At 56.3% G+C, this 97,301-nt stretch carries 85 protein-coding genes and 1 riboswitch; of the genes, 42 read left to right on the top strand and 43 right to left on the bottom strand.

All coding sequences use genetic code 11. The features are described from left to right. Window positions 1-195: 195 nt before the first annotated feature. Window positions 196-1,203 carry an LLM class flavin-dependent oxidoreductase gene (locus tag RBB44_RS18290; protein WP_306149040.1) on the top strand — a complete coding sequence of 336 codons (1,008 nt, stop codon included), beginning with the start codon at window positions 196-198 and terminating at the stop codon, window positions 1,201-1,203. Window positions 1,204-1,245: 42 nt separating this feature from the next. Here the strand turns inward: RBB44_RS18290 and RBB44_RS18295 are convergent, their stop codons facing one another. Further along, the gene (locus tag RBB44_RS18295) at window positions 1,246-1,911 is read right to left on the bottom strand and encodes a hypothetical protein (RefSeq protein WP_306149041.1); all 666 of its coding nucleotides are present in this window, start codon (window positions 1,909-1,911) and stop codon (window positions 1,246-1,248) included. Between the two features lie 416 nt (window positions 1,912-2,327). Here RBB44_RS18295 and RBB44_RS18300 point away from each other — a divergent pair, with 416 nt between their 5' ends. The 10 genes from RBB44_RS18300 to RBB44_RS18345 all read left to right on the top strand — a co-directional run bounded on the left by RBB44_RS18300 (window position 2,328) and on the right by RBB44_RS18345 (window position 8,991). Continuing rightward, entirely contained in the window at window positions 2,328-2,933 is a 606-nt protein-coding gene (locus RBB44_RS18300) for an RNA polymerase sigma factor (protein ID WP_306149042.1), read from the top strand. A 77-nt stretch (window positions 2,934-3,010) separates the two neighbouring features. Continuing rightward, window positions 3,011-3,241: a RebB family R body protein gene (locus tag RBB44_RS18305; RefSeq protein WP_133946388.1), complete on the top strand. Its 231-nt coding sequence runs from the start codon at window positions 3,011-3,013 to the stop codon at window positions 3,239-3,241. A gap of 36 nt (window positions 3,242-3,277) precedes the next feature. Further along, window positions 3,278-3,910: a hypothetical protein gene (locus RBB44_RS18310; RefSeq protein ID WP_306149043.1), complete on the top strand. Its 633-nt coding sequence runs from the start codon at window positions 3,278-3,280 to the stop codon at window positions 3,908-3,910. Window positions 3,911-4,225: 315 nt separating this feature from the next. Beyond that, entirely contained in the window at window positions 4,226-4,885 is a 660-nt protein-coding gene (locus RBB44_RS18315; protein WP_306149044.1) for a hypothetical protein, read from the top strand. Beyond that, complete coding sequence (locus RBB44_RS18320; RefSeq protein WP_306149045.1) at window positions 4,842-5,648, top strand: hypothetical protein; 807 nt, start codon at window positions 4,842-4,844, stop codon at window positions 5,646-5,648. The genes RBB44_RS18315 and RBB44_RS18320 overlap by 44 nt, the downstream gene beginning before the upstream one ends. A gap of 203 nt (window positions 5,649-5,851) precedes the next feature. Next, a complete protein-coding gene (locus RBB44_RS18325; RefSeq protein WP_133946398.1) occupies window positions 5,852-6,181 on the top strand; it encodes a RebB family R body protein in 330 nt (109 codons plus the stop codon). Window positions 6,182-6,415: 234 nt separating this feature from the next. After that, entirely contained in the window at window positions 6,416-6,784 is a 369-nt protein-coding gene (locus tag RBB44_RS18330; RefSeq protein WP_306149046.1) for a RebB family R body protein, read from the top strand. 138 nt (window positions 6,785-6,922) lie between these two features. Beyond that, window positions 6,923-7,738 (top strand): rhodanese-related sulfurtransferase, encoded by an 816-nt coding sequence (locus RBB44_RS18335; protein ID WP_306149047.1) that lies wholly within the window; start codon window positions 6,923-6,925, stop codon window positions 7,736-7,738. A 99-nt stretch (window positions 7,739-7,837) separates the two neighbouring features. Beyond that, the gene (locus tag RBB44_RS18340; RefSeq protein WP_306149048.1) at window positions 7,838-8,422 is read left to right on the top strand and encodes a hypothetical protein; all 585 of its coding nucleotides are present in this window, start codon (window positions 7,838-7,840) and stop codon (window positions 8,420-8,422) included. Between the two features lie 233 nt (window positions 8,423-8,655). Next, window positions 8,656-8,991, top strand: a complete 336-nt coding sequence (locus RBB44_RS18345) for a hypothetical protein (protein ID WP_306149049.1) — start codon at window positions 8,656-8,658, stop codon at window positions 8,989-8,991. Between the two features lie 41 nt (window positions 8,992-9,032). Here the strand turns inward: RBB44_RS18345 and RBB44_RS18350 are convergent, their stop codons facing one another. Together RBB44_RS18350 and RBB44_RS18355 are read right to left on the bottom strand one after the other, a co-directional pair. Then, complete coding sequence (locus tag RBB44_RS18350; protein WP_306149050.1) at window positions 9,033-9,920, bottom strand: SMP-30/gluconolactonase/LRE family protein; 888 nt, start codon at window positions 9,918-9,920, stop codon at window positions 9,033-9,035. Between the two features lie 85 nt (window positions 9,921-10,005). Continuing rightward, window positions 10,006-10,491 (bottom strand): Lrp/AsnC family transcriptional regulator, encoded by a 486-nt coding sequence (locus RBB44_RS18355; RefSeq protein WP_040452332.1) that lies wholly within the window; start codon window positions 10,489-10,491, stop codon window positions 10,006-10,008. A gap of 184 nt (window positions 10,492-10,675) precedes the next feature. Between RBB44_RS18355 and ald the strand changes: the two genes are divergently transcribed. Continuing rightward, window positions 10,676-11,815, top strand: coding sequence for an alanine dehydrogenase (gene ald / locus RBB44_RS18360; protein ID WP_306149051.1), 1,140 nt, complete (start codon window positions 10,676-10,678; stop codon window positions 11,813-11,815). Window positions 11,816-11,891: 76 nt separating this feature from the next. Here ald and RBB44_RS18365 read toward each other — a convergent pair whose 3' ends face one another. From RBB44_RS18365 to pgi, 4 genes are all read right to left on the bottom strand, one after another. Beyond that, window positions 11,892-12,164 carry a bacteriocin gene (locus tag RBB44_RS18365; protein ID WP_209174148.1) on the bottom strand — a complete coding sequence of 91 codons (273 nt, stop codon included), beginning with the start codon at window positions 12,162-12,164 and terminating at the stop codon, window positions 11,892-11,894. Between the two features lie 99 nt (window positions 12,165-12,263). Then, window positions 12,264-12,533 (bottom strand): bacteriocin, encoded by a 270-nt coding sequence (locus RBB44_RS18370; RefSeq protein WP_133946415.1) that lies wholly within the window; start codon window positions 12,531-12,533, stop codon window positions 12,264-12,266. Between the two features lie 57 nt (window positions 12,534-12,590). After that, on the bottom strand, window positions 12,591-12,860 hold the full coding sequence (locus RBB44_RS18375; protein WP_209174146.1) for a membrane lipoprotein lipid attachment site-containing protein: 270 nt from the start codon (window positions 12,858-12,860) through the stop codon (window positions 12,591-12,593). 256 nt (window positions 12,861-13,116) lie between these two features. After that, a complete protein-coding gene (pgi, locus tag RBB44_RS18380; protein ID WP_306149052.1) occupies window positions 13,117-14,754 on the bottom strand; it encodes a glucose-6-phosphate isomerase in 1,638 nt (545 codons plus the stop codon). Window positions 14,755-15,085: 331 nt separating this feature from the next. Here pgi and RBB44_RS18385 point away from each other — a divergent pair, with 331 nt between their 5' ends. Then, entirely contained in the window at window positions 15,086-15,652 is a 567-nt protein-coding gene (locus RBB44_RS18385) for a PilZ domain-containing protein (protein WP_008190645.1), read from the top strand. Between the two features lie 39 nt (window positions 15,653-15,691). Here RBB44_RS18385 and RBB44_RS18390 read toward each other — a convergent pair whose 3' ends face one another. The 8 genes from RBB44_RS18390 to RBB44_RS18425 all read right to left on the bottom strand — a co-directional run bounded on the left by RBB44_RS18390 (window position 15,692) and on the right by RBB44_RS18425 (window position 25,145). Then, on the bottom strand, window positions 15,692-16,330 hold the full coding sequence (locus tag RBB44_RS18390) for a bifunctional 4-hydroxy-2-oxoglutarate aldolase/2-dehydro-3-deoxy-phosphogluconate aldolase (RefSeq protein WP_306149053.1): 639 nt from the start codon (window positions 16,328-16,330) through the stop codon (window positions 15,692-15,694). 9 nt (window positions 16,331-16,339) lie between these two features. Then, window positions 16,340-18,160: a phosphogluconate dehydratase gene (gene edd, locus RBB44_RS18395; protein WP_306149054.1), complete on the bottom strand. Its 1,821-nt coding sequence runs from the start codon at window positions 18,158-18,160 to the stop codon at window positions 16,340-16,342. A 135-nt stretch (window positions 18,161-18,295) separates the two neighbouring features. Continuing rightward, on the bottom strand, window positions 18,296-19,771 hold the full coding sequence (gene zwf / locus RBB44_RS18400) for a glucose-6-phosphate dehydrogenase (RefSeq protein WP_306149055.1): 1,476 nt from the start codon (window positions 19,769-19,771) through the stop codon (window positions 18,296-18,298). Window positions 19,772-19,869: 98 nt separating this feature from the next. Beyond that, entirely contained in the window at window positions 19,870-20,817 is a 948-nt protein-coding gene (locus tag RBB44_RS18405; protein ID WP_306149056.1) for a carbohydrate kinase, read from the bottom strand. Between the two features lie 31 nt (window positions 20,818-20,848). After that, window positions 20,849-21,622, bottom strand: coding sequence for an ATP-binding cassette domain-containing protein (locus RBB44_RS18410; RefSeq protein ID WP_286189924.1), 774 nt, complete (start codon window positions 21,620-21,622; stop codon window positions 20,849-20,851). Then, window positions 21,622-22,704 (bottom strand): ABC transporter permease, encoded by a 1,083-nt coding sequence (locus RBB44_RS18415; protein WP_306149057.1) that lies wholly within the window; start codon window positions 22,702-22,704, stop codon window positions 21,622-21,624. Before RBB44_RS18415 ends, RBB44_RS18410 begins: the two co-directional genes overlap by 1 nt. 79 nt (window positions 22,705-22,783) lie before the next feature. Next, on the bottom strand, window positions 22,784-23,800 hold the full coding sequence (locus RBB44_RS18420) for a sugar ABC transporter substrate-binding protein (protein WP_133946435.1): 1,017 nt from the start codon (window positions 23,798-23,800) through the stop codon (window positions 22,784-22,786). A 25-nt stretch (window positions 23,801-23,825) separates the two neighbouring features. Beyond that, the gene (locus RBB44_RS18425; RefSeq protein WP_306149058.1) at window positions 23,826-25,145 is read right to left on the bottom strand and encodes an ROK family transcriptional regulator; all 1,320 of its coding nucleotides are present in this window, start codon (window positions 25,143-25,145) and stop codon (window positions 23,826-23,828) included. A 380-nt stretch (window positions 25,146-25,525) separates the two neighbouring features. On the opposite strand from RBB44_RS18425, the gene ade reads away from it, so the two are divergent. After that, entirely contained in the window at window positions 25,526-27,247 is a 1,722-nt protein-coding gene (gene ade, locus RBB44_RS18430; protein WP_306149059.1) for an adenine deaminase, read from the top strand. 12 nt (window positions 27,248-27,259) lie between these two features. On the opposite strand, the gene RBB44_RS18435 is transcribed toward ade, so the two are convergent. Beyond that, a complete protein-coding gene (locus RBB44_RS18435) occupies window positions 27,260-27,805 on the bottom strand; it encodes a hypothetical protein (RefSeq protein WP_306149060.1) in 546 nt (181 codons plus the stop codon). Window positions 27,806-27,972: 167 nt separating this feature from the next. Between RBB44_RS18435 and RBB44_RS18440 the strand changes: the two genes are divergently transcribed. Beyond that, entirely contained in the window at window positions 27,973-29,130 is a 1,158-nt protein-coding gene (locus RBB44_RS18440) for an AAA family ATPase (RefSeq protein ID WP_306149061.1), read from the top strand. A gap of 285 nt (window positions 29,131-29,415) precedes the next feature. Next, on the top strand, window positions 29,416-31,077 hold the full coding sequence (locus tag RBB44_RS18445) for a long-chain fatty acid--CoA ligase (RefSeq protein ID WP_306149062.1): 1,662 nt from the start codon (window positions 29,416-29,418) through the stop codon (window positions 31,075-31,077). 53 nt (window positions 31,078-31,130) lie between these two features. Here RBB44_RS18445 and RBB44_RS18450 read toward each other — a convergent pair whose 3' ends face one another. Beyond that, a complete protein-coding gene (locus tag RBB44_RS18450; protein ID WP_306149063.1) occupies window positions 31,131-32,126 on the bottom strand; it encodes a DMT family transporter in 996 nt (331 codons plus the stop codon). Window positions 32,127-32,392: 266 nt separating this feature from the next. Between RBB44_RS18450 and RBB44_RS18455 the strand changes: the two genes are divergently transcribed. Both RBB44_RS18455 and RBB44_RS18460 read left to right on the top strand, forming a co-directional pair. Further along, the gene (locus tag RBB44_RS18455; RefSeq protein WP_306149064.1) at window positions 32,393-34,690 is read left to right on the top strand and encodes a xanthine dehydrogenase family protein molybdopterin-binding subunit; all 2,298 of its coding nucleotides are present in this window, start codon (window positions 32,393-32,395) and stop codon (window positions 34,688-34,690) included. 174 nt (window positions 34,691-34,864) lie between these two features. Continuing rightward, window positions 34,865-37,831 carry an HD domain-containing phosphohydrolase gene (locus RBB44_RS18460; protein WP_306149065.1) on the top strand — a complete coding sequence of 989 codons (2,967 nt, stop codon included), beginning with the start codon at window positions 34,865-34,867 and terminating at the stop codon, window positions 37,829-37,831. Window positions 37,832-37,883: 52 nt separating this feature from the next. Here RBB44_RS18460 and RBB44_RS18465 read toward each other — a convergent pair whose 3' ends face one another. Both RBB44_RS18465 and RBB44_RS18470 read right to left on the bottom strand, forming a co-directional pair. Then, window positions 37,884-38,879, bottom strand: a complete 996-nt coding sequence (locus RBB44_RS18465; RefSeq protein WP_306149066.1) for a TAXI family TRAP transporter solute-binding subunit — start codon at window positions 38,877-38,879, stop codon at window positions 37,884-37,886. Window positions 38,880-39,032: 153 nt separating this feature from the next. Next, a complete protein-coding gene (locus RBB44_RS18470) occupies window positions 39,033-39,947 on the bottom strand; it encodes a LysR family transcriptional regulator (RefSeq protein ID WP_306149067.1) in 915 nt (304 codons plus the stop codon). A 139-nt stretch (window positions 39,948-40,086) separates the two neighbouring features. On the opposite strand from RBB44_RS18470, the gene RBB44_RS18475 reads away from it, so the two are divergent. Next, complete coding sequence (locus RBB44_RS18475) at window positions 40,087-41,160, top strand: tartrate dehydrogenase (RefSeq protein ID WP_306149068.1); 1,074 nt, start codon at window positions 40,087-40,089, stop codon at window positions 41,158-41,160. Window positions 41,161-41,212: 52 nt separating this feature from the next. Here RBB44_RS18475 and RBB44_RS18480 read toward each other — a convergent pair whose 3' ends face one another. Next, window positions 41,213-42,226, bottom strand: coding sequence for a putative transporter (locus RBB44_RS18480; RefSeq protein ID WP_306149069.1), 1,014 nt, complete (start codon window positions 42,224-42,226; stop codon window positions 41,213-41,215). Between the two features lie 411 nt (window positions 42,227-42,637). On the opposite strand from RBB44_RS18480, the gene RBB44_RS18485 reads away from it, so the two are divergent. Then, window positions 42,638-43,585, top strand: a complete 948-nt coding sequence (locus RBB44_RS18485; protein ID WP_306156136.1) for a DMT family transporter — start codon at window positions 42,638-42,640, stop codon at window positions 43,583-43,585. A gap of 44 nt (window positions 43,586-43,629) precedes the next feature. On the opposite strand, the gene RBB44_RS18490 is transcribed toward RBB44_RS18485, so the two are convergent. Further along, window positions 43,630-43,866, bottom strand: coding sequence for an Lrp/AsnC ligand binding domain-containing protein (locus RBB44_RS18490; RefSeq protein WP_040450828.1), 237 nt, complete (start codon window positions 43,864-43,866; stop codon window positions 43,630-43,632). A gap of 137 nt (window positions 43,867-44,003) precedes the next feature. Further along, window positions 44,004-44,114, top strand: a riboswitch (TPP riboswitch). A 68-nt stretch (window positions 44,115-44,182) separates the two neighbouring features. On the opposite strand from RBB44_RS18490, the gene thiM reads away from it, so the two are divergent. The 4 genes from thiM (at window position 44,183) to RBB44_RS18510 (ending at window position 48,825) form a co-directional block, all read left to right on the top strand. Next, window positions 44,183-44,956: a hydroxyethylthiazole kinase gene (gene thiM, locus RBB44_RS18495; RefSeq protein WP_306149071.1), complete on the top strand. Its 774-nt coding sequence runs from the start codon at window positions 44,183-44,185 to the stop codon at window positions 44,954-44,956. A gap of 33 nt (window positions 44,957-44,989) precedes the next feature. Further along, a complete protein-coding gene (gene thiD / locus RBB44_RS18500; protein ID WP_306149072.1) occupies window positions 44,990-45,799 on the top strand; it encodes a bifunctional hydroxymethylpyrimidine kinase/phosphomethylpyrimidine kinase in 810 nt (269 codons plus the stop codon). Beyond that, window positions 45,799-46,908, top strand: a complete 1,110-nt coding sequence (locus RBB44_RS18505; RefSeq protein ID WP_306149073.1) for a TRAP transporter substrate-binding protein — start codon at window positions 45,799-45,801, stop codon at window positions 46,906-46,908. Before thiD ends, RBB44_RS18505 begins: the two co-directional genes overlap by 1 nt. A 603-nt stretch (window positions 46,909-47,511) precedes the next feature. After that, a complete protein-coding gene (locus RBB44_RS18510; RefSeq protein WP_306149074.1) occupies window positions 47,512-48,825 on the top strand; it encodes an OmpP1/FadL family transporter in 1,314 nt (437 codons plus the stop codon). A gap of 60 nt (window positions 48,826-48,885) precedes the next feature. On the opposite strand, the gene RBB44_RS18515 is transcribed toward RBB44_RS18510, so the two are convergent. Further along, a complete protein-coding gene (locus RBB44_RS18515; protein ID WP_306149075.1) occupies window positions 48,886-49,665 on the bottom strand; it encodes an SDR family oxidoreductase in 780 nt (259 codons plus the stop codon). A 261-nt stretch (window positions 49,666-49,926) separates the two neighbouring features. Here RBB44_RS18515 and RBB44_RS18520 point away from each other — a divergent pair, with 261 nt between their 5' ends. The 4 genes from RBB44_RS18520 to RBB44_RS18535 all read left to right on the top strand — a co-directional run bounded on the left by RBB44_RS18520 (window position 49,927) and on the right by RBB44_RS18535 (window position 54,536). Beyond that, window positions 49,927-50,730 carry a UDP-2,3-diacylglucosamine diphosphatase gene (locus tag RBB44_RS18520; RefSeq protein ID WP_133946480.1) on the top strand — a complete coding sequence of 268 codons (804 nt, stop codon included), beginning with the start codon at window positions 49,927-49,929 and terminating at the stop codon, window positions 50,728-50,730. Then, a complete protein-coding gene (locus tag RBB44_RS18525; protein WP_306149076.1) occupies window positions 50,727-51,764 on the top strand; it encodes a glycosyltransferase family 1 protein in 1,038 nt (345 codons plus the stop codon). The genes RBB44_RS18520 and RBB44_RS18525 overlap by 4 nt, the downstream gene beginning before the upstream one ends. A gap of 128 nt (window positions 51,765-51,892) precedes the next feature. Next, window positions 51,893-52,903, top strand: a complete 1,011-nt coding sequence (locus RBB44_RS18530; RefSeq protein WP_306149077.1) for a threonine/serine dehydratase — start codon at window positions 51,893-51,895, stop codon at window positions 52,901-52,903. Window positions 52,904-53,204: 301 nt separating this feature from the next. Beyond that, window positions 53,205-54,536: a globin-coupled sensor protein gene (locus tag RBB44_RS18535; protein ID WP_306149078.1), complete on the top strand. Its 1,332-nt coding sequence runs from the start codon at window positions 53,205-53,207 to the stop codon at window positions 54,534-54,536. 173 nt (window positions 54,537-54,709) lie between these two features. Here the strand turns inward: RBB44_RS18535 and RBB44_RS18540 are convergent, their stop codons facing one another. Continuing rightward, window positions 54,710-55,882 carry a protein phosphatase CheZ gene (locus RBB44_RS18540; RefSeq protein ID WP_306149079.1) on the bottom strand — a complete coding sequence of 391 codons (1,173 nt, stop codon included), beginning with the start codon at window positions 55,880-55,882 and terminating at the stop codon, window positions 54,710-54,712. 119 nt (window positions 55,883-56,001) lie between these two features. Here RBB44_RS18540 and RBB44_RS18545 point away from each other — a divergent pair, with 119 nt between their 5' ends. Then, the gene (locus tag RBB44_RS18545) at window positions 56,002-57,177 is read left to right on the top strand and encodes an MFS transporter (RefSeq protein WP_306149080.1); all 1,176 of its coding nucleotides are present in this window, start codon (window positions 56,002-56,004) and stop codon (window positions 57,175-57,177) included. Between the two features lie 10 nt (window positions 57,178-57,187). On the opposite strand, the gene dgcA is transcribed toward RBB44_RS18545, so the two are convergent. Continuing rightward, a complete protein-coding gene (dgcA, locus tag RBB44_RS18550) occupies window positions 57,188-58,171 on the bottom strand; it encodes an N-acetyl-D-Glu racemase DgcA (protein ID WP_306149081.1) in 984 nt (327 codons plus the stop codon). Continuing rightward, on the bottom strand, window positions 58,168-59,181 hold the full coding sequence (gene dgcN, locus RBB44_RS18555; RefSeq protein ID WP_306149105.1) for an N-acetyltransferase DgcN: 1,014 nt from the start codon (window positions 59,179-59,181) through the stop codon (window positions 58,168-58,170). The genes dgcA and dgcN overlap by 4 nt, the downstream gene beginning before the upstream one ends. A 91-nt stretch (window positions 59,182-59,272) precedes the next feature. On the opposite strand from dgcN, the gene RBB44_RS18560 reads away from it, so the two are divergent. Genes RBB44_RS18560 through RBB44_RS18575 form a run of 4 tightly spaced genes read left to right on the top strand, consistent with a single transcriptional unit; the run spans window position 59,273 to window position 63,885 of the window. Continuing rightward, window positions 59,273-60,421 (top strand): ABC transporter permease, encoded by a 1,149-nt coding sequence (locus tag RBB44_RS18560; protein WP_133946498.1) that lies wholly within the window; start codon window positions 59,273-59,275, stop codon window positions 60,419-60,421. A 7-nt stretch (window positions 60,422-60,428) separates the two neighbouring features. Beyond that, window positions 60,429-61,238: an ABC transporter ATP-binding protein gene (locus RBB44_RS18565; protein WP_306149082.1), complete on the top strand. Its 810-nt coding sequence runs from the start codon at window positions 60,429-60,431 to the stop codon at window positions 61,236-61,238. Between the two features lie 11 nt (window positions 61,239-61,249). Further along, the gene (locus RBB44_RS18570) at window positions 61,250-63,253 is read left to right on the top strand and encodes an MCE family protein (RefSeq protein ID WP_306149083.1); all 2,004 of its coding nucleotides are present in this window, start codon (window positions 61,250-61,252) and stop codon (window positions 63,251-63,253) included. Between the two features lie 26 nt (window positions 63,254-63,279). Beyond that, a complete protein-coding gene (locus tag RBB44_RS18575) occupies window positions 63,280-63,885 on the top strand; it encodes an ABC-type transport auxiliary lipoprotein family protein (RefSeq protein WP_209174094.1) in 606 nt (201 codons plus the stop codon). A 26-nt stretch (window positions 63,886-63,911) separates the two neighbouring features. Here the strand turns inward: RBB44_RS18575 and RBB44_RS18580 are convergent, their stop codons facing one another. Genes RBB44_RS18580 through RBB44_RS18590 form a run of 3 tightly spaced genes read right to left on the bottom strand, consistent with a single transcriptional unit; the run spans window position 63,912 to window position 66,763 of the window. Next, a complete protein-coding gene (locus tag RBB44_RS18580) occupies window positions 63,912-65,219 on the bottom strand; it encodes a TRAP transporter large permease (protein WP_306149084.1) in 1,308 nt (435 codons plus the stop codon). A 3-nt stretch (window positions 65,220-65,222) separates the two neighbouring features. Then, on the bottom strand, window positions 65,223-65,732 hold the full coding sequence (locus RBB44_RS18585; protein ID WP_306149085.1) for a TRAP transporter small permease: 510 nt from the start codon (window positions 65,730-65,732) through the stop codon (window positions 65,223-65,225). A 2-nt stretch (window positions 65,733-65,734) separates the two neighbouring features. Beyond that, entirely contained in the window at window positions 65,735-66,763 is a 1,029-nt protein-coding gene (locus RBB44_RS18590) for a TRAP transporter substrate-binding protein (RefSeq protein ID WP_306149086.1), read from the bottom strand. A 169-nt stretch (window positions 66,764-66,932) separates the two neighbouring features. Between RBB44_RS18590 and RBB44_RS18595 the strand changes: the two genes are divergently transcribed. Next, entirely contained in the window at window positions 66,933-67,424 is a 492-nt protein-coding gene (locus tag RBB44_RS18595; protein ID WP_306149087.1) for a MarR family winged helix-turn-helix transcriptional regulator, read from the top strand. 93 nt (window positions 67,425-67,517) lie between these two features. Here RBB44_RS18595 and RBB44_RS18600 read toward each other — a convergent pair whose 3' ends face one another. Further along, window positions 67,518-73,217, bottom strand: a complete 5,700-nt coding sequence (locus RBB44_RS18600) for an antitoxin (protein WP_306149088.1) — start codon at window positions 73,215-73,217, stop codon at window positions 67,518-67,520. Window positions 73,218-73,492: 275 nt separating this feature from the next. Between RBB44_RS18600 and RBB44_RS18605 the strand changes: the two genes are divergently transcribed. The 3 genes from RBB44_RS18605 (at window position 73,493) to RBB44_RS18615 (ending at window position 74,854) form a co-directional block, all read left to right on the top strand. Beyond that, window positions 73,493-73,807 (top strand): hypothetical protein, encoded by a 315-nt coding sequence (locus RBB44_RS18605; RefSeq protein WP_306149089.1) that lies wholly within the window; start codon window positions 73,493-73,495, stop codon window positions 73,805-73,807. Between the two features lie 250 nt (window positions 73,808-74,057). Further along, complete coding sequence (locus RBB44_RS18610; RefSeq protein ID WP_235812899.1) at window positions 74,058-74,420, top strand: Hpt domain-containing protein; 363 nt, start codon at window positions 74,058-74,060, stop codon at window positions 74,418-74,420. A 113-nt stretch (window positions 74,421-74,533) separates the two neighbouring features. Further along, on the top strand, window positions 74,534-74,854 hold the full coding sequence (locus tag RBB44_RS18615; RefSeq protein ID WP_040452313.1) for a 2Fe-2S iron-sulfur cluster-binding protein: 321 nt from the start codon (window positions 74,534-74,536) through the stop codon (window positions 74,852-74,854). A 69-nt stretch (window positions 74,855-74,923) separates the two neighbouring features. Here RBB44_RS18615 and RBB44_RS18620 read toward each other — a convergent pair whose 3' ends face one another. Continuing rightward, window positions 74,924-76,150, bottom strand: coding sequence for an MFS transporter (locus tag RBB44_RS18620; RefSeq protein WP_209178620.1), 1,227 nt, complete (start codon window positions 76,148-76,150; stop codon window positions 74,924-74,926). Between the two features lie 137 nt (window positions 76,151-76,287). Between RBB44_RS18620 and RBB44_RS18625 the strand changes: the two genes are divergently transcribed. Both RBB44_RS18625 and RBB44_RS18630 read left to right on the top strand, forming a co-directional pair. Continuing rightward, window positions 76,288-77,076: a helix-turn-helix domain-containing protein gene (locus tag RBB44_RS18625; protein WP_306149090.1), complete on the top strand. Its 789-nt coding sequence runs from the start codon at window positions 76,288-76,290 to the stop codon at window positions 77,074-77,076. A 72-nt stretch (window positions 77,077-77,148) separates the two neighbouring features. Beyond that, on the top strand, window positions 77,149-77,577 hold the full coding sequence (locus RBB44_RS18630) for a universal stress protein (protein ID WP_133946515.1): 429 nt from the start codon (window positions 77,149-77,151) through the stop codon (window positions 77,575-77,577). A gap of 67 nt (window positions 77,578-77,644) precedes the next feature. Here the strand turns inward: RBB44_RS18630 and RBB44_RS18635 are convergent, their stop codons facing one another. The 8 genes from RBB44_RS18635 to RBB44_RS18670 all read right to left on the bottom strand — a co-directional run bounded on the left by RBB44_RS18635 (window position 77,645) and on the right by RBB44_RS18670 (window position 86,140). Continuing rightward, entirely contained in the window at window positions 77,645-78,778 is a 1,134-nt protein-coding gene (locus RBB44_RS18635; RefSeq protein ID WP_306149091.1) for a hypothetical protein, read from the bottom strand. A gap of 22 nt (window positions 78,779-78,800) precedes the next feature. Next, window positions 78,801-79,976, bottom strand: coding sequence for a VWA domain-containing protein (locus RBB44_RS18640; RefSeq protein WP_306149106.1), 1,176 nt, complete (start codon window positions 79,974-79,976; stop codon window positions 78,801-78,803). A gap of 296 nt (window positions 79,977-80,272) precedes the next feature. Next, a complete protein-coding gene (ppk2, locus tag RBB44_RS18645; RefSeq protein WP_306149092.1) occupies window positions 80,273-81,331 on the bottom strand; it encodes a polyphosphate kinase 2 in 1,059 nt (352 codons plus the stop codon). A gap of 184 nt (window positions 81,332-81,515) precedes the next feature. Next, window positions 81,516-82,598, bottom strand: a complete 1,083-nt coding sequence (locus tag RBB44_RS18650) for a YcjF family protein (protein ID WP_306149093.1) — start codon at window positions 82,596-82,598, stop codon at window positions 81,516-81,518. Further along, complete coding sequence (locus RBB44_RS18655; protein ID WP_306149094.1) at window positions 82,595-84,094, bottom strand: YcjX family protein; 1,500 nt, start codon at window positions 84,092-84,094, stop codon at window positions 82,595-82,597. Before RBB44_RS18655 ends, RBB44_RS18650 begins: the two co-directional genes overlap by 4 nt. Before the next feature lie 70 nt (window positions 84,095-84,164). Continuing rightward, window positions 84,165-84,692 carry a histidine phosphatase family protein gene (locus tag RBB44_RS18660; protein WP_209174080.1) on the bottom strand — a complete coding sequence of 176 codons (528 nt, stop codon included), beginning with the start codon at window positions 84,690-84,692 and terminating at the stop codon, window positions 84,165-84,167. Window positions 84,693-84,731: 39 nt separating this feature from the next. Then, complete coding sequence (locus RBB44_RS18665) at window positions 84,732-85,271, bottom strand: hypothetical protein (RefSeq protein WP_306149095.1); 540 nt, start codon at window positions 85,269-85,271, stop codon at window positions 84,732-84,734. Window positions 85,272-85,294: 23 nt separating this feature from the next. Then, window positions 85,295-86,140 carry a MoxR family ATPase gene (locus RBB44_RS18670; RefSeq protein WP_040452303.1) on the bottom strand — a complete coding sequence of 282 codons (846 nt, stop codon included), beginning with the start codon at window positions 86,138-86,140 and terminating at the stop codon, window positions 85,295-85,297. Window positions 86,141-86,455: 315 nt separating this feature from the next. Between RBB44_RS18670 and RBB44_RS18675 the strand changes: the two genes are divergently transcribed. The 3 genes from RBB44_RS18675 (at window position 86,456) to RBB44_RS18685 (ending at window position 91,388) form a co-directional block, all read left to right on the top strand. Then, window positions 86,456-87,892, top strand: coding sequence for a flagellar hook protein FlgE (locus RBB44_RS18675; RefSeq protein ID WP_133946533.1), 1,437 nt, complete (start codon window positions 86,456-86,458; stop codon window positions 87,890-87,892). 67 nt (window positions 87,893-87,959) lie between these two features. Then, a complete protein-coding gene (gene flgK / locus RBB44_RS18680; RefSeq protein WP_306149096.1) occupies window positions 87,960-89,855 on the top strand; it encodes a flagellar hook-associated protein FlgK in 1,896 nt (631 codons plus the stop codon). A 3-nt stretch (window positions 89,856-89,858) separates the two neighbouring features. Further along, window positions 89,859-91,388 (top strand): flagellar protein, encoded by a 1,530-nt coding sequence (locus RBB44_RS18685; RefSeq protein WP_306149097.1) that lies wholly within the window; start codon window positions 89,859-89,861, stop codon window positions 91,386-91,388. Window positions 91,389-91,465: 77 nt separating this feature from the next. On the opposite strand, the gene RBB44_RS18690 is transcribed toward RBB44_RS18685, so the two are convergent. From RBB44_RS18690 to RBB44_RS18710, 5 genes are all read right to left on the bottom strand, one after another. Then, window positions 91,466-91,777, bottom strand: a complete 312-nt coding sequence (locus RBB44_RS18690; RefSeq protein ID WP_228198267.1) for a flagellar biosynthesis regulator FlaF — start codon at window positions 91,775-91,777, stop codon at window positions 91,466-91,468. Further along, entirely contained in the window at window positions 91,722-92,219 is a 498-nt protein-coding gene (gene flbT, locus RBB44_RS18695) for a flagellar biosynthesis repressor FlbT (RefSeq protein ID WP_286183269.1), read from the bottom strand. The genes RBB44_RS18690 and flbT overlap by 56 nt, the downstream gene beginning before the upstream one ends. 90 nt (window positions 92,220-92,309) lie before the next feature. Beyond that, window positions 92,310-93,800 (bottom strand): flagellin, encoded by a 1,491-nt coding sequence (locus RBB44_RS18700; RefSeq protein ID WP_306149098.1) that lies wholly within the window; start codon window positions 93,798-93,800, stop codon window positions 92,310-92,312. Window positions 93,801-94,086: 286 nt separating this feature from the next. Beyond that, window positions 94,087-95,607: a flagellin gene (locus RBB44_RS18705; protein ID WP_209174074.1), complete on the bottom strand. Its 1,521-nt coding sequence runs from the start codon at window positions 95,605-95,607 to the stop codon at window positions 94,087-94,089. A 372-nt stretch (window positions 95,608-95,979) separates the two neighbouring features. Next, window positions 95,980-97,167, bottom strand: coding sequence for a flagellin (locus RBB44_RS18710; protein WP_371932278.1), 1,188 nt, complete (start codon window positions 97,165-97,167; stop codon window positions 95,980-95,982). Window positions 97,168-97,301: the final 134 nt, after the last annotated feature.

The following is a 97,301-nucleotide window of genomic DNA, read 5'->3' on the forward strand; positions in this document are numbered from 1 at the left end:
TGCCGTTCGTCCGCATTTTCACGTGCTTTTTTGATCCCCGGTTGCGGCAAATCGCCTTACTTGAATGCGACAGCTCTTGCCTGCTGGATCAGGACTGTTGCGGGGGCAGAAATCAGCCGGTGTCAGCTAAAAATGCGGTCGTGAGACTTGTATGGGTGTGTTTGAGTGAATAGCTGCCAGACAAAGGAGCCACTCATGCATAAGTTTTCCCTGCTCGATCTGTCGCCCATCCCGGAGGGTAAAACGGCAGCTGATGCGCTCCGCAATTCGGTTGAGCTCGCCCAGCTGGCGGAGGCCAACGGGTATCACAGGTTCTGGCTGGCCGAGCACCACAACATGCCTGGGATCGCCAGTGCGGCGACCGCTGTTGTGATCGGGCATGTGGCGGGGGCGACCAGCACCATCCGAGTTGGTGCCGGTGGGATTATGCTGCCCAATCATGCCCCGCTTATTGTTGCAGAACAGTTCGGCACGCTGGCAAGCCTTTATCCGGGCCGAATAGATCTGGGCTTGGGAAGGGCGCCTGGAACCGATATGGCAACGGCGCGCGCTTTGCGGCGGCATATGGCGCCGGACGACACCTTCCCCCAGGACGTTCAGGAGCTGCTTTCCTATTTCGCAGATGAGGCTGAAAGTGGCCGTGTCCGAGCCATTCCAGGCGCGGGCACACATGTTCCGGTCTGGATCCTCGGCTCTAGCCTTTATGGGGCCCAGCTGGCAGCGCACTATGGTTTGCCTTATGCGTTCGCCTCACACTTCGCGCCAGACATGCTCGAAGACGCGCTCTCGATCTACCGGGCCCAGTTCCAGCCGTCGCGATATCTGGATCAGCCTTATGCGGTGATGGCTGCTGGTGTGTGTGCGGCGGCAAGCGATGAAGAGGCGCACTATCTGCGGTCCTCGCAATATCTTGCATTTGCGCGCCTAAGGACCGGGCGGCCGGGCAAACTCCCGTATCCGGTCGAGGATTTGTCTTCAGAAATTCCGGCGCCCGTTCTTGCGCAGGTGAGACATGCGCTGTCTTGTTCTGCCACAGGGTCACCGGAGATGGTCCATGTTCAGATTCAGCAGCTGTTGGATCGCTACAAGCCAGATGAGTTGATGGTCACCGGCATGATCCATGATCACAAGGCGCGTCTCCGGTCCTTTGAAATCGCAGGTGCCGTCTTGCGGGATTTGCAGGTCAAACCGCAGGCCGCTTAGGTGCGGGATGTATGAGGCAGATGGTTTTGTGCCCCGCCGCAGTTAATTTTCTAGGTTCAAGGCTGTGCTACCCACGCGATCAGAAGCCTCATGTATCTGAAGGACCCGGATCAGGCTGAAAACCCTTTCAAATCCTGATGAGGACTTGAATTTCAGCACAAGGCGCTGCTGAGTGATGTTCGGGACCTTAGGTCCGAGGAGCGGTCCTGTTCTTTGAATGTCAAAGGACGGCTCTCCCGCAATTGCCATATGATAGGCATCCGTTGCAGCCGCCACGTATTTTTCCGGCAATACATCCACCACCGGACGGTTGTTTGCGATCGCGGCTGGAAACATCCTGCGGAACGGGCTGTCGCGCCCGGCAAAGGTCAATTCAGGGACTTTGCCTGCATCGGCTTCGGGCAAGGTGAGAATAAACTTTGAGGAAAGTTTCGTCAGACGGTCATCGTTTTGAATGACGCCTTTGTTCTCGTGCCAAAGATTGAAAAGATACTTTTCCTCATCGCCGGCCAGGCCACTTTCGACGGCTTCGATTGGCATTGGCTTGATGAAATAAGGTTCATTGCCGCACAACAGCAACTGATCTCTTGGAGGCAAAAGCCTGTTCTGCTCAGCAGCAACGGCAATAATATCATCATGGGCTGCTTTTGCCAGAAAGGCCTGTTGTTCTTTCGACAGGTGGCTTATTCGATTGTGTGAGAAAAGCAACTGACAATAAAAGTCCAAAAGATAAAGGCAATCACATTTGGCCGCGATGTGGAACAATTGCAAAAACGAAGGTTTATTCGGGGGTGGCCGGTCTGGATACATTGCCTGTTTCTCTCATTCGTAATCTGCGTTTTTGCTGATTACGTTGCTGTCCCTACAATGCCCTGCGTCATCGCCTAATTCGCTAAATTCTATTTAAGGTTGTGTATTTGGTTGTGCTGTGGTGTTCGTATGTTAAACTGCATAATGAAACTCACATAGCTTAATACAATGAAAACATGGTGTTGGTGGCGATATTATGTTTTGTAGCAATCCTTTTCCGAAAAAATCTCAAAAAGAAGATCACAAGAAAAAATTCCTAGCGTCCTTGGGTTGTGTGAACAAAACGGGTTCAAAGTGCGAAACGGAGACGCTGTATGACAGGCCAGAACGCACAGGTGCTGAGGTGGAATGGTCCAGCGCAAAGCCTTTGGATGAGCTGGATAGACGATGGTCAGGTGCTGCGCCGCAGAGCTCTACGCCTGACGCGCGGAGATCGAGAGGCTGCTGAGGATTTGTTGTCGGCAACTTTGATTAAGGCGGTCAGCCACGTTGAGCGGCACCATACGGCTATTCGTGAACCGCGGGCTTTCCTGCTGTTTGCCATGAAGAACGAATATATCAGCCGCTTGCGTAAGGAGACGTCGGAACGCCAGGTTCGTGATTTTGGCGCTGACATCTATCAGGATCACAAAGCTGACCTTGCAGACAGGCAGCCGGACCAAGAGAACACTTTGCGGCATCAGGATGCTTTGCGGGCTGTTTTGACGGCAGTGGATGCACTGACACCGGAGTTCAAGCGCATATTTCGCCTTAGGTTTTGCGAAGAGTATACCTACAAGGAAATTGCCGTGACCATGGCCATTTCGGAACCGCTTGCCCGCAAGCGTGTCCAGCATCTACGTCAGCATTTGCGCGAGGCTGTCGGAGAAGGCACAGCGTCCGGCAAACAAACCCGCCCGGTGTCACAGGCGGTGCAATGAAGCGTCCACTCTCCTGACGGCTCGTACCGGATACACAGGCCGATTGGATCGCGATCAACACGGAACTGGATGAAGAGATGGCTGACATTGTCAATGCACAAATCACGGATGCGGTGACACAAACCAACGTCAAAGTTGTCGCCGAGGCCCCGGCCCAGGCGATCGCCAGCCTTTATCAGGTGGCAAGCCACGCTTCCGGTTTGTCTATCCAGAATGCGGTCCACAGTCAGCAGGCGATGAACCAGATCACCACCGCGGTGGTTTCCAAGGCGTGCCAGCTGATCATGGATATCGGCGAATCCGGCTAACGGGCGTAAGGGGCGTCAATCAGGGAGTAACCAGTGATGTTTGGCGCGCTCAAGTCATTGATGGGAAAAGGCAAGCCGGCTTCGAAACCGGCGGAACCGGCAACAGAGGCCAATGCCACCGTTCCGGGATTATCACGCGATGCAAACGGTCACCTTAAACCTGCGGCGCAAAAGGACACACAGGCCATGACAGCTTCTAAGAATGGCAACGGCGATAAGCCTGATAACGGCGTGCCAGGCGGAGCCGGTCCCGGAAAAGGCGGTGACACAGGGGGGCAGAACACTCCGCAACCTGCTCAAACTGCGCCCACCACCAGTGCGCTCAATCAGCAAGCCGTTCAAGCTGCCGAGTTTTCCAACTATGAAAACGCCGAGTATGCACCGACCATGGTGTCGACACCGCCGGAGTTGATGGTTGGCCAGACAACCGGCCTCGCGGTTCAAGATGCTGCAAACTACATGAATGCGATCATGCAGATTGCGGTGGCGGCACAGGCGGTTGCGATCAAGAAAGCGGCTGAGAATCCGCCGCTTGCCGGCGAGGAAATCCCGCTTTTGACCGACATCCAGCAAATGGTTACGCAGGCAGTGGGTGTTTATGGAAGCGTAAGCACGACAGCAGGAACCTCGGCCAAAACGGTGATCTCTGATTTCAAAACAGGGTCATAATATTGCGGGCTGAACCAACAGGAGGCAGCCATTGTTTGCATATCATCAAGTGCGCCCGGGGGCGTCAATTTCGGCCGCCGCGAAGGAAACTACTCTCTGGCTTTTGAACACGCCCCAATCTCTTGCGGGTGACGACGAAAACCGCGGCCGGGATGAAACAGGTAGCGACAAAAGCGCTCCGGGAGACGATAGCGATCGAGGGAAGCTTCCAAAGGTTCGGAAGGAAAAAACGATTTCAGAGGCGTTTGAAGACCTGAGCGCGGACGAAAAGGAGACGGTCAACCGCCTGTTGGACCGCATGACCGGGAGAAAGAAATGACCGCACATCTCATAACCGCTTATCACGAGATTGATGACCTTCTTCTTGAGTGTCTTGTGAACTGGGCCGAAGTTGCCGAACAGGTTCGAGGCAGCTTTACGGAACCGGAAGTTCATATCGAGTTTGCCCAACGGTCTACCTACTTGGTTGAGGCCCGCGCATCCGTGGAAGCAGCTCTGCGGGCCCTGGAAGGTATCAACGACCCGATTGCACCTAAGGCAGTTGCCCGCATTCACGTAAGCGAGACGGCAAATGGATGGTCGCAAAAACATGGCCGGTGCGGCTGTGTGGATCCAGGGTTCCCGGGCGACGCCGATTACAGTCTTACAGTGGATGTGTCCAGTTCGCGGCCGGACCGTCCACAGCGCCCTCAAGAGCATTGCCGAGGTCAAATTCGCGACTGGAACCGGGATATCCTTGCATGCAGGTACGGGAAGATGGCGGAAACCGATAGCGCCGATTGGACGGAACCAAAGTTGGGACCGTTGAGGGCACAGCGGATTGCATCCATCCGCGAGCAGATGGTTTCCAGACTGCAGGACCGTGAGCCCCCACTACCCGAATGGGAACAACAAACGTCAGAGCCGAGCGATGAGATAAAGGAGCCGGAAAATGGTCCGCAAACCAAGTCCAGCCGCCCCCGCAGGCGCGGGTGATCCGAAGGCCTCCACCCAAAGCGCCAAAGGCACCCAAGGGACTGCGGCAGCCGATACATCAACGCAGAAAACTGGGCCTGCCGACGGAACCAGTGGTCAAGCAGCTGACGCTGAACAAACTGCATCAAGCGCAGCTTCTGGTGAGGCAGGTAGCACAGGTCAACAAAACGCCGCTCCCGGATCAGCTACAGGCACTGACTCTGGCTCTGGCTCTGGCTCTGGCTCTGGCTCTGGCTCTGGCTTTGGCCGAAGAAGCACCGGAGGCTCAGACCTCCTCAAGGAAATTCTAGAGAGTTTCCTGAAGACCTCGACTTTGCAGTCCGACTACCAGTCCCTCTACAGGTCATTGCCGACAGTTGTCGGGATTGCAGCCGAAATTTTGAAGAAAAAGGAAGCCGGGGATGCCGCGCTGGATGAAGGGATGCAAGCGGTAGAACGCGTCCTGACCGATGCGCGGGACAGGGCAGAGCAACTTTCCAATACCATGTCCGCGCAACAGGCTGCCCTTGAAAAACTCCTCAATGACAAGGCCTCTCTCACTGAACTTTTGAAAGCCAGTCAGCAAAAAAAGGGGGAGGCGTTCCAGGGAGTGCCGCACTTCGGGCCAGGCGCAGCAGCACTGGCTGATCCAAAGGTTGCTTATCAGCTCAACACATTGATGGGGAATATCAACTCAATGGTTGCCAGAGAGGTTGAGCGCCAAATCGCGGGGCTCCGGTCTCAAGCGAATGCGGGCCAGCAACAAAACAGACCAAAATCATAATCTGGATTGCATGAGGATTGTATGAGCCCGCCCGCCATCGTCGGCGGGCTTTTCGTTGGACGGGATTTTTTGGGGTCCGGATTACTTTTTTCTATTTTTATCAATCAGATAAGTCAGGTTTACTTTCACACACAAGTTTTGCGGGCGTCTAACCAAGTGCCGATAGCCGAACGTGAACCGGCTCAGCTCAAGGAGTAGCAAATATGGCAGATCCCGTAACAGTGAACCCGATGGTCACGGATGCCGTGACCCAATCCAACGTCAAGGTGGTTGGTGAATCCCCGGCCATGGCCATCAGCACTTTGTACCAGTCGATGGCGCACTCAACCGGCATTTTGTTCGAAAATGCGGTGGCCGCACAACAGCAGCAAAACATTCTGGCGCAAGCTGCGGTGAACCAGGGCGTCATGCAGATCTACAGCATGGATACCATGGCTGGCGCGGGTGCGACCGAGAAGGTTGGCCAGACCGGCGTTGCCGACAACCTCACCGGTCTCATGACGGTCCTTCAGGCGTTCAGCGGCGGCCGGTAAGCCAAAATCCGCTTTATAAGCCATTGGCTCTGTTCCAGTTTCTGGAACGGAGCCATTCCGCATGCTTAGAGAAACAAAGAATTAACAACTATAAGTTGATATTTCCTGTAGCCTCATCCCGGTAACCCTGATGAATATTGGGCGCATCCAAAAGAGTGGATCCACCGGGATAAGGCGTTGAGGGCAGGTGAAGCCCCTCCAGACCGGATGATCCGGCAAGTGAAGGAAGATATCATGCCAAGCAAATCTCAAGCGCAGCCGGAGCAATCGGCTGATGTGCCTATAAATACCCTTGAAGCTGACATGGAGACCCTGGCCAAGATCGGCGAGGCGGCAAGTCTCAATGATCTCGTTCTCGGACTGTCTCCCGCTGTTGCAGTGGCCAGCCTGTATGTTTCCAACGCTAACTCGCTTAGCATCTTGTATGAAAATGCGGTTGCGACGCAGCAACAGCAGACCCAACTGGCCCAAAGCGCATTGAAAACCGGCATCGCGCAGCTGCACAAGGTCACCGAAAGCAGCAGCGCTGCTACCGCGGCCGCTGAAAACCCGGATCAAGATCTCCTGGACCTTTTGAAGGCCCTAAAAACCGCGGTTCAATAACCGCCAGCGGTCGCCTTGACGGTTGTTTCTGAGGGGTCCGAGAAACTGCGGACTTTTCAGGCAGGGGGCTGTCGCTGTATAGAGGGCGCCAAACGGGCCTGGCCCGATGGCGCCTTTCAAACAAAAAGACAAAGCCCCATGAACGACTTTCTTGTCGCAGCCCTCTATTATTTTACGCCGCTCGATGATTTCGAGGAGATGCGGGATCCGCTCAAAACGTTCTGCTTCTCTGAAGATGTGCGCGGCAGCATTCTGCTCGCGTCCGAAGGCATCAACGGCACCATTTGCGGTCCTGAAGCGGGTGTACGTGCTGTCCTTGAATACTTGCGGTCCGATCCGCGTCTCGCTGAGCTCACGCACAAAGAGTCCTGGACACACCGCCATGTTTTCAAACGCATGAAAGTGCGTTTGAAGCAGGAAATCGTCCGGCTTGCGGTCGACAATATAGATCCGAACGAAGTCGTGGGCGAGTACGTCAAGCCTGAAGACTGGAATGCGCTGATTTCAGAGCCGGGTGTGGTCGTTATCGATACGCGGAACGATTACGAGTATGCGTTCGGAACGTTCGAAGGTGCGGTCAATCCGGAAACTCAGTCTTTCCGCGAATTTCCGGAGTGGGTGCACGATCAGGAAAACCTGAAAACCAAGCCAAAGGTTGCCATGTTTTGCACCGGTGGGATCCGCTGCGAGAAAGCAACGGCCTGGATGCTCAAGAACGGTTTTGAGGACGTCTACCACCTGGAAGGCGGCATTTTGAACTATCTGGAGAAAGTGCCGGAAGACAAAAGTCTTTGGAAGGGCGAGTGCTTCGTGTTCGACGACCGTGTTTCGGTCGACCACAAACTGGAGCCACGGTGGGGTGAATGGGTGCCGGAAGAAGCGCGGCACATCATCAATGAAGACACCGATTATGAGAAAGGGCCGGCGCAACGGGACCTTTCAAAGACAGGCTGAAGAAAAGTTAACAGCTGTTAACTTTTTGCTTTTCCCCCAAGTGAAGCTTCCCTACTGTCATGGGGCAGGCGCTACCTTGCGCCAGACTGGGGGAATGTTATGCGTCGCACCTTCTGGAGCGCGGTTACCGCGCTCGTGTTTTGCCAACTTGCGCTGAATACCGCAACAGCGGGCGGATATGCATCGTCTTGCTATGAACAGGCCGTGGTGCCCGCCGTGTACAAGACGGTCAATGAACGTGTTCTGGTTCAAGCCGCCAGCAATTATGTGGTTCAGCAACCTGCAAAGTATGCGTATCAAACCCGCCGTGTGCTCGTTCAGCCGGAGCGCGTCACGTATCGCACCAGTCCTGCCGTCTACCAGACACAGCATCACAAGGTGCAAGTGAAGCCGGCGTCTAGTGGCTGGGAGTACCGCACGATCAAAGGTCGCCGGATCTTGTGCAAGGTGCACTATCCGGCTGTATATCAGACGGCATCGCAGCGCGTACTGGTGAAGCCGGCTTCAAAAGTCGCGGTACGACATCCTGCCGTTTACAGCCACGTGAAGGAAAAGGTGCTGATACAACCGGCAACCTCACACCGTGTACAAAAGCCAGCCGTCTTTCGGACAGTGAGCCGGAATGTTTTGGTGCAACCGGCTCGCACGGTATGGCAACCGATCCGGGCAAAAGGCTGCCGTTAGGCTATAAAGAGCCAAGTCGGTGGCCGGCGGCAGAAGTTGGCATGTCCAAAACGCCTTAACTCTTTCTCCGTCAATCCGGAAAGAGGGGGTTAAGCATGGATCATTGCAATTTGCCACGCATCGGGGGTGTCGCAGGGAAGCCTTAAGTAGAATTCGGAGAATTGCTTTCTCTCAAAAAAGTTTTTCCCTAGGGTGAAGTCGTCTTTTCAGTCACTTCAAGACAGGGAAACAGTATGCGGTATCCAAACAGCGTCAAAGTGATGGTCTTGGCAGCGGCCGTTCTGGGGGCGGGGCCAGCATTTGGCAGCAGCATGACAAAGGCCTGCTATGAAAAAGTTCACCAGCCTGCGGTCTATAAAAACATCAAACGCACAATCATGACCCATCGGGCCCACACACGTTGGGAATACCAAACCATCAACGGACGGCAGGTCCTTTGCAAGGTGCACAGGCCCGCTGTCTATCAGACCGTTGTCCAGAACACGCTCATACAGCCGGCACGGACGGTGTTGAAACGCGTGAGCGCTCACGACTGCACTCGAAACGCCCGGATCTACAGCAACTTCTGATGCTGCCTCAGGGGGGCAAGCTCGGGTCTTGAATTCCGGTTCTATTGAGCGGTTTTGAAGCGATAGGTCTTCAAGCCAGTCTGACCGTGGCCTTCGATCAGGAACAATCCACCGGACAATGTATCCGGTTCGACGGAGGTCGGATCGGACGGCTGCTTGATGCTGGTAACGATCAGATGATCTAGGTCTGGCCCGCAAAAGCAGGGCATGGTCGGACGTTGCACAGGCATCTTGATTGCCTCCAGCAATTCGCCGTTCGGCGCAAAACAATTGACCACGCCGGACGAAACCCCGCCACTCCAGTAATTGCCGTTGGCATCGACAGTTGCGCCATCCGGCCGACCCGTGGCGTTGGTTTGCTGCGCGAACAACATTTTCGCGCCCAAAGAGCCGGTCGCCGCATCAAAGGCGTAGCACTCGATCCATCCAGGTGACGTGTCGGAGTGGTACATGTAGTCGCCGTCCGGCGTCCAGGCGAGGCCGTTCGAGCACTGCAGTTCGTCCCGGATTTCCGCGACCTCACCACTGCTGTCGACGCGGTAAAGGCCGGCGATCGGTTCCCGCGGGGAGCTTGTGTCCATTGTGCCCACCCAAAAGGCGCCGTCCGGGCCCACCTTCCCGTCGTTCAATCGGGTTTGAGGTTTGTCGGCTTCGACCTCGGCCAAAACCTCTTGAGTGCCGTTTTGAGGGTCGAATAGAACCACCTTATCCCAGACACTAACAATCAGCCGACCATCATCGCACAGGCCGAAGGACCCGACTTCGTTGTCTAATTGCCATGTGGTGATGGCGCGTGTGTCCCAATCCATCGATTGAATGCTGCGCCCTTGAATATCGGCCCAAAGCAGCCTGTTGGTGCGCTCGTCCCAGGTTGGACATTCAGCAAGTTGGTAAGTCGTATCAAGAAAACGGGTAATCGTGTGGGACACCAGACGGGGTTCCTGTAAAGCCTCTAGGAAGGGTCGCGACTATAGCGGGCAAGAACCGGAACGTCGATAGCTTCACATACGCGGCCTATCGGTCTGCTGCGTCCGCTGTTTCGGATAAGGGGAGCGCGGTGCGTTTGACGATCGGGCGGATGGCAAAGGAGGATTTCATCCGCAACACGCCCGGGAGTTGCGACAGGTGATCCCTGTGGATACGCTCAAAGTCAATCGGGTCCGCTGCGGTCAGGCGCAGGATGTAATCAGCATCACCTGCCATCAGGAAACACTCCATGATCTCTTCAGAGCGGGCAACGGCCCGTTCAAAACTCTCCAGTGTTTCTTTGGATTGGCCGGTGAGAGAGATTTCGACGAACACGTCCATCCGCCGACCAAGTTTTCGCTGGTCGAGCAGAGCAACATAGCTGTCGATGACACCAGCCTCTTCCAGCGCTCGCATGCGCCGCAGGCAGGCAGAGGGTGACAAGCCGATTTTTTCGGCGAGGTCCGCATTTGCGATCCGTCCATCGCGTTGCAGGACGTTCAGTATCTTACGGTCAAGTCTGTCGAGGATCATGATGTTGCGCTGCACATAATTCGAGTGATTTTTATATTAATACCATAAAGTTCGATGTTGAGTTAAAAGAACGCAATAAAATTGCGCAAATACCATATCAGGAGGCCTTGAACGCAAGCACCTGCGTCTTTCTCAGTGGTATTATCAAACACAATAAACAAGCCGCACCAGAGGAGACGGAACCATGCGGATTGGCGTACCTAAGGAAATCAAAAACAACGAATTTCGGGTCGGTCTGACACCGGACAGCGTTCATGAGATGACAGCTCATAGCCATGAGGTTTTTGTAGAAACGAACGCTGGTGCAGGGATCGGCGCCAGCGATGCCGATTATGAAGCAAGCGGCGCCAAAATCCTCGCAACCGCTCAGGAAATCTTCGACGCTGCCGAGATGATCATCAAGGTGAAGGAGCCGCAGGCTGTTGAGCGTGCCATGCTGCGCCCGCACCATATCCTGTTCACCTATCTGCATCTCGCGCCCGATGCGGCTCAGACGGCTGATCTGGTGAAGTCCGGGGCGACCTGTATTGCCTACGAAACTGTCGTGGATTCCAAAGGCGGCCTGCCGCTTCTGGTTCCGATGTCTCAAGTTGCCGGTCGACTGTCTGTCACTGCTGGTGCGAAATGCCTTGAGAAGATCAACGGCGGCTCCGGTGTCCTCGTTGGTGGTGTTCCGGGTGTTGAGCCTGCCAAGGTCGTTGTAATTGGCGGCGGCGTTGTCGGTTCGCATGCCATCACCATGGCGTTGGGCCTCGGTGCGGATGTAACTGTTCTGGACCGGAATACGCAGGTTCTGTCCAACCTGTCGCAGACCTTCGGTTCCGCGCTCAAAACCGTCTACTCAACCAAAGCAGCCCTGGAGAAGCAGGTTCTTGCCGCTGATATCGTCGTTGGCGCCGTTCTGGTTGCAGGTGCTGCTGCGCCGAAGCTGGTAACAGCTGAGATGATTGCCAAGATGAAGCCAGGCTCTGTCGTTGTCGACGTTGCGATCGACCAGGGTGGCTGTTTTGAAACATCCAAGGCGACCACGCACTCAGAGCCGACCTACATCGTTGATGAGGTTGTTCATTACTGCGTTGCCAACATGCCAGGCGCAGTTCCACGGACTTCGACCTATGCGCTGAACAATGCCACGCTGCCGTTCGCTCTGGCACTTGCCGACAAGGGTGCGAAGAAAGCGTTGCTGGATGATGCAAACTTCCTTCCGGGTTTGAACGTTCACCAGGGCAAAGTCACCTGCAAAGCTGTGGCGACCGCGCTGGGATATGACTATGTCGACCCGGAAAGCGCTCTGAATTTGGTGGCTGCAAGCCAAGCGGCTTAAGCTGGTTCGAAGCAATAAAGCAGAAAAGGCCAGCCCAATTGGGCTGGCCTTTTTGTGTTCATCAGTAGTGCCGTATTCAGGGGCAGGGGACGGTGTAGGGCGTGCCTTCCGGGTCGCGCGCCACGCAGTTGCGTGGAGATGTCACGACGCCGATCAAGCCGCCACCAATTGCACCCAAGGCTGCGCCAGCAAATGCTGCGCCGCCGGTTGACCCCGCAGCAGCACCAATTGTCGCCCCTGTTGCCGCTCCGAGACCTGCGCCGATCAGCATCCTGTCCCGCTGGCTTTCCGTGTTGGCGCATCCAGCAAGCAAAAGGGTCAGCGATAACAGGGCAATGGCGGGCTTCATCCCGGGCGCTCCTTCGGTAAACAGGTTCGCCTAGGGTGAAAGGGCGATGGTTAACCAACTCTTAATGAGGCCGGTTATCCAATGCCCAGTCCAGCCGCCTTACGGGCAAACGACCCGGTATGGGTTACCGTACTGGTCGTAGGCTACGCAATTCTTAGGCGCTGTGGCTGCTCCGACAACGGCACCGCCTGCGCCACCGATTGCAGCACCTGCGAGCGCTGCGCCCGCGCCGCCGCCTGTCGCTGCGCCGATCACAGCGCCGGTCGCTGCACCCAAACCGCCGCCGACGAGGGCACGATCTGTCTGGCTGCTGGACTGGCAACCGGCAAGAAGGGCAGCGGTTGCTGCGACCAAGAAGAGCTTTTTCATCGTCTATTTCTCATTTTTTCAGTGCACTGCATGTTCGTGGCCGGACATGCTCAAAGGTTACGGGCAGGCTACCCGGTATGGATTGCCGTAGCGGTCATACGCTACGCAATTTTTCGGTGTTGTTGCGCTGCCAACAATCGCACCGCCGGCGCCGCCGATCGCCGCACCAACAAGTGCGCCGCCGACATCGCCCGTGGCTGCTGCGCCAATTGCAGCGCCGGTTGCCGCGCCAAGACCGCCGCCGACGAGCGCGCGATCGCGCGAACTGTCAGATTGGCACCCGGCCAAGGCAAGGGTGATGCCTGCGAGCAAAACAAGCTTTTTCATAACTGAGATCTCCTCATTATAAGGACGCCTGCCGGCACCTCTCTTTTCGCTCCACAATGGCGAATCACGGAGCGTAAATCAATGAACACAGCGTAAGTTGGTTTTGCCAAACCGGCAATCGCCACATAAGTCGTGGTTGTTGTCATGCCCTATGGAATTCGCAAAGCAACGCAGGCCTCTATTGATGCACAAAGACCTGTGCGGTGAGGCGAAAGTATGGCCTTATGAGCCTGCCTGCGCCCAATTCACCAATTCGTCAGGCGTTTGTGCTTGCTGATTGCAGAGCGGCAAGCAGTCCTTTTGTGGAGGAGTCTTTTGTCACAGGTTCAGCTTCGCCTTTGACCATCGGCAAAAGAGCTGTTGCCAACTCCTTGCCCAGTTCCACACCCCATTGGTCGAAGGAGTTGATGCCCCAGATCACGCCTTCAACAAAGACACGGTGCTCGTAAAAGGCAATCAATCGGCCAAGTGCGAAAGGCGTCAGTTCGTCATAGACGAGCGTCAGTGACGGCCGGTCGCCCGGAAAAACCTTATGTGGCGCCAAGCGTGCGATTTCATCGTCATCGAGGCCTGCTGATGAGAGTTGCGCTGCGGCCTCTTCAAGTGTCCGGCCAAGCATCAACGCTTCCGATTGTGCCAAACAATTGGAGATCAAGAGCTCGTGCTGATGCGTCAGGTCGTCTTCATGACCTCGAGCCGCAATCAGGAACTCGCATGGGATTACGGTCGTGCCCTGATGAAGCAGCTGATAAAATGCGTGCTGACCGTTGGTGCCGGGTTCTCCCCAAACGAGCGGGCCGGTGTCAGTGTTGACCAATGTGCCGTCCAATTTGACCCGCTTGCCGTTGGATTCCATGTCAAGCTGCTGCAAGTAGGCGGGAAGCCGGGCGAGGCGCTGATCGTACGGAAGAACGGCACGCGCGCCATAGCCCAAAACGTTGCGGTGCCAAATCCCGATCAGGGCCATCAAAACGGGAAGGTTCTCTTCCATCGGTGCATCCTGGAAATGCACATCCATCGCATATGCGCCTTCCAGAAATTCGTTGAAGGCGTCCGGCCCGATTGCGATCATCAACGGCAGGCCAATGGCCGACCAGATGGAGTATCGGCCGCCAACCCAGTCCCAGAAACCGAAAACGCGCGTTTCGTCGATCCCGAAGGCTTCGACCTTGTCGAGTGCTGTTGAGACGGCAGCGAAATGCGCACCAACCGCTTCTTCACCCAGAGCATCTGCGATCCATTTGCGCGCTGTCTGCGCGTTGGTCATCGTTTCAACCGTGGTGAAAGTCTTGGACGCCACGATGATTAGGGTTGAGGCTGGATCCAGCTTCTCCAGCGTGTCGGCAATGTGCGCACCGTCGACATTGGAAACGTAGTGGAGCTCCGGCCCATCATGATAGGGGGCGAGCGCCAAAGTGGTCATTGCCGGGCCAAGATCCGACCCGCCAATGCCGATGTTGACGACATCGGTGAAAGCGGTTCCGGCTGAAGATGTTAGGTCCCCGGATCTTACAGCTTCCGAGAAATTGGTCATCGCATCAAGGACCGCGCGAATGTCTGGCATCACATCTGCGCCGTCGACCAGAACCGGATCGGCGGACTGGTTGCGCAGGGCCGTGTGCAGGACGGCGCGGTGTTCGGTGGCGTTGATCTTTTCACCCGAAAACATTGCAGTGCGTTTTACGTCGACTTCCGCCTCGCGCGCGACTTGCAGCAACAGCTCCAGGGTCTTGGCATCCAGTTTGATTTTTGAATAATCGAGCAGAAGATCTTCACAGCGTGCGGAAAACTTCGCAAACCGATCTGGGTCTTCTTGAAACATGTTTCGAAGAGAGGTCGCGGACAGGGTCTCGGCTTGCTGAGCGAGCATGGTGAAGGTCGTTTCGAGCGTCACGCGGCTCTCCTTAAATCGATTTAGGCCCCGTATTTCTGGGCAATTTGAATGTGGCTGCTTCAGATAGCACAGCTGCCTTGATCCTAAAAGATGCGTTCGTTTGGGAAAGGACCATTGGCGCGATGCATGTTGTCAAAAAAAGCTGTGTGACTGGATGTGATCGGCATTCGATGTATCTGAATGGATCTTGTTTACCTGCGCCGGACAAGCCGATGCATTGGAACCGCACTGAAATCTGCCGAGATGCCTGCAAACAGGTGCGTAAAATTGAAGATGTTAAGCGATTTGAAATGATAATAACCCTAAGTAAAAAGGGTTGTTGGAGGCGGTAATGAATGCACTTGCGCACTTGCAGGATAAACCCGAGGCCGAAGAAGAGGTTCTCGTTGTAGATTTTGACAATCTGTCAGTGATCAGTGGTGTTGTTTCTAATGTCGGGGAATGGGGATGCCGCCTGACTTCTCCCGATATTCAGGAGCTGAGCAAGAATATCGGTATTCGCCCGAAAGACTCCGACAAGCTCGTCAAATGTCAGATCACGTCCCGCAAGGACTCTGATGCGGCCGTCTTGTTTGTGAAATCGACTGAAAGTTTCTCCGATAAACGCCGGGAGAAACGGAACAACGTCAGCATTCCGGTGAAGATTTCCGACTTTGAGGGGATCACCGAGATTTCCGGCACGATCGTGGACGCGGGTAACAACGGTTGCCGCGTTATGGCGAAAAGCCTGCCTGCTTTGCCGGAAGAGGTGCTTTTGACCATGAAAAAATTCGGCAAGCCTGTCGTTGCCGAATTTGCCTGGCGGAATGACACATCCGGTGGGCTGCGCCTTCTTTGGGACCGCAAAGTCGACGGAAGCGAGGATGAGGCGCCGGAATCAGAGGCCGCCTCAGCCTAAAAAGCATCTGCCGAGCAGCGGGGTTCGCCGGTCGATCTGCTACTTGCCGAGTTGGGAGGCCGCACGCGCCCGTTCCTCAATACCGGACCAGTCTTCTGAAGCAATTGCCTTTGCATCTGCTATCCACGACCCCCCCACGCACAAAACATTTGGCAGGCTCAGATAGTCAGGCGCTTTTTCGAGGCTGACCCCACCGGTTGGGCAGAATTTTGCGGCAGCCAAGGGCGATGACAGAGACTTGAGGTAAGGCGAACCACCTGCTTGTTCCGCCGGAAAGAACTTCAGCCGTTCATAACCGCGTTCCAGAAGCTTCATAACCTCCGAAGCAGTTGCCGCTCCCGGCAACAGCGGCACGCCGTGTTCATCAGCCGCGTCCAAGAGCGTATCCGTCGCACCGGGCGAAACAACAAACCGCGCGCCAGCGGAAACAACTGCGTCATACTGCTGAGGCGTCAGGACAGTTCCAGCCCCTACGATCGCGCCTTCCACGTGCTCATTGACAGCAGCAATTGCTTCCAGGGCATGCGGTGTACGGAGCGTGATTTCGATGGCCGGCAATCCGCCGCGAACCAGAGCCTCCGCCATAGGGACAGCTTTTTTCGGGTCTTCGATCACCAGAACCGGGATCACCGGCGCCGCTGTCATGACCGCTTCGATTTTTGAAATATCTTGTCCCATTAGCTTTCCTCAAACGTCAAAAACATGCGCGCCGGCATCTGCCGTTCCGACATTGGCCCTGAAGGCGGCAAACAGGTCGCGGCCGACACCGAATTGATGATGGCTTAGGTCTTCTTGTGCAACCGGTCGCGCATCGAGCTCGGCCTCGTCAACGAGAACCGTCAGTTCACCGGTAATCGCATTGATGCGGATGAGGTCACCGTCCTGGATCTTTGCGATCGGCCCGCCATTGGCAGCTTCCGGTGTCACGTGGATGGCCGCTGGAACCTTGCCCGATGCGCCGGACATGCGGCCGTCTGTTATGAGCGCAACCTTATGACCACGATCCTGAAGGATGCCCAAGGATGGGGTCAGCTTGTGAAGCTCCGGCATGCCGCAGGCTTTCGGGCCCTGGAACCGGACAACAGCTGCAACGTCTCCATTGAGTTCCTTGTTGGAAAACGCTTTCAGAAAGTCTTCCTGCGAGTGAAAGACGCGGGCCGGGGCCTCAATGATATGGCGCTCTTTGGCAACTGCGGAGATTTTGATCACCGCTTTGCCGATGTTCCCGGTCAGCATTTTGAGACCACCCGTCGGCTGGAATGCTTTGTCAGCTGGTGCCAGAACCGTCTCATCGCCGGAGATTTGCGGGGCGGGGTCCCGGATAACATTGCCGTCCGCGTCGAGTTTTGCCTCGACCGTATAACCGGAGAGATCACTGCCGTAGACGGTTTTCACATCCTGATGGAGGTATCCGTCGCCCAAGAGTTCGCGGATCAGGAACGCAAGACCGCCCGCTGCCTGGAAGTGGTTCACGTCGGCTTTCCCGTTCGGATACACGCGCGCAAGCAGTGGAACCACATCCGAAAGATCCGAGATATCGTCCCAGGTCAGCCGGATCCCGGCCGCTGCGGCCATCGCCACCAAGTGCATGGTATGGTTCGTTGAGCCGCCGGTGGCGTGGAGGCCGACAACCCCGTTGACGATGGCTTTTTCGTTGATGATTTCACCGGCAGGGGTGAACTCGTTGCCAAGGGCGGAGATTGCCAGCGCACGCTTGGCCGCTTCCTTGGTCAAAGCTTCGCGGAGTGGCGTGCCCGGATTGACGAAAGAGGCACCCGGCATGTGCAGGCCCATGATCTCCATCAGCATCTGGTTGGAATTTGCTGTGCCGTAAAACGTACAGGTGCCGGGAGAGTGGTAGGCCTTGGACTCTGACTCCAGAAGCGCGTCACGGCCAACTTTGCCTTCCGCATAGAGCTGGCGGACCTTCGCTTTCTCGTCGTTCGAGATCCCTGTGGTCATTGGGCCTGCAGGAATGAACACAGCCGGCAGATGGCCGAAAGACAGAGCTGCTATCGTGAGGCCAGGCACGATCTTGTCGCAGATGCCGAGAAACACGGCCGCATCAAACATCTGGTGCGACAGGCCGACAGCTGCCGCCATAGCAATCACATCACGCGAGAACAGGGACAGCTCCATGCCGTCCTGGCCCTGGGTGACCCCATCGCACATGGCCGGTACGCCGCCTGCGACCTGCGCCACCGCTCCGACCTCCCGTGCTGCCTGCCGGATCAGGTCCGGATAGGTCTCATAGGGCTGATGGGCGGACAACATGTCGTTGTATGCGGTGATTATGCCGAGGTTCGGTACCACATCACCGGACAAGGCGGCTTTGTCGGACAGGCCGCATGCGGCAAATCCGTGGGCGAGGTTGCCGCAGGACAATCGCGAACGCTGTGGGCCTTGGTCTGCAGCCTTGCCGATGCGTTCAAGATAGGCACTTCGACTGTCGTGGCTGCGTTTGACGATCCGTTCGGTGACCTCGCCGACACGATCCCTGATGGCCATGGCTTGTCTCCCTCATCCTCCGGCAGTGTTGAAGCCGGTCTCTCTCAACTCTTTAGATAGAGCGTAATGACTGTTTGTGTCATTTAATCGATTTAAATCTCAGAAATATGCGTCAAAAGACGCACTTTCCGGCGTTTAAACCAGTTCGTCTTCTGCCCAGGTGCGGCCGTCACGTTCAACCAGGGCGATGGAGGCTGATGGTCCCCACGTTCCGGCCGTGTACCCCTTTGGCGTTTCCTTGGAAGCCGCCCAGGCCGCCTGAATTGGATCAATCCAGGCCCAGGCTGCATCGACTTCGTCGCGGCGCATGAAAAGGGTCTGGTTGCCGCGGATCACATCCATAATCAGCCGCTCATAGGCATCCGGGTTCCGGACCTTAAAGGCTTCGGCAAAGCTCATGTCCAGTGGCACCTGGCGCAGGCGCATGCCGCCTGGGCCCGGGTCCTTAATCATCACCTTCATCTGTACGCCTTCATCAGGCTGAAGGCGTATGATGAGGCGGTTTGCAGTGATCGCACCGGCTTCCTCGTCGAAGATCGAGTGGGGAATAGGGCGGAACTGAACGACGATCTCGGAAACCCGTTGAGCGAGGCGCTTACCGGTGCGCAAGTAGAACGGGACACCGGCCCATCGCCAATTGGCAATTTCCGCTTTCAGCGCAACAAAGGTTTCCGTTCCGCTTTGATCATTGCCGAGTTCTTCCAGGTAACCTGGAACTGCGCCGCCGGCTGATGCTCCGGCGCGGTATTGGCCGCGGACAGTCAGTTTGTCGGCATTGTGCTCGCCAATCGGGGCGAGGGCTTTCAGAACCTTCAGTTTTTCATCGCGCACACTGTCGGCGTTCATCGACTCTGGCGGTTCCATGGCCACCAGGCACAAAAGCTGCAGAATGTGGTTCTGGACCATGTCCCGGAGTGCGCCCGCCGTGTCGTAATAGCCGGCCCGGCCACCGGTCCCCAGCGACTCGGCGACCGTGATCTGGACATGATCAATGTGTGCAGCGTTCCAAAGGGGCTCGAACAGGGCGTTGGCAAACCGTAGAGCCATGAGGTTCTGCACGGTCTCCTTGCCGAGGTAGTGGTCGATCCGGAAGATCTGATCTTCGTTGAACACTGCGCCGACGGTTGCGTTCAATGCTTTGGCTGATGCGCCATCCTTGCCAATCGGCTTTTCCATAACCACGCGGGAATGGGTGTTCACAACGCCGATCTTGCCGAGATTTTCGCATATGGTGCCAAAGAGGTCCGGGCCGACAGCAAGGTAGAACGCACGGATGACATCTTCGCGTTCTTCCAGAACCGTCTTGAGGTCTTCGAAGCCTTCACCGGTCCCGATGTCGATTTTCACGTACCGGATGCGTTTCAGGAATTTTTCCAGATGCGCGTCGTCGAGGTCGGACACATGCTCCTTCAAGGCCTTCCGAGCGTAGTCGCGATAATCATCGTCTGAATAGGCACGGCGCGCGCTGGCAATGATCCGTGCGTCATCCGGCATTTGTCCGTCCGCATCCCGGTGGTAAAGGGCCGGCAACAGCTTGCGATGTGCAAGGTCTCCGGAGGCACCGAACACAACCAGATCGAATTCGGCTACTTCAATGACGCGGACCGCCATGTTCTTATCCCTTCCAAGCCAGCGAATTTCGCCGTTCTAGTCTAAGCATCGTGACATTCGGATGTCTTTTAAATCGATTTAATTCTCTTGTCAGCCCCTCAAACCAAAGAGCAGCCCTCTTTTTCAAGATCTGTCTTGGTTGGGAGATCCGCCCCGCGCCGCGAACAGGTGATGGCAGCGGCTTGGGTGCAAAATGTGAGCAATCTTGTGAGCTGCGCTTGTTCGAGCGCCGTGAGGCCCTCGCGGTTGTTTGCACCCAGTATATTCAGTCCGGACAATAGAGCTGCCTGAAAGGTGTCCCCGGCGCCAACTGTGTCGACCACGTCGACTGCAACGCCGGGCACACTTGCTTCGGATTGATCTGTGTAGGCGGAGGCCCCGTCTTTCCCGCGCGTGACAATCACCAGCTTGGCGCCTTCTGCAAGCCAATCACGAGCAATCGCCTCGACAGGTTCTCCCGGGGCGATCAAAGCGAGGTCTTCATCGCTGACTTTGATGACGTCAGTGTAAGGAACAATCGCGGTTGTGTTGGTCCGCCACTTGTCCATATCGGCGACCACAGTGGGCCGGATATTGGGGTCAAAGGAGACGAGGCACCGAGCATGTTCTCTTGCGATCAGGGTTTTTAGTGCCGAAGCTACAGGCTCTGTGAGCGCCGTATAAGACCCGATGTGAATGAACGACGGCGGAACCTCGAAAACTGGGAGATCCCTTTCGGTTATCATCCTGTCAGCCGCATTGGCGCCATAGAATGTATAGGCGGGTTGCCCGTCAGGGTCCTGTTGAACCAGGCTCAGGGTCGTCAGATTGTCGCTGCGTACAACAAAGCGATCGGAAACCCCTTCGTCTCTCAGTTTCCCAATCAGCTTCTCGCCAAGAACGTCGTTCGATATGCCGCCGAAAAACGCGGCGTCTTCGCCGAGACGGGCAAGCCCCATGGCGACGTTGAAGGGCGATCCGCCGATTCGGCCGTCAAAGCCGACACTAGTTCCCGAGGTGTCCGCCCCAAAGAGATCAAACAAGGCTTCACCGCAAATCAAATACATTTTTGGTCCTATTCTTTTCGTCGCCGGTTGCTCACGCCGCCATGTCTTCTGGCGGATCCATGGCACCGGTCATGATCGCGACGGCGTCCGACATGGAAAAGTCGTCCGGCTTGATCACACAGGCGCGCCGACCAAGCCGGTGGATGTGAATGCGGTCTGCGACTTCGAAAACGTGCGGCATGTTGTGGCTGATCAGAACGATCGGCAGGCCACGCGCTTTCACGTCCTTGATCAACTCCAGAACCCGCCGGCTTTCCTTGACGCCAAGGGCCGCGGTGGGTTCGTCCATGATGACAACTTTCGAGCCGAACGCAGCCGCACGGGCGACCGCCACTCCTTGGCGCTGGCCGCCGGACAGGGTCTCGACGGCCTGGTTGATGTTTTGAATGGTCAAAAGGCCGAGCTCGTTCAATTTGTCCCGGGCAATCTGTTCCATTTTTTTATGATCGAGTTGGCGGAGCCATTTGCCGCGGAAGCCTGGTTTGCGCAGCTCGCGGCCCATGAACATGTTGTCGGTGATCGACAAGGCCGGAGACATGGCGAGCGTCTGGTAGACGGTTTCGATCCCGGCAGATCGCGCATCGATGGGCGAATGGAAATGCACCGGTTTGCCGTCGAGCCGGATTTCTCCTTCATCCGGCAAAACTGCGCCACTGAGCGCCTTGATCAAGGTTGATTTGCCGGCACCGTTGTCACCAATCACGGCAAGGATTTCACCCGGATACAGCTCGAAGTCGGCATGGTCCATGGCAACGACACGGCCGTAGCGTTTGACCAGATTGCTTGCTTGAAGAACAGGTTCCATCAGACAGATACCTTTCTGATCCATTGGTCGACAGCAACCGCCGCGATGATGAGAAGGCCGATCAGGAGATAGGTCCATTGGGCATCTGCCCCGAGCAGACGCAGCCCAAGCGTGAAGACGCCAACAATCAAGGCCCCAAACAGGGTTCCAAGGATCGACCCGCGTCCACCGAACAGCGAGATCCCGCCAATCACCACAGCGGTGATGGATTCGATATTGGCCAGCTGACCGGTTGTTGGTGAGACGGACCCGATCCGCCCGATCATTGCCCAGCCGGCGAAGGCGCAAATAAGTCCTGAGAGCATGTAGACGGAAATCTGCACGCGTTTGACTTGAACCCCGGACAATTGCGCGGCCTCTGGATCATCACCGATGGCATAGACGTGCCGGCCCCAGGCGGTTTGGCGCAATACGTAAGCCAGCACCAGCACAAGAAGCACCATAAAGATCACCCCGTAGGTGAATATCGCTCCACCAACGGTAACTTTGTTGCCAAAGAACTGAAGGAGGGGCGCCTGTTCGGCGATTTCCTGTGAGCGAATGGTCTCATTCGCCGAATAGAGAAAGTTGGTCGCAAGAACGATCTGCCACATACCAAGCGTCACGATGAACGGCGGCAGTTTGACGACAGCCACGAGGAAACCGTTGATATAGCCGCAGATCGTTCCGCAAATGAGTCCAGCTGCAATGGCGACTTCAACGGGGAGTCCGTAGCGGAACGTGAATTGGCCCATGACCACAGACGACAGAACCATGATCGCGCCAACCGACAGGTCAATGCCCGCTGTTAGGATCACGATGCTTTGGGCTGCGGCCACAATGCCGACGATCTGAACTTGTTGGAGGATCAGCGTCATGGCGAAGGGAGAGAAGAACTTTGAACCCAGTAACAGTCCAAAAATCAGTATGGACAACAGCAGCACGATCAGGGGCACCAAGGACGGCGTCTGATGCAGGGTGTGCTGGATCTTCTGGCCGATGGTCTGGTGGTGATCGTCGAATTCGGCAACGGATTGCGGGCCTTTTGATGCTGCAGATTCAAACTCTGCAGGGCCGCGGTCCGTCTTCGTTTCTGAGGTCATGCCCGTTTCCCTCTATGCGCCTGTTGTAAAAGGGGCAAGGCGGCCTTGCCCCTTTCGCTTCGCTTTCATCTTTACCGGTTTAGCCCCAGCAAAGATTTGTGCCTTCGGTGGTGTCGATGGATTCAACGCCGTCCACCGGCTTGTCGGTGACAAGTGCAACACCGGTGTCAAAAAAGTCCTTGCCCGGTGTCGGTTCCGGCTTGTTACCGTTGTCCGCCCACTCCTTGATGGCTTCGATGCCGAGCGAGGCCATCAACAGCGGGTATTGCTGCGAGGTTGCGCCAATGACGCCGTCCTTGACGTTTTGAACACCTGGGCAGCCACCGTCGACGGAGACGATCAGAACATCGTTTTCCCGGCCAATTGACTTGAGAGCTTCATAGGCGCCGGCTGCAGCCGGTTCATTGATCGTGTAGACGACGTTGATCATCGGATCTTTGGCGAGCAGGTTTTCCATCGCCCGGCGGCCGCCTTCTTCGTTGCCCTGCGTGACATCGTTGCCAACGATCCGCGGATCGGTTTCATCGCCCCACTTGTTCGGGTCACCAAGATCGATGCCGAAGCCCTGCAGGAAGCCTTGGTCGCGCAACACGCCGACAGTTGGTTGGCTGATGGCAAGATCAAGCATTGCGATCTTGGCATTTGCCGCCTCATCGCCAAGCGAACCGGCCGCCCATTTGCCGATCAGTTCACCGGCCAGGAAGTTGTCGGTTGCAAACGTGGCATCGGCTGCGTCGATCGGGTTCAGCGGTGTGTCGAGTGCAATGACCAGAAGCCCATTGTCGCGCGCTTGCTGGACAGCAGGTACGATGGAAGAGGTGTCGGATGCCGTTAGCAGAATGCCCTTGGCGCCATCTGCGATGCAGGTTTCAATCGCTGCAACCTGGGTCTCGTGGTCGCCATCGACCTTGCCAGCGAAAGACTTCAGTTCAATGCCGAGTTCTTCGGCTTTTGCCGTCGCGCCTTCTTTCATCTTCACGAAAAACGGGTTGGTGTCCGTTTTGGTGATCAGGCAGGCGGACAGGTCAGCCGCCATGGCCGGTGTCGCTGCCATTGCGGCAAGAACGGAACCGGTCGCGAGTAGTTTGCGGATCATTGTATGTTTCCTCCCTGGCCTGTTTCTAAACACGATTGGGTGTGGCCAGATGTGACCCCAACCGTGCTGCCCGCGCCGGAAAACCGGCACGGTCTTCGCTCCGGCCAGATCCGGCAGGTCCAAGCGACCTGCCTCCAGTAAGGATCGCTGTCCGGGGCGAGAAGTTGAAAAACTGTGGCAGGCTGGCCGCGCCGACGGCACCGGCATCCTGTCCGAAGCTGCCGGTTGCCATCTGAGGCGAGGTCCGGCTCTCCGGCGCTGCATCTGCAACAGCTGACGCCATCGCTTCTGCAAAGCTTGTGTTGAAATCATTCCCGAGGTCACTGTCCAAAACGACCAGAGGCATGTCGAGGATCGCAAAGGCTGAGCGGAGCGAAACGGCGAGTGCGCTGACACAGTCTTCTGTCCATTCGCGTGCCTTATCGTCTGCTGCCTCTATGGCCTGGCGCAAATCAGTGCGGCTCAAATTGGAAAAGTTTTCCGGTGACATATGCCTGGCGAGAGCAACCAGGCTGGCCCTTGCCAGGAGCAAGTCCCATTCCTGACGCGGAGCGTTGGCGGTCGGCAATTTGCTCGGCGGAACCGGGATCATCGCAACGTCACCAGCATTGCCGGAAACGCCGCGAACGACATCACCGTTCATCACCAAGCCGCCGCCAATTGCGGGTCCCAGGAACAGGTAGAGAAAGTTGTCGTTCTGACGCCCAACACCATAAAAAAGCTCTGCAACAGCGGCTGCCGTGCCGTCGTTTTCACTGAAGACCGGAAGACCGGTTTCCTCTTCAAGGGCGCTCGCAAGATCGTAGTCTTCCCAGTCCTTGAAATGCGCCTCAGGCAAGCCGAGTTCATGGAGCCATGCGCCAAGATTAAAGGGCTGAGCAAGCCCGATGCCGGTGATGCGATCCTGTTCTCCCTCGCTTAGGTCTTCCCGCAACTGTTCCAGGTCATCAGTCAGGATCGTAAGGGCTTTTGCGGGCTCCGGCAGGATCATCTCATGTGTTCGGCGATTGATGATCTGACCGGAAAAATCCATCAGCACCGTTTCCAGGCTCGTCCGGTCCAGACGAACGCCAAAGGAAAATGCGCCCCGCGGCGCGAGTTTCAGAATTGTGGCGGGCTGACCGCGGCTGCCATCATGGCGTTTGCCAGCTTCCACGATGAGGCCCTCTTCGATGAGGGTCTGAATGATCGCGCCAATAGCCGCATTCGTCAGTTGCACAGCCCGGGCGAGTTCGGCCTTCGACGCTTCTCCCGCACGCCGCAATATCTGTAAGACGATCCGCTCGTTATAGCGTCTCAGCTGGACAGAATTCGAGCCGCGGCCGCTTTTCCGGATTTCATCCATTGGCCTCCTCCCTCGGTCATTCCGGGTCCGCTTTCACTGCAAGACCATAATTATTTATTTTGGAAAAATTATTCTCGCCATTCGGGAAACTGTCAATTCGATTTCCGTGCTGCGCCGCAGCGTTTCGTTGCTGTCCTGCGGTAGGTGATTGAGTTTTCGATAATTATTAAATGTGATTTAATTAATAGAAAGTGACGTTGAAGATCAAATTCGGAAAAATGCGCTCGATTTGGACAGAGGTTGGAGCTCGATTGCCCTTTGACAGGGGTGATGAAGTGCACGCAGAAATCTGCCACGTGGAAAATGCCGCTTGGGGCTTTCTGATCCGGGCTGCTGAACGCTAAGGTCCGCTTCTAGAAAAAGAACAGGAGATCCGAACCATGCCGCACCGCCACGACGAGAGCTTTTTGGACAAGGCTATAGCCGCGGGTGCGGGGGAGATTGCGGCGGATCTGGTCATCAAGAACGTGCAGATGTTCAGCGTCGTCGACGGGTCGTCTGTGACGACGGATATTGCCATCGTCGGCGACCGAATTGTTGGAACGCATGACACCTATGAGGCGGAAAACACCATTGATGGAACGGGTCTTACAGCGGTGCCCGGGTTCATCGACACGCATCTTCATGTCGAATCTTCATTGGTAACGCCCTTTGAATTCGATCGCTGTGTCCTGCCGCATGGGGTTACGACTGCGATTTGTGACCCGCATGAGATTGCCAACGTTCTGGGCGCACAGGGCATTCGCTACTTTTTGGACAGTTCATTGCAAACCATCATGGATTTGAAAGTGAACCTGTCGTCCTGTGTTCCGGCAACCGCGTTCGAGACAGCTGGCGCTTGCCTGGAAATAGAAGATCTTCTGCCGTTCAAAGACCATCCAAGCGTTATTGGTCTTGCGGAATTCATGAATTTTCCGGGTGTTCTGGCGCGTGATCCGAAGGTGCTTGCCAAGCTTGCAGCTTTCCAGGACGGACATATCGATGGCCATGCGCCTTTGCTCGGTGGCAAACCGCTCAATGGCTACCTAGCGGCCGGAATCCGGACCGATCACGAGGCAACGTCAGCTGAAGAAGCGCAGGAAAAGCTATCCAAAGGCATGGCAGTGCTGATGCGGGAGGGGTCGGTCTGCAAGGATCTCGATGCGTTGGCGCCGATCTTGACCTCCGATACCTCGGCTTTCGTTGCGCTTTGCACCGATGATCGCAATCCTTTGGATATTGCGGAGGAGGGGCATCTCGACAGCATGATCCGGCGGTTGATCGCCAAGGGGACCCGGCCCCTTGACGTCTATCGCGCCGCAAGCTGGTCAGCGGCGAATGCCTTTGGCCTGAAAGACAGAGGCGTGTTGGCTCCCGGAAAACGCGCCGATATTGCCTTGTTGAGCGATTTCGAAGACTGCCGTGTTGAAACCGCGATCTGTGGCGGTGTTGTTGCCAATGATGCCGCTTTTGCGACCCGCAGCATTGTCGCGCCTGTTGGGCTTGATAGCGTCAAGGCCAATGAGGTCAGTGCGGCATCATTCAACATTCCGGCCCGCAACAGCGAAGCCGATGTGATTGGTGTCATCCCCGGCAAGATCATCACGGAACACCTGATACGCACGTTGCCGGTAAATGGCGGCAAGACCCTGGTGGATTTTGATCAGGACGTTCTGAAGGTCGCAGTCGTTGAGCGGCACAAAGGCACCGGCAACATCGGCCTCGGGTTCGTCCACGGGTTCGGCATGAAACAAGGAGCTATTGCTTCCTCGGTTGGCCATGACAGTCACAACATCTGTGTTGTTGGCGCTGACGAAGCGGCGATGGCCCATGCAGTCAACCGGGTGATTGCCATGAAGGGCGGATTTGCGGTCGCCGGCCAGGACGGCGTGAAGGCCGAGCTGGCGCTGCCACTTGCCGGTCTCATGAGCCTGGAGCCGTTCGAGACGGTGCGTCATGAGTTGGAAGACCTTCGACATGCCGCGAAGGCTCTTGGCTGCACACTGGCGGAACCGTTCCTACAAGTGGCGTTTCTGCCGCTGCCGGTTATTCCGCATCTCAAAATCACAGATTTCGGTGTTTTTGATGTCAACAAGTTCGAGCTGGTTGATCAGGGGTCGTAGCGCTTCTGGTCGTCAGTAATGGCGCATGGTTTTCCGGAACCTGATCCAGGAGACAAACGCTTCGACCAGCAGCCAAAAGGTGATCATCGCGGCGATCAGCGAGCCCATCATGATCTTGGCGTCAAAGGCAAAGTCTGCAAGATGGGTGCGCGGATGCGCGATCCGCGGATTGAGCGGCAAGTAGACGATGTCGATTGCTTTGCCTGCCTGACCAACAGTGCTGCCGGGCGGCCGCTTGAAAGAGACATATTCAAGCGTTCCGCTTTCTGGTTGAAACTCAATCAGCAGGCTGTCACCGGTCACCCAAGTCTGGCGGTTTTTCAAATAGTTGCGCGGGCTTTGCCGGGCGAGGTCACGCATCTCGTTCGGATCGGTCGAGGGCTTGGTGATCTGCACAACGGTCCCGGTCGCAGTTTCACCGAATTTGCTGAGTAGCCAGTATTTGAGGGCGCTGTCGAAGTGGAGACCGATCGAGAAGATCACCGCAACGGCAACGAAAAATAAAATGACAATGTTCAAAGCGCGGCTATCGTCCGCCGCCTCTTTGGGATTAAACATGGCCTTTCAGTTTCTGCATTCAGGCAACAGGCTGCCTCGGTGCTCCTTTAAGAGCGATCAGCTTTAGGCGTGAAATCGATCCCGATTTAACGCCCGCTGATCTTCCAGCTTAGTTCGGGTTTCTGCAAAGTCCAAAACGAATTCTGGCCAGTTTCTAGGATCCAGGCATGCTTCTTACTTTTGCCGTCTCCGGTTACCGCTCCTTGCGTGATCTCATATTACCGCTCGACCGGATTACTTTGATCACCGGTGCCAACGGCAGCGGCAAATCCAGCCTGTACCGCTCGATCCGGCTCCTAGCCGAAGTCGCGCAAGGACGGGCTATTGCATCGCTCGCCTCCGAAGGTGGCTTGAATTCAACGCTTTGGGCTGGTCCGGAAACCGTGTCACGCGCCATGAAGCGGGGAGAGGTGCCGGTGCAAGGCACGGTTCGAAAGGGAACTGTTGCCCTGAAACTGGGGTTTGCCGACGAAGATTACGGCTACGCGATCGACCTTGGACTGCCCGCGGATGCTGGCCGTTCCTATTTTTCAATGGACCCTGAAATCAAATGCGAAGCGCTTTGGGCGGGAGAGGCGCTGTCACGGTCTAACGAGATTGCCGGGCGCAACGGTCCGTCGGTTCGGGTCTTGAACCAACAAGGGCAACGCCTGCCTGTGGTCCAAAATCTGGCCCGGTTTGACAGCATGATGACCCATGCCGCCGACCCGAAAGACGGTCTGGAGCTCTTGGTGCTTCGGGAACGGATGCGTGCGTGGCGGTTCTATGATCATCTTCGTACTGACCGGGAGGCACCGGCCAGGTTTCCGAAGATCGGGACGCGTACGCCCGCGCTTTCCGCTGATGGAGCAGACCTGGCAGCCGCCCTTCAGACCATTTTGGAGATTGGCGATGAAGTGGCGTTGGCGGAGGCGATTGACGATGCTTTTCCCGGAGCGGAGATCGAGATCACCGTCAATGAGGGGTACTTTGAACTGCTCATGCGACAAAAAGGGCTGTTGAGGCCACTACGGGCCGCTGAGCTTTCTGACGGTACATTGCGGTATCTGCTTTTGACGGCTGCGCTCTTGTCTCCGCGCCCGGCGCCATTGATTGTTTTGAACGAGCCGGAAACCAGCCTGCATCCCTCGCTCCTGGAACCGTTGGCGCGCTTGATTTCGAAAGCTGCCGAAAAGACCCAGGTGCTGGTCGTCTCGCATGCCGAACCTTTGGTGAATGCTCTTGCCGGAGAGCGAGGGTGCCTTCACCATCATCTCCACAAGGAGCTTGGAGAGACGCAAGTCGCCGATGCGGAGCCGCCCCGCTGGCGCTGGCCAAGCCGCTAGAGAGCATCCTCGTTCGGAGCCGACATGACCTATGAAAGCAACTATTGAGTGCGGGTCTGGCCAATTTTTGGGTAATTTATACCTAGAAGTGCAAAAAAGTTGCGGGGGTGTCGTTACGTCGCTGGTTGACGTGAACGGAAGCTTGGGTCATGTCAGTAGGGAACACCGGCGTCGGCATCGCGATATGCACTGCCGATCAGGGAGGAGGATTCAGCTGTAGGGGGGCTGAATCGATCAACCGGCTCGCATGAAAAAGGAGCCGGAGAAAACGCGTTGGAGAACGTCATGACGAGTGCGGAGGAGTGGAACGCGGCATTTAAGGTCCGTCCAATTCACGAATACCTCGACAATTCAGCGGAACGCTTTGGAGACCGGCCGGCGGCCGACTTCATGGGCAAGGTCTGGTCCTATCGTGAGATGGGTGACCTGGTTGACCGCACCGCGGCCGGATTGCAAGCCATGGGTGTAGGGCCCGGCGTACATGTCGGGTTGTGCCTGCCCAATACCCCTTTTTATACGATCTTCTACTTCGCGATCCTGAAGATCGGCGGCACGGTCGCCAACTTCAATCCACTTTATGTTGAGCGCGAAATTGCTTTCCAGGCCCGCGACGCCGATGTGCGCATCATGGTCACCATGGATCTGAAAGTGATCTACGACAAAGTCGAGAACGTCCGGAAAGAACGTGTTCTGGACAAGATCATCGTCTGTCCGATGACGTTCTGTCTGCCGACCATCAAAAAGACACTCTTCAGCTTGTTCAAGCGCAAGGAACTTGCCGCGATCCCGCAGGACGAGGCGCATGTCCGCTTTGAAGACCTGCAGACCAAGGGCAGCAAACCGAAGCCGGTTGAGATCGATCCGGAAGAAACAATCGCCGTTCTGCAATACACCGGTGGGACAACCGGTGTGCCGAAAGGGGCAATGCTGACGCACAAGAACCTCTGCGCCAATATCGAACAGATGCGCGATATCTTCGAAAAAGCCCAACCGGGCGAGGAGAAGATGCTCTGCGTGCTGCCGTTCTTCCATGTGTTTGCGATGACGGTGGGGCAAAATCTCTCTGTCATTCTCGGGGCGGAAATGGTTCTGCAACCGCGGTTTGAGTTGAAGATGCTGCTGGAGTCGATTGTTCGGAAGAAAGTCACCCTGTTCCCCGGGGTGCCAACCATCTACACGGCGATCAACAACTCGCACGAGACTAAGAAATACGACCTGTCCAGCATCAACTTATGCATCTCCGGCGGTGCGCCGCTGCCAGTTGAAGTGAAGGAAAACTTCGAAAAACTGACTGGCTGTATTCTGGTCGAAGGCTATGGCCTCACGGAGTCGTCTCCGGTTGCCGCGGTCAATCCGCTGGACGAGAACCGCCGCGCAGGATCGATCGGACGTCCGGTCCCTGGCACCAAGGTGCGGTTCGTCGACATTGAGGACCGCAAGACTGAGGTCGCGCAAGGCGAAAAGGGCGAACTCCTGATCCACGGCCAGCAGGTGATGAAGGGGTACTGGAAGCGGGACGACGCCACGGCAGAAACCATCACGGAAGATGGGTACCTGCACACCGGGGACGTCGGCTACCAGGACGAAGACGGCTTCATTTATTTGGTCGACCGGATCAAGGACCTGATTCTGTGTTCCGGCTACAATGTGTATCCGCGTGTCATTGAGGAAGCGATTTATCAAAACGAGGCGGTCGACGAGACCATCGTGATCGCGATCCCTGATGAATACCGTGGCCAGTCGCCAAAGGCGTTCGTCAAGCTCAAGGACGGGCATTCCCTGACCGCCGGTGACCTGAAGGCCTTTCTGAAGGATCACCTGTCAGCCATTGAACTGCCGCGGGAAATCGAGTTCCGCGACGAGTTGCCAAAAACAATGGTTGGCAAACTGTCGAAGAAGGAACTCGTGGAAGAAGAGGCTGCCAAGCGCGCCGCTGCCGCCGCTTAAGTTCTTCGGCTCTTGGAAGTCAGACCTTTAACGCGCCCAATTCGGGCGCGTTTTTAGTTGGAATACCCGCGGCCGTCCGAAGCGCGGGCCAGCTGGCGGCCCCGGATGGCTTCGCGGCGGACAGTGTAGATCGAGGCCGCGATGACCACGCTGGCACCGATCAGTGTTTCAACCCCGGGCCACTGGCTGAAGATCAAGGCCCCGAACAAGGTGGCATAGAGCAGGCGGGTGTAGTCGAGCGACGCGATGGCTGTGGCTTCGCCGGCCTGGAACGCCTTGATGTTCGCCATCTGCCCAGCCCAGGAAAAGAAACCAACAGCCGCCAGCAAGGCCCATTGGTCCAGTGTCGGCGCTTGCCAGGTCATCCATGCAGGTATGATCATGATGAGGCCAACGCCCATCGCCTGATAGGTGAGGATCGTATTGGGCGGGTCGGTCCGGGTCAGGATGCGGATGACGATCATCACCATCCCGGCGCAAGCCGCACTGCCAAGCGCCATCAGGGCAAAGGGATCCACAAGACCTTCGCCGCTTGGCCGGAGCATCAAAAGCACTCCCAAAAAGCCAACGATGGTCGCTCCCCAGCGATGTTTGCCGACTTGCTCACCCAGGAACCAGATGGCGAAGATGGTGATGAAAAACGTCTTTGAAAAGCTGATCGCCGTCGCATCTGCTAGCGGCATCTCAATGATCGCGGTGAAACCAAGCAGCATTGCGGAGGTCGCAAAGACGATACGGGTCAGCTGGAGCCCCGGGCGTTTTGTGGCAAGCGAGCCGGGCAGTCCCGGCAGGATCTTGGGCGCCACGATTAGCAGCATCAGCACCTGACGGACTACGAGGATCTGAAACACGGAGAGATCCTGACCGAGAAACTTGATCAGTGTCACCATGATGGAAAACAGGAAGGCGGCGAGCAGAATCCACAGCGCACCGATCGTGTTTGGCGGCAGTTGACCGATGCGCTCCGCCAACCGCCCGATGAAATGGTTCGGTGATGACGGTTTAGGTTCCGCCGGGTCTGCCGTCGTTTTGTCGGGTGTGGAATCCATTTAGGGCGTGTCGCGTTTTATCAGATGCATTTGACCGAGAAGAGTTTGGGGTCCGGCTAGGCGGGCAGAGCGACGGTCAAAAAGAGAGTGTGCGAACAAACCTACTGGAATTCGGTAAGAAGGGAAGGGCTTTGCTGCCGGGACTTGCAAAAAAGTGCACTGGCCAGTTTAATTGCGCCGGACTATATTGTGGTCAACCCGCCGCTGGCGCATCCCAGGCGCTGCAGACAACCGGCAAAGACTTAAGTCAACTGAAGGCCTCTTCCATGAACCAAATGGCTACTCCGAAATTCGGTGTTGGCGCACCGTTGCGCCGCAAAGAAGATCTGCCGCTCATTACGGGAGAGGGGATATATACCGGCGATTACCAGCCGGAAGGGTGCCTCCATTCATTTGTGCTCCGCTCGGCGATGGCTCATGCAAAAATCTCCATCGCAAATGCAGATGAAGTGCGGACGATGGATGGCGTCCGTATGGTGCTGACCGGTGCGGATGTCGCCGGAAAGTCCATGCCTACACGGGCTATCTTGAAGCAGATCGACGGCAGTAACTTCAATCTGCCGACGCAGCCGCTGCTGTGTTCCGACACGGTTCGTTATGTCGGCGATGCAATTGCCTTTGTGGTAGCGGATACATTGCAAGGCGCACGTGATGCCGCCGAGATGCTGGAGGTCGACTACGATCCTCTGGATGTCGTGGTTGAAATGGAAGACGCGCTTGCGCCGGATGCAGTCAAAGTCTGGCCGGAGTTCGGTACAAATGTTGCCTTCACCTTCGGGCACGGCGATGCAGAGAAAACCGACACGGCTTTTGCCAACGCGGCGAAAACGGTTTCAATCGATCTCGTCAACAACCGGATTGTCGCCAACTACATGGAACTGCGCGGCTGTGTGGCCGAATTTGACAGTTCCAGCGACCGTTTCAAGCTGACCCTTGGAACTCAGGGCGGGCACGGGATGCGGGATGTCCTTTGCCAAATCCTTGGCCTTGAAGCGGACAAGGTTCAGGTTGTAACGCCGGAAGTCGGCGGTGGTTTTGGGACCAAAATCTTCTGTTACCGCGAATACCCGCTCGCGATGCTGGCGGCGCAGGCGCTCGGCGTTCCGGTGCGCTGGGCTGGTGAGCGAATGGATCATTTTGTCACCGATGCTCATGGCCGGGACAATCTCTCCCATGCCGAGCTGGCTCTGGATCCAGACAACAAGATTTTGGGCATGAAGGTGCATGTGAAGGCGGCTATGGGCGCCTATCTGCACCAGTTCGGCCCGTTTATTCCCTGGGTCGGCACCACCATGACATCCGGCCTTTATGACATACCGGCCGTGTTTGCGACGGTGGAAGGCGTCTACAGTCACACGGTTCCGACCGACGCGTTCCGTGGCGCAGGGCGTCCGGAAGCGGCCTACTTGATTGAACGGCTGATCGACAAGGCGGGTGAGGAAACCGGTCTTGGCCCGGTCGAATTCCGAAAGCTGAACTTCATCAAGAAGGAACAGCTTCCCTACACCACCCAGACCGGCCGGATGTATGACACCGGAGATTATCAGGGCCATCTGGAAGAGGCCTTGGAGACCGCTGATTGGGCAGGTTTCAAGGCGCGGCAGGAGGCAAGTCATGCTGCCGGCAATTTCCGCGGCTTCGGCATTTGCTCTTACATTGAGGCCTGTGCCTTCCCTGGTGGGGAAGAGGCGACCGTCGAGATCGGTGCGAACGGCAACCTGACGCTTCTGATCGGCACCCAGACCAACGGACAGGGCCATGCGACAGCCTACAGCCAGGTCGTTGCGGAGCAGTTCGGCGTCAACATTGAGGAGATCGAGGTCATTCAGGGAGACACGGACCGGGTGCGCAAGGGCGGCGGCACCGGTGGGTCTCGCTCCATTCCGCTCGGCCTGCCATCTGTGAAGGAAGCCAGCGTCGCGTTGGTCAAGAAGGTCAAGGAACTCGCTGCCGACAAGCTGGAAGCGGGCGTTGACGATCTTGAACTCGACAGCGGCATGGTCCGCGTTGTCGGTACCGACCAGCAAGTGACCCTTGCCGAAATCGCTGCCGGCGCCGGTGAGCCGTTGCAAGCGCGTGAAGAGGTCAAACAAACCGAGGCGACTTATCCGAACGGCACCCACATCTGCGAACTGGAAGTAGATCCGGACACCGGCGATGTCGATATCCAGAACTACGTCATCGTCGATGATTTCGGCGTCACCGTGAACCCGCTGCTGTTGGCTGGTCAGGTTCATGGCGGGGCGGCGTCTGCCATCAGTCAGGCCTTGTGCGAGCACACGGTTTTCGACGAGGATGGTCAGCTTCTGACGGCCTCACTCCTCGACTACCGGCTTCTGCGGGCGGCGGATGTCCCGAATTTCGACTTCCAGACCCGAAATGTGCCGTCGACGACCAACGCGATGGGGATCAAGGGTGCCGGCGAAGCGGGTACGATCGGTGGCTGCGCGGCTGTCATGAACGCGATCCAGAATGCTCTGAAAGACGGCGCGGGTGTCACCGAACTTCTTGATATGCCCGCAACCCCTCAACGGGTCTGGAATGCAATCCAATCGGCGAAATAGACACGCCTTTACAGTTTGAAATGGATTTGCGCCGGATTATTTCTGGCGCTTTTCTTTTTAGCTGTACGTTTTGGGTTTGCGCCGTTCTCAGGTTTTCGATCGGTGCTACGCAATTTTAAGATGTCCGCGATATTGGGGAGTTGTAATTCATTTCTAACTCTAGGTTAGATAATCATGAATATTTTTTCTCGTGTGCGTCAGACGCTGCAATTTCATCTGAGCGTTGTATTTCTGCTCCTTGTTCTAACCGTCGGATCTGTGATCGGCTGGTTGACCTATTCCAGAATGAATGCCGTCATCACGGAGGCGTCGCGCAATCTCTTCAGTTTGACGAGTACAGAGGCAGTTGCCGGGTTGGAGCGCCTCTATGCGCCGGCGGAATTGGCTGTTGAGATCATTGCACTTCACGACATCACCCGGGCTGAAACGCTTTCTGAACGCCTTCCGCATGTGGCATTTCTTGCGGGCTTTCTTGACCAATCGGCGGCTTTGTCTTCCGTTTATGTCGGCTATGACGATGGCGATTTTATCATGCTGGTGCCGACAGAAAACGATGAGGCGAGAAGCCGATACAACGCGCCGGCCGATACTGTTTTTGTTGTGCAATCGATAGAGCGCTTCCCCAATGGCGGAGTGCGAAGCCGGTATGTCTTCCTTGATATTGCGATGAACACGATTGGCGAGCGGGAGCAGGCAAGCTTTGCGGGTTTTGACCCACGGTCCAGGCCCTGGTTTGAGCAGGCAAAGGCGTCCGCCGGCCAAATCAAGACGCGGCCCTATATTTTCTTTACGTCACAAGAGCTGGGGCAAACCATCGCAGTTCGGGCTTTGGGCAGTGGTGCCACGATTGGCGCTGACATTTCATTGGACACACTCGCCGCATCCTTGCGCAAAGAGCGGATCACCGAAAACACCGAGCTTGCGCTTTTTGGAAGCGATCTCGGCATGATTGCACATCCGGACAAGTGGCGGGTTGTGGAGGTTTTGACACCGTCGGCTACGGGCGCGGCGCCTCAGCTCGGTCGGCTTTCCATGGATCAGCTGGACGGAACTGTCTTGCCGGATGTCGCAAAGGCTGCCGTTGAGGCTGGCGTGACCGATGTTGATGACAAGACGCTGAATGAAAGGCTTGTCCTCGACGATGAGCCGTGGCGGGTGCAGGTGTCCCCGCTTAAAGTTCGCGGATCGACGCCATATTATCTGGCCATCGCGGTTCCCGAAGTGGAACTTCTGGTTCAAGCCCGGCAGCTTCTTCAGCAGGGTGGAATTGCGATTGGGATCATCTTGCTGATCTCCATCCCGATCACGATGCTTGTAGCACGACTGGTTTCCAAGCCGGTGCAGGCGCTTTCGGGAGAAGCTGAAAAGATTCAACGGTTCGACTTCGCAGACCCGGTCAATGTCCCGAGCTTCATCATCGAGATTGAGGACCTTTCACGGTCAATGGACGACATGAAGTCCACAATCCGTCAGTTTTTGGAGATCAATCGGTCCATTTCCGAGGAAACGGATTTCGAGCGGCTGTTGCAGACCCTGCTGGAGGGAATGGGAAACATTGTCGGATCAGAACAGGGGGCTGTCTACCTGATCAGTGCGGATGACACTGCCCTTGAACCGGTTGCGGCCATGGGGGTGCCAGTCGACACATTGCACCGCCATCCCTTGAACAATCTGCCGCATGTCCTGCGCGAGGCCATTGATCGGGATGACATTCGAGCGACCAGAGTTGACGGCGAAGCGTTGGCTGTCTGTGGCGGTGATCCTGGTGCTGGGGAGAATCCGGCCCGCAATGCCATGGTTGTTCCGCTGTTTAACCGGAACAACGCGATGATCGGCATCATGACCCTGGTGCAGGAAGCAAAAGCCAATACCTCGTTGATCCGTTTTGTCGACGCATTGTCTCGGTCGGCTGCCATCGCACTCGAAACCCGCCAGTTGATTGCGTCGCAAAAGGCTCTGTTCGAGGCCTTCATCCGCATGATCGCCGACGCGATTGATGCCAAGAGCCCCTATACCGGAGGGCACTGCGCGCGTGTGCCCGAACTCACCAAAATGCTGGCTGAGGCCGCCAATGCCGCAGACCACGGGCCTCTCGCGGATTTGAAGCTAACGGATGACGACCGGGAAGCCATCCATGTGGCCGCGTGGTTGCATGATTGTGGCAAGGTGACCACACCGGAGTATGTGGTCGACAAGGCGACAAAACTGGAGACGCTGTATGATCGCATCCATGAAATCCGAATGCGTTTTGAAGTTCTGAAACGCGATGCGGAAATCACCTATTGGAAAGGTGTCGCCAACGGCGACGACCTGAAAGACTTGGCCGAACAGCGCGACGCGGAGCTGGCCACGCTTGATGCGGACTTTGCCTTTGTGGCCGAATGCAATGAGGGCGGCGAGTTTATGTCACCCGACCGGCTTGACCGGCTCCAGGAAATCGCGAAGCGGACCTGGACCCGAACACTCTCAGACAGGGTTGGGATCAGCCACGAGGAACTGAATCGCAAGCAGCAAACTCCTGAGCCGGACTTGCCGGTCCGCGAGCCGCTGCTTGCAGATCGACCAGAGCACGTTCTTGAACGCCGGCCGGAGGATCTCTTCGCCGCAGACAATCCCTGGGGCTTCAAGCTGGACCAACCGGAGCACCTTTATGATCGCGGGGAGCTCTACAATCTCTCAATTGCGCGTGGCACTTTGACCGCTGAAGAACGCTACAAGATCAACGATCACATCGTGCAGACGATCATCATGCTGTCGCGGCTGCCGTTCCCGTCTTACCTGCGCCAGGTGCCTGAACTTGCAGGGGGGCACCATGAAAAGATGGATGGAACGGGCTACCCGAAGCGCCTAAAGGGCAGCGAGATGAGTCCGGTCGCACGGATGATGGCGATTGCCGATATCTTCGAAGCTCTTACCGCCGCCGACCGACCTTACAAGAAGGGCAAAACCGTCTCGGAAGCGCTCAAGATCATGGGCTTCATGGTCAAGGACGGGCACATCGATGCCGAACTTTACGACCTGTTTTTAACGTCGCGCGTCTGGGCCGACTACGCGTCCAGGTTCATGAAGCCAGATCAGATCGACGAGGTTGATGTTGCGGCTCTAAGGCCGGACAAAGCTGAAAGACGGGCTGTTGGGTGACAAGATTGATTGGTCGCGCGGATCATTTTGTCCGCACGACCATATAAAGCAATCAGTTGCTGTAGATCATGTCGGCAGGAATGTCCGCGCTGGCGTTTTCCTGGAACCAACGGGCTGCACCCGGGTGCCATTTCATTACTGTGTTACGGTCCCAGAATTCCGGCAGTGTCGACCGGGCAGCCTTGTGGGTTTGTACCATACGATCGTTGTCTGACATCACGGCTTTCACCACCCCGTAGACAAATGTCTCGGGAAGGTCACAGTTTGCTATCGCAAAGTTCCACATGGAAACGGAGCGTGCCGGATTTTCCAGAGTGGTGTAGGTGTCTGCGGCAATGTCAAAATTGGCCACCGGGAATGCCGCGGTAATCTTTGCCTGCTCGTCTTCGGAAAATTCGATGATGTTGATGTCGGTCTGGACTTCGAGCTGGCTCACCGCTGGAACAGGGACTCCAGCTGCAAATGCGATCACATCGAGCAGACCATCTTGCAACTGACCGCCGAGATCAGACCAGCCACCGTTGCGTCGTTCAAACTTTACGCCCAGCTCCTCCATCATGCGGGGGAAGTAGGTGTCAGACGTTGAGCCGGCCGGTCCGAACCCAATGCGGGCCCCTTCCGGAATGTCGGCAACGGATGTAATGCCGGACGAGCTCAAAGCCGTGATGGAGAAGGGCGTCTGATACATCGGGAACATGGCGCATGCTTTGTCCATCTTCAGGCCAGGCGCGATCGGGTTGGAGCCGGCAATGGATTCTGCAGCAGGTCCCATCGTGGTCATGCCGAACGGCAGATCTCCAGAATGCACAAGCGCCATGTTCTGCATCGGGCCGCCCGTAACTTCTGCGCCGCCGGAAACGCCGAGTTCCTCGCCAGCAATGTTTGCCCAGCCAGTTCCGTATCCAAAGTAAGTTCCGCCTTGTGAGCCGGTTCCCACTGTAAAGCTCTCCGGCCAGCCGGTTTTGTCCACGCTGTGATTGTCGGCAGCAGCTGGGAGTGTGGTCATGGCGGCGATCACAACGGCGCCGGTAATCAGATTGAATTTCATGTGTTCCTCCGGGTCTTGGGCAAAGCCCGTTGTCTCGCCCCGCAGCCTCCTTCGCGGGGTAGAGACATGGCTCTCACCGAAAGAGCAGCCTAGTCAGATCGCTCCGGTCGACACAGATCGCAGTGATTATATAAATTATATGAATAATAATTGTTACGCAGTAAGGGCCAGTTGCTCTGTCTGTTGGTGCAATATCTCAAGAAATACATCCCGTGCCGTATCTCTCGTGTCTCTGACCCAGGCAACTGAAAGCGCAAGCCTGGTTCTGGCCGACCCGGACGGCAAATCCAGGGAGACAAAATTTACGCCGCCGACTGCGAGCCGGGAAATCCAACGCGGAACAATGGCTATGCCGACCCCTGTGCTGACCAGGTTGACGATGGTTTGTTTTTCTTCGGCAATTTGCGCAACGCGTGCGCTCAAACCAGCTTCCAGAAAAAGCTTTATTGTTAGATCGTGACTGTGGGGCCGAGATCCCTTGTCCGGAACGATGAGGGGTTCGTCCGCCATGTCCTCGACCGAGATTTTTTTCTTTGCAGCCAGCGGGTGGCTGCTTGGAACGGCGACGACAGCTGTCTCATGAAACAGGGACTTCAGCATCAGGCGCTGATCCACGACTTCAGGCGGCCGAACGATTGCAACATCTAGACGTCCGGTCAGCAAACGCGGCAATAGCCGTATCGTTTTTTGCTCAAGAAGCTGGATGTCAATGCCCGGATACGCCTCCCGGAAATGAGGGATTATCTGCGGGATCAGGCCAACCGCGGCGCTATCAATAGCTCCAATACGCAGCACCGATGTCTTGTCGCGTTGGCTTTCACGAAATGACGCCTCCAATTTGTCCGCTCTTTCCACGATGTCTCGCGCGGCGGCCAAGAATTCGGCGCCTGACTGTGTGAGGACAACGCTACGGGTTGTCCGGGTTAGCAATCGGCTACCAAGACTGTCCTCCAGCAATTTGATGTGGCGGCCCAAAGAAGCTGGAAGAATGTTCAGTTTTTGAGCGGCTCTGCCGAAGTGCAGCGTATCCGCTACAGCGATGAAGCACTTGAGTTGGCGAAGTTCCATGTCGCATCCCAATTATATCATTTTTTTATATGATTAAATTGCTATTGCTGCAACTAAATGGAGTTGCAAACTATGCGAAGAGACGCGGCGGTCTTTGAGCATGGGCTCTCAGCCCTTTTCACGAAAACAGGAATTTGAAATGCGCACTTACCAGATTGCAGCCATCCCGGCAGACGGCATCGGGCCTGAAGTGATCGAAGCGGGTGCTGAAGTGTTGGCCGCGCTTGGTCAACGGGCCGGTGACGTGGATTTCAAACTGACGTTCTTCGATTGGGGATCAGAGCGGTACAAGAAGCACGGCGAGATGATGCCGTCTGATGGCCTCGAACAGCTTAAACCTTTCGACGCGATCTATTTTGGGGCCGTCGGCGCACCGGATGTCCCAGACCATATTACTCTTTGGGGGCTCCGCTTGCCGATCTGTCAGGGGTTCGACCAATACGCCAATGTCCGGCCGACGAAGATTATTCCGGGCGTAACGTCGCCACTGCGCGACGTGGGTGTTGGAGATCTGGACTGGGTGATCGTGCGCGAGAACTCGGAAGGCGAGTATTCGGGAAATGGCGGGCGGGCGCACCGCGGGCTGCCGGAAGAGGTGGGCACAGAAGTCGCTATCTTCACCCGTGTTGGTGTCACGCGGATCATGCGTTATGCCTTTCGGCTTGCGCAATCCCGTCCGCGTAAACTGCTGACGGTGGTGACCAAATCCAACGCGCAACGGCACGGCATGGTCATGTGGGATGAGATCGCCGCCGAGGTCTCGAAGGAATTTCCGGATGTGACGTGGGACAAGATGCTGGTGGATGCGATGACCGTGCGCATGGTCAAGAACCCGAAAAGCCTCGACACCATCGTTGCAACCAATCTCCACGCGGACATTTTATCCGACCTTGCAGGTGCCTTGGCTGGAAGTCTGGGCGTCGCCCCCACAGCAAACATTGATCCGGAGCGCCGCTTCCCGTCGATGTTCGAACCCATTCATGGATCGGCCTTCGATATCACGGGCAAGGGCATTGCAAACCCGGTCGCAACCTTTTGGACCGCATCGCAGATGCTGGACCATTTGGGTGAGGCGGCATCCAGTCAGCGTCTGATGACAGCGGTTGAACGCGTCTGCGACGCAGGTATTGTGACGCCCGATGTTGGGGGCAAAGCCACCACCCGCGAAGTCACCGATGCTGTTATTCGGGCAATCCACGGATCAAACGAATAATGAGGCAGACAGGCCCTGAGACTCCCGTCTGCCGGTTGCCCTATGGCCTCTGTTATTCCGCCGGCATTTCCTGTGGGACGCCGCCGTTGCGCTCGTATTCCCAAATATGGCTTTCAAAGGCTCTGAGGCGTTTGTAGACGGAGATCAGCTCGACGATCGTGGTCCAGGCATTGACCAGATACTGGAACGAGTTTTCGACCTGTGAGAACGCGCGCACGATCTGCTGCATCACGCCCAAGGTGATGGCGCCGGTCACGATTGTCGGTCCGAGCGCAATGTAGGGCACAAGGACTGTTGCCTGCAGGTAAGACCATTTGGCGATGTCAAAATAAAGGTAGTGGAAGAAGAGCCGGAAATAGTTCTTGCGGACATGACCGAAGAGCTCATCGACCGAGGGCGGATCTGCGCGCTCCTCATTGTCCTCGCCGTAGACAAGTTCTTTCCGGTAGGCCGCTTCTACCTTCTGATTGTTGAATTCCAGGCCCGGCAGTTTCAAGCCGACCACGGCCAGCAACACCGTACCGGATGCAGCTGAAATGATCGCGACGTAGACCAGTGAGTGAGCCACGGGACCGATCCAGGGCAGTTCGGTGACGTTGGCTGACAGCTCCCAGAGGATCGGCAAAAAGGCGATCAGTGTCATGACAGAGCGCAGGAAAGAGACGCCAAGGCTCTCCATGATCCGCGCAAAGCGCATGGTGTCTTCCTGAACGCGCTGGGAGGCCCCTTCGATGTGGCGGACCACATGCCAATGGGCCATGTAATAGTCGTTCATGGCTGTGCGCCAACGGAACACAAAGTGCTTGGTGATGAAGTCCAGGATCACCGCAACAATCACGAAAATCGCGGCAATGTACAAAAACGTCATCAGTTCGCGCATGTATTCGCCGAACGTGACGGAGCCTGGCTCACTCAAGGCGCGCTGAATGAGATCGTAAAAGCTGCCGAACCATTCGTTGATCTCGACGTTCAGATTCACCTGGTACTGGGTGGCGCCGAGGATGACCACCGAGATGATCCAGGCCCAGAAGAACCATCTACGGTTCAAGAAAAACGATCGGAACATGGGGCGGCGCCTTTCGAATCGGGGATTTTTTATAAGTATAGGAGCCCGTAACGGCAGGGGCAGGTATGTGCCGGGTTTTCAGTTGCTTTTGAAGAGGAAACGTTGGTAATACACGCCGATTTTATCGGCAGACCCTGTTTAATCTGCCAAGGCTATGCGCGAGATTGCAAAAAATGAGGCCGGGGTAGATACTGGTCTCTCACTTCTAAAGCGATTTGCGCAATTCTTACCCTCAGTGCTCGGCAGTCCGATCGGGATCTGTTTGCAGCGCTATTGCCTTCGCTGTTCTGTTATTCTTTCAAAACTGGTGCGTGGCGCGGAAAGCGTCGGGTGTAAGCCAGTATCTGGATCAGATTTATGGCGTCAAAAAACACCGCAACCCAGCAATCCCGCGCGCCGGCGCCAACGGGAATGACACGTCAGGCTCCTCTGATCGGTATCGGGCTCAAACTGGCCTCAACGATCGTGTTTTTCGCCATGGTGACAGCGCTGAAAATCGCCGCCGAACGCGTGCCGATTGGGGAGCTCGTATTTGCGCGGAATTTTTTTGGTGTCTTTCCGGTTCTGATGATGGTGGGGGTGCGCGGGGAACTTGGCCTTGCGTTCAAGACACAGAACCCAAAAGGGCATCTTGTGCGCGCCTGCATCGGTTTGACGGCCATGGTGTGCATGTTCACCGCTTATGATTTGCTGCCGCTGCCGGATGCCACAGCCATCAACTTTGCAACACCGCTAATCGTTGTTGTTTTGGCCTTCTTCATGCTGGGCGAAACTGTCCGGATCTATCGGTGGAGCGCGGTCGCAGTTGGTTTTGTCGGCATCCTCGTCGTTTTGTCACCGCATCTGGGAGAGGGGGATTTCGACAACTCCGCCACCTTTGGGGCCATCGCTGGATTTATGGGCGCTGCCTTTGCGGCTCTTGCCATGATCACGGTTCGGAAGCTGTGCGTCACTGAGCGCACCTCGACCATTGTTACCTGGTTTTCCTTGTCGGCGACCGTGATCTCACTTCTGACTATTCCAGCCGGCTGGATCTGGCCGGACCAAGCCTGGCTCATCCCGGATTTGGAAACAGCGGGTCTACTGATAATGATTGGCCTGTTCGGCGGTGTGGGACAGATCCTGTTGACCCAGAGCTACCGGTATGCAGATGCGTCGACCATCGCGCCGTTTGATTATGTGAACATGCTCTGGGCGATCCTGGTCGGCTGGGTCGTCTTTGCTGAAGTGCCGGTTCTTGAGGTGATTGTGGGTGCGGTGATCGTTATGGCCGCCGGGATCTTCGTGATTTACCGGGAGCACCGGCTTGGCCTTGACCGGACCAAGGACCGCCGGGCATCGACACCCTCGAAGTCTTGAAGACATGCCGCGCGGACAAGTTCGCGCGGCTACATGCTGTATGGTCAGAACGCCTTGAACGTTATGATCGACTTGGTGTCCTGGATGCCGTCGATCGGGTGCACCTTCTCATTGACGAAGTGTCCAATGTCTGTGCCGTCTTCGATATAGAACTTCACGAGAAGATCATAATCGCCGCTGGTGGAGTAGACTTCCGAAGCGATCTCAGCATCCGCGATTGCATTGGCAACCTGATAGGTCTTGCCGAGCTGACATTTAATCATCACGAAAAACGGGGTCATGGGGGCTCCTGCGGGCAAAAACGAACTGTGCCCCGACATCGCCTATCTATTGCAAACAGTCAATCGGCTGTCGGCGCTTGAACCACGGCGATTGCTAACTGGGACTTGAAAACCCGCGCTTGGCTTAGTAGACAGATTTTGTCTCATGGGGGTGCCCGGCAATTGTGGATCGGGCTGAGAGGCGAATGGCCAACTCCTAGAACCTGATCCGGCTTGTACCGGCGGAGGGATTTGAGATCATGACTGATCTTTTACGTATTGTCCGAAAAACGATGGCGCGGAACGCCGGCTCACTGAACTTGAAAAGGGGCCGGGCATGAGTTTGTCGATCGCCGCGAGCACGCAGGCGCTGTCGGCGGATACCGTCTTTTCCTTGCTGGAGCGGGTGCGGGCGAAAAGACCCCGTGTTCATGCCATCACCAACACGGTTGCCCAAGGCTTCACGGCCAATGTTCTTTTGGCGCTCGGCGCTGTACCGTCCATGACGATCGCGCCGGAGGAAGTTCAGAGCTTTGCAGCATCTGCCGATGCACTCCTGATCAACCTCGGAACACTGGACAACAGCCGCCGTTTGGCGATCCCGGTTGCGATTGATGCGGCCAAGGAAGCTGGGCGGCCAATCACCATTGATCCGGTGTTCGCGGATCGGTCACCGCAGCGCTGCGCCTACGCCAAAGAACTCTTGCAAACGCTGCCGTCTCTTGTCCGGGCAAATGAAGCCGAGATGACCGCGCTCTTTGATGCGCGGTCCGACGTTGACGCTTTGATTTCGGAGGGAACGGTCTTTGCCGTGACCGGAGAAGAGGATCAGATCGAGAGCCAGGGCGAAGACTACCGGCTGCGCAATGGTCATCCTCTTTTGGCCCGAGTGACGGCCACCGGCTGTGCGGGGGGCGCGGTCCTCGCAGCGTTTGCGAGCGTTGAGCCAGATACTGCGCTTGCCGCGGCATCTGGCCTGTCCGTCTTCAACATTGCGGGTGAAATCGCCGCTTCCCGGAGCGGGGGACCTGGCAGTCTGGTTCCAGAACTTCTCGATACGCTCTACAGCCTAACGGCCCGCGATATAGAAAGCTGTCTTCAAACCGGCTGATACCCATTCCAATAGCATTGTGCGGAGGGCACCATGACCGCAATCGCGGTAACAATAGCAGGCTCGGATTCCGGCGGTGGGGCTGGCATTCAGGCGGACTTGAAATCCTTTACGGCAAATGGCGTCTACGGGGCGAGCGTCTTGACGGCGCTCACGGCACAAAACACCCTTGGTGTTACGGCGATCCATGATGTGCCGGTCGAGTTCGTGCGCGCGCAGATCGATGCCGTCTATTCGGACCTCGCAGTGACTGCCACCAAGATTGGCATGCTCTCGCAGGTGCCGATCATTGAGGAAGTCGCAGACGGTTTGAAACGCCACCAGACCGGCCCCGTTGTTCTGGATCCCGTGATGGTGGCCGCATCCGGAGATCCGCTTTTGGCGGAAAGTGCGGTCGCAACCCTGATTTCCAAGTTGGTGCCCTTGGCCGACATCATCACGCCGAACCTTCATGAAGCAGCCCGCATGCTGGAGTGCGATGTTGCCCATAGCGAAATCGATATGCAGAGCCAGGCCAAACAGCTGATCGACCTCGGGGCACAGGCTGTTTTGTTGAAGGGCGGACACGGCCACAGTGCGGAAAGCGCTGACCTTTTGATAACTGAAGACGGTGACAGCCTCTGGCTGCGCGAGGACCGCATCGCGACAGATAACACCCACGGCACCGGATGCACTTTGTCTTCTGCAATTGCTGCCGGACTGGCTAAGGGCAACGCGCTGGGCGACGCTGTGTCCAGTGCAAAAACCTATATCCACGAAGCGATCCGCCATGCGGATGAACTCAAGATTGGACAAGGTCACGGACCGGTCCATCACTTCCACGCTTTTTGGGAGGGCGCATAATGAGTGATGCATTGCAAAATAGAAAAAACCTCAGCCGCCGGGACATGCTTGTGGGTGGTGCCGTTGGAAGCGCATCTGTTCTCTCAGCGCCAGCGGTGATGGCACAAGGTGCGGTCACCGAATGGAAGCTGGTGACATCCTGGCCGAAAAACCTGCCAGGTCCGGGTGTCACGGCGCAGCGGATCGCTGATCAGGTTGCGTTGCTCTCAGGTGGTGCGTTTAAGATCCGTTTGTTTGCTGCTGGCGAACTGGTGCCGGCGCTCGGTGTGTTTGATGCCGTCTCAAATGGCACTGCGGACATGGCGCATACAGCCTCGTTCTTCTGGCAAGGCAAGATCCCGGCCTCCGTCTATTTCACCGCGGTCCCCTTCGGTCTGCTCCCGCATGAACATATCAGCTGGATCGAGCAAGGCGGCGGGCAGGCGCTTTGGGATGAGCTATACGCGCCCTTCGGCATCAAACCGGTGATGGCGGGTAACACCGGTGTTCAGATGGGCGGCTGGTACAAGAAACCGCTCCGAAGCCTTGATGATCTGCGCGGCCTCAAGATCCGGATGCCGGGGCTGGGTGGAGAAGTGATGCGCAGGCTTGGGGCCGCTCCGGTTGGCTTGCCGCCGGGCGAGCTGTTTCAGGCACTCCAAACAGGTGTTCTGGATGCGACCGAATTCCTCGGTCCCTGGTCGGATCGGGCCATGGGGTTCCAGAAGGCCGCGAAATACTATTATTCACCTGGTTTCCACGAACCGAACGGTACAGGCGAGGCGCTGTTCAATCAGGCAGCTTTTGATGCTTTGCCCACGGAATTCCAGGTAATTCTATTGGAGGCGTGCCGTGCTGAGAACGGACGGGCGCTTGCCGAGAGCGATTGGGAAAATGCCGGAAGCCTGCAGTTGCTCCAGCAAGAAGATGGCGTTGAGGTCCTTTCCTATCCGGAGGACATTCTTGACGCCTTGCGCGTAACGACTGGAGAAGTGCTGCTGGACACGTCCCGTCAGGATCCGATGAGTAACAGTATTTATCAAAGCCACCAGACCGCTTTGAAGCGTCTTTCGCCATGGAGCGATGTTGCCATGCGGCGGTTTTTGAGCGCGCGTGATGGACTTGTATGATTTGCAACTATAGAGAGTATCATTGTGGGTGCGGCTCGACCTGTATTGTTAGCAGTTTCGGCTCGTAAAGTTCGAAACTCCATGTGTATCGTGTCTGAAATGCGGGTATTTGAATCATAAATTTATCCGCATTTCTGACATAGGAATGACTTTTTCATCTCACTCGGTTGGCCATATCGTGGGCGGTGTATAATGCTGATTTGGGATATTTTGGTTTGCCAATGAAGCGATTTAGTCACCAAAAAACACTCCAGGCTCGCGCAAAACGCCCGTATTCCCTAAGGTTATGTGTGACAAGAAAGCAACGCGCAGCAAAGAAAGAAAGTTAAGTGTGACGCGTTGGTAATGTGCCTAAAAAATGTGCATTTGTATGGTTGGCCACGATCAACCTTCAAAAGCAGTGTCTCATGATATGTTTATCCGGCTATGAGCACTTGGTGTGTGCGCCGGACCTTCGTGAAACTCCGTATATTGCAACGCAGCAACCGTGTGCGCTGCAATTAGAGATCGCATTTCGTGGTTGAAAGGCGACCGTTTCTTTTAGACCCTGCAGTCAGTGTCAAATTCCTCCCGGGGGGGAGGAGGATTGGGAGAAACGTAAAAATGCGGGCAACCAAGAAAATCGTACTTATGACGTCGACAGCCATAGCTGCCTCGATCGTCGCAAGTGCAGCCTCTGCGGGCGGTTTCGCCCTGCGCGAGCAGAGCGCATACTACCAAGGGACTTCCTTCGCCGGTAACGGTACATCCAGTTCGTCGATTTCGTCCATGTTCTGGAACCCGGCAACCATCACGTCGATGGACGGCAAGATCGTATTTGAGGCTCACAACGCCTTCATCATTCCAAAGTCCGATATTACCGGTTCGAACACCGTTCCGAATTCACTGACCACGCCGACCGGTCTGATCACGACGTCTTTTGACACCGGTGATATCGGCCATGACGCCTGGATCCCGGCCTCCTACACGTCTTACAACTTCAACGACAAAATCTACCTTGGCGTTGGGATTAATGGTCCGTTCGGTCTTTCCACAAAGCCGGACGACAGCAACTGGACCGGTGCAGGCTACAACCGGTCTTCCAAGATCTTCTCAATCAACCTGAACCCGGTCGTTGGCTACAAGATCAATGAGATGTTCTCTGTCGCGATCGGTCCGCAGATCCAATATGCGGATGTTCGCCTGACGAATGCCTCAGCGTCTCCGACTATTCCAGGCGCTACCCTGTTTCCGGGTCAGCAGCTTGATGGTGACGGTGTCGGCGTTGGTATGACGGCCGGCGTCACGATCAAACCAACCGCGACCACGGAAATCGGCATCGGTTACCGCTCTGCGATCTTTACCGACATTGATGGGACGATCGCTGCTCCAAACCCGGCGAACCCGTTCACGACGGCCGTCACGAACGTGAAAACCGTGCTTGCAACGCCGGACATGGTCACTCTTTCGGCAAAGCAGAGCATCACAGACGACATTCGTGTCCTCGGTACTTTCGAGTGGACAAACTGGAGCCGCTTGAAAGAGCCGCAGATCACGGCTGATGCGACCGGTGCCACCGTGACCACGCTGCCGTTCAACTACAATGACGGCTACTTCGTCGCGCTCGGTGGTGAGTACGACTTCAACGACAAGCTGACCTTCCGCGCCGGTGCAGCGTATGAGTGGTCACCGATCGATGATCAAATCCGGTCTGCGCGCCTTCCGGACAACGATCGTATCTGGGTAAGCGCCGGTGCGTCCTACGTCTTCAACGAGCACTTCTCGTTTGATCTCGGCTACACGCATATCTTTGGTACAGACACCGATCTGAACCTTGTCCCGGGTCACCAGGACTACAGCGCTTCGAAGGGATCGCTGACCGGTTCCGTCGACTCTTCCGTTGACATCCTGACAGCTTCAGTTCGCATCAAGTTCTGATCAGCTGCCAGACTGGTTTTGAAAATTCTGCCGGCCCGCGATCGCGGGCCGGCTTTTTTGTCAGAATGCTGCCGGGTAAAGGCCGCCGTCCATGAGAATGTTCTGCCCGGTGATGTAGCCGGCGTGTGTGGAGCACAAAAAGGCACAGGTCTGGCCGAACTCCCCGGCTGTTCCAAAGCGGCGTGCCGGGATTTCTGCAGCCTGGCTCGCGCGAATGGCGTCCACAGTCTGACCGGACTGTTGTGCGGAGCGTTCAAACCCACCCCTCAGCCGGTCCGTATCCATTTTGCCTGGCAGCAGATTGTTGACCGTGACACCATGCGGAGCCAGCTGGCGGCAAACACCTGCCAGGAATGCTGTCAGGCCTGCACGCGCGCCGCTGGAAAGGTCCAGGCCTTCAATCGGCATCTTCACGGACAAGGACGTGATGTTGACGATCCTGCCAAAGCCACGGGCCTTCATTCCGGGGGTGACCGCCTGGATCAATTCGATCGGGGTCACGAAGTTCTGGATGGCACCTTCCAGCAAGGCAGCGCGATTGAGTTCTGTATAGTCCTTGCGAGGCGGGCCGCCATTGTTGTTGACCAGTATGTCGGGCTCTGGGCAGGCCGTCAGGAGAGCGGTTTGTCCTTCCGGTGTTGAAACGTCGGCAGCGACAACACTGACCTTGACCTGAAAGGTGTCCGTCAGATGCGCGCGGGTTGCTTCCAGGGCATCTTTGTCGCGCCCGTTGATCACCAGGTCACATCCGGCCTCTGCAAGCGCTTCTGCGCAACCTCTGCCAAGTCCGCGGCTTGATGCGCACACGATTGCCGACTTGCCGCGCAATCCCAAATCCATGATCGATCTCCCAAATTTTGAAGGTGAGGTTTGCGAGACCATATGAAAGGAAACCCGCTGCGGCTATCCCTTACGCGATGAACCTGCGTGATTGTGAGGCCCTGATTGAGCGCGCTTAAACGCATATGTTGGCGCGGCTAAGGGAAAGATCCTCCAATGACTTTAGGAAAACGCAACGTCAGTCCGCTTCAAACCCCATCTGTCATAATAGTGAAACTTGAATCGCGTCTATAGCGGTCCAATGGATCTAGGAGACGTGCAATGTCCACTTCGGAGACATCGCGGCATTACAGGGCCTTGTTTATTTCAGATGTACATCTTGGCACTCGCGGGTGCCAGGCGGAGCTTCTGCTTGACTTCTTGAAGGACAATGACGCCGAGACGATTTATCTCGTCGGCGACATTGCGGATGGCTGGCGGTTGAAGCGGTCCTGGTACTGGCCGCAGCTCCACAACGATGTGGTTCAGAAGATCCTGCGCAAAGGCCGCAAGGGCTCTCGAGTTGTCTATATTCCTGGAAACCACGACGAATTTCTCCGCAGCTTCCTAGGTACGCACTTCGGCGGTGTGGAAGTCACCGACAGCATCATCCATGAAACCGCAGACAACCGGCGGTATCTGGTGATCCATGGAGATCAATTTGATGTGGTGATCCGCCATGCAAAGTGGCTCGCGTTCTTTGGGGACAAAGCTTACGTCACAGCGCTTGGTGTCAACACGGTGCTGAACGCCGTGCGCCGCCGGCTTGGCCTGACCTACTGGTCTTTGTCAGCTTGGGCGAAGCTGAAAGTCAAAAATGCAGTCAGTTTCATCGGGCGCTTCGAGGAGGCTCTTTCCGACGAAGCGCGTCGTCAGGGCGTCGACGGTGTCATCTGCGGTCACATCCACCATGCAGCAAGCCGTGACGTCAACGGCATTCACTACATCAACACTGGCGATTGGGTTGAAAGCTGCACAGCGGTTGCCGAACATCATGATGGAACCTTTGAGGTGATCAGATGGGTAGAACAAGCCCAAACCGGAGCCCAAACGGCGAAGCCACAGGAAGCTCCGGTCGCCGCATGAGTTCCATTCTTGTTGTCACGGATGCCTGGCATCCGCAGATCAATGGCGTCGTGCGCTCGCTTGAACGCACAGCTGACGAACTCCGCGCCATGGGCGTTCGCATGGAGTTTTTGACCCCACAGGCATTCAAAACACTTCCGTGCCCGACATATCCAGAAATCCGTCTGTCTTTGACGCACAAGGGCACCGTGCGGCGGATGATGGATGAATTCGACTGTGAACATCTGCACATAGCGACCGAAGGTCCGCTTGGCCTGCTTGCAGCTGCGATCGCCAAAAAGCGCGGACAGCCGTTCACCACCAGTTATCACACACGGTTTCCAGAGTATGTTTCTGCCCGGATGCCGGTGCCGTTGTCCTGGTCTTATGCCTGGATGCGTCGCTTCCACAACGCCGGCAACGGCTGCATGGTGGCAACGACTTCGCTGGAGAACGACCTGAGAGACCGCGGCTTCCGGAACTTGATGCGCTGGTCGCGCGGGGTCGACGAAAATCTCTTCAAACCCTACGAGGGCTCTGTCCTGCCGCAGGATTTGCCTGGGCCGGTCTTCATGTATGTTGGCCGCGTTGCGATTGAGAAGAACATCAAGGCGTTTTTGGGCCTGAAACTGTCCGGCTCTAAGGTCGTTGTTGGCGATGGACCTCAGCTGGATACGCTGCAGAGAGAATACACCGACACGCTCTTCACGGGAGCGAAAACCGGTGAAGACCTGGCGCGTCATTACGCCAGCGCTGATGTTTTCGTCTTCCCGTCTCTCACCGACACGTTCGGCAATGTCATGCTGGAAGCGCTGGCGTGCGGGGTGCCAGTTGCTGCCTATCCGGTCATGGGGCCGCTGGACGTGATCGGCGATACCGGCGCCGGTGTTTTGTCCGAAAACCTTGCAGAGGCATGTGAGGCCGCTCTCGATATTCCGCGCGACCACTGCCGGAACATTGCACTCAATTACACCTGGGCAGCCAGCAGCCGGCAGTTCCTGGACAATTGTATCGCCGCCGTTGGCGGCTTGGCACAGGCCAACGCGGCAGAGTGATCTGATAGCCTCTGACGCTTTAAGATATTGGCGCCGCGGGATTTTGTAACCCTAACAATGTTGCAGTTGTCAGGCCATGGGGTAGCCGGTACTCCTGTCCACCTCAGACCCTGAATGAGGTGGCCATCATGACCGGCGCGACAGCAGAACAACCTTCCTCCAGCAGCGTAGCCGTCACTTTCGACGATGTATTGGAGGCAGCTGATGCCCTGGAGGGCGTTGCTGTCAAAACACCGCTCTTGACCAACCCCGCTCTGGACGAGCGCGTTGGCGGGCGTGTGTTGATCAAGCCCGAATGCCTGCAACGCAGCGGCTCTTTCAAGTTTCGTGGCGCTTACAATTGCTTGCGGCAATTGGACCCGGATGTCCGGGCCAAGGGTGTCGTCGCTTGTTCGTCGGGGAACCACGCGCAAGGTATCGCATCCAGTGCCAAGATCTTTGGCATGCCGGCGACGATCGTCATGCCTGCCGATGCGCCTCAGGTGAAACTGGAACGCACACGAGGATATGGTGCGACGGTCATTACTTATGACCGGGCCACCGAAGACCGCGACAAGATCGCTGCCGAGATCTGCGCCGAAACCGGCGCGACGTTCGTGCACCCTTACAATGATCCTGCCGTTATTGCCGGGCAGGGGACCGTTGGCCTGGAAATGGAAGCGCAAGCAAAAGACCTTGGTGTGCGGTTGGATGATGTCCTGGCTTGCACAGGCGGTGGAGGCCTTTCCAGCGGGATTGCGCTTGCGCTTGCAAACACTTCCGCGGAAACGGTGTTCCATACAGTCGAACCGCAATTCTTCGATGATTACAAACGGTCTTTGGAGGCAGGGGGATTGCTGTCCAATCCCGCCAAATCCGGCTCGATCTGTGATGCGCTTCTTTCTGAAAGTCCCGGAGAGATCGGATTTTCGATCCTGCGTCAATTTTCTGGGGAAGGATATACGGTCACGGACGAGCAGGTTCTGGACGCTGTGGCGTTTGCGTTTTCCGAGCTCAAGCTGGTTGTCGAACCCGGCGGCGCCGCTGCGTTGGCCGCACTGCTGTCCGGGAAACTTGACCTAAGGGAGCGGACCGTCGGTGTCGTACTGACGGGCGGAAATATCGACCCTAAGATGTTGTTTAAGGCTGTTTCGCGTTAACGCGCTGTTAGTGGCTGACCCATTAGGCGGATAATATCAGTCCTGTTCTTTCTCGGAGGATTCGCGAAAGAAAGGATGGTGCGGAAACAACCGTGGTGTCTGCTGAATTGCGAAGCAAAACCAGGAGGTTACGTTACGTAGGGGTATGCTCTCTGCTGATGCTGCCGTCCTGTCTTCCTTGGCATTGAATACCTGGTGTTCCGTCGAAACCCGCCTCACGAAGGGGCGTGTTACGTTGATTGGCGGGACAGCGTTGGCCTGAGGGGGACCAGCACTGGCTTGCAGGGTTTATGGAGCCAATATGCAGAACCAAACGCTAAAGGGCAGGCTGGCGTTTTTCCGTTTCACCGAAGAAGATCGCACACTTGCGCGATCGATCTGGCCGACACTTTCCTCTCATTTGCCGAGGATCATGGACGGATTTTACGACCATGTAAAAACAGTCCCGCATCTGTCGACAATGATCGGAGACCAGGAGGCCCGCCTGATCTCGGCGCAGCTCTCTCATTGGGAGCGTATGTTCCATGAAGGACCGACCGAGGCGTACCTTGAGCGCTCCATCCGGATCGGATTGGCACATGTGCGCATCGGTCTTGATCCGAGCTGGTACATCGGCGGGTATTCCTTTGCCTTAACCCAGATCTCCGAAGTGCTGCTGACCAAGCGGATGATGACCGCTGCCAAGCGCTCTAAGGTCATGGCTGTGATCACCAAACTGGTGATGCTGGACATGGACATCGCAATTTCGACCTACCACGAAAAAATGGTGGCGGACGCTGTTGCCCGGGAAGACGGGCTGAAGTCCGCGATTGCCACGTTCGAGACTTCCCTCAGCGGTGTGGTCGGCGAGTTGAGCTCTACGTCTGACGAGTTGGAGAACTCTTCCCGCGATCTCAGCCGGGAGACCGGCTCGATCGCAACCCGCATGCAGACCATGGACACTTCCTCCGCGGAGACCGCGAGCGGTGTGCAGTCCAGCGCGACGGCAACGGAAGAAATGAGCGCCTCGATTGTTGAAATCGGGCGTCAGGCCGGACACTCGCGGGAAAAGGCTCTGCAAGCTGTTCAAGGCGCCCAGAACACCAATGAATCGGTCACCAAGTTGGCCGGTTTTGCCGATCAGGTGGGGTCTGTCATCGGCTTGATTTCTGACATTGCTGAACAGACCAACCTCCTTGCACTCAACGCAACCATTGAAGCAGCTCGGGCTGGTGAAATGGGTAAGGGCTTTGCCGTCGTCGCGGCCGAGGTCAAGGAGCTGGCAAGTCAGACGACGAAGGCGACTGAAGAGATCACCGAACAGATTGCTGCGATCCAGCAGGCAACCCGGCAGTCTGTCCAGGATATTGATGGAATCACCACGATCATCAGCGAATTGTCAGAGATCGCCAACAGCATTGCGGCGGCCGTGGAGCAGCAATCTTCTGCAACGGCGGAGATTTCGTCTGCGGTTCAGATCGCGGCGGTCGGCACACAGAGCTTTACAGATGAGATCGCCGCTGTGCGCGGGTCGATCGATTCAGTCGATGGCACGGTTGAGACGATCCATGAAACGTCATTGACCTTGAAGAACAGGGCTGCGCGTCTGAGCGAAGAAGCGAACCAGTTCTTTGATAAGATCAAAGCCGCATAACTTTGAACAAAGAGGGGAGGCATCGTTGGCAGATCTCCGGGTCTGCCGACGATGCCTTTAAAACTCTCCGACAAATGCCGCGCAAGGAAACGAGCGCGGCATTTGCTTTGGTGAGACAAAGAAAAAGGGCGCCTGGAATGGGCGCCCTTATCTCTTGACAGTGTGAAGATCGATCAGTTGAACAGAGCCTGTCGTTCGGCCTCGGTCAGCTCCGTCAGCGGGTCAGCGCCGTCGTCGGCATCTGCTTCCTGCTCGACCAAAGCCCAGTCGGCATCAGCTTCTGCCTCTGCTGTTTCCGCAGCCGGTTCACTGTCGTTGGCAGCTTCCGGCTCGCTGACTTCCGCATCGAACAGTTTGTCGATCGCGGCTTCGTCCAAGACTTCATCGGCGTGGGCTGCAGCAAATTCATCGGCGGCCGGATCAGTCACGTCCGCCGTGTCTTCAGCTTCCGTTTCCTCGGCCGAAGGTGCGGATGCGAACATGTCATCAATCGCGGCCGCATCCATCGGTTCGCTGTCACCGGCCATCAGGGCATCGATGTCCGCTTCACCCATTGGTGCTGAAGCTTCGCTCGCAGATGTGCTGCCAGGTGCTGCGACTTCGTCCAAAGCGGCGTCAAACACGTCGCCGCTGACAGACATCAGCTCATCGACGCTGTTTTGAGAGACGCCCGCGCCATCACGCTGCGGGCCGTTCAGCAGGTGAGCATCCGGGCGGCTGTCGACAGGACCAGCGGTGTCATCTGCTTCCAGATCTTCGATGCCCCAGATGTTGATCATCAGGTTGATCCGGCTTTCCAGATAACGCAGTACCTGGACCACCTTGTTGGTGCGCTGGCCGGTCAGATCCTGGAAGGAACAGGCCATGAAGATTTCTGTGGCCTTTGCATCAATATCATCGCAAGTCGCATCGTCTGCGCCGTTTTCGCGAAGAACCCAGGCTTTTTCCTGGATCTGCTCGGCAGCTTCCAGAATCGACTGGGTGGCGCCTTCGGTCTGCGTCACGATCGCATCAAGCTCATGAGAGGCGTCGACAAAGCGATTGCTTTCGTCGCCGTCGTCCTTGATGTTGGCGATCTCCGCCTTGGTGCGCTCAATTGCCTCGTGCATGTCGGCAATATCCAAGCGGATCTTGTCGAGATCCGGCACTTTGCGCTGACGGGTGACGACTTTCTCAAGACGTTGGATCGCGCCGAGGATCTCGGTCGTTTCCGGGGTCTTGTTCCGGTTCAAAAACTCTTTTAGAAACCGACGTCCCCGATCGGATTCCATCAAGGTCTGTTCAAGCGTCTGATATTCGGCTTCGCCTATCAGCTCCGGTTCTACCTGTTGTGTTTCCGCTTTCATAAGGGCGCGATTCTCAACTCTGCAAGGGCCGTTCGGTATCCAATCCGGACAATTCCAAAATCAGGGTAAACTGAAAATCGTTAATATTCTTTTGGGCCTCAAAATCCGGTTCGGTTTGTATGTTGAATTTGACGTCGGCCCTCAGTGCGCGTGTCTCCGCCTTGTTCGGGGTTCATTTTTTTGGCTATGGGCTATTTCTCCCTTTCTTTCCGGTCATTTTGGAGTTCGAGGGGTTTTCCGCGGCCGAGATTGGATTTGTGCTGGGGGCCGGGACGGTTGCCCGGATTGCCGCAAGCCCGCTTTTGACAAACCTGGCGGACCGTACCGGTCAGCGCCGGTGGTCCATCTTTGTTTATTCTCTCCTTGGAACCGTCTTCATCGCGCTTTTCGCCCTTGGAAATGGTCTTTACGTTCTGGGCGCCGGGGTGATCGGCTACATGGTCTTCAAGGCGCCGGTGCTTCCGCTCAGTGATGCCTATGCCTTGGATGCTGCGCGCAACACGGGCGCGGACTATGCACGGATGCGCCTTTGGGGATCTGCTGGGTTTGTTGCTGCCAATCTTGCTGGCGGATTCCTGGCGACCGGAGATACCGTTTGGGTGATGCTGTTTCTGATTGGCTTGGCGTCGCTTCTGACAGGCGGCGTTGTTCTGTCACTTCCGCGCCAAAGCGGAGCCGGGGCAAGCGAAGGTTTGGACGAAGAGGCCGGAGAAGCGCCCTTCAAAACGGTTTGGTTTTGGCCGGTGCTCATCCTGCTTGGCTTGTTCCAGGCAACCCATGCGGCATTTTATGGGTTTGGGACGCTCTACTGGCAAGCCGCCGGGATAGCAGACGAAACAATCGGCATCTTGTGGGCTGTCGGCGTGATCGCTGAGATTGCGCTTTTCACAGTTGCCGGAAAGATCGCGCTTCGTTTCGACCCACCGGTTTTCCTGATCGTTGCCGGGATTGCCGCGGTCGCCCGCTGGGGCCTGTTCCCGTTCGCGGATGCGCTGGTGTCGATGGTCGCGATCCAGCTTCTGCACGCGCTCACCTTTGGCGCTGCACATCTGGGCGCCATTGCAATTCTGGCGAAAGTCGTTCCAAGCAAGTGGGCCGGGACCGGCCAGGGTCTGCTTGCCACATCAATCGGCCTGCAGATGGCCATTGGTTTGAGTGTCTGCGGCGCGTTGTACGAGATGGATCCGGATCTGCCGTTTTATCTGATGGCGGCCGTTTCTGCGGCCGGAACGCTTGTGATGCTGGCGCTGACGCCGATGGTGCGTCAGCGCATGGTTTCAAGCCCAGTGCGTTAAAACTAAAGCGTTAGCCCCACAATTCCGGTCTTGGCGGGAACAGCGTGCTGCCTTCGAAGACCAGTCCCGGTTCGCGGTCCTGCGTCAAAAGAAGAGGCCCGTCGAGATCCACATAGTCTGCCCGCTGTGCCAAGAGGACCGCGGGAGCCATGGCCAAAGACGTGCCGAGCATGCAACCGACCATGATCTCAAATTCAAGCGCTTTGGCCTGATCCAGAAGCGCCAGGGCCTCCGTCAAACCGCCGGCTTTGTCGAGCTTGATGTTGATGGCATCGTACCGGCTGCGGAGATCCTCAAGACCATCCCGCGTGTGCAGGCTTTCATCCGCACAGATCGTAATCTTTGAGCTGAATTCCTTGAGACAGCTGTCATCCTTGGAAGGCAAAGGCTGTTCAATCAAAGCCACGCCGGCGGCTTCACACGCTGCCATGTTCGTTCCAAAACAGCTGTCGTCCCAGGCTTCATTTGCATCAACGATCAAGGTGCTGTCCGGTGCGGCCTTGCGAACAGCTTCGATGCGCTCATCGTCGCCAGCCCCGCCAAGTTTTACCTTGAGCAAGGGGCGATGTGCGGCCTTTGCCGTCTTTTCCGCCATAATTTCCGGTGTGCCGACACTGATCGTGTAAGCGGTCGTGACCGGTGAAAGCGGCGGGATCCCGGCAATCTCTGCCGCCGAGTTACCGGTTTGCTTGGCTTCAAGGTCCCAAAGGGCGCAATCTACCGCGTTGCGTGCAGCACCGGCCGGCATTGCCTCTTGCAGCGCATGGCGGCTCAAACCGTCTTTCAACAGCGGTGAAATCTCCTGGATCTGCTCCTGAACGCTTTCCATGGTTTCGCCGTAGCGCGCATAGGGCACACATTCGCCGCGGCCGATGTGATCGCCGTCCGTCAAAGTGGTGACGAGCACATTGGCATGGGTGCGGCTGCCGCGGGAGATTGTAAAACCGCCCGCGATCTCAAAGCTTTCAAGGTCAATGCTGACGCTGCGGCTCATGGGGTGCCGAACTCCGCGGACACCTTGTCGACCACGGCTTCCATGCCATATCTGATCGGATCGGTTGCCGGAAGGCCATGGCGCTCACCCAGTTTTGCCAGAAGCGCGAGCGCCTCATCGTCATCCAGAGCCTGGGTGTTGACCGCAATGCCGACACAGCGAATGCCGGGATTGGTGAGCTTGCCGCACTGAATGGTCATGTCGATGACTTGATCGACCGTTGGCAGCGGTGTTTCAACGCCGCGCATTTTGGTTCGCGTGGGCTCATGGCAGACAATAAAACCGTCGGGCTGCGAGCCATGAAGAAGTCCGAGTGTCACGCCGGCAAATGACGGGTGGAACAAAGAGCCTTGGCCTTCCACCACCTGCCAGTGGTCTTCCTCTGTTGCCGGGGAGAGCCACTCGGCAGCGCCGGCGATGAAATCAGCAACAACGGCATCGAGAGACAGACCCCGGCCTGAAATGAAGACACCTGTCTGCCCGGTCGCACAGAACGAACTGGTGTAGCCGCGCTCGTTCATGGCCTTGTCCATCGCAAGGGCAGTGTATTTTTTGCCGACAGAGCAGTCTGTTCCGACGGTCAAAATCCGTTTGCCCGGGCGTTTGGTGCCTTTTCCGGTGGCAAAGGTCATGGAGTTGTGGCGGACGTCGTGGAGCTGGCGGCCGTTTTTGGCGGCTGCTTCCTGGATTGCCGGAATGTCGCCCAGTTTGACGTGGAGCCCAGAGGCAACATCAAGGCCTGCGTTCAGCGCTTCAACCACCGAATCAACCCAATGATCCGGCAAACGTCCGCCGGCATTGACTGCGCCGATGACCATCGTCTTGGCACCTGCAGCAGTTCCCTCGGCGATCGACATGTCCGTCAGACCGGTATCTGCGGCACAGCCATCGAGCCGGACCTGTCCGACACACCAGTCTTTCCGCCAATCAACAATGCCTGTTGCGGTCTTGGCGGCCAGGGCATCGGGGACGTCACCGAGAAACAAAAGGTAAGGGCGGGCAATTTCCATGGGCAATGCTTTCATCTGACTGCTGGACGTTAATCTTTACAATCAGGTATACGGGGGGAAGTTGACGAGCGGCAAGGGGCAACTCTCCGGAATGGCATTCTTGGAAAAAAACAAAGCGCCGGAATTGCACCTGGATACCGATTCCGAGGGACATCAGTCCCTTATTCTATCCGGAGACTGGACTGTCAGCACTCTTGCGGATGCTGACCAGCAAATCTCCAAGCTGAACGTCGCCAAGGACAAATTGACGTGTATCGATGTTTCTGAGGTTGATCATCTGGACACCAGTGGCGCCTGGCTGATCCACCGCACCCGTGGGCAGCTGGAATTCAGCGGCCGGAAAGTGCAGTTGACCGGGGTGACGCCTATCCGCGAAAGCCTGTTTCACGAGATCGAGAAGCATCACCCGCCGCGCTGGCAGCCAGACCGGTCCGGTTTCACGATTGTCGGTTTTCTTGAAGCGACCGGGCGGCAGATGGTTGAGGTGTATAAAGACACCCTCGCGATGCTGCATATCCTTGGATCGCTCGGCATCGTGCTGTCGACCGTTCTTTTACAGCCCAAACGCCTTCGCAGCATCGCAATCGCCGTGCAGTTCGACCGCAGCTGCATCGGCGCGGTCCCGATTGTGGCGCTGATGAGCTTTTTGATCGGCGCGATCATTTCTCAGCAGGGCGGATTTTACCTGAGGCAGTTCGGCGCCGACATTTTCGTCGTCGATCTGGCGGGCATCCTGGTGCTTCGGGAGATCGGCGTCATCCTAACCGCAATTATGGTTGCCGGACGGTCCGGATCGGCGTTTACCGCCGAGTTGGGGGCCATGCGCATGCAAGAGGAGGTCGATGCATTGCACGTCATCGGCTTGAGCGTGACAGAAGTTCTGGTGCTGCCGCGCATTCTGGCATTGATGATTGCCTTGCCGATTTTGACCTTCGTGGCAGATATCTCGGCGCTTTTTGGTGCCGGTCTGATTACCTGGGCGTACCTGGATATTCCGCCAGCGGCGTTTCTGACACAGCTTCAGTCGGCCATCACTGTGAACACCTTCGTCGTTGGTATCATTAAGGCACCATTCATGGCTTTGATTGTCGGCCTCATTGCCTGCGTTGAGGGCCTCAAGGTGGAAGGATCGTCTGAGTCGCTCGGCCGGCACACCACCATGTCTGTCGTCAAAGCGATCTTCCTTGTGATCGTCGTCGATGGATTGTTCGCAATGTTTTTCGCGGCCATTGGGGTATAACGACGAGATGGCAGTGTCAGACATCGAACAAACCGAGCACGCTGCGGATCCGCAGGCAGACAGGCCGGAAAACATTCTGTCGGTTCGCGATATCACCGTCGGGTTCGGCTCCAAAATCATCCTGCAGGATCTGGATCTCGATGTGCACCGTGGGGAAGTGCTCGGCTTTGTTGGTGGGTCTGGCACCGGTAAGTCGGTGTTGATGCGCACAATCCTGGGGCTGACACCCCGGCGGGCCGGACAGATTTCGGTATTCGGTCACGATCTTTCCAGCGCATCTGACAAGACCCGCAAGATGATTGAACGCCGCTGGGGCGTGCTCTTTCAGCAAGGCGCGTTGTTTTCTTCTCTCACAGTGAAGCAGAACATTCAGGTGCCGATGCGGGAGCATCTTAAATTGTCGCAGCGCTTAATGGATGAACTGGCCACCTTGAAGCTGGAACTGGTTGGGTTGCCGCAGGATGCGGCAGACAAGCTGCCTTCAGAGCTTTCCGGCGGCATGGTGAAACGGGCAAGCCTTGCCCGTGCCCTTGCACTCGACCCGGATTTGGTGTTTCTGGATGAACCAACGTCCGGCCTGGATCCTATTGGGGCTGCCGCGTTCGATTCGTTGATTGGCAATTTGAGTTCCACGCTGGATCTGACCGTTTATATGGTTACTCACGACCTCGACAGTTTGCATTCCATCTGTGATCGCATCGCAGTTCTTGGGCAAAAGCGTGTTCTTGCGATCGGGCCAATGGAAGACATGATGAAAAATGACGACCCTTGGATTAAGTCTTACTTCCGAGGGGAGCGGGCTCTGCGCCGCACATGAGGTTTGAGTGAATGGAAACCCGCGCGAATTACATATTGATCGGCGCATTTATGATCGCGATCCTGATCAGCGCGTTCGGGTTCATCTATTGGCTCGCTGTGACAGCTGAGTCGCGTCAGAATGTCGAAGTCAAAATCCTGTTTCCGGGTGCGGTGACCGGCTTGCCTGTTGGAGGACAGGTGTTGTTCAACGGCATCAAGGTTGGTGACGTGGCCTCGTTGGATTTTGCGCCGGGTGACCCAACCAAAGTCTTGGCAACGGTTCGAATCCGGCCATCCACGCCGCTCCGCGAAGATACCAAGGCAACATTGAATTTCACCGGCTTGACCGGTGTTGCCTATGTGGATCTGATCGGCGGAACAAGTTCCTCTCCGCTACTGTTGAATCCGGATGGCAGCCAGAACCCGAATAACATACCGCTGATCAATGCCGAGCGGTCGTTTTTTGACGATATCGTGGATGGCGCGCGCGACGTTCTGAAACGCGCGGATTCGACCATGAAAACCGTCGATCAGCTGCTTCAGGATAATGGTCCGGCGATTTCCAAAACGATCCAGAACGTTGAGACGTTCTCAGATGCTCTTGCTGCCAATTCCGACGGCGTGAAGGATTTTATGGCCAGCATCGGAAAGGCCTCAGAGGCGTTTTCCAGCCTCTCCGGGCGACTTGAGGGTTTGGTTGATGAGGGTGAGCGGCTTCTAGCGGCTGTTCCCTCCGACAAAGTTACGGCCATCGTAGATGACCTGCAGACCTTCTCGGGAAGCCTCGGCAAGGCGAGCGCAGATATCGATACCCTTATGGCTGATGCTCAAAATGCGGCCAAGGAACTGACCGAGTTCACAGAACGCCTCAATGATGGGCTCGGTAACGTTCAAAGCATTGTTCAGGCGGTGAAGCCGGAAGACATCGAAAAGGTCATGAAGGGCGCGGCAGCGCTCGGCGAAGTGCTGGAAAAGCGCTCGGGTGACATTGATGAACTGGTCGTGGCCACGTCCAGCACGATGCAGGGCGTGAACAATATTGTAGAGATGCTGCGCGCACGCGAAGGCACCATCAATGACGTGATCACTGGAACGCGCGATATCGTTGGCAAAGTGGATGCGATCGTCACCCGTGGCGTTGAGATTGCCGCGGTAATTGATCCGCTGCGCGTCGATGAGATTGTTGCGTCCGTTGCCACACTTACGGAAGGGCTGAATATCTCTCTCGTTCGCGTCGATGAGATCATTGCCAGCGTCGATCCGGCCACCATTGGCGAGACCGTCGACAGTATTGCGAGCATTGTCGACAACTTCAACAATCAGCAAAGCCAGATCAACGAAATCATCGCTTCGACAAAATCCACGATCCAGAATTTCGAGGCGGTTTCAGCAACAGTTCGCGGTCAGGATGACCGGATTGCAGCGCTTGTTGAAGATGTTCAGGTCGCGGCAGAACGGTTCGCATCCACGCTCCAGTCTGCCGATGAACTGCTGCGTGCTGTTGATCCGGAAAAGATCGCCAACATTGTCGGCTCGGTCGAAACTGCGGCCAGTGGTCTGGCCGGAGAAGATGGTATCCCGGCAATCCTGCAAAGCGCGCGTCAGGCCGCGGACAACGTTCAGCAAATGACGGCGGACTTGAGCAAACGCACACCGGATGTCGATCAGATCATTACCGACGCGCAGCAGATGACCGCGACCCTCAACTCAACATCGGTCCGGGTTGAGAGCCTTGTCGAGAAAGTCTCCGAAATGGTTGACGGTGACGGTGAGGGCTTGATCAAGGAAGCAACGCTTGCAGCGCAAGCGATCCGGAAGGTCGCGGTTGCGTTTGAGAGCCGTGCCGATGCCATTGCGGGTGGTTTGTCGAAATTTGCCACCCAGGGGTCGGCGGATCTGACATCCGCATTGGCGCAATTCAACCGCACGCTGGTCTCGATCCAGCGGGCTGCACAGAGCTTTGAACAACGGCCGAACCGGGTGATTTTCGGCGGTGAAGAAGTGCCGACCTATCAAGGCGGGCGCCGCCGGTGAGTACAGGGAATAGGGGACTGACGGGGATGACACAGGCAAACAGCCGACTGAGCCGGCGGGCGTTTATCAGCGCGCTTGGCGCTGGCGCCGTGGTGTCCGGTTGCGCCAGTTCCGGACCCGCCGCCTTTTACAGCCTGCAGGCTGCCGATGTCGGCGGCTTGGCGGGGCGATCCAGCCGTGTCCAGGTGCTTGTAGCACCGCCTCGCGCCCTTAAGGCACTCGATACGACTTATATCGCCGTAGTCGACAGCGGTCCGGTCTATTCATATTTCCCAAATGTTGCCTGGGCCGACACGCTTCCAAATGTGGTGCAGAACAAGTTGCTGCAAACCCTCCAAAACACGGGGCGGCTGCGCGGCGTCGGACTCCCGGGTGATGGCCTGCTGATCGACTATCAGCTTCAGACGGATATCCGGGCGTTTGAACTGAATATTGAAGGCGCCAACCGCGGTGTTGTTGAGATTGCAGCGCGGGTGGTCAATGACCGCAATGGCCGGACAGTTGCCAATAATGTGTTCCGGCGGGAAACTCCGTCCGGCAGCTCCGGCGTTGAACAGGCAGTTGAAGCCATGAACCAGTCGGCAGAGCAGGTGTTCGCCGATATTGCGGCCTGGACGCTCAGAAACGTCTGAGCGCCCGAGAGCTCCAAGCAGTTTTCCTAGATCAGTGCCAACGAGAGTGCCGGGACGGCTATAAGCAGGCCCAAACGCAAGATGTCGGCGGCCCAGAAGGGCAGGATACCCGCAAACATCGTGCGCAGCGGCACATCGGTCAGAACCGAGCGCAGCACAAACACATTGAGGCCGATGGGCGGTGAAATCAGGCTGATTTCAGTGACGACCACCACGATGATGCCGAACCAGATGAGCACCATTTCCGGATCGCTCAACGCGCCAGTGCCGAAGTCCAGAGACGTAACGAGCGGGAAGAACACCGGCACGGTCAATAGGATCATCGACAGGCTTTCCAGAACCGCGCCAAGGATCACATAGATCAACACCAGAACGAGAATGACCACATAGGCATTCACATCGAGCGATTGGACGAATTCCAGAAGGGCGTCGGGAACCCCGGCATAGCTAATGAAGTTGGAGAAGACTTCTGCGCCGATGATGATCGCAAAAATCATTGCGGTGGTCCGCGCGCAATTCAGTCCCGCTTGGAACAGCTTTTCGAACGTCAAACCGCCCGAGAACAGTGCAATCAGAAACGCAGTGGCAGCGCCGATCCCTGCGGCCTCGGTCGGCGTGAAGAACCCGCCATAGATCCCGATCATGATGATCGCAAACAGGCCAAGGACGGCGAGAACCCCCCACACATCCTTGCGCTCAACAGGAATGTCATCGTGACTGGACGGGGCGAGATTTGGCTTGAGGAGCACCGTTACATAGACAGCCGCCATGTAGAACACGACACCCAGGAGCCCTGGAATGATGCCTGCAACAAAGAGCTTGCCGATATCGGCCTCCGTCAAAAGGCCGTAGATGATCAGAATAACACTGGGTGGGATCAGGATGCCGAGGGTGCCGCCGGCGGCGATGGAGCCCGTTGCCAGGCTGTCGGCGTATCCGGCCTTGCGCATTGATGGCATAGCCACTTTCGACATGGTGGCCGCTGTTGCGAGGGACGACCCGCAAACGGCAGAAAACCCGCCACAGGCCACAATTGTTGCCATTGCCAGGCCGCCACGCATCTTGTGGAGTGCCCGGTGAGCCGTCGTGAACAGGGACTGGCTGACACCGGAAATGGTGAGCAGATTGCCCATTAAGATGAACAGGGGAATGACCGACAATGTGAAGGACAGACCGGTGTCGAAGGCGGCGTTGCCGAGAAGGTTGAAGGCTGCGTTCCAATTGCGCAGCATTGCGAAGCCAGCTGTGCCGACGATAATCATGGCAACGGCGATCGGCACACGCAGCAGGACAAGGCCAAACAGGGCACCAAAACCAATCAGAGCCTCAAGCACGTTTTAGGCCTCTTTGCGAAAACGGGAGTAGAAGAAGACAGCGGCGGCGATGGCCGAAACGCTGAAGGAGGCAGCTCCAAGCCAGCCGATGAGATAAAGCGGGATTTCAAGGGAATCCGTCACTTGTTCGCGGCGCTGCAGCTTTTCAGCGTGCTCGGTCAGCTCAAGCGCAATCAGTATGAAGATACCGATCGTACAAACTCCGGCGATCAGCGTTCCAAAGCGCTTCAAAAAACGGCTTTTGACGCCGTCCAGAAGCTCAACTTCGATATGTTCGCCGGCAAGCGTCGTCAGTGGCAGCGCTAGAAAGATGAGTGTGGCCAGCAGCAGCTCGGTCAATTCATAAGCGCCAGTGACCGGGCTGTTGAAGAGATACCGGGCAACCACGTCAACACATGTCAGGCCGATCAAAGCGAACAGCACCACAAGGCATGCCCCGCCAAGGATCGCATTGATAACAGGCCGGACCTTTGAGGTCCGGCCTGTCGTTGATTTGTCAGAAACGTCAGTCACGATCAGTTGCTGACGTTGGTTTGGGCGCGGTACTCGCTGAGCGCCGCTGCGCCGTCAAAACCAGTGCCGGAAACGGCTTCAACCCACGCACCTTCGTGTTTGTCGGCCAGTTCCTTGATCTTGGCGAGAACCGGGGCAGGGGCATCATAAACTTCGATGTCCTTATCCGCGATGTATGCTGCGCCGCGGGTATCTGCGCCGTCCCAGACACCACCTGCAAGTTCTGCAAGTGCTTCCCCTGAGACTTTCTCAATTGCCGCCTGATCGTCAGCAGAGATACCGTCCCAGACGTCTTCGTTCATGACCAGGAACCAGGACGTGTTGTAAATGCCGCCCGGGATCTTCATGGAATACTTGATGTGGTCGGTGAGGTTAAACGCCTGCAGGGCTTCCATCGGGAAGGTGACACCGTCGATCACGCCGCGGGAGAGCTTTTCATAGACTTCGCCTGGTCCCATGAACTGCGTGGTGATGCCAAGGTCCTGGGACAAACCAGCGATATAACCGCCCGGTGTCCGGACTTTGAGACCGGAGAAGTCGTCCGCGGATTCGATCTTGCGCTGGTTGTTGTGGAACATGCCCGGGCCATGGACCCAAAGGCCAAGCAGCTTGGTGCCTTCATGTTCTGCCTGGGCGTCGAGGGTGCCGCCATACACATTCCAGTAGGCTTTGGAGCCGTCCGTTGCCGTGTCGGCAATGAAGGAGAACTGGCCAATGCGGGAGCGAAGGAAACGGTCGTCCTTGGTGAACGAGTGCAGGCCATAGGTGATGTCAGCGACCCCGTCAGCGGCGAGGTCATAGTGAGCCGGTGGCGGGCCGAGCGGCTTTGGCAGAACCCGGACTGTCACACGGCCTTCTGTCGCGTCGGCGACCTGCTGAGCCCACGGCTCGATAACGCCTGTCACGACCGGGTGCTTCGGCGGCAGCCAGGACGACAGGACAAGTTCATCCGCGGACGCTGCGGCGGTGAAGCCGGTCAGTGTTCCGGCGGTCAGGCCGGCTAGGATCGAAAGATGCTTCAAGTGTTTCACGGCGGTTCCTCCCATACGGTCTTTGCCGATCAAAATGCTTTGCCGCTGTAACAACGGGTTTGTCGAAATTAGTTGCAATTGAAACTAAGTCAATCGTAAAATCTTGCAAATTGGTACACCTCAGTAGAGCAAACCGGTTACAATCGAGCCAATTCGGGCAAGGAACAGCATGACTGAACACGGAAACGAGACGGATTTCACACCGAACGGCTTCCAGCTGGAAACATTTTTCCCGTATTTGGTCAGGGTGTTTTATTCCGATGTCACCCGGGCGCTGTCTGACGTCTACCAGCGCGACTACGGCATGGCGCCGGCCGAATGGCGGGTTATGGCCATTCTCGGTTCCAGTGCCGAGGGGCTGCAGGCGAGTGAGATTGTCCATCGGTCGAGTATGGATAAGGTCGTTGTCAGCCGGGCCGTCAAGCGCATGGAAGACCGCGGTTTCCTGACCCGTCAATCGAACGAGGCCGATGGCCGGAGTTATCTCCTGTCTCTATCGGAAAGTGGGCAATCCGCGTTCAAAGATCTGGCTCCAAAGCTGTTGGCGGTCGAGCAGAAGATGCTTGGCGGATTGGCGCCGCAGGAGATCGAGGCGATGCTGGATATCATGACCAGGATCCGGGCAAATCTCGACGTTGAAGCCGGGGAGACGGGCGCATAATTGCACAATGAACTGACGCCGAAATTTTGTCTTCAATAAAGAAAAAAGGCGGCCCGAGAGCCGCCTTTTTGTGTTTCAAACAGAAGCTGTCTCTTAATCGAGCCGGCCGCTGGCATGCGCGAGCATGGTGTAGACCTTGCCCGTGTCTGAGGTCAGGTAGGTCTGACCGAGCATGTTGTCTCGGTCATTGCGGGAGACCTGAGACAGGAGCTGCTCGAAATCGGACACGTACCGTTCGACAGCGGTCCGGAACTCCGGATCACGCGCATATTTCTGACGGATCTCATCGAAGGTTTGCTGGCCCTGCAGTGTGTAGAGCCGGCGCGTGAAGACATGCCGTTCACCGCTGCGGTAGCGTTCCCAGAGGTCGATGAAGGTCTCGTGGTCGATCGCACGGGCGATGTCAACAGACAGTGAGTTCAGGCTCTCCACCGTTTGCAGCGGCGAACGGCCCTGCTCGGTATCGGACGACGCATCGTCATCTCGCGAGGCCCGGCGCAGCAGATCGGAAACCCAGCCTTTCCCGGTCGAACCAGACGTGTCCGGCTGTGCAGGCTGTTGGCGGCGGGTGTTGACCGGACCGCGGGCTTCTGGCTGTTGCGGAGCCGCTGAGCGCGGCTGAGCAGGCTGCTGTGCAAAGACCGGAGCTTGCGGGAGCTGCGGAGCAGGGGCGGGCGCTGGGGCCGGCGCAGGAGCTGCCGACGCTGTTGCTACCTGAGCCTGAGGCTTGGAGATGTCGAGCGCGTTCGATTGTTTTGCAACAATGTCCGACAGCTCGGTCAGGGCGCGGATTTGCTCGTTGACCACCTTACGGAGCGCTGCAGAAGACTCTTCTGCTTCGTCCGGCAGGTTGAGCACGCCTTGCTTCAGCTCGTTGCGGGTCGCCTCCAGTTCGCGGTGGACGTCGCGGGCCACATCGCGCATCCGCGTTGCCGCGTCGTTGAACCGGTCTGATGCATCGCTGACCGTTCTGCTCATTTCCGCGATGATGTCGTCCTGAGCGGCACGGATGGCATCGCGGGCCTTCTGGCCTTCCATTCCAGCTGTCAGGCGCATGCTTTCGAACTGCTCGGAGACTTTCTTGGAAGCAGCTTCTGCGGCCGCTGAGAGCATGCCGGCGGCATCGCGCGCCTTGTCGTCTGCGGTTTCCAGCGTTTCCGACAGGGTCTGGGTGAACGAGCGCATGAGCGTGTCGACAGCTTCTGTCTTCGCCAGAAGTGTATCGGCGACCTCTTCGATCGCACTCTTGCGGTCTGTGACACGGGATTCCACGGAGCGGTTTGTGTCTTCCAGATACCGAGCCGCTTTTGTGAGCTCTTCTGATTGGTCACCAAAGCGGTTGGTCAGGTTCTGGATATCCGCAAGTGTGGTTGCCGTTACATCGCGCAGATTGCTGACCTGTTCGTCGATCAGGCTTGTTGTCGAGTTGGTCTCGGACACAGCCCGGTCAACAGCTGAGCGGAATTCGCCAGCACGGCGTGCCAGGTTGCCTTCCACTTCAGAGAGGTTCTCTCCGGCAGTAGACACGATCGCCTGCAGGTTCGCGTTGGACGTCTCAATCTTGTTGAGGATGTCAGTGACGTCGTTCTCGAGCCGATGTTTGGTATCGGTGAGGAGGCGAGTTGCCTGATCACTGCGCTCATTGATGGAAGCAACAATCCGGTCGCCGGCTTCAACCAGAGACCTAGTTGCGTCCAGCCCGGTATGCGCAAAGGTGTCGGTGACATCCTTGCCCTTGACCGTGATGGCTTCAAGAATGGCTCCGTGAACTTCCGACAGGCGGCCGGTGAGGTCATTGGCGCGCATTTCAATCGCGGAAATGAGTTCGTTGCCATCCGTGCCGACGATTTTGGCCAGTTCACCTGAGCGCGCACCGAAGGCTTCGTTGAGCGCGGAGGCTTTGTCGAGCATTTCGGTGGCGACTTCGTTGCCGCGATTGACCAACAGGTCGGCGGCTTCGGAAACCGCGCTGTTGACCCGGGTACGGATCATATTGGCTTCGCCAGACATTTGACCGCGGATCTCTTCAAGCGTGCGCGCAAGTGTCATGCGTGCCTGTTCGCTTTCGGCGGACAGGTTGCCGGAGATTTCTGCGATCAAGCCCGACAGCTCGCTGCGGACCTTGTCGCTTTCGCCGGTGAGGGAACCGGTGAATTCGGCCAGTGTACCAGCGTAAAGGGTACGGGCTTTTTCACTCTCTGCGGCCATGGCGCGGGCAGCGTCGCCGACCGCTACCAGAACCAGTTCGCGGATCTTGGCGCTTTCGCCGGACATGGCTCCAGTTGCCTGTTCCATGGTCTGGCTGATCTGGACGGCTGCACGCTGGCTTTCGCTGGTCAACGAGCCGCTCGCCTGTGCAACGGTCTGGGTGATCTGCTCGGCAGCTTTCTGGCTCTCACCAACCAGGATGCCGCGGGCTTCGCCAACGGATCCAAGAACGATCTGGCGCATCCGGTCGCCTTCGCCGGAGAGCTTCGCGGTCGCATCGTTCAGGGCACCGTCCACGATCTCAACCGTGCGGGTGCGCTCATCGGCAAGCGATTGAACCGCGCTGGCAACGGCTTCCTGAACCATATCGCGGAGGCGCGTGCTTTCTGTCGACAGGGTTGCGCCTGCCTCGGAAATGACAGCGGTCAGGATATCGCGAGCACGCTCACTTTCGCCTGTTAGGGTGCCGGAAATGCTTTCCAGGCGCTCATTCAGGACGGTTTCCAGCTGGCTGGCGCGCGTGTCGAGCGTTTCTGCGACTTCGAACACCTTTGCACCGAGGGAAACATTGATCTCGGCAATGCGCTCAGACAGGGATTCCGTCAGTTGCTCGCTCTGCTTGCCAAGGACCGAACCGGCCTCTGCCAAGCGGTTGTCGAGGGCAGAGGTCATTTCGTCCTGACCTTCAACGAAGGCCTGAGCGATCTCTTTGGTGCGCGAAATCAGGGTATCGGAAATCTGACGTGCACGGGCATCGAGGGTCTCGTCAATCCTATCGGTGCCGCTGGTCATGGTTGCAGTCAGGAGCTCTGCCTTCTCGGCCATGGCGCCTGCGGCTGTATCGACATGTGACGTCAGCTTGGTGCCGATCTCATCGACACGGTTTGCAAGTGTGTTGCCGGCAGCTTCAACACGCTGGCCAAGTTGCAACGTGATTGCATCGGAACGGTCCGCGAGGACATCCGTGATGTTGCGGGTCTTGTCCTCCAGCGTGTCGCTGATGACGGTGGTACGTTGTTCGATGGCATCGCCAAGGATCTGCGTCCGGGACTCCAGCGCAGCTTCAAACGCAGCCGTGCGTTGGTCCAGGGTCAGATCCAAGGTGTTTATGTGGCTGCCAAGCGAGGAGTCCATCGTGGAGATCCGCTCGCCGAGCGTGGTGTCCATGGTGGTTACACGCTGCTCGAGAGACGCATCCATGGTCGAGATGCGATCGCCGAGTGTTGCATCCATGGTGGTGAAGCGATGCTCAAGAGACGTGTCCATGGCCGCGATGCGGTCCCCAAGGGACGCGTCCATCGTGCTGATGCGGTCGGTGAGCGTGGAATCGATGGCCGAGAACCGCTGATCCAGGGACGCATCCATGGTCTCGATCCGCTCGCCCAGCTTGCTGTCCATCGTTTCGATGCGATTGCCGAATGTAACGTCCAAGGTCGACAAACGGCTGTCGAGAGCTTCCGACAACAACAGAGTTTTGGTGTCGAACGCATCGATCAACTGACCGCCGCGATCCGAAACGATGGTTTCCAGCTCGCCCAAACGGTTTGCAAGGCCATCGTTGAGCGCTTGGCCGCGGACTTCGATGGTCTCCGCGATCTTGCCGCTAATCTCATTGATGTCGCCAGCAACGCGGTCACCGCGGCTGCCGATGAGCTCGGCGAGTTGGGTGCCGGTTTCAGCGAGTTTCTGAGTGAGAGAGCCGGTTTGTTCGCCAAGACCTGCAGCGAACTGGCCGGAAACGCTCTCAAGCGTCTCGCGGAAGCCGATGGTCTGCTGTTCAAGGATGCTGGCCATTTCGTTGCTGCGGGCAGCAAGACGTTCGTCCAGCTCGGTGCCGTTGATCGAAATGGCCGTGTAGATCCGCTCGGAGATATTGTCGAGCTTGTCGGCCAATTCGCCGCCGCGGACCGAAATGGTCTGTGTGAGAGAACCAGCTGTTTCGTCCAGTTTGGCTGCGATTTCGCCGCCGCGCAGGGACAGGTCGACAACAATGCTTTCGCCAGTGCCGCGCAGGATTTCTGCAACCTCGGTGGAGCGGCTGGAGAGGGTTTCGACGATCTCCGCACCCCGGATGGAAATGGTGTCGGTGACGGTCTGGCCTTTTTCAGAAATGCTCTCGACAACCCTGTTGCCGGTTTCCGCAAGCGCCTCATCCAGATGAGTGACGCGGGTGTCGACCGTTGTCACCAGCTCTTCGGTCCGTGCCGTGATGGTGTCGATCAGGCGGCCGGAGGTCAGAGACAGGTTCGCGTTGATCTCTTCGCCGCGCGCCGTGATGGTATCGCCGACCTGAGTCCCTGTGGTTTCAAGCGCGGTACGGAATTCATCCGCCTTGCTGCTGAGCGTATCGACCACTGTGGTGCTCGATGTGGTCAGCGTTTCGTTGATCTCCAGGCCACGCTTGGTCAGGGTTTCGACGAAGGTGTTGGCAGTCTCGGCGAAGCGTTCGTTCACCTCATTGCCACGGTAGGAGAGGGTCTCATACATCGTGGTGCCGGTTTGCGAGAGGTTCTCGACAAGCTCGGTGCCAGTGGTGGACAAGCGGGCTACATAATCTTCCGCGCGAACGGTGAGGGATTCCACCATCTCGTTGCCGGAGGCGTTGAGCGTCGCGCCAAGGGACTCGATCCGCGAGTCCACGGTGCTGGTGAGTTCTTCAACCCGGGCATTCACCGCGTCGATCATCCTCTGGGTTGCTTGGTCGACATTCGAACCGAGTTCACCAGATGTGTCAGAGAGCTGAGAGGCAAAATTCTCGTGTGCGCCGGCGATCGTCTCCCGAACCCGCTCGGCGTTCATGACAATCGCTTCGCGCTGGGTGACCAGCTCTTCGATCAGAGACCGGATTTTCAGCTCGTTGTCGTTGTAGGAGCGTTCCAGCGAAGACACTTCGTTGTGAACCAGAACCTCCAGTTCACTGGCCCTGGCGATGGCGCGTTCAATGCCGTCGCCCATAGCGGCGACTTCGCGGCGAATGGCCTGACCAACGCTCAAGATGGATTCCTTGGCCATGTCTTCCGGTTCGGCGAGGCGAAGTGCAACTTCGGTCATGCCGCGGGCAACGATGCGCATTTCCTGCGCGCGCCAGATCATCATGGCCATGACAAAGAAGAAGATGATCGGGACCACAATCCCGATGGCGGCCAGGATCATGTCCGGAGACTGCATCAGCGTTTCAGCATCCGTGACGCCAGCAACCCGGTCGGCGAACGAAGACATGAAGAGGCTGGTGCCGAGCGCGGCCCAAACGGCGCTCAAGGCAAATGCACCCCAGAAAGGCGCTGTCGATGGCCGGCGTTGCAGTGCGTAAATTAGATTGCCGATGTTCCGGCGGTCGTCATTGGCAGCAGGCGGTCGACCACCGCGGCCACGGCGACGGGCCGGGCGCTGGTTGTCTTTGTCCGCTTCGCTGTTGTCCGCAGTCTTGGCCGCGCGCCGTGACGGGCGCTCATCGCTCGGCGTTTCCTGTTCCGCCGGTTGATCTGCCGCTGAAGCTTCAGGGCCGCCGAAATCAAGCTTAAGCGCTTCTTCAACCGCAGACAGAGCTGCTTCCGCCGGATCTTTCGCCTTCGTCGGATTTGCCATTTTTGGGTCGCCTCACATCCGTACTCTTTACACACCGGTGATCTCAGGCAGCTTTTCGCTGTCATGAGGGTCAACCGGATGCGCCGATCTTGAACCGAGACTAACACTGTTTCCGGTTCGGATCATAAACTCTGGGAAGGGCCGCCGCTGACCCGCTGCAACCATGAAGGTTGACAGCATTCTCCCCATCTTGCCGCATCAGTTACTGTAATGGCACAATCTCTCCTAACGAACAAGAAACAGCAATCGCCTGAATCACTTAGGAGGGGGATCTCATGCCTCAAACGAAGCAAAAGCACGTTACGGAAAGCGAAACGGGACCGGCAAAAAAATCTGCACTTAATGCAGGCGGTTTGTCGCCTGCACAAAAGCGCTGGTTGAAATCAGGGCTCGTTCAGCCGGGAGGAAAGTTGCCTCTCTTTGATGATCAAGGCCGCCAGGTTCCCGCCCGCACGATCCGTTCCTGCATCGATGCAGGTTGGGCAGAGCCTTGGTTTTCCAACCCAATCAAGCCTGACTGGCTGGTTTGCAAGCTCACTGCAGACGCGTTCGAATTATTGACCGCAAGTCAAAAAAACGAAAAAAGTTAATGCGAATCATTTTATTAAAATTCTAGCGATTCAGGAAACCTGCGAAAAAGCAAGGGATTTTTCATCTGGTTCGGCGCAGGCCCTTAATGCTTGTTAACCAAGAAATCAATTTTTTGGGGACATGCTCGAATTTGCGATCGTGAAACGCCTGATTTAACCGGGCGTTTGGGTCTTCGCTGCACACTCATTTGCCTATAGAGCTTGCGGCAGGGTGCCGCCAGGCATGTGTTGAGTATTTCGGAGCACCCTTATGGCCCCTTCATCGATGGCACGCGTGTCAGGACGCGCCAGTCCCGAAGCACCAATTGACCTGGTGCAGCTGGCGACAAACACACTAGGCAACCGTGATCTCGAGGTTCAAGTTCTTCACTTGTTCAAGTCGCAATCCCGAATGACGCTGGAACGTTTGGAAAACGAGACGGACCCTTCCGTCCGCGCCGATCTCGTTCACACGCTCAAGGGCTCAGCGCGGGCGATTGGTGCTGCGCGGGTCGCCACGGCCTGTGAGTGCCTGGAAGGGGACTTGAAAGCTGCACCCAATGCACCGACGACAGGTCTCGTTGCGGCGGTCACGGAAGCCAACGGGTATATCTGCGATCTGCTGGAAGGTTGATTTCACTCAACGCTGGACTCTGTATTCCATCCATAAATGGCATGGTCCTTGACCTTTTGTCCGGAACCTTTATGTCGGGTCATCGAGAGACACTTTTATCCTTGGACGCGACTATGCCAAAAATCACCTTTGTAACTGCCGATGGAGCCCGGACGGAAGTTGATGCCGCCGAAGGGTCCACGGTTATGGAAAACGCCATCAAGAATATGGTTCAGGGCATTGAAGCCGAGTGTGGCGGCGCCTGCGCGTGTGCGACCTGCCATGTTTATGTCGATGATGCATGGTCGGGCAAAACCGGTTCGCCGGAACCGATGGAAGAGGACATGCTTGACTTTGCCTATGACGTGAAGCCGACGTCGCGTCTGTCTTGCCAGATCAAGGTGACGGGCGACATGGACGGACTGGTCGTCCACGTCCCGGAACGTCAAGCTTAAGACGCTCCGCAGTCCCAATTGAAAACCCCGCTGGAATAATCCGGCGGGGTTTTTGTTTGTGGCCAGTTATTATTCTGCCGGTTGGGCTGCTGGTTTCCGGAACCACCAATCAACCTCGTTCCCGTCATCCGGGTTGGACGGGATCATGGTCGAGAGGAACAGGCTGACAGCGGCCATTCCGGCGCCTGCCAGGAAGACGGCTGCCGGGGACACCAGCCAGACCAGCCCGAAAACTACAGGGATGAAGACTGCAGCGATGTGGTTGATTGTAAAGGCAACACCTGCTGTCGGTGCGATGTCAGCCGGATCGGCGATCTTCTGGAAGTAGGTCTTGATGGCAATCGCGATCGCAAAGAAGGCATGGTCGATCACGTAGAGTGCGGCTGCAACCGTCGCATTGGTGACGAAAGCATAGGTCACAAAGACCCCAATCAGGCCGACATACTCCAGGATCAAGGCTTTGCGTTCACCGAAGCGGACGATCAGTTTGCCGATCTTCGGCGCAAGCAGCATGTTGAAGACGCCGTTGATCAAGAAAAGCCCGGCAACCTCATGAACGTCATAACCAAAGCGTTCGACCATCAGGAAGCCGGCAAAGACGGTGAAGATCTGGCGGCGGGCACCGGCCATGAAGGTCAGCGCGTAATAGAGCCAATAGCGCTTCTTTAGGATCAGTTTCTTGTGCTGCGGAACACCTTCCTTGAAATGCGGATAGGCCATAATGAGGAATGCCAGCACGACAATGGTCAGGCCACCGGCGATGGCAAAAACCACCGTGAACGACAGGTTGAACGTTTTCCAGGCAATGAAAATCAGGCCGTAGGCAATCAGTTGGGCGAATGAGCCCACAGCCAGGATCTTGCCCATACTGGCAGCCGCTGTTGCCTTGGGCAGCCATTGCAAGGACAGCGATTGCGCCATGGTTTCGTAATAATGGAAGCCGATCGACATAATCAGGGTCGTTATGTAGAAGCCAAGCGCGGTGGGGAAGTACCCGGTAATGGCCACACCAACGCCGAGGAGCAAAAGCGAGAGGTAAGCGAGCGTCTGTTCGCGCATCACAAGCAGCAGGTAAACGGCTAGGAAGCTCAGGAAGCCGGGAATCTCGCGGATGGACTGCTGGATGCCAATTTCCCGGCCTGTGAAGTCCAGCTCCTGAACCGCAAAATTGTTCATCAGGTTCCACCAGGCAGCAAAGGAAAGCTGCATGGCTCCGGCCATGATCATCAAGAGGACGGCGGGCGAGCGCCACCCGGTCAATTCATTTGGGTTTGTGCTTTGTGTGAAGTACGTCATTTGTTTCTTGCCAAAAAAGTGGGTGCTGGCAGCGCTGCGGTTCGCTTGTACTTCGATTGCGCTCTTGCGTGTTAGCGCTGTTTTGTCATGATATGTTTCTATTTCGCCAATCCCGTCTTGCATGAAAAGGGCAGGCCATGCCGATCCATCCGGAGTTATCCGCGTTTCCCGATCATGAGGTGAAGGCGAAGATCATCGGATATGCCAACAGCCAGAGAGCCGGACCTGGACATAATGGCTGGCACTCGCACGACTCAGCCCAGCTCTTTCACGTCGTCAAAGGCTCGATCGCGATCGATACCGAAGTCGGGACCTTTTTCGCTCCGCCGGAAAGAGCAGTCTGGCTGCCTCCCCGGATTGCGCATGAAACCCGCTATTTGTCCGATACTGAAATTCGGTTCGTCTACGTGAGTTTTGACTATGCACAGGATTTGCCGAAGACTGCGCAGGTCATCCAGGTGACGACCTTGTTGCGGGCCTTGATCCTGGAGTTCATGTCCTACCCGCGCGCGGAAACCGTTGATGGACCGGCAGGCCGGATCGCTGATGTTATTCTTGATCAGCTGAAAATGCTGCCGGCAGCGCCGCTTCAGCTGCCGATGCCGCAAGACCCGAGATTGAGAGACTTGTGCGATGGCTTGGTGCGCTGTCCCGCGCACGTCCCGGCGCTCGCCGAGGCCGCGGCACAAAGCGCCATGTCTGTCCGGTCCTTTGAGCGCCGGATCAAGGCGGAAACCGGGATGAACTACCGGACGTGGTGCCGGCAGGTGAAGCTGTTTCGCGCGCTCGAACTTTTGGCCGCTGGCCGCAGCGTGTCGGATGTCTCGCACAAACTCGGCTATGAAGGACCGAGCGCGTTTGTCGCGACCTTTCGGAAGGCATTCGGCGTAACACCCGGGCGGTATTTCGGCAGTCCGGACGGCTGATTGATCTGCCTCATGGCGAAGGGGCTTGGCGAAGGCCTAGTTTCCTCTCAAGAAATTTAAGGGAGTAACGCCATGTTCAAGAAAATCCTTGTTCCCATCGATCCGGCTGAACCGAAGTTTGCCGATGATGCACTGGCGAAAGCAGCACAGATGGCCCGCGACTACAGTGCCAAGATCCATCTGCTCGGTGTTTGTCCGGAAGTGCAGAGCTTCGTCGCAAGCCAGTTGCCGGAGGGCTTTCAGGAAAACGAGCTGAGGGAAACTGCTGGTATTTTGCAGAAGATCGGTGATGCGTTGGACGTCCCGGAAGGGGCGGTCGATGTCATGGTCCGGGTTGGATCGGTCTACCATGAAGTGATCGAGGAAGCCGAAAAGGCAGAGTGTGATCTTGTGTTGATGACATCTCACAAGCCGGGGCTGTCCACCTATTTCATCGGCTCAAATGCTGCCCACATCGTCCGTCATGCGCCGTGCTCAGTAATGGTACTGCGCGACAGCTGAGGACTTTGCCTGCTTCTCTGGAGGAGGAAGACGGTGGTGGGCGAAAGCCTGCCGCCGTTTTTTTGTTTCAGATTACCTGATTACCCGTCCGTGTCATGAGTGCTGCGACGGCGATATAGCGGAACGGATAGAGGTCCGGTGCGGCTTTTAGCAACTGAATGGCTTTTTCGTAGATCTGCTCAACAAGAGTATCCCGCTGACCGATTGCCGGGAGTGCATTTCTGAGAACCGCTTCAGTAAAGGCGCGGAAGAAATTGACGTAATCCCGCGCGTAAGCTTCCAGATCGCCATCTGCGGAAAAGTGCTCATTGAAGGAGACCGAGATCTCGTAGGATGTTGCGTGGTCAATCTGGAAAAGCCCGGCAGCGCCTAGGGCCGGATCGCTGACAGGCGCTGTCAACTCCTCCAGCGTCCGCATATAGACCGGCTGATAGTACGCCTCGTAGACATCCTGCGATATCGAGCCGTCTTCGACGAAACAGAGAACCGAATCGTTTAGAAGATCATAGATCCCATCGCATGTGCTGGCGGTCTCGTTGGCGCCGAACACCTGCAGCAGCAACTTGCCACCTGGCACCAGTTCTCCAGCGCGGGCTTTCAGGAAGGTCGCAATGTCTTGCCGTGCGAGCTTGGAAAAAGCAGCCTGATCTTCTTCGGAAACGAAGCCGTTGTTGCGCACAGCGCTAGGGCCATTTGGAAAAATGTAGCCGGGCAGTGTTGCGATGGGCTTTCTGGAGAGGAAGCCGATCGCGTTGAACGTCGTCGCCATATGTAGGCTTCTATCCGGCAGCAGCTGGTCATACATGGAGCCGCCAACAACGGACGAATAGACATTCGGCTGTCCAAAAACGGAATGCCCCTCCGGCCGCAAAGAACGCAAGAGGCTTGAGAAGTCATTGGTCGGGAGGTCGGAATGGATCGTCTGGATCGGCCGGTCTGTCCGCTGCACCAGGCGGGAGACGGGCCTGCTCAACGCTGCGACTGAGTTTCGCCCCTCCGAGCAGCCGAAATCAGCCAGACAGATCGGCCCGGTTCCGCCCAGCGGCAGTGCATCTGCAGCGGCTTCCAGATGGTCAAGGACAGCAGCTGTTGCGTCCCACTGTGGTGTGGAGTTCTGATTGTAAAATCCGCCACCGGTCATGCCGGTCGTTGTTGCATGGGCGACCGGCGAGGCAGAGGCGGGTGGTTTCTGTCCAGACATATTCTGCGTCCCTGTCGGCCGGTTAGCGGGCCAGTTCCTTCATGGCGTCCGTCAGTCCTTCCACGGTCATCGGGAACATGCGGTTTTCCATCAATTCCTGCATCATCTGGATCGAGGGCGTGTAACGCCAGTGTTCCTGGCGGACAGGATTGAGCCAGACTGCGCTGTTGTAGAGCCCGGTGACGCGCTGCATCCAGGCGGATCCTGCTTCCTCGTTCCAGTGCTCCACCGATCCACCAGGATAGGCAATCTCATAGGGGCTCATGGAAGCATCGCCGACGAAGATGATCTTGTAGTCGGACGGGTACTTGTGCAGCACGTCCATCGTTGGCAGCCGCTCGGTGTGGCGCCGCCTGTTTTCCTTCCAGACCGTCTCATAGAGGCAATTGTGGAAGTAAAAATGCTCCATCACCTTGAATTCGGACCGCGCAGCAGAAAAGAGCTCTTCGCAGACCCGGATGTGATCGTCCATCGATCCGCCAATGTCGAAGAACAGAAGCACCTTGACGGCGTTGTGCCGCTCAGGTCGCATCTTGATGTCGAGAAGGCCCTTGTGCGCGGTCGCCTTGATCGTGTGATCGAGATCCAGTTCCTCTGCAGCCCCCGTGCGGGCGAAATTACGCAGGCGTTTCAAGGCAACCTGGATGTTCCGCGTGCCAAGAAGCTGGGTGTCATCGAGATCCTTGAACTCGCGTTTGTCCCAAACCTTCACGGCACGCCGGTGCCGGCTTTCCTTTTGGCCAATCCGGATGCCTTCCGGATTGTACCCGTAGGCGCCAAAGGGCGAAGTACCCGCCGTGCCAATCCACTTGTTGCCGCCCTGGTGGCGTTTTTCCTGTTCTTTGAGGCGCTCGGCCAAGGTCTCCATGAGCTTCTCAAATCCGCCCATGGCCTCGATCTGCGCTTTTTCTTCTTCCGTAAGGTGTTTTTCGGCGAGCTTGCGAAGCCAGTCTTCGGGGATTTCAGTGACGGGCACGTCGCTCATCAGCTCCAGCCCCTTGAAAACGGTCCCGAACACCCGGTCGAACTTGTCGAGATTGCTCTCGTCCTTCACCAGAGACAGCCGCGCCAGATAGTAAAAGTCCTCGACGCTGCGCTCGGCCAGATCCTTATCAAGCGCCTCCATCAGCGTCAGATATTCACGCAAGGAAACCGGGATTCCGGCAGATTTCAGTTCGGTGAAAAAGGTAATGAACATGCGCTTGACACTAACGGCGGCAGCGGTGGGTGTCGAGCCGTTCTTGAAGTAATAGGGGTCGTAACTGGAGGCGCTCGGACGGATGATGCGATCAGATTCGTTGAGGACCTCTGGCAACTCTCGCGATCAAGCCTTCCCGGACGCAGCGAAGCAAGATCCGGGACCAGACGGGCACTCAGCTTTTAGAAATGAGTTGGTTTGAATGCAAGGCACCGGCTCAAGGCCGGTGCGGCATGTAGGCGATACTTCGATCGAAGGTTCGTGTTCGTCCTTGATCTAACGCCTCAAATCGTTCGTTAGCTGCCGTTTGTGGACCGGCCACCCTTAATGTCCGGATGGAGCGTCTTGCCAAGGATGTGGTGATCCCGGCCGATGACGTGATGCCCGGTGCCGACAATCAGCGGATCTGGCTGGCCGACCACGCGGGTGTTTTTGCCCGGATAGGGCAGGGAGGACAGGAAATGCTCCATGCAGTTTAGGCGGGCGCGTTTCTTGTCGTCCGACTTGACGATGGTCCAGGGCGCATCGGCGGTGTCGGTGTAGAAGAACATGGCTTCCTTCGCCTCGGTATAGTCGTCCCATTTGTCGAGAGACGCCTTGTCGATTGGGGAGAGCTTCCACTGTTTCAGCGGATCGATTTCCCGCTGTTTGAACCGGCGGCGCTGCTCGTCGGATGTCACCGAGAACCAGTATTTGAACATCAGAACTCCATCGCGAACCAGCATCCGTTCAACTTCAGGGCACTGACGCATGAATTCCAGGTACTGGTTGGGGGAGCAGAAGCCCATGACCCGTTCGACACCGGCGCGGTTGTACCAGGACCGGTCGAAGAACACCATTTCCCCGCCTGAGGGCAGGTTCTCAATGTAGCGCTGGAAATACCATTGTTTGCTTTCGCGCTCTGTCGGCTTTTGAAGCGCAACCACGCGGGCCGCCCGCGGGTTCAGGTGTTCGTTGAACCGCTTGATCGTACCGCCCTTGCCAGCCGCATCCCGGCCTTCGAAAATGAGAACAATGCGCTGATCGGTGTCCTGGACCCATTGTTGTGCTTTCAACAGCTCTGCCTGAAGGGCCGCTTTCCGTTTTTCATAGGGCGCCCGCTTCATCTTGTTGGCGTAAGGGTATTCGCCGGTTTCGAAAACATGATTGATCGCTGCCGGATCGCGCCGCATTTGGGCGAGCTGATGCAAGCGCTCGTTAGCTTCTTTTTGTTCAGCTGTTTCGGGAGCAGGGGCCGCTTGCGCCGGAGTTTTCCGGGTTCGTTTCGGAGCTGGCTTTTTGGCCGGTTCGGTCAAGGTCCCGTTGTTGGCGGGTGCCTGGGTTTTGCTTTCGGTTGTAAGTGTCTCTGCGGCCATTTTGCGTCCTCTCTTCGGGTCGCAAAATGGCTACGCCAGCAAAGTAATTTTTGCATTGATAAGGGTCAATTCCGTAGCGGTATCTCAGTCTAGATACTTATGTTTGGTTAAGTTGGTCTTACAGATTTCGACTAGGGGTTGCTGGCGTGTTAGTGCCTGTTTTCCGTGTTTGACCTTCAAGTACTTAAACGGCGCGTTTCTGGTCCGGTTTGCTTGCCGTTTTGCTATTCTGAGACTCGGTCTCAGCTTCAGCGGAGGACAAAAGTTCGCCCATGAAGTCGGACACGCTGGGACCCTTTGTTGCAATGAACGGCGCCGGCCGGCACACGGCAATCGCGGCAATGCCAATCCTTGCTGTCAAAATTCCGTTGATGACACCCTCGCCAAGCCGTGCCGACAGGCGTGCTGCCACGCCGTGACCAAGCACTTGTGAGGCAAGGCTATCACCTGCGGCCATGCCGCCGGTAACTGCTAGATGGGCCAAGACGTGCTTGGCCAGCCGGATAAAACCGAGCGTGCCCGGACGCCCGCCGTAAAGGGCCGACAGGCGGCGGATGATGCGGACGTTTTCAAACAACACCATCAGAAGGTCAACCAACGCCCGGGGGCTGACAGCCGTAACGATGGAGACCCGCTTGGCGCTGTTCATGACGATCTTGCGGGCTTCCTGGTCCAGAGCCTGCAAAAGATCGCGCTCAGCCAGCATCACCAGATCCCTGCCGTCGATGATCTCGCGCATATGACCGCTCAATGTCTTGCGTCCAAGCGCAGTCTCCGGCCGGTCCTGGTAAATTGCGAGGAGGTCTTTCAGACCGTTCTGAGCTTTGTCAGCATCATCGGTTTCAGCAGCGGTCTGTAAACGCTCCCGGAGATCATCGATGCGCTTGAGACGGAGAACACCGGCAAGTTCGCGCGCAGTCAGACCAATCAGTCCGGCAACGGCGATGGCAGCAAGGGCGACGCCAAGCCATCCAAGCCAGTCGGTTCTGGAAAAGAGATCCCGGATCAGACTGTCTACGGCCAGGCCAATGCTGAGGGAAACAAGACCCCCGAGACCAACCAGAAGCCATTTGCCGAAGCTGGAGCCAGACTTGGGTGTGCTGGCCGAGCGAGGGAGGCGTGGGGCTTCCTCGTCAAGCACCTCTTCGGTGACCAATGCGTGGCCGGCAGATGGGTTTTCAGCATGGTCATCGGAGAGCTGAACCTTGCTGTCATCGAGACGGAAGGCGGCCGGTTTGCGGGGCGGGTGGTTGTTCGTATCGGTCATGCCAGACGGTCTCCGAGAAGGAATTCCAAGGCCCGGTCGAGGCGGATATGGGGTAGCGACAGTGTCAGGCCTTCTGCGGTCGTGTCCAGCTTCGGCGGCCGGAACCGCATGAACTGCAGTGAAGGATCAGTCTGACGTGGAGTTTGGCCGGTGTCTTGAGAAAGTGATTCAATATCCTCAAAGAGCATGTTCGGGTTTTCCGGTAAGTCGCCGGGAAACATCGCGATTTCCGTATTGCCGTCGTAGGTTTCTCCGTCGATCTTCTCGCCAGGCAGGGGCGTGCCAAGGATCGCCGGCAGTTTCTGGCCCTTGTGGCGGACACTGGCTTCGCGGGTCGCACGCACGGCTGCGAGCGCAAGAACATCGACTTCAGCGCCCTTGAACCGCGCACGATCAGCGGCTCTGCCCACCAGGCGGTGGGTGATTGCTTCCAGACGGTCATGATCGGTCCGGTGAACATGGTCGGCCTTGGTCGCCGCAAAGAGGATCCGGTCAATCCTTCGGCTGAGAATGGACGACAGCCAGCTCCGGCGGCCCGGCCGGAATGCCGACAGCACTTCGCTGAGAGCAATTTCCAGATCCAGCATTGCATGTGGGCCCGCGTTTAGAGCCTGCAGGACATCGACGAGGACGATCTGTCGATCTAGCCGTGCAAAATGGTTGCGGAAGAACGGGCGGATCACATGGGTCTTGTAGGCCTCATAACGCCGCTCCATCATCGCGCGCATCGTGCCCGTCCGCGCCGGGGGCGCATCTGGGGCAATGTCGAGTGGGGCGAAGGTGAGCGCTGGAGACCCGTCAAGGTCGCCGGGCATCAGAAACCGACCGGGTGGCAGCATCGACAAGGCATGTGCATCCGCGCGGCATGCGCTCAAGTAGCTTTTAAAAGCCACTGATAGTATCTGCGCAGTTTGTTCATCTTCCGGCGCATCCGCTTTTGCAGCGGCTTCATTCAATGCCTCAAGGTAGGGTCCGGCAATCGATGATCGGTGCTCTTTCCGTGCCCGCGCAACTGCCTCGGCTGAAAACGTCGCATAGTCCTTGTCCAGCAAGGGCAAATCCAAAAGCCATTCGCCGGGATAGTCGATGAGGTCGAGATGCAGGCGACCCGGCCCAAGTTTCCGGTAAACGTAGGAGGCGCTTTCATAGTCGATGGTCAGTCTGAGCTCCGACACTTGCCGCGTTGACTGCGGCCAGATCCGGTCTTTGACCAGTGCATGAACATGGCTTTCGTAGTCGAACCTTGGAACCGCATCGTCGGGCTGGGGCTGCAGGCGTGCACCGGTCATCCTCTGACCCGCTGCGGCGCTGAAGACAGGCAGGCGACCGCCATGCACCAGATTGTGTACGAGTGAGGTCAGGAACACGGTCTTGCCCGCGCGAGCAAGGCCGGTGACGCCGAGACGCAGGCTCGGCACAGCCAGGTCTGTTGCGGCATCTGTCAGATTGGCAAGGGTCAGCCGGGCTTCTTCGGCGAGATTTGTCAGGGATGTCAAGCAATGGCCTCCATGGTCGTCATGTAGGCGTCAGTCCATGGACTTGCAAATGTCAGTGGCGCTCCGGCGGTTAGTCGTCCAATTTTGCGGCGAGATCCCGGGGCTTGACGAACCGCTCCAGGTGGCCGGTTCCGATCTGCACTTCATCCCAGCTGGCGATGTCGAAGTCGATGACCGCGAGCGCGCCAGTGGGGAACTTGATCCGCAGATCTGCCATGGCATCTGCATCACCGGTTCCGGCGAGTTCGATTGCGGTCTGCTCGGTGGCCGGGTTGTGCCCAATCACCATCAGCTGTTGGGCCCGTCCGCCATGGCGCCGGATCACGTTGGTGTAGCTGAGATCGCTTTCGTCGTAGATATCGGACAACAGATGGATCTGCGCTTCCTGGGGTTGAAAGGGTAGGGTCCGAGAGAGCGTCTCGCGGGTTCGCAAAGAGGTGGAGCACAGAATGCGGTTCGGAAGGAGGTTTTGTTCGCGCAGATACCGCCCCATCACGCGGGCTGCAGATTTCCCGCGTCCGTTCAATGGACGGTCAAAATCTGCAAGATCGGCGTCTCCCCAGTCGGATTTTGCGTGCCTAAAAAGGTAGAGACGCATGCAGATGCCCTCGCTTTTGTCCTTTGGAGCCGAACCGGGTCAATTCTGGCGGGCCAATGCTTCTGTGAAAGACGCGATTGCCGGGCCAATGTCAATTTCCTGGGTTGGTAGAGTGTAGGCCATCCAAAGGGTGAAGTCGGCTTTCGCACCGGCAAAATGCCAGAAGGTTTCGCATTGGGTCGCGTTATCCCGCGTTCCGGTCTTGAAGGAAATGCCCGTCTCCGCGGGGCCGCTTAACAAGATGGATTCAAATCCGGCTGCTTTATAGCTGCGTGAAAAACTGACTGCTTCGCGGCGTCCTGAGCCTTGCAAGTGCATCCGCAATACCGCGGTAATGCCGTCGCGGCCGGTATAGATGCAGCCAGCCAGGCTGGAGCCATCACCTTCCATCACCTTGATACGGTAAAAAGCTCCAATAACATCCGGGCAGCGCAGGCCGGTGAAATGCCGCAGGCCCTCTACATCGCTCTGCCAGCCAGCCTCAGCTTCCGGGCTCACCTGTGCCTCGGCGGCATCAATGCCGGAGAGTGTCCAAGCGCCGATCAAGCAGAGGAGGGCAAGTTTCGTCAGATGGAGCATGTCAGATGCGTCCCGTGATCGGATTATCCCCGTTCCCGGCGTGCCATGAATGCCAGACGTTCAAAAAGATGGACATCCTGTTCATTCTTCAGCAAAGCACCGTGCAGGGGCGGAATCAATTTCCCACTATCCTGTTGGCGCAAGGTCTCAGGGTCAATGTCTTCATTTAGAAGCAGCTTGATCCAATCGATAAGCTCCGAGGTTGACGGCTTCTTCTTCAGGCCCGGAACATCCCGGACTTCAAAGAACATGCGCAGTGCTTCGTTGAGCAAGCGCTGCTTGATGCCCGGAAAGTGAACTTCGACGATTTCTGTCATCGTCTCAGCATCCGGGAATTTGATGAAGTGGAAGAAACAGCGGCGCAAGAAGGCGTCCGGCAGGTCCTTTTCGTTGTTCGACGTAATGATCACGACGGGGCGTTGCTTGGCGCGAACCGTTTCACCTGTCTCGTAAACGTGGAACTCCATGCGATCGAGTTCGAGCAGAAGGTCGTTCGGAAACTCGATGTCCGCCTTGTCGATTTCATCGATCAGCAGAACCGGTTTTTCCGGTGCCACGAACGCATCCCAGAGTTTGCCTTTGCGGATGTAGTTGTTGATGTCCTTGACCCGTTCGTCGCCGAGCTGGCTGTCGCGAAGACGTGATACGGCATCGTACTCATAAAGGCCTTGCTGCGCTTTGGTAGTCGATTTCACATGCCACTCGATCAAAGGGGCGTTGAGGGCCTGGGCGACCTGTTCTGCAAGGACAGTCTTTCCAGTTCCCGGTTCGCCCTTGACCAGAAGGGGTCGCTCGAGTGCGACTGCGGCATTGACCGCAACTCTCAGATCCTCAGTGGCGATGTAACTATCTGTGCCTTCAAAGCGCATGTGGGTGTCCCTGTCATTCATGTTGCCGAAAGGTGGCAGGCAGGAGCATGGGATGCAAGTCAGCTTTTTGCCGAGTGCGCCGGTTGAACACCGGTAAGTGGAGACTCTTGCCTGTTCGCCGGGAAGTTTTTGCCGCTCTGAACACGGTGTGCCGCCGTTACTCGCCGATAGGGAAGCGAGGATAATTGTTTTATCTGACTGATATTATTTATTGAATCTGACTCATGTGCTGTTTGGCACATTGCTTGCTGATCCTCTTCGAAACCGGGCTGTCCTTGTTTAGGAGCATGCCCACAGTGACCAAGAGGACGAAACATGGGTATTTACGGGGCGATCAACTCCGCCGTTTCTGGTTTGTCAGCGCAGGCGACCGCGCTTGAAAATATCTCGGGCAACGTTGCGAACTCACAGACGGTTGGGTTCAAGCGTCTCGATACAACCTTCTCCGACCTGGTATCCGGTGGCGGTTCCACGCAGGCCGACCAGGTGTCCGGAACAACCTATGCCACGTCGCGTGCAACCAACACGATCGGCGGCGACATCTCATCCAATGACGTTGATACCTATATGGCCATCAATGGCGAAGGTTACTTCGTCGTGACACAGGCAGCCGATTTTGTTGACGGCTCAACAACCTTTGCGGATGACACGTTCTATACACGGGCTGGCGACTTTGAAGTCAACAAGGAAGGCTACTTCGTCAACCAGTCGGGTTACTATCTGAAGGGGTTTCCTCTTGATCCGACGACCGGCAACCCGGTCGGTGACAATCCATCGGTTATTCAGATCAACAGTCAGCCGCTGGCCGCGAATTCAACAACAACTGTGAATTACCAAGCGAGCTTGCCGACTGTTCCAGATACCACGAACTACGATGGTTCCGATGCCGCAACGGCCCTTCTGAATACAGGTGCGAACTCTCCGCCTGCGACTGGTGCAAACCTTGGAGCCAGCGACATCGCGGTTGGCGGCACCAATGAAACGGACTTCCTGGCCACATCAATTACAGGTGGCTCTGTTACGACCTACAATTCTAACGGCTCGGAAGTTCCGCTGAATATCCGGTGGGCAAAGATCGATAACACTGCAGGCGCTGAAGTCTGGAGTATGTACATTGATACCGGCGGCGATGCGACGAACGAGTACTACAAGATCGGCGATGTAACGTTTGACGGTAACGGCGACATCAGCACGCTTACCCCGAACGGGGCCGGCGCGGTAACGGTCACCAACACTGGTACGGAAAGCTTCACGCTTGATGAAATCACAGTAGGCGGTGTCACAGCTGGTACTGCTGGTAACGCAGCCGACAGCATCACCATCTCTTTTGCAAATGGTTCTTTGACGCAATTTGCAGATCCGGACGGAATTGCGACATCCGTCAACCTGAGCCAGAACGGTTATGCGGCTGGCGAGCTTACAAACATCGCCATCGATGAATCTGGCCGCGTGATTGCGAGCTATTCCAACAACCAGACACGTGCGCTGTATGAGATTCCACTGGCAACTTTCCAGGCCGAGCAGAACCTGCGCCGGGTGGATGGAGCGGCCTTTGCTGCGACCTCCGACTCCGGTGATGCCGACCTGTCCGGCGGCGGTGCCGTGATCTCCAACGCTCTTGAGCTCTCCAACGCAGATATTGCGGACGAGTTTTCCAAGCTGATCATTACGCAGCAAGCCTATTCGGCAAACTCCAGGATTGTCACCTCTGCGGACGAAATGCTGGACAGCGCCCTGAACATGGTCCGCTAACGCTCATCCGCTGGCGGCTTTGGCCGCCAGCGATCCCTTTTCTGAGTAATTCTGAGGAGTAGCCGCCATGGGACTGACAAGTGCCCTGAACACAGCGGTTTTCGGCATATCATTCAATCAGCGTCAGATCGATGTCACTGCGTCGAATATCGCGAACGCTGATACGGCCGGCTATTCCAAGAAAACAGTCTCTGCAAATGCTTACTTCGACGGCGAAGGCAATGTCGCCGGGATCGTCACGAACGAGATCAGCCGCATCATCAATGAAGAAATCCAATCGGATTACTTCAATTCCTTGGCCGACACGAACTACGGCAAACAGATTGCGGCTTTCACAGATCGTCTCGACGACATTTTTGGCACCATTGGTGATCAGACCGGCCTATCAGCCCTGGCAGGGGAGTTGACTGCGGCACTGTCGTCGCTGGTCAACCAGCCAGGCAACTACGCCGCTCAGCAGGAAGTGGTGGCTGCTGCTGACGCAATGGCGCGGGAATTGAATTCCTCCTACCAGCAGATCGCCGATTTGCGCCAGGAGGCGGACGAGGCGCTTGCTCGCCAGACGGAGACCGTAAACAGCCTTCTATCCAGCATTGAATCAATCGATGCGGCCATCCGTGATGCCACACAGGCTGGCGTTTCCAGCTCGGAAATGGAAGACGAGCGCGACCGCCTCGTTGAACAGCTTTCCGGCTATCTGGATCTCAATGTCAGCAAAACGACCACGAATACGCTGTTTATTCAGACCAAAAACGGTCAGCCATTGTTCTCTGATGGTGAGGCAGCAACGCTAGCCTTTCAGCCGACAAACAGGCTGGGAGCCGATCAGCAGGGCAACGCCATAGTCGCAACGACGGCCGGTGGTGCCCAGTTTGATATCGTACCTGCAGGGGCCTCAGGGCGTGACCGCACGACTGGCACGGGCCTCATGGTCGCAACCATGGAGTTGCGGGACGACGTCCTGATCGAGGCGCAAAAACAGCTGGACACCATCGCAGCTGAACTTTCTCTGGCGTTTTCCAATGTGACGCAAGCCAGCACAGCGGCAACCGTCGGTCCGGATTCGGGCTTCGATCTGCCTGTGTCCGGTCTTCAATCCGGCAATACAATCAATCTGGAGTACACCGACTCGGCTGGTCAGTCGCAGACGATCACGCTTATGGCGGTTAGCGATCCAACGCTGTTGCCGCTTGCAAATACAGCAACAACCAATCCAAGTGACACGGTTGTCGGCATTGACATCTCCAGCGGTACTCCTGCGACCTACATCACGAATATTATCGCAGCCTTGGGAACCGCAGCGCCGGATTTGCAGGTCTCCAACGACGGCAGTGACAACCTGCGCATTCTCGGCGACAGTACCACCGTACCCAATGCGACAACGGTTGAGAGTTTGTCGGCGAATATTACGCCTTCAGCGACCACCGATCAGGGCTTGGGCCTGTCGATCTTTGTTGACCAGCGTAACGGCACTGAAGTGTTTACCGATGCTCCTGAGAACGGCGGACAGCGCGTCGGGTTTGCTAATGGAATAAGCGTCAATCCCGCTCTGCTGGCAGACAGTTCTTTGCTTGTCGATTACCAGACAACCCCAGCTGCAAACTCTGAGAACGACCCTGCACGGGCGCAGTATCTTTTAAATGCATTGACCAACGAAACTGCCTATTTCGATCCTGAGGCCGGTATGGGCAGCAGCTCGAGCCCGTTCCAAGGAACTGTTCTGGACTACATCAACCAGACGGTGGCCTATCAGGGCAACCAGGCAGCAGATGCAAAGACGTATTCAGATTCCAAGGAATCTCTGACACTCAATCTCGCGGTCCGGTACGAGGAGAGCTATTCGGTCAATCTCGATGCTGAAATGGCGTTTCTGGTTCAGCTGGAAAACGCCTATGCGGCGAATGCCCGTGTCATGCAGACGATCAATGATCTGATGCAAGAACTTCTGAACGTGGTGAGGTAGCCTATGCCAGTATCATCCATCTCAACGTCGCGGAGTTACCTGACCAGCCAGCTGTTGAACCTCAATGACAAGCTCACTGAGAAGACAACACAGCTGGCGAGCGGCAAGGTTGGCAGCACCTATGGCGACATTGGTGATCGTCGGCTGCTGGATATTCAGCTGACGCAAAAAGTCAGCCTGATCGAATCCTATCAAGAGACAATAACAATCTCCAACTTGCATCTTGAAGCGATGACAGTGTCGCTGGATCGTTTGGAAGATATCCGGCGGGATGCCAAGTCCGCAATGGATACCAATGACTTTGTGATCCAGAGCGATGGTCAAACCCAGACCCAGTCAAGAGCAGAGCTCTTGTTGAACGAAGCTCTTAATATCTTGAATACTGAAGTCGCCGGTTACTACCCGTTCGGCGGGACGGATGCGATCTCCGATCCGGTCCAGGCCATTGATACCATTATGAACGGTGCCAACGGCCTTTCAGGCCTGAAGGACTACATGAGCGAGTTCTCCCAAGCGAACTTGGGTGCCTTGAATAATGGCCGGATGACCGTGTCTGCCCTAACGACAACACCCGGGCCAGTGGATTCCACGTTTACAATTGCGGAAGACGGGGCACACGATTTCGGCTTCGATATTTCATCCGTGACATCAACGCTGACCAACGTGACACTCACAGGCCCAGGAGGAGGGGACCCAGATACCTTCGACGTTCAATTCACGGGACAACCGACGCTTGGCGAGCAGATTGAAATTACACTGACGCTCCCGCCTGATCATACCAATACAACGACAATCACGTTGACGGCAGCCGCCTCCAATGAAGCTGAGGGGACATTTGCGATTGGTGCGGATTTGGAAGAGACGGCACAAAACCTCCGCGACGCTATTGCTCAGGAGTTGGAAGATACCGCACAAACAACCCTGAAGGCTGCATCAGACATTTGGGCTTCGGACGAGTTCTTCAGCACTTACAACGGTGAAGTCCCACAGAGGGTTGACGGTCCTCCTTACACCACGGCGACTGCGCTGACATCCGGCGCAACGGATACCGTCTCTTGGTATACAGGACGCAATACGACGACCACGGATCCGCGCACCGACAAGAACGCGATCATTGATACAAATCTGACGGTAGAATATGGCGTGCGGGCCAACGAGGAGCCACTTCAAGAGCTCGTGCAAACACTTGCAACATTTGCTGCGGCTGATTTCTCCGGTGGCGCCCAGCTTGATGAAGAGTACTACAACGCGCTCTCGACAGATTTACGGGCCATATTGCAGCCACCTGGCATCGATCAGTCTGGCATCGTGGACATCTCGACAGACATTGCAATCGCGCATCGAACCGCAAGTTTGACGGATCAACGTCACATTCAGGTCGTGAACACCTACGAGGCGACCATCGGAGAGATCGAAGGCATTGATCAGGACCGGCTTGCCGCAGAAATCCTGCAACTCAGGACGAACATCGAGGTCTCCTACAATGCCTCTTCGATCGTCTTCAACCTGAGCCTTGCCGACTATCTGAGGTAAGGCCCTCACTCGATCAGAATGCAAAAAAAGCCGGTGTCAATTCACCGGCTTTTTTGTCGTCTGTATGGGGAGCTGACTTACTCAGGCTTTGCCCGCAAGCCTTCCGCGATCGTGCGGTTGATGCTGATTAGTGCTCCAAGCTTCTCCGGATCTTGTGTCGTGATGACAGTCATCGTCTGTTTGAAGACAAAAACCCCCAAAGATCCGATGTTGTTTTTGATTTCCAGCGGCAGAGAACTCTCTTCGCTGGTCGCAGAAGTGACAAGAACCGTCCAGAGTTTACGGTTGTAAATCAGGGCGTCATCGACCTCTGCAAGGGAGAGGTCATCCCATTCATCCTTGATCAGCTGGAGCCGGGCTGCGGCTTTCATCAGCAGAGTCGCTTCCAGCTCCCGCGGCGATACCGGTGCTGCCTGGCTGGTTTTCTGATAGGCCTGCGCTGCCTGTTTGTACATGACTGATCAGCGTCCCTTCATACTCAATGAGCTTACGAGCTTCTTTCAGTGCCTTGTAGAAGGATCCGGATATAATCGAGTTACTAATCCGTGTGACATAAGGGATTGTACTCGGTGCGGCCTTCACGATGTCATTGACCAGGGTGAAGTAACTTTCCTTAACTCGCTCCAGGTCGGTGGATAAATACATCAACTGAACTGCAAGATAGACGCGTTTTGCTGGCGTATCTGCGGTGTCAGGTGTGAGAATGTCCTTTTCTCTAAGGATCGGCGCGTCGCCCTCGATGAATAGGCGGGTTCTCTGGTTGTCATTGGTAATTACGCTTTCACCAATGATGATCCTTTCTCCCGGCTTTAACTCGACCTTGAGCGCCATTCCTTGACCTCCACGTTTGAGTATCGGAGCGAAACGTTAACAAATAGGTTAACACTTTCACCCGATACCTGCCGAATCCGGCTTTTCCGGTTAGCCGAACAGGCTGAGTACACTTTGTTCCGCCTGGTTGGCCAGGGACAGGGCAGTTGATGACAGCTGTTGCCGTGTTTGAAGGGCCAGCATGTTTGCGCCTTCTTCATTCATGTCGGCAATTGTCAGGTCGCCAGCACCCACTTCAAGTGTATTGATGATGTTCTGGGTAAAGTCAGTTCGGATCTCGACTGTGGACAGCGCTGTGCCCAGACTGCGCGCGGAGTTTCGAAGCTCGTCCAACGAAGCGTTAATCGCCTGCAGGACCCGTTCTATGTCCGTGTCGGTCTTGAATTCCGAGGCTGTTGCACTCAACGCCACAGTTCCAGAAGTCGACGCCAGACGCATCCTGTTGAAGTCGTTGTTATCACTGGTGATATTAAACGACACTTCACCGATCAGACTAATGCTTCCTCCAGAGAAAGTGGCATCAAGTCCTTTTACGTTGTTGATCAACTTGACAAGATCATCGACGGTCGTTTCTTCGTCAATCTCAAGAGATGCTGGTTCGAAGCTGTTTCCGTCGGTGATGGTGATTGTATCACCAGCCTTAAATCCGCCTGAGGTAATTAGTGTCGCAGTCGAAGAAAGGGCTGTTGCAGTCAGTGTCGTCGCACCAGCGGTGATACCACCATCGGAAGTGCTGCCACCGCCGTTTGCGTCTTTGGTAATCGTGACGTTGCTGTTCAGACCTGTCACGAGAGTGATTGAGTCCGTCGTTTCGTCAAAGGATGCGTGGACGCCTGAAAGGTTATCGAGCGCGTCAACGTAGTCCTGAACAGTAACGATATCGACCCCGACTGTAAGGGTTGTCGTCGTTGACCCATCTGTGACCATCACATGGTTGTTGTCCGCAAATGCGGCCAGATCCGTGAGGTTGGATGAGGCCTGCAAACCGGTCAGGGTCAATTGGGCGCTGCCGCCGTACATATTAAACGATGAAGTGCCGCTTGCGCCTGTCGCAAGGTCGTCAAGGTTAAGGCCTGTATCCAGCGTGGTGTCGGTGAAATCGACCGGATTCACGGTCAGGTTTGATGTGCTGTCTTCGTTGAAGATGACTTCAAGCTCATTGCCAGCACCTGCAAGCAGGTTCTTGCCCTTGTAGCCCGAATCCTTAGCCATATCCTCGATTTGCTCAAGAATGGCATTGTACTGGATGGCAAATTGGCGCCGTTCGTACTCACTGGATGTCTGGAGAGCCTGGTTCGCGATGGCCTTGGCGGATTCAACGAGTTTGGTGATCGATGTAATGCCATCATCGGCTGCGCGAAGCGTTTGAACGGCTTGACCCATATTGTCCAACAGATTGGACAGGTCATTTGCCCGGTCATTCAGGGATTGCGCGGTAAAGTATGAATTCGGATTGTCGAGGGCCGAATTTACCTTCAAGCCGGTCGCAAGGCGGTTCTGTGTTGTTTCCTGAAAAGCCGCAGTCTTTTTCAAAGACAACAGATTGTCGCGAACCGCGCTGGAAAGAACAATATCAGGCATCTGGCTTCACCGCATTTCCTGTTCAGTACTCGTACAGGCCGCTGCTGGATACTTGTTCACAGATCAGGGCCAAGTGCGTAAATCTAAACGGAAAGTTAATCGGTGATGCACGAATTAACGTTATTTAAATAAAAGTTACCAAAAGCTTTCTTTTAACTAATTGAATTTACGAGAGAAAATTTTTGATTTCTGCCAAGTAATTGCAGTCAGGCAACAAAAACGGCGGGTGGTGAACCCGCCGTTTGTGCTCCTGTTCGCGTTTTTTGCTGCGAAACTGATTCTGCTTTTAGAACAAGGACAGTACGGTCTGATCTGCCTGAGAAGCGAAGGACAAGGAGGTTGATGCCAACTGCTGCCGTGTCTGCAGGGCCAGCAAGTTTGCACCCTCTTCGTTTGTATCTGCCAAGGTGAGTTTGCCAGCACCTTCTTGCAACGTATTGACGATAGCCCGGGTAAAGTCCTGCCGGTTTTCAACAATCGAAAGGTTGGTACCGAATTCGGATGCTTGGGTTCTAAGGTTTCCAAGTGAGTTGTTCAGCCGCGTGATGACCCGGTTGATTTCAGTGTCAGTCGCAAACCCGGAGTCTGTCAGAGCAGACAAGGACTGCGCACCATTTGCGGTGGCAGCAAAGTTTGTGGAGGCAAAATCTGTATTTGCGGAACCACTTCGCTCACTTGATACCGTCAAGTCCGTTTCCGACGTGATGCTCAGACGACCAGTTGTGTTGTTGTACTGCGCGTCAACGCCGTTGAAGTCATTGATGAAATTGACCAAGTCGGAGACTGTCGTGCTCGCTTCGATTTCAAGCGAACCGAGCTCGTAGTTGTTACCGTCGGTCAATGCAATCGTGTCACCGACCGCGAATGAACCACTGTTTGTCAAAAGCGAACCGGTCGTCAATGCCGAGGCATTTACTGAAGCCGCAGAACCTATCGTCAGAGCGGTTGTCGCTGTTGTGTCTGTGTCGGAGATCAGGAAGTCCTGGTTGCTGTAGATGGTCAGCTCACCGTTGCTTTCGTCAAACTCGGCACGAACACCTTCCGTGTTGTTAATAGCGTCCACAAGATCTTGAACTGATGCGCCGCTGCTGACGTTGGTACCTATCAGTGTTGGCGTGCTGGACTGGACGTTCGTGAATTCCAGGGTCGTCGTTGTCGAAATAGCCGTCGACTCGCTCAGTATTGAGCTTGAGTTCAACGCACCATCGGCACCGGTGAGGGTGATGGTTGTAGCGCCGCCAAGCAGATTGAACGCAGTAGCGCCGCCCTGTCCTTCCACCAGATCCGATAGATTGAGACCAGTAGAGAGAGTGGTGTCAGTGTAATCAACTGCGGAGATATCAAGACGAGAAGTTGAATCTTCGTTGAAAAGTGTCCGCAGATCATTGCCTGCGCCAGCAAGCAAGTTTTTGCCTTTGTAGCTTGAGTCCCGAGCAGTATCTTCAATTTGCTCGAGCAGTTCATTGTACTGCGCGGCGAATTGTTTCCGCTCGTACTGACTCTGTGTCTGCAGGGCCTGATTTGCTTTTGCTTTAGCGGACTCAACCAGCTTTGTGATGGCTGTAATACCGTCATCGGCAGCTTTAATTGTGTTCACTGATTGGCCCATATCGTCGAGCAGGCTGCTCAAGTCGCTTGCACGGGCGTTCAATGCAGAAGCGGTGAAGAAGTTGCCCGGGTTGTCGAGCGCAGAGTTTACCTTCAGACCGGTCGCCAGTTTGTTCTGGACGTCCGCTGTCAAAAAGGATGTGTTTTGGAGGGTAAGCAGGTTCTGCCGAACGGCAGCCGAAAGCGTAATGCCTGACATCAATAATCCCTTTCCTGGGTCATATGTTCAGCTGCTCTTCCTGAGCAGGTTGGCACAAGAATTCCCTGTTAACCTTAATCAATAGTAAAAGGGGTTGCGGATTGCTGGATCAGTACAGAAGAGCTATCATGAATACTGTTAAAAATAACAATTATGAGACAAAATTTCAGTAAATTATATTGTAAAAAATGACAATGTTAATAAAGTGAATGGCACCTTGGTTAACGCGAGGAATGGCGGAAATGCTTGCATTCCGCATTGCGTTTGCCATCGGTATTATGAAAATTGAAATTAGCAAAAAAAAACGGGCCGCGAGGCCCGTTTTGCAAATAGCTTTGAAGTTAATAGGCGATGTTGACCAATCAACGATTCCTAAAACAGCGACAAAACCGTCTGATCTGCCTGTGATGCGAAGGAGAGGGAGGTTGATGCCAACTGCTGACGAGTTTGCAAAGCCAGAAGGTTTGCGCCTTCCATATTTGTATCTGCAAGTGTCAGTTCGCCAGCCCCTTCCTGCAGCGTATTGATCATAGCGGTGGTGTAATCCTGTCGATGCTGAATCGTTGACAGGTTGGTGCCGAACTCAGATGCTTGAAAACGCAGGGTGGAAAGTGCGTTGTTCAAACGATCCACCACTCTGTTGATGTCACTGTCTGTTGCAAAACTTGAGTCTTCCAAAGCGGACAAAACAACACCATCACTATTTGCGCCAAAATCTACAGCATTGAAATCAGAGTTGGTGCCACCGCCGCGATTGCTGCCAAGTGTCAGGTCGGTTTCCGACAGGATACTCAACCGACCGGTTCCTTTGTTGAAGGATGCATCAACGCCCTGGAAATCGTTAACGAAATTAACAAGGTCATCGACCGTTGTGTCTTCGTCAATCTCGAGCGAGCCAAGTTCATAATTGTTACCATCGGTCAGGCTAAGGGTATCGCCGACTGCAAATGATGCACTATCAACCAGTTTTGCGCTGGTGGTGTTAAAATGAGAAGCATCGACTGCCGCTGCGGTGCCGATCGTAATTGGGGTCGACAGGCCGCCTACGCCAACCTCGCTTATCAGCATATCTTCATTGCTATAAATCGTCAGCGCTCCCGTCTTGTCGTCGAATTCTGCACGTACGCCGTTTAGATCGTTCAGAGTATTCACAAGCTCTTGTACGGTCTGGCCACCGTTCACAGTTGATGAGCCACTGATAAGTTGAGCAGATGGGGTCGTTTCACTCCTATCGACAAACTCCAGCGACGTTGTCAGGCTGGCGATGGCAGATGCTTCGGCAAGTTTAGAACTTGAGTTCAGTGCACCATCTGCGCCTGTAAGAGTGATTGTCGTTTTGCCACCCGTTAGATTAAATGCGGTGGCCCCTCCTTGACCTTCAATCAAATCTGAAAGGTTTAGGCCGTTGGAAAGCGATGTTTCAGTGAAGTCTACCGCCTCCATAGTCAGCTTTGACGTCGCGTCTTCATTAAAAATTGTTGTCAGGTCGTTGCCAGCCCCAGCAAGGAGGTTCTTGCCCTTGTAGGAGCTGTCTTTTGCGACGGCTTCGATTTGGGACAACAGGTCATTGTACTGTGCGGCGAACTGTTTGCGCTCATATTGACTTTGCGTTTGCAGTGTCCGTCGTCAGGGTATTTGGAACAGATAGCCGTGTGATTTAACGGAGAGATTGGCTCATCGTGTTGGTTGATTTT

It is taken from the genome of Roseibium sp. MMSF_3247 (assembly GCF_030733765.1).
Lineage (GTDB): Bacteria > Pseudomonadota > Alphaproteobacteria > Rhizobiales > Stappiaceae > Roseibium.

What these genes read in the sequence shown, in the direction of transcription:
- RBB44_RS18705 (WP_209174074.1), bottom strand. Translation starts at nt 95,607, where the DNA reads ATGTCAGGCATTACGCTTTCGGCTGCCGTTCGGCAGAACCTGCTTACC.
- RBB44_RS18370 (WP_133946415.1), bottom strand. Translation starts at nt 12,533, where the DNA reads ATGAAAAAGCTCTTCTTGGTCGCAGCAACCGCTGCCCTTCTTGCCGGT.
- RBB44_RS18440 (WP_306149061.1), top strand. Translation starts at nt 27,973, where the DNA reads ATGCTTCTTACTTTTGCCGTCTCCGGTTACCGCTCCTTGCGTGATCTC.
- RBB44_RS18600 (WP_306149088.1), bottom strand. Translation starts at nt 73,217, where the DNA reads ATGGCAAATCCGACGAAGGCGAAAGATCCGGCGGAAGCAGCTCTGTCT.
- RBB44_RS18660 (WP_209174080.1), bottom strand. Translation starts at nt 84,692, where the DNA reads ATGCGTCTCTACCTTTTTAGGCACGCAAAATCCGACTGGGGAGACGCC.
- RBB44_RS18610 (WP_235812899.1), top strand. Translation starts at nt 74,058, where the DNA reads ATGGCCCCTTCATCGATGGCACGCGTGTCAGGACGCGCCAGTCCCGAA.
- RBB44_RS18445 (WP_306149062.1), top strand. Translation starts at nt 29,416, where the DNA reads ATGACGAGTGCGGAGGAGTGGAACGCGGCATTTAAGGTCCGTCCAATT.
- RBB44_RS18635 (WP_306149091.1), bottom strand. Translation starts at nt 78,778, where the DNA reads ATGTCTGGACAGAAACCACCCGCCTCTGCCTCGCCGGTCGCCCATGCA.
- RBB44_RS18460 (WP_306149065.1), top strand. Translation starts at nt 34,865, where the DNA reads ATGAATATTTTTTCTCGTGTGCGTCAGACGCTGCAATTTCATCTGAGC.
- RBB44_RS18545 (WP_306149080.1), top strand. Translation starts at nt 56,002, where the DNA reads ATGTTGAATTTGACGTCGGCCCTCAGTGCGCGTGTCTCCGCCTTGTTC.
- RBB44_RS18650 (WP_306149093.1), bottom strand. Translation starts at nt 82,598, where the DNA reads ATGACCGATACGAACAACCACCCGCCCCGCAAACCGGCCGCCTTCCGT.
- RBB44_RS18375 (WP_209174146.1), bottom strand. Translation starts at nt 12,860, where the DNA reads ATGAAAAAGCTTGTTTTGCTCGCAGGCATCACCCTTGCCTTGGCCGGG.
- RBB44_RS18595 (WP_306149087.1), top strand. Translation starts at nt 66,933, where the DNA reads ATGACTGAACACGGAAACGAGACGGATTTCACACCGAACGGCTTCCAG.
- RBB44_RS18420 (WP_133946435.1), bottom strand. Translation starts at nt 23,800, where the DNA reads ATGATCCGCAAACTACTCGCGACCGGTTCCGTTCTTGCCGCAATGGCA.
- flgK (WP_306149096.1), top strand. Translation starts at nt 87,960, where the DNA reads ATGGGACTGACAAGTGCCCTGAACACAGCGGTTTTCGGCATATCATTC.
- RBB44_RS18385 (WP_008190645.1), top strand. Translation starts at nt 15,086, where the DNA reads ATGAATGCACTTGCGCACTTGCAGGATAAACCCGAGGCCGAAGAAGAG.
- RBB44_RS18490 (WP_040450828.1), bottom strand. Translation starts at nt 43,866, where the DNA reads ATGACCCCGTTTTTCGTGATGATTAAATGTCAGCTCGGCAAGACCTAT.
- RBB44_RS18560 (WP_133946498.1), top strand. Translation starts at nt 59,273, where the DNA reads ATGGCATTCTTGGAAAAAAACAAAGCGCCGGAATTGCACCTGGATACC.
- RBB44_RS18330 (WP_306149046.1), top strand. Translation starts at nt 6,416, where the DNA reads ATGCCAAGCAAATCTCAAGCGCAGCCGGAGCAATCGGCTGATGTGCCT.
- RBB44_RS18300 (WP_306149042.1), top strand. Translation starts at nt 2,328, where the DNA reads ATGACAGGCCAGAACGCACAGGTGCTGAGGTGGAATGGTCCAGCGCAA.
- RBB44_RS18485 (WP_306156136.1), top strand. Translation starts at nt 42,638, where the DNA reads ATGACACGTCAGGCTCCTCTGATCGGTATCGGGCTCAAACTGGCCTCA.
- RBB44_RS18315 (WP_306149044.1), top strand. Translation starts at nt 4,226, where the DNA reads ATGACCGCACATCTCATAACCGCTTATCACGAGATTGATGACCTTCTT.
- RBB44_RS18505 (WP_306149073.1), top strand. Translation starts at nt 45,799, where the DNA reads ATGAGTGATGCATTGCAAAATAGAAAAAACCTCAGCCGCCGGGACATG.
- thiM (WP_306149071.1), top strand. Translation starts at nt 44,183, where the DNA reads ATGAGTTTGTCGATCGCCGCGAGCACGCAGGCGCTGTCGGCGGATACC.
- dgcA (WP_306149081.1), bottom strand. Translation starts at nt 58,171, where the DNA reads ATGAGCCGCAGCGTCAGCATTGACCTTGAAAGCTTTGAGATCGCGGGC.
- RBB44_RS18305 (WP_133946388.1), top strand. Translation starts at nt 3,011, where the DNA reads ATGGCTGACATTGTCAATGCACAAATCACGGATGCGGTGACACAAACC.
- RBB44_RS18530 (WP_306149077.1), top strand. Translation starts at nt 51,893, where the DNA reads ATGACCGGCGCGACAGCAGAACAACCTTCCTCCAGCAGCGTAGCCGTC.
- RBB44_RS18630 (WP_133946515.1), top strand. Translation starts at nt 77,149, where the DNA reads ATGTTCAAGAAAATCCTTGTTCCCATCGATCCGGCTGAACCGAAGTTT.
- flbT (WP_286183269.1), bottom strand. Translation starts at nt 92,219, where the DNA reads ATGGCGCTCAAGGTCGAGTTAAAGCCGGGAGAAAGGATCATCATTGGT.
- RBB44_RS18390 (WP_306149053.1), bottom strand. Translation starts at nt 16,330, where the DNA reads ATGGGACAAGATATTTCAAAAATCGAAGCGGTCATGACAGCGGCGCCG.
- RBB44_RS18450 (WP_306149063.1), bottom strand. Translation starts at nt 32,126, where the DNA reads ATGGATTCCACACCCGACAAAACGACGGCAGACCCGGCGGAACCTAAA.
- RBB44_RS18700 (WP_306149098.1), bottom strand. Translation starts at nt 93,800, where the DNA reads ATGCCTGATATTGTTCTTTCCAGCGCGGTTCGCGACAATCTGTTGTCT.
- RBB44_RS18425 (WP_306149058.1), bottom strand. Translation starts at nt 25,145, where the DNA reads ATGGATGAAATCCGGAAAAGCGGCCGCGGCTCGAATTCTGTCCAGCTG.
- RBB44_RS18435 (WP_306149060.1), bottom strand. Translation starts at nt 27,805, where the DNA reads ATGTTTAATCCCAAAGAGGCGGCGGACGATAGCCGCGCTTTGAACATT.
- RBB44_RS18670 (WP_040452303.1), bottom strand. Translation starts at nt 86,140, where the DNA reads ATGCGCTTTGAAGGCACAGATAGTTACATCGCCACTGAGGATCTGAGA.
- RBB44_RS18525 (WP_306149076.1), top strand. Translation starts at nt 50,727, where the DNA reads ATGAGTTCCATTCTTGTTGTCACGGATGCCTGGCATCCGCAGATCAAT.
- RBB44_RS18570 (WP_306149083.1), top strand. Translation starts at nt 61,250, where the DNA reads ATGGAAACCCGCGCGAATTACATATTGATCGGCGCATTTATGATCGCG.
- RBB44_RS18325 (WP_133946398.1), top strand. Translation starts at nt 5,852, where the DNA reads ATGGCAGATCCCGTAACAGTGAACCCGATGGTCACGGATGCCGTGACC.
- RBB44_RS18675 (WP_133946533.1), top strand. Translation starts at nt 86,456, where the DNA reads ATGGGTATTTACGGGGCGATCAACTCCGCCGTTTCTGGTTTGTCAGCG.
- thiD (WP_306149072.1), top strand. Translation starts at nt 44,990, where the DNA reads ATGACCGCAATCGCGGTAACAATAGCAGGCTCGGATTCCGGCGGTGGG.
- dgcN (WP_306149105.1), bottom strand. Translation starts at nt 59,181, where the DNA reads ATGGAAATTGCCCGCCCTTACCTTTTGTTTCTCGGTGACGTCCCCGAT.
- RBB44_RS18415 (WP_306149057.1), bottom strand. Translation starts at nt 22,704, where the DNA reads ATGACCTCAGAAACGAAGACGGACCGCGGCCCTGCAGAGTTTGAATCT.
- RBB44_RS18410 (WP_286189924.1), bottom strand. Translation starts at nt 21,622, where the DNA reads ATGGAACCTGTTCTTCAAGCAAGCAATCTGGTCAAACGCTACGGCCGT.
- ald (WP_306149051.1), top strand. Translation starts at nt 10,676, where the DNA reads ATGCGGATTGGCGTACCTAAGGAAATCAAAAACAACGAATTTCGGGTC.
- RBB44_RS18640 (WP_306149106.1), bottom strand. Translation starts at nt 79,976, where the DNA reads ATGTTCATTACCTTTTTCACCGAACTGAAATCTGCCGGAATCCCGGTT.
- RBB44_RS18685 (WP_306149097.1), top strand. Translation starts at nt 89,859, where the DNA reads ATGCCAGTATCATCCATCTCAACGTCGCGGAGTTACCTGACCAGCCAG.
- RBB44_RS18355 (WP_040452332.1), bottom strand. Translation starts at nt 10,491, where the DNA reads ATGATCCTCGACAGACTTGACCGTAAGATACTGAACGTCCTGCAACGC.
- RBB44_RS18455 (WP_306149064.1), top strand. Translation starts at nt 32,393, where the DNA reads ATGAACCAAATGGCTACTCCGAAATTCGGTGTTGGCGCACCGTTGCGC.
- ade (WP_306149059.1), top strand. Translation starts at nt 25,526, where the DNA reads ATGCCGCACCGCCACGACGAGAGCTTTTTGGACAAGGCTATAGCCGCG.
- RBB44_RS18605 (WP_306149089.1), top strand. Translation starts at nt 73,493, where the DNA reads ATGCCTCAAACGAAGCAAAAGCACGTTACGGAAAGCGAAACGGGACCG.
- RBB44_RS18465 (WP_306149066.1), bottom strand. Translation starts at nt 38,879, where the DNA reads ATGAAATTCAATCTGATTACCGGCGCCGTTGTGATCGCCGCCATGACC.
- RBB44_RS18335 (WP_306149047.1), top strand. Translation starts at nt 6,923, where the DNA reads ATGAACGACTTTCTTGTCGCAGCCCTCTATTATTTTACGCCGCTCGAT.
- RBB44_RS18345 (WP_306149049.1), top strand. Translation starts at nt 8,656, where the DNA reads ATGCGGTATCCAAACAGCGTCAAAGTGATGGTCTTGGCAGCGGCCGTT.
- RBB44_RS18565 (WP_306149082.1), top strand. Translation starts at nt 60,429, where the DNA reads ATGGCAGTGTCAGACATCGAACAAACCGAGCACGCTGCGGATCCGCAG.
- ppk2 (WP_306149092.1), bottom strand. Translation starts at nt 81,331, where the DNA reads ATGGCCGCAGAGACACTTACAACCGAAAGCAAAACCCAGGCACCCGCC.
- RBB44_RS18340 (WP_306149048.1), top strand. Translation starts at nt 7,838, where the DNA reads ATGCGTCGCACCTTCTGGAGCGCGGTTACCGCGCTCGTGTTTTGCCAA.
- RBB44_RS18575 (WP_209174094.1), top strand. Translation starts at nt 63,280, where the DNA reads ATGACACAGGCAAACAGCCGACTGAGCCGGCGGGCGTTTATCAGCGCG.
- RBB44_RS18615 (WP_040452313.1), top strand. Translation starts at nt 74,534, where the DNA reads ATGCCAAAAATCACCTTTGTAACTGCCGATGGAGCCCGGACGGAAGTT.
- RBB44_RS18320 (WP_306149045.1), top strand. Translation starts at nt 4,842, where the DNA reads ATGGTCCGCAAACCAAGTCCAGCCGCCCCCGCAGGCGCGGGTGATCCG.
- RBB44_RS18520 (WP_133946480.1), top strand. Translation starts at nt 49,927, where the DNA reads ATGTCCACTTCGGAGACATCGCGGCATTACAGGGCCTTGTTTATTTCA.
- RBB44_RS18515 (WP_306149075.1), bottom strand. Translation starts at nt 49,665, where the DNA reads ATGGATTTGGGATTGCGCGGCAAGTCGGCAATCGTGTGCGCATCAAGC.
- RBB44_RS18475 (WP_306149068.1), top strand. Translation starts at nt 40,087, where the DNA reads ATGCGCACTTACCAGATTGCAGCCATCCCGGCAGACGGCATCGGGCCT.
- RBB44_RS18290 (WP_306149040.1), top strand. Translation starts at nt 196, where the DNA reads ATGCATAAGTTTTCCCTGCTCGATCTGTCGCCCATCCCGGAGGGTAAA.
- RBB44_RS18470 (WP_306149067.1), bottom strand. Translation starts at nt 39,947, where the DNA reads ATGGAACTTCGCCAACTCAAGTGCTTCATCGCTGTAGCGGATACGCTG.
- RBB44_RS18665 (WP_306149095.1), bottom strand. Translation starts at nt 85,271, where the DNA reads ATGCTCCATCTGACGAAACTTGCCCTCCTCTGCTTGATCGGCGCTTGG.
- RBB44_RS18310 (WP_306149043.1), top strand. Translation starts at nt 3,278, where the DNA reads ATGTTTGGCGCGCTCAAGTCATTGATGGGAAAAGGCAAGCCGGCTTCG.
- RBB44_RS18510 (WP_306149074.1), top strand. Translation starts at nt 47,512, where the DNA reads ATGCGGGCAACCAAGAAAATCGTACTTATGACGTCGACAGCCATAGCT.
- RBB44_RS18405 (WP_306149056.1), bottom strand. Translation starts at nt 20,817, where the DNA reads ATGTATTTGATTTGCGGTGAAGCCTTGTTTGATCTCTTTGGGGCGGAC.
- edd (WP_306149054.1), bottom strand. Translation starts at nt 18,160, where the DNA reads ATGGCCATCAGGGATCGTGTCGGCGAGGTCACCGAACGGATCGTCAAA.
- zwf (WP_306149055.1), bottom strand. Translation starts at nt 19,771, where the DNA reads ATGGCGGTCCGCGTCATTGAAGTAGCCGAATTCGATCTGGTTGTGTTC.
- RBB44_RS18535 (WP_306149078.1), top strand. Translation starts at nt 53,205, where the DNA reads ATGCAGAACCAAACGCTAAAGGGCAGGCTGGCGTTTTTCCGTTTCACC.
- RBB44_RS18625 (WP_306149090.1), top strand. Translation starts at nt 76,288, where the DNA reads ATGCCGATCCATCCGGAGTTATCCGCGTTTCCCGATCATGAGGTGAAG.
- RBB44_RS18620 (WP_209178620.1), bottom strand. Translation starts at nt 76,150, where the DNA reads ATGACGTACTTCACACAAAGCACAAACCCAAATGAATTGACCGGGTGG.
- RBB44_RS18480 (WP_306149069.1), bottom strand. Translation starts at nt 42,226, where the DNA reads ATGTTCCGATCGTTTTTCTTGAACCGTAGATGGTTCTTCTGGGCCTGG.
- RBB44_RS18540 (WP_306149079.1), bottom strand. Translation starts at nt 55,882, where the DNA reads ATGAAAGCGGAAACACAACAGGTAGAACCGGAGCTGATAGGCGAAGCC.
- RBB44_RS18365 (WP_209174148.1), bottom strand. Translation starts at nt 12,164, where the DNA reads ATGAAGCCCGCCATTGCCCTGTTATCGCTGACCCTTTTGCTTGCTGGA.